This window comes from Mycobacterium syngnathidarum (assembly GCF_001942625.1).
Taxonomy (GTDB): domain Bacteria; phylum Actinomycetota; class Actinomycetes; order Mycobacteriales; family Mycobacteriaceae; genus Mycobacterium; species Mycobacterium syngnathidarum.
Map to the genome: position 1 here is coordinate 56,900 of NZ_MLCL01000086.1, position 113,240 is coordinate 170,139.

Consider the following 113,240-nt stretch of genomic DNA (forward strand, 5'->3'; position numbering starts at 1 on the left):
TACGCGCCGCAGGCGCAGAACAACCTGGTGCGGGTGGCCTACGAGTCGTTGGCGGCAGTACTGGGCGGCGTGCAGTCGATGTTCACCGCAGCTTGGGACGAGCCGTTCGCCCTGCCCAGTGAGGAATCCGCGACGCTGGCCCTGCGGACCCAGCAGATCCTCGCCTATGAAACCGGTGTCACCAAAGTCGCCGACCCGCTGGGCGGTTCGTATTTCGTCGAGGCGCTCACCGACGCCACCGAAGCCAAGATCATCGAGATCATGGACGACCTGGAGAAGCACGGCGGTATGGTCCGGTGCATCGAGGATGGCTACCTGCAAGGCCTGATCGCCGACGAGGCGTTCAAGATCCATCAGGAGACAGAGTCCGGGGTGCGTCCGGTGGTCGGAGTCAACAAGTTCGTCACCGACGAGCCTGCACCCGACATCGACACCTATGAGCTCGATGCCGAGGGCCGCGATCTGCAGCTCAAGCGCCTGTCGAAGGTCAAGGCCGAGCGTGATGACGTTGCGGTCAAACAAGCCTTGGCCGCGTTGGCCAGGGGTGCCGATGGCGACGACAACCTGATGCACCGGTTGATCGACTGCGCCAATGCGTATTGCACAGTGGGAGAGATGGTGTCGACCTTGAAGTCCGTGTGGGGCGAGTTCCAACAGCCGGTGGTGTTCTAGCCATGGCAACTCGAGTACTTGTCGCAAAGCCCGGTCTCGACGGACACGACCGTGGCGCCAAGATCGTGGCCCGCACACTGCGTGACGCGGGATTCGAGGTCATCTACACCGGTATCAGGCAGCGCATCGAGGACATCGTGTCGATCGCATTGCAGGAAGATGTTGCTCTCGTAGGTCTTTCGATTCTCTCCGGCGCACACGTCGCGTTGACCACCCGCACCGTCGAGGCGTTGCGGGCAGCCGATGCCGGCGATATCGCCGTCGTCGTCGGTGGCACCATCCCGCAATCCGACGTCCAGAAATTGCTGGATGCCGGTGCCGCAGCGGTGTTCCCGACGGGGACGTCGCTGGAGACCTTGGTGACCGACGTTCGCGCCCTGACAGAAAAGGTTTCGGAGTCATGAGGCTGGGCGTGATGATCGGGGCCGAGCGCGGCGACATGGCCCGCAAGGTCTCCAAACTGGTATCAGACATCCAATGGGCCGAATCCGCCGGACTGGACAGTGCGTGGATGCCGCAGGTGCCCAACGATTTCGACTGTCTGACGATGGTGGCCCTGATGGCCGCAAACACCACGCGCATCGAGTTGGGTACCGCGGTGGTGCCGTTGCAGGCGCAGCATCCCATTGCACTGGCCCGCCAAGCGCTCTCGGTGCACGCGATGTCGGGGGGCCGGCTGGCGCTGGGCGTCGGTCCGTCGCATCACTGGATCGTGGGTGACATGCTCGGCCTGCCCTACGAGAAGCCCGCCGCCTATACCCGGGATTACCTGCAGGTGCTCAACACCGCGATCTCCGGTCCGGGTCCGGTTGACGTGGAGAACGATTCGTTCACGGTGCACAATCCGACCGTGCTCGCCGCCGACACCCCGATGCCGGTGCTGGTGTCCGCCTTGGGCCCGGTGATGTTGCAGATCGCCGGTGAGCACGCCGACGGAACCTCTCTGTGGATGGCTGACGAGAAGGCGATCGGTGAGCACATCGCGCCCAAGATCAACAAAGCCGCCGCGGAGGCGGGTAAACCCGCACCGCGCATCGTGGCGGGCATCCCGGTCACCCTGTGCGCAAACTCCGAGATCGAGGCCGCCAAGGAGCGGGCCAACCGCATCCTGGCCGAGGCCGAAACCTCACCGAACTATCAGCGGCTGCTGGACCGGGGTGAGGCCCGCAATGTCGGGGATCTGTGCGCGGCCGGTGACGAGGAATCAATCCTGAAGCGGTTCAAGCAGTTCGCCGACGCCGGGGTGACCGATCTGTCGGTACGGCTGCTGCCGATCGGCGACAACCGAGACGAGTTGATCGCGTCGAAGTACCGGACGCGTGAGGTGATCGCCGAACTTGCCAGGGCCGTTCGATGATCAGGTTCGCGGCGAAATGAGCGCGCCGCTCGCTGGTATCCGCATCATCGAGGTCGGCGTCATGCTGGCCGGCCCGTACGCCACCATGATGTTGGCGGATCTGGGGGCCGAGGTGATCAAGGTCGAACCGCCGGGCGGGGAGATCTCCCGTCAGGTCAGCGACAGCTATTTCGCCAGCCTCAACCGGGGCAAGCGCAGCATCTGCATCGATCTGGGATCTGACGAGGGCAAGGCGAAACTCGGTGAGCTGGTGGCTGATTCGCATGCACTGCTGGTCAACATGAAGCCTTCGGTGATCCGCCGGCTGGGCCTGACGTATGACAATCTGCGCCGCTTCAACGACAAGATCGTCTGCGTCGCGATGACGGGGTTCGGGTTGAACGGGGGAGATGACCCGGCGTTCGACTACGTCATCCAGGCCGCCACCGGGGTGGCCGCGATGACCGGTGATCCTGACGGCCCGCCCACGCTGCCGGGCTATTCTTCTGCGGACAACTCGACCGGTTTGACCGCCGCGCTCGGCCTGCTGGCGATGATCGTCTCGGGCAAGGGTGGTCAGGTGGACGTCTCGCTGCGTGACGTCATGCTGTCGCAGCTCAACTATCGTGCGTCGGCGTATCTCAACGACGGTGCCGAACCGCGCCGCCATCCGTTCGGCGCGCACTCGTATTACGTGCCCGCGCAGCTGTTTCCCACGGCTGACGGCTATCTGGCGTTGTTCATCACCCACGACGGGTTCTGGAAGTCGTTCGCCGGGGAGGCCGGGATCGAGGGATTCGGGACCATGGCCGAGCGGGCCGCCGGCCGCGACGAGGTTCTGGATGTGGTGACCGCGGCTCTGGCCACCGACACCGCTGCGGGCTGGGAGTCACGGCTCAAGCCGCTGGGGATCCCGGCGGCCGCGGTGCGGACCTTGCCCCAGGCGCTGGACGCGACGCCCGAGATGCTCGTGACGGCAGGGGATTTTCGGCTGGTGGGATCCCCGGTGCACGTCGCCGGCCACACGCCCGAGTACCGGCCCGCGCCTGTGTTCGACGAGTACACGGTTTCTGATTCACCGGTTTCTACCGCGGGGTCGTGACCGCTCCAAACCTGCGGCCCTGCAGTAGAAACCGGCGGTCACCTTGACCGAAAGCTCAGTCTTCGTCGTAGGAGACCGTCACCGAATCGCAGTCCGGAACTGCCTGGCAGGTCAACACGTAGCCGTCGGCCACCTCGTCGTCGTCGAGCGCATCGTTCACCCGCATGGTGGCGGTCCCCTCGAGAAGCTTGGCCATGCAGGTGCCGCAGTTGCCCGCCTCGCACGAGAACGGCGGCGTCATACCGGCCCGGCGCGCGCTCTCCAGCAGGGTCTCACCTTGCCTGCGGGGCACGGACAACTGCTCGCGGTCGAACACGATCGTGACCTTGCCGTCCGCTGCGCTGCCGGCCGTCGGTTCTGCGGTCATGTGACTCCCCTGTGCATGCACGTACGTTCTGATATGAAGAGAATACCATTCTCGCTAACTGATAGTATCTTCTCGGCGTGGTTGGCGCCTACCCGGTGTGCTCAAGAGAGGGGTTGAGAACTTGACTGACCCCGTCGTGCTCGCTTTCGACGACCGTGAGTACACCCTGGCCGAGCTCGACGCGCTGACCAGCGGGATGGCCACTGCGCTGGAACAGCGCGGAGTTCGCCCGGGCGGGCGCGTCGCGATCATGTCGTCCAACCGTCCCGAGTTCGTCGTTGCCCTGCGGGCGATCTGGGGCCTCGGTGCGGTGGCCGTGCTGATCAGCCCGGCCTGGAAGGCCACCGAGGTGGCGCATGTTCTCGCGCTGACCGCACCCGGCCACGCGGTGGGCGATCACGAAGCGCTGGCCGCGCAGATGCCCATGCTGCATCTGGATGAGCCGATCACCCCGGGCCGCAGGCAGTTCGACCCGCCCAACCCCGACGGTGATGCGCTGTTCGTCTTCAGCTCGGGAACCACGGGCCTGCCCAAGGCGGTGCGACACACCCATCGCGGGTTCGCGGCGGCCATCGACCATTGGCGTGATGCGCTCGGGTTCACCGGTGCCGACCGCATGCAGATCATGACGCCGCCGTCGCACATCCTGGGTTTGCTCAACATCGCGATGGTGCTCGACACCGGCGCCTGGATGCGCCTGCATCGGCGCTTCGACGTCGACTCCATGCTGCGCCACATCGAATCCGACCGCATCACGATCGAAATGGCTGTCGCGCCAATCGCTCTGGCCCTGGCTGCGCACCCCCGGCTGGACCGCTACGATCTGTCGTCGCTGCGCTACGTGATGTGGTGCGCCACCCCGGTGACCCGCAGCGTCGCCGACGCCGTATCGGAACGATCCGGAATCCGGTGGCTGACCGCCTACGGCACCACCGAACTCCCGGTGATCGCCTGTAATCCGCTGGATGCCGCCCGCATCGACACGGTGGGCACCCCGGTGCGCGGGGTCGACGTCCGCATCGATGAGGACGGCGAGATCCAGGTGCGGTCCGATTCGGTGATGGCCGGCTACCTGCCGACGGATGCCACCACGGGCGCATTCTGCGACGGCTGGTATCGCACGGGCGACATCGGCCACCTCGATGACGACGGATACCTGCACATCACCGACCGATCCAAGGAGATGGTCAAGGTCCGCGGGTTTCAGGTGGCGCCGGCCGAAGTCGAGGCGGTGCTGCACAGCCACCCCGCGGTCTCCGACTGTGCGGTGTTCGGGGTGACGGATGCCGCCGACGGCGAGGCCATCGTGGCCGCTGTGTCGAAACATGCTGAGGTGTCAGCCGAGGAGCTCATCGATCTTGTCGGTGCGCGGCTGGCCTCGTACAAGCGGCCCAGCCGCGTGGAGTTCGTAACCGAGATACCCCGGTTACCTTCCGGAAAGGTATTGCGACGAGTGCTGAAGGAGCGGCATGGACGTTCGTCTGACGTCTGAACAGCGGCAGCTGCGCGAGGCCGCAGCGAAACTGGCCGACGACCTCGGACCCGATGCGGTCGGAGAATTGTCGGATGAGGGCCGGATCGCCCGGTTGGAGAGCACGGTCGCCGCAACCGAGTGGCGCACCTTGCGTTCTGACGGCGCCTCCGGCGTGGAAGTGGCGATCATCGCCGAGGAGTTCGCACGCGGCCTGGTCGACGTGCCCTTCCTCGGGCCGGTGCTCGCCGACGATCTGGCCCGGCGGCTTGATCGGGAGGTGGCGGTCGCCGCCGAGGAAGCCGCCACTGCCGGTGTGGACCTGACCCGCAGCACGGTCGGTGTGGTCGAGGCACCGGCGGAGCTCGCCGAGCTGCCGGGCGAGGACGCTCTGCGATGGCAGGCACTGGCACTGGCGGCTACCGGCGCCGACCTGGTCGGTGCGGCCCGGGGTGCGCACGCGCTGGCCGTCGACTACGCGAAAGTGCGTGAGCAGTACGGCTCGACGATCGGCTCTTACCAGGCGGTCGCACACCTGCTGGCCGAGGGGCTCGCGCTGATCGAAGGGTCGATCAGCGTGCTGCGCCACGCGGCGTGGGCGGTAGACGAACTGCCGGCAGCCGAAGCCGTCCGGGCCGCCAAGATCGCCAAGGTCTACTGTGCCCGCGCCGCGCGCACCGTCTGCGAGACCGCGATCCAGGTACACGGCGGTATCGGAAACACCTGGGAGTGCCTGGCGCATGTGTATCTGCGCCGGGTTCTGGTGGCCACCGAGTTGTGGCCCGTCAAGCTAGAAGACTTGGAGGTCACTGATCTTGGACTTTCGTGATTCACCCGAGGAAGCTGCCTTCCGGGACCGGCTGCGGACCTGGCTGGCGGACAATGCCGCGTCGTTCAAAGCGTCCGGCGACGACTACTGGACCCGGATGGGGGACTGGCATCAGGCCCTCTATGCCGCAGGGTTTTTCGGCACCTCGTGGCCCGAGGAGTTCGGCGGCCAGGACCTGCCGCCGGTCTACGACGTCATCGTCGATGAGGAGCTGGCGCGGGCCGGCGCACCGCCACGGCCAAGCCTCGGCTACCTGGTGGTCGGACTCGGCCATCACGGCAGCAAGGAACTGCAGCAGCGGTTCCTGCCGGGGATGATCAACGGCACCGAGCGTTGGTGCCAAGGTTTTTCGGAGCCCGGCGCCGGTTCGGATCTGGCCTCGTTGACCACCACGGCGACACGTGACGGCGACAACTACATCATCAACGGGCACAAGATCTGGACCAGCTACTCCGATGTGGCGGACTGGTGCTTGGTGCTGGCCCGTACGGACAGAGACGGAGCCGGCCGCCTCCCCAAACATAAAGGGATTTCGGCGTTCATCGTGTCGATGCACCAGGACGGCATCGAGCAGCGGCCGCTGCAGATGATCAACGGTGTCACCACGGAGTTCGGACAGGTGGCGTTCGACGGTGCGGTGGTGCCGGCCTCCAACATGGTGGGCGAACCGGGTGACGGTTGGCGCCTGGCCATGACGGTGGTCAGCCACGAGCGTGAACCGTCGACCCTCGGTTACTCGGCGCGCTACGGAAAGCTGGTGCGCGAGATGGCTTCTCGGGTCAACGGGAAGGTTCCCGAAGATCTGGCGTGGGCCGGGGTGCAGGCCGAGATGCTGCGTCTGCACGTTCGGCGCCGGCTGTCCGAACAGCTCGACGGTCTCAAACACGGCCCGGACGGCTCCCTGGACAAGCTGCTCATGACCTGGGTCGAGCAGTCCGTCGGGCACGCCGCGCTTGCGGTCACCGGGACCGAGGACCCAGAACTTCTCAGTGCCTACCTCTACAGCCGCGCACAGAGCGTCATGGGTGGCACGTCGCAGATCCAGAAGAACATCATCGCCTCACGAATCCTCGGACTGGGAGTCTGAATGTACGGAATGCCAGACGAAATCGATGTGCAGGCCGACGGCGCCCTGCGCATCATCACGCTGAACCGCCCCGATGCGCTCAATGCGGTCAACGACAACTTGCACGTCGGTCTCGCACGGTTGTGGGAAGAGCTCAACGAGGACGCCGACGCGCGTGCGGCCGTGATCACCGGTGCGGGACGGGCATTTTCAGCGGGCGGTGACTTCAATTACCTCGATGAGTTGCGGCGCGACGAGGCCTTGCGGCAGAAGACGATCAAGCACGGGCGCGATCTCGTCATCGGCATGGTGCGTTGCCGCATTCCTGTGGTTGCCGCGGTGAACGGTCCGGCGGTCGGGCTCGGGTGCAGCCTCGCCGCGTTGTCCGACGTGGTGTACATGGCCGAGACCGCACACTTCGCCGATCCGCACGTACAGATCGGGTTGGTGGCCGCTGACGGTGGTCCGCTGGTGTGGGGCTCACAGATCAGCTTGTTGCAGGCCAAGGAGTTTGCGCTCACCGGTGTGCGGATCAAGGCTCAGCGCGCGTTGGAGCTGGGCCTGGCCAACCACGTGGTCGAGGACCCGCTCGCCGAGGCGATCGCGTGCGCGAAGAAGCTGATCGATCTGCCGAAGCAAGCCGTCGAGGCCACCAAGCGCTTGATGAACATCCAGCTGGAACAGCAGGTGATGGCGTCACTGGACTACGCCAACCTCGCCGAATATGTCTCGTTCGGCACGGCTGATTTCAACCGGATCGTGGATGGCTTGATCGCCAAGAACTGATCCGTCGGCACCGCGAGCTAGAAGGTGAGGGCCTCGGAACGCTGGACGGTCCCGGTGACGCCGCGGGCATCTTGCCCGGCCAGTCGGACGGCGGCGCGTCCCATCGCCTCGGGCGGTTCGACCATCTCCGGTGGGATCTGCAAGCCGCTGCCGCCGGCCTGCCAGCCTTCGGTCAGCACTACCCGCGACGGGCTCAGACAGTTGACCGCGATGTTGTCCTCGCGCAGGTCGGCGGCCAGGCCGAGGTAGAGGCGTTCGGCGGCGGCCTTGGAAACCCAGTAGGCGTTGGAGCCGTGCTCGATCATGTCGACGCCGGTGGTGGTGATCGCGATCAGCGAACCCCCGCCGCGCTTGCGCACCTCTGGGACGACAGCCTTGGTGACCAGGAACACCCCGGTGAGGTTGACGTCCAGGCACAATTGCCAGCGCTTGAGCGGCGTCGTCTCGATGGGACCCAGCCACAGGACGCCGGCATTGGCGACCAGGATATCGATGCCACCGAGTTCTGAAACCGTCTTGGCGACAGCCTTGTTCACCGATTCCTCGTCGGTGACATCGCAGGCGACGGGGAAGGCGTGGCCACCGGACTCGTTGATGGCCGCGGCCACCGACCCGATGGTGCCCGGCAGCTTGCCCTGCTCCTCAGAGCGGGCCGCGACCGCCACCGCAGCGCCTTCGGCGGCCAGGGCGGCAGCGATCGTCGCGCCGATGCCGCGGCTGGCCCCGGCGACGAAGGCGACCTTGCCGGTCAGGCTCATCGCGACAGACTATTACTTGGGCGGGAAGCGCAACGCCCCATCGAGGCGGATGACTTCGCCGTTGAGGTAGTCGTTTTCGACGATGCTCTGCGCCAGCTGTGCATATTCGCTCGAGCGGCCCATGCGCTTGGGGAACGGCACCTGCGGGCCCCAGTACTGCTCGAGCTGATCGGCGGCCTTGCCGTAGGCGGGGGTGTTGACCGTGCCGGGCGCGATGGTGCAGACGCGGATGCCCAGCGGCGACAGATCGCGCGCGGCAACAAGCGTCATCCCCAGCACCCCACCCTTGGCGGCCGAGTAGGGCAGCTGGCCGATCTGGCCTTCATAACCGGCAATCGAGGCGGTGTTGACGATGACGCCGCGGCCGCCTTCCTCCAGCGGTTCGGTCTTGGCGATCGCCGCCGCGGACAGCCGCATCACGTTGAACACCGCGGTCAGGTAGAACTCGATGGTCTTCTTGAACCCGTCGAGGCCGAGTGGGGAACCGTCCTTGCCGACCAGGCGACCGCCGGCAGCGGGGCCGCCGTGGGTGTCCACCGATATGCGCAGCGGGGCAAGCGCTTCGGCCTCGGCGATGGCGGCCAGCACCGACTCCTCGGAAGTGGCGTCGGTGCGCACGTAGCGCACGCCCAGCTGCTTCTCCAGCTCTGCGCCCTTCTCATCGGCCAGGTCCGCAACGACCACCTTGGCGCCCGCGGCCTGTAGGCGGCGGACGGTCGCTTCACCCAGTCCGCCCGCACCGCCGACGACGATCGCGGAACTACCGGCGATTTGCATACGGTTCCCCTTCTTGCAACTGGCACTCTCTGACTGCGAGAATAACATTCTCTTACCGGGTAAACCAGGGAGTAGATCAATGCCTGAAGCCGTCATCGTGTCCGCACTGCGCACCCCCATCGGCACCGCCAAGAAGGGCACTTTGCGTGACACGGATGCCTATGCGCTGGCTGACCATGTGGTGCGCGCGGCGGTCGAGGACCTCGCCGGGCGCGGCACCATTCCGGTCGACGACGTGATCCTCGGCGAGGGCCTCTACGGCGGCGGTGTCGTCGCGCGCCACGCCGCGATCACCGCCGGCCTCACCACGGTTCCTGGTGCCGCGGTCAATCGGCACTGCGCAGCCGGTCAGGCCGCCGTGCAGAACGCGGCCGCCGGCATTCGGGCCGGGATGGACCGGTTGGTTCTGGCCGGCGGGGTCAACTCGGCGTCCACCTCACCGCGGTTCCTCCGCGCGGTGAGCAGCGCCAAGGATGCCGAGTGGGTGAACTGGTTCCCGCCCACCCATCCGGATCGGCCGGACGCGCCGAACATGGACATGTCGATCACGGTCGGCTGGAACGCCGCGGTCAAGGCCGGGGTCAGCCGGGAGGAGATGGACCAGTGGGCGCTGGGCTCGCACCTCAAGGCCATCGCGGCGATCGACGAGGGTCGGTTCAAGGAGGAGATCGTCCCGATCGAGACTCCCCACGGGCTGTTCGACACCGACGAGCATCCGCGCCGTGACACCACCCTGGAGAAGCTGGCCGCGCTCAAACCGCTACATCCCGAGATCGAGGGATTCTCCATCACCGCAGGCAACGCGTGTGGTGCCAACGATGCGGCCGCACTGCTGACCATCGCCAGCGACGAGCTGGGTCTGCCGGCCCTGGCCACCATCAAGTCCTGGGCCTCGGTGGGTGTGGACCCGGCCTCGACCGGTCTTGCCCCGGTCGAGGCAATCACCAAAGCCCTTGGCCGGGCGGGCCTTTCGTTGTCTGATGTGGATCTTTTCGAGATCAACGAGGCATTCGCGTCGATGTGCGTCGCCACCATCAAGCTGCTCGACCTCAACCCGGAGATCGTGAACGTCAGCGGCAGCGGGTGTTCACTGGGGCATCCGGTGGCGGCCACCGGGGCCCGCATGCTGGCCACCATGGTCCACGAGCTGCGCCGGCGTGGCGGCGGTATCGGCGTGGCTGCGATGTGTGCGGGCGGCGGGATGGGCTCGGCGACCGTCATCGAGGTGGCATCGCCGTAGTGTCAACCGTGATGACGACGCACAACATCGAAGAGCTCATCGCCGCGGCACGCGGTGGATCCCAGCGTGCTGTCGGCAGGTTGTTGAGCATGGTCGAAAGTGACCGTCGTGATGAGGTTCTCGCGGTGCTCGGGCCCGCCTCGCCACGCGTCATCGGTATCACCGGACCGCCAGGAGCCGGAAAATCGACGACGGTTGGTGCGCTCGTGGGTGCCTACCGCGAGCGTGGCCTGCGGGTTGCGGTGCTTGCGGTGGATCCGTCGTCCCCGTACAGCGGAGGCGCGCTGCTGGGCGACCGGATCCGGATGGCCGCTCACATCAACGATCCGGACGTGCTGATCCGGTCGGTGGCCACCCGCGGTCACTTGGGTGGGCTGGCTGCCGCGGTGCCGGCGGCGATCCGGCTGCTGGCCGCGCTGTCCTATGACCTGATCGTGCTCGAGACGGTGGGCGTGGGGCAGTCCGAAATCGAGATCGCCGCAATCGCCGATCCGACCGTGGTGATCCTCAATCCCGGCGCGGGTGACGCCGTGCAGGCCGCCAAGGCGGGGCTGCTGGAAGTCGCCGATCTGGTGGTGGTGAACAAGGCAGACCGCGAAGGGGCCGATCAGACGGTCCGTGACCTACGGGCCGAGGCCAGCGTACCGGTACTCAAACTTGTTGCGGCTCAAGGTCAGGGGCTGGCGGAGCTGGTCGAGACCATCGACGCTCACCACCGGGCTGACACCGCGGCGCGGCGCGTGGCGCGGGCCCGGACGCAGATCCTGTCGCTGGCGCAGACCTTGTTGCGTAACCACGCCGAGCTGGACGGGCTGGCCGCCGCGGTGGCCGACGGCACCTCCGACCCGTACAGCGCTGCGGCGCAACTGATCGCGGATTCAGCCAGGTAGGGCCAGGACGGACGGCCCCTCAGCCCACCGATTTCCCGGTCGCCGCCGCATAGCCGCTGCGGTAGCCGAACACCATTGCGGGCCCGAGGGTACCGCCGGCTCCGCCGTAGGCCTTGCCGGTCACTCCGCCCATGGCATTGCCTGCCGCGAACAGCCCGGGGATCGGGGTGCCGTTGACGTGCAGGACACGGCCGTCGCGGTCGGTGCGTGGACCGCCTTTGGTGCCCATCGCGCCGATCTTGACCGGCACCGCGTAGAACGGTGCGGTATCGAGCGGTCCGAGCGTCTGGCCGGCCGGGGTGGCCGCCGAATTGTCGCCCCAGTACCCGTCGTACGCACTCGATCCGCGGCCGAAGTCGGGGTCGACCTCGCGAGAGACGTTGTCGTTCCAGCGGTTCAAGCTTTCGGCCAGGCCCTCGGCATCGATGCCGGTCTTGGCGCCCAGCTCGGCGAGGGTGGCCGATTCGCAGAACCAGTCCGGCACCGTCTCGCCCGGTTCGACGCCGAGGAAGCCGTAGCGCTGCAGGTGCACCGAGTCGAACACGATCCAGGCTCGATCGTTGGCGTAGCCGATCTTGGGGTCGAGGTACTGGAATGCGCCCGCCATCGAGTTGTACTCGCCGGCCTCGTTGAGGAAGCGTCTGCCCGCGCGGTTGACGATGACGCTGCGTGGCCGGGTCCGTTCCAGCCGCACGCTGCGGCTGCGCGGATGACCGTCGATGGTGTCACCGGGGATCTGCACGATCGGGACCCACCACGCTTCACCCATGTTCGCCAGGTCGGCGCCGTGCGCCATGGCCATCCGTAGGCCGTCGCCGGTGTTGTTCGGTGGGGAGACCGCACCGCGCATAGGCCCGCGCAGGTAGGCCTCGACGAGCTTGGCGTCCCATTCGAACCCGCCGGTGGCCAGCACCACTCCGCTGCGCGCCCGAACATGAATGGCCGCATCACCGGTGTTGGTGAAGCCGATCCGTACCCCGGAAATGCCCTCGGTATCACCGATCAGCTCGAGCGCGCGGGCCTGGGTGACGGGCTCGATACCGCGGTCGAGCAGTCCGCGCAGCAGCCCGGCGATCAGGGCGGTGCCCGCCACGCACAGGTCGGCGTCGGGATCGTCGTACACGGCGTGAATCCGCGCGCGGGTTTCGGCGTCGATGCCGACGTTGCTGAAATCGGCTGGGAACGAGGTGATCCGGTCCTTCCAGACGCCGAGCTTCGCGAGGTCTACCGGCGCGGCACTCAGTGAGCGGCCGCCGCCGGGCCGTCCGCCGGGGAGTTCTGGCTTGTAGTCGGGAAACCCCTCGGCGACGGCGAACCGCAACTCGCTGTTTTCCTCGACGAAGTCGAGCATCGACGGGCCGGTCCGCACGAAGGTGTCGACCAGATCGGCATCCAGGTAGCCCAGCGATTGGGCTTGCAGATAGTCGATCGCGTCCGAGACCGGCAGGGGTCCGTCGGCGCTGCGGTCGTGGGCCGGGATCCACACGATGCCGCCGGAGACCGCGGTGGTGCCGCCGACGGTCGGTGCCTTCTCATAGATCGCGACCGATGCGCCGTTGGCCGACGCGGTCAGCGCCGCGGTGAGTCCGGCGCCGCCGCTGCCCAGTACGACGACGTCGACCTCGTCGTCCCAATCGAATTCGATACGGGTCACTGTCATTTCCCTTTCAGTACAGGATGGCCGATAGTTCGTTTGCCGCTCGGACCACCGCGTCCTTGCCGCCCAGCACGACGTCTTCGCGGTGCGAGATGAGGTTGATGCAGGTGGGTGGCGACGCCAGACGCCGACGCACGGGAACCGCCAGGCCATAGGTGTCGGGTTCGATCTCGCCGTGGGTGATGACCCAGCCCTGTTCGCGGGTTTGGCGGACCAGCTCACGTTCGCCGGGACGCGGCGGCATGCTTGCCAGCAGTGCCACCCCGGCCGCGCCGCGGTCCAGTGGATGGCGGCTGCCCTCGTGAAAAGACAGCTGGTAGAACACCTGGGTCGGCACGATCACTGCCACCGCCACCTGTTGGTCGCCTTCGGCCACCAGCAGGGAGACGGTGCTGCCTAGTTCATCGGCGAGGGCCCGAAGGGTCGGCACACTGAGCGCGCGCATGTTGTTGTCGAATGACGCTCCCAGCGCGGCCAATCCGGCACCGGGCCGGTAACGCCCGTCCTCGCCCTTTGCCACATAACGGAACTGACTGAGGGTGGCCAGCAAGCGGTAGGCGATCGTGCGATGGGCCCCGACATGGTCGGCGACCTGCTGCACGGTGAGCCCGGTGGGCGCCGCGGCGATGGCGGCAAGTGCGCTCAAACCCCGTGCCAGCGTTTGTGATCCGGGCGCTCCGGTGGGATTGCCATCGGTCTTCGATTGTGCCTGCGGCTGGCTTGCCTTGGCCGGCATCGCGCCCCTCCTTGACAGATAGCACCGCGAGAGTGATGCTCTGATAATAATGCACTGAGATGTGCGTTATATGAGCAAAGTGCTTACAAATTTGGAGAATAGCATTCTCGCTACCTCTGGAGAGGGGAACATGACGAGCACTGCCGCCGGGCCGGCCTCCGGATCCGTTTCGGCCACCGAGTACGAGAGCGTCTGGGCTGACCTGCAGGGTGTCGCGTTCTCGCAGGGTTACCTCGATGTGAAGGGCATCCGCACCCGCTACCTGCATGCCGGTGATCCGAAGCTTCCCGTGCTGGTCCTGCTGCACGGTTCGGGCGGGCATGCCGAGGCCTATGTGCGCAATCTGGAATCCCACGCCGAGCACTTCTCGACCTGGTCGATCGACATGCTCGGGCACGGCTACACCGACAAGCCCGGCCATCCGCTGGAGGTCGCGCACTACGTCGATCACCTGATCGGTTTCCTCGACGCCATCGGCGCACAACGCGCCCACATCTCCGGCGAATCGCTGGGCGGCTGGGTGGCCGCGCGGGCCGCCGCCGATCACCCGGACCGCGTCGAGAAGCTGGTACTCAACACCGCCGGTGGTTCACAGGCCGACCCCGAGGTGATGAAGCGGATCATCACGCTGTCGATGGCGGCCGCGGAGAACCCGAGCTGGGAGACCGTGCAGGCCCGGATCAAGTGGTTGATGGCCGACAAGACTAAGGACTACGACGACATCGTGGCCAGTCGCCAGGCGGTGTACCGACAGCCCGGATTCGTCGCCGCGATGAGCGACATCATGGCGCTGCAAGATCCGGAGATCCGGGCACGGAACCTGCTGGGGGCCAAGGAGTACGGATCGATCACCGCGCCAACGCTGGTGCTGTGGACGAGTGACGACCCGACCGCCGACGTCAGCGAGGGCCGGCGGATCGCGTCGATGATTCCCGGCGCCCGGTTCGAGGTGATGCCGGACTGCGGGCACTGGCCGCAGTACGAAGACCCGGATTCGTTCAACCGGTTGCATCTGGACTTCCTGTTGGGGCGCGACCGTGGCTGACGACGTCGATGTCGTGATCGTCGGGGCTGGGCCGGTCGGCCTGACCCTGGCAAATGTTCTTGGTATCCAGGGCGTCCGGACGCTCGTAGTGGAGGAGCGCGACACTCTCATCGACTATCCTCGCGGAGTCGGGCTCGATGACGAGTCGCTGCGTACCTTCCAATCGATCGGGCTGGTCGAGGCGATCCTCCCGCACACCGTGCCGAACCAGATCCTGCGGTTCTACGACGGTAACCGCCGGCTGCTGGCCGAAATGGCGCCTCCGGACGCACGATTCGGCTGGCCCAAGCGCAACGGTTTCGTCCAGCCGCTCGTCGATGCGCAACTTCTGGTCGGACTGGACCGATTCGAGCATGTGCAGGTGGCGTGGGGCCGCCGCATGGAGTCGGCGGTCGAGACCGCTGACGGGGTGACGGTCGAGTTCGGACCCGATGTCCCCGCAGTGCGGGCCCGCTACGTGGTGGGCTGCGACGGCGGGCGTAGCGCCACCCGTCATCTGATGGGAGTGTCGTTCGACGGCACCACGTCATCGACCCGCTGGGTGGTGGTCGACCTGGCCAACGACCCGCTGGGACACCCGAACAGCGAGGTTGGCGCGGACCCGGACCGGCCCTATGCCTCGATCTCGATCGCGCACGGCATCCGTCGGTTCGAGTTCATGATCCATGCCGACGAAACCGACGAGCAGGCCGAAGATCCCGAGTTCGTGGCCCGTCTGCTCGCCCCATTCGTGCCGCACCCGGACAAGGTCGACGTGATCCGCCGGCGGGTATACACACACCATTCCCGGATCGCCGGGAACTTCCGCAAGGGCCGGTTCCTGCTGGCCGGCGACGCCGCGCACCTGATGCCGGTCTGGCAGGGCCAGGGCTACAACAGTGGCATCAGGGACGCGGCCAACCTCGGCTGGAAGTTGGCGGCGGTGGTCAACGGTCAGGCCGGCGACGCGTTGCTGGACAGCTACGACACCGAGCGCCGCAAGCATGCCCGGGCCATGATCGATCTGTCGACGTTGGTGGGCCGGGTCATCTCGCCCACCAACCGCAAGGTCGCGGTCCTGCGGGACAAGCTGATTCGCGGTGCTTCAGTGGTTCCGGCTCTCAAGCGCTACGTGCTGGAGATGCGCTTCAAGCCCATGCCGCGCTATGACCAGGGCGCGGTCTATCACTCGAAGGCGCCGACGGCGGACGCACCCGCGGGCACGTTGTTCATCCAGCCGCGGGTGGACACTCGCGAGCAGTCGAACGTACTGCTCGATGATGTGATCGGGCTGAACTTCGCGGTGCTGTGCTGGAACAACAATCCGCGTGCGTTGCTCGGCGAGCAGGCCTATGCGCGCTGGAAAGCCCTGGGGGCGAAGTTCATTGCGGCACGGCCACAGACTCAGCTGTTCTGGACCGGCCACGATGCCGACAACGATGACGGCTCAGTGGTGATCGTCGGCGACCGAACGGGTGCGCTCAAATCCTGGTTCGACGTGCACGCCGAGTCCGTCTTGGTGCTGCGGCCGGACCGCTGCATCGCCGGGGCCGACATCGCTCAGCGTGCCCCGGACCTGAGCGAAGCTCTGTTCGACGTCCTTCACGTGGTGGAAGGAGGTGTGAACGGTGCCAGTAGCCCTGTGCTGTATGTCCCACAGCCCACTGCTGAATCTTCCGGGACCGTCGGCTGAACTCCTCGACGAGATCAGAACAGCGGTCGGCCGTGCTCGCGAGTTCGTTGCCGCCTACGACCCCGAGTTGGTCGTCACCTTCTCACCCGACCACTACAACGGGTTCTTCTATCGGCTGATGCCACCGTTCTGCATCGGCACCGCCGCGTCCGGAGTAGGGGATTACGGGACGCACGACGGCGCCCTCGATGTCGCCGGCGACATCGCGCAGCAGTGCGCGCAGGCGGCGTGGGAGTCCGGGGTGGACGTCGCCATCTCCACGAGCATGGATGTCGACCACGGCACGGTGCAGCCGCTACAGGAGTTGTTCGGCGAGGCGACCGCGCGTCCCATCGTTCCGATCTTCATCAATTCCGTTGCCACTCCGCTGGGTCCGCTGTCGCGGTCCCGTGCGCTCGGCGCGGCCGTCGGTACCTTTCTGTCGACCCTCGACAAGCGGGTGCTGGTCCTGGGATCCGGTGGGCTCTCGCATGACCCGCCGGTGCCGACGCTGGCCACCGCACCGCCGGCAGCGCTGGACCGGATCGTGCACGGGGTGCCGATGACGGCCGAGCAACGCATGGCCCGGCAGACCGCGGTGAGCCAGGCTGCGCACGACTTCGCCCACGGTGACAGTGTGCTGCGGCCACTGAACCCCGAATGGGACCACAGCCTGCTGGAGATCTTCGACCAGGGCCGGCTCGCCGAACTGGACAGCTGGTCCAACACCTTCATCGCCGGCGAAGGGGGCAACTCGGCACACGAGATTCGTACCTGGGTGGCCGCCTTCGCAGCGCTGGCAGCCAACGGTCCATACCGGACGGAAAACCACTTCTACCGGGCGGCACCGGAATTGATCGCAGGATTCGCAATCAGGACGGCGGTAGGAATCGCAGCATGAGCTCAGACACCACTGCACACCCCTTCGACGAAACGGTGGATGTGCTCGTCATCGGATCCGGCGGCGGCGGCATGACGGCGGCGCTGGCCGCCGACGCAGCCGGGCTCAAGACCCTCGTGATCGAAAAGTCGTCCCACTTCGGCGGTTCCACCGCGCTCTCGGGCGGGGGCATCTGGGTGCCCGGGGCGCCGTCGCAGCGTCGGGCCGGTTATGTGCCGTCCCCGGACGGCGTGTTCGACTACCTCAAGCAAATCACCGAGGGCACGGTCAGCGACGCTCGGCTGCGCAAGTACGTCGAGGCCGCACCAGAGATGATGGATTTCCTCGAACACGACAGCGATTGGTTCGAATTCGTCTGGAAGCCCGGCTATGCCGACTACTACCCGGAGCTCCCAGGCGGCTCAGCCCAAGGCAGCACCATCAACGTCCCGGCCATCGACTTGCGCAAGCTCGGTGAGCACGAGCAGGAGCTGCTCGCCCCGCTGGCCTTGGCCCCGAAAGGAATCTGGTTCGCCCCCAAGGATCTTCGGCTCTTCTACCAGGTCCGGCAGAACTGGCGCGGCAAAGCCGTCTTGTTGAAGCTGATCTGGCGGATGGTGCGGGCCCGGGTGTTCGGCGACCGGATGGCCGCCATCGGCCAGTCGCTGGCCGCCCGGATGCGGTTGGCGCTCAAGCAGCACGACATCCCGCTGTGGCTGGATGCGCCGATGACCTCGCTGATCACCGGCCCGGATGGGGCAGTACTCGGCGCCGTCGTCGAGCGGGATGGGCGTGCGGTCAGAATTCGTGCCACCGGGGGCGTGATCCTGGCCTCCGGTGGGTTCGACCATGACATGGCCTGGCGCAAGGAACACCTGCCGATACTGGAGCAGGACTGGAGCTTCGGCAATCCCGCGGCCACCGGCGACGGAATCCGGGCCGGCGAGAAGGCCGGCGGTGCCACCGAACTGCTCGACGAGGCATGGTGGTTCCCGGCCATCTGTTGGCCCGACGGCCGGCTGCAGTTCATGCTCAACGAGCGGATGATGCCGTCACAGTTCGTGGTCAACGGCGAGGGCAAGCGGTTCATCAACGAGGCGGCACCGTACATGGATTTCGCCCACGCCATGATCAAGGGGCAGGAATCCGGAGTCGCCCACATCCCGTGCTGGTTGGTCACCGACATCGACTCGTTCCACCGCTACGTGGTGGCCGGGCATCTGCCCATCCCGAAGATCCCGTTCGCCCCGGTGCCCACCGGGCGCAAAGTGCCGCGGGCCTGGCTGGATTCCGGTGTGGTGGTCGAGGCCCACAGCTGGGAGGAGCTGGCCGGCAAGATCGGCGTACCCGCGGAGAATCTGCGGGCCACCGCCGAGCGGTTCAATCAGCTGGCGCATGGCGGGCACGATGACGACTTCAACCGCGGTGACAGCGCATACGACAACTACTACGGGGACCCGACGCTGCCGAACCCCAATCTGCGCCCGCTCGGCAAGCCGCCGTACTACGCGTTCCAGATCATCCTCGGGGACCTGGGCACCTCGGGTGGCCTGCGCACCGATGAACACGCTCGGGTGCTGCGCGCCGACGACTCCGTCGTGGACGGGCTCTACGCGGTGGGCAACGTCTCGGCGGCGGTGATGGGCCGCAGCTACGCCGGTGCGGGCGCGACCATCGGACCCGCGATGACCTTCGGGTATGTGGCGGCCACGCATATCGCCCGAGCTCAAAACGCGGTCGCACAACCAGTCACACAAGCAGCCAACCCACAGATCCAGGGCACCGTCAGCAACCCCTCAGGAGGAAACCGATGAAGATTTCGCTGTTCTACGAGTTCGCGCTTCCGCGGCCGTGGTCCGACGATGACGAGCACCAGATGTTCCAGGACGGGTTGGCTGAGGTGGAGGCCGCCGACAAGGCCGGGTTCTCCACCGTCTGGCTCACCGAGCATCACTTCCTGGAGGAGTACTGCCACGCCACCGCGCCGGAGATGTTCCTGGCCGCGGCGAGCCAGCGCACCAAGGACATCCGGTTGGGTTTCGGTGTCATGCACCTGCCTCCGCCGATCAACCATCCGGCCCGCATCGCCGAGCGCGTCGCCACGCTGGACCACCTGTCCAACGGGCGGGTGGAGTTCGGCACCGGTGAGGGGTCCTCGGTCGCCGAGTTGGGTGGGTTCAACATCGACCCGGCCGACAAGCGCACCATGTGGGAGGAGGCCCTTGAGGTTTCGATCCGCTGCATGACCGAGGCGCCCTTCACCGGTTTCAAGGGTGAGCACGTCGAAATGCCGGCACGCAACGTCATCCCCAAGCCGCTGCAGAGCCCACACCCGCCGGTCTGGGTGGCCTGCACCCGCCCGTCCTCGGTGCAGATGGCCGCCCAGAAAGCCATCGGTGCGCTGAGTTTCGCCTACACCGGACCCGAGGCACTCAAGGACCGGGTTGACGGCTATTACAAGGAATTCGAGGAGCAGGGCGCTCCCGTGACCCCGGCGATCAACCCCAACATCCTGGCCATCGGCGGCGACCTGTCGATGATGGTGGCGAATTCCGACGACGAGGCGCTCAAGCGCCTGGGCATCGGCGGCGGCTTCTTCTCGTTCGGCATCATGCACTACTACCTGACCGGTATGCACACCCCTGGCCGCACCAAGGTGTGGGAGCGTTACGAGCAGGCGGTCAAAGACGATCCGACGCTGGCCTATGGTCCCGGCCGTGGTGCGATCGGCTCGCCCGACACCGTGCGTGAGTTCCTACGCGGTTACGAGGCCAGCGGCGTCGACGAGATCATCCTGTTGCTCAACCCGCGCAGCCACGAGGGCACCATGGAGTCGATCGAGATCATGGGCAAGGAGATCCTGCCCGAGTTCATCGAGCGGGACGCGAAGGCGGTGGCCGACAAGGCCAAGCGCCTGGAGCCGGTGATCGAGAAGGTCGAGTCGCGCCGTCGTCCCTCCGACGCCCCGTTGTTCGACGAGACGTACGCCTTCGGCGGCCTGCCCACCGGTCGCGACAAGTTCACCGCCGGTGAGATCCCCGAGGCGATGGCCGAGATCAACGAGGGCCGGGTCAAGGCCGCCCAGGCGGAGAAGACTGCCCGCGAGACCGCCGACTGACCGTGGCCGCACTGGACGAGTTGGTGCGCTACGACGGAAAACACGTTGTGGTCACCGGCTGCGGGTCTGGCATCGGAGCCGTTCTCACGCGTGCACTGGGTGAGCTCGGTGCCCGGGTGACCGGCTTGGACATCCGGCCGCCGGCACATCTTCCCGATGCGTTCGTCGAACTCGACCTCGCCGATCCGGAGTCCGTCGACCGTGCCGCCGGTGCGGTCGACGGGCCGGTGGATGCCCTGTTCAACGTGGCCGGTGTGTCCTCGGGTATCGGGAATCCGCTGCTCGTGGTCCGGATCAATTTCCTCGGCACCCGCCAGTTCACCGAAGCTGTGGAGCAACGGATTTCGCCAGGCGGGTCGATCACCTCGGTGTCGTCACTGGCGGCCTCGGGGTACCGCGAAAACCGGTCCACCACTGCCGGGCTGATCAACACCCGATCGGTCGACGAGGGGTTGCAGTGGTGCGCCGACCATCCCGAGGCATTGGCCGACGGTGGCTACCGGTTGTCCAAAGAGGCCACGGTTCTCTACGGGATGTACCGGGTCGCAGAACTCGGTGCCCGGGGGATCCGGATCAATTGCACCGCGCCCGGGGTCACCGACACGCCCATTCTGGACCAGCTGAGGTCGGCCTACGGTCAGCAGTACCTCGATTCGTTCACCACCCCGCTGGGCCGCAACTCTGAGGCCGCCGAACAGGCGTCGCTGCTGGCCTTCCTGGGCAGCCCCGCCGCCAGTTACGTGACCGGGCAGGTGATCTGGGCCGATGGCGGCATTCTGGCCCATCGGGAGGCCGCCCTGGTCGATGCTGTAACGGGCACTGCCGACACCGAGAACAGGAGCTGAGAGTTGGCCGGGACGATGAGCGACTTCCGTAAGGTCGCCGATGACGTGCGTAACTGGGGACGCTGGGGCGATGCCGACGAACTCGGGACACTCAATCTCATCACCCCCGGCAAGGTCGCCGAGGGTGCGTCACTGGTCACCCACGGCAAGGTGTTCGCGCTCGGCGGCGATTTCTCCTCGGCCGGGCCGCAAGGTGCGTTCCAGTTCCGCCAGAACCCGACCCATGTGATGACAGTCGACGGCGGTGACGCCAACACGCTGGCGCAGTACGGCCCGCAGTGGCTGCGCAATTCAGTGGCCCAGGAGGTCAGCGGGTTCTTCGTGGACAACCCGTTTCGCTTCAACGACGACATGATCGTGATGCCACTGCAGGCGGCCACCCAGTGGGATGCGCTGAGCCACGTCTATTACGAGGACAAGCTCTACAACGGGTTCCCCGCCGATTCGGTCACCAGCTTCGGCGCCTTCCACTGCGGCATCGACAAAGTGGACGGCAAGGGCATCACTTCTCGCGGGGTGCTGCTGGACGTGGTGCGTCACCGTGGGGCCGAGCAGTTCCTGGAGCCGGGCAATCCGATCACGCCGGGCGAACTCGATGACGTCGCCCACGCGCAAGGCGTCAACATCACTTCCGGCGACATCGTGGTGGTCCATACCGGCTGGTGGACAAGGTTTTTGGCGAGCGGAGACGGGGCCGAGCCAGGATCAGGGCTCGACTGGCGTTGTGCGTCGTGGTTGCACGACCATCAGGTGGCGGCCGTCGCCGCCGACAATCTGATGGTGGAGGACCCCGACCCGGCCAACGGTGTCGAGGGCACGTTCCTGCCGATGCACATGTTGTGCCTGCGCGACATGGGCCTGATGCTCGGCGAGTATTGGGATCTGGGCGCGCTGGCGGCCGACTGCGCGGCCGACGGCGTCTACGAGTTCCAACTCATCGCGCCGCCGTTGCGGGTCACCGGTGCCGTCGGTTCGCCGGTGAATCCCATTGCGATCAAGTGAGGAAGTATGACGTCAACTGAGAGAGTGCCGTTCGTGGTCGGGATGGGTGGCACCTTGCGGGCCGACTCCTCGACCGAGCGGGCGGTGCGATACTGCCTGGAATCAGTGGAACGCCAAGGTGGCCGGACCCGGATGTTCGCCGGGCCCGACCTGGAGTTGCCCATGTATGCGCCACATTCATTGGAGCGCACGCCGGCAGCCCTGGAGTTCGTCTCCGCCTTACGCGACGCCGACGCCGTCGTGGTGGGTTCGCCCGGCTATCACGGTGCGATCTCCGGCCTGGTCAAGAACGCGCTGGACTACATCGAGGATCTGCGCGAGGACCCGCGGGTCTACCTGGACAACACCCCGTGGGGCTGCATCAGCTGCGCCTACGGTTGGCAGGCCGCCGTCGGAACTCTGGGACAGCTGCGCTCCATAGGGCATGCGTTGCGCGCCTGGCCCACCCCGCTCGGTGTGGCAATCAACTCCGCGGACAAGATCTGGGCTGAGACAGGTGAATTGGCCGATGGAACCGTGCGCGGCCAACTCGAGATGCTGGCCACCCAGTTGCTGAATTTCGGTCGGGCCGACGGGGCGGTGCAGTGACGGCACAGCGGACGTTCACCCGCAAGACCATCGACGTCGACGGCCTGGCCACCAGCTACCTGGAAGCCGGCCAGGGTGACCCCGTCGTCCTGCTGCATGGTGGCGAGTTCGGTGCGGGGGCCGAACTGGGGTGGGAGCGGGTCATCGGTGAGTTGGCCGGGCACTACCGGGTGCTGGCCCCGGACATGCTGGGCTTCGGTGAGAGCGCCAAAGTCATCGATTTCAACGACGGCCGCGGCATGCGTATTCGGCATATCGCCAGGTTCTGTGCCGAACTTGATGTCGCCTCAGCGCATTTCGTCGGAAACTCGATGGGTGCGATCAACCTGCTGGTCGATGCGACCTCGGATGCTCCCCGGCTCCCGGTGCGATCGCTGACCGCGATCTGCGGGGGAGGGGAGATCCAGCGCAACGAGTATTCGGCGGCGTTGTACGACTACGACGCCACGCCAGACGGGATGCGACGCATCGTGACCGCGCTGTTCGCCGATCCGGCCTATCCGGCCGACGAGGTGTATCTGCAGCGGCGGTATGAGTCGAGCATCGCGCCGGGGGCCTGGGAAACCTTGGCCGCGGCCCGGTTTCGGCGGCCCGGCCTCCAGCCGCCGGCGATGCCGTCGGCGCAGCGGGCATATGACCGCATCGGTGTGCCGACCATGATCATCGAGGGGGATCGTGACAAGCTGCTGCCGTCCGGTTGGGCCGCCGAAATAGCGGGCCAGATCGGCGGTGCCCGCAGTGCGGTGATCGCCGGAGCAGGGCACTGCCCGCAGATCGAACAGCCTGCCGCGCTGACCGTAGTGCTGCTGGAATTCCTGAAAGAGGTGTGATGAGCAACGAGTTGGCCGGAAAAGTCACGGTCGTCACCGGCGGTGCGTCGGGGCTTGGTGAGGGACTGGTACGCCGGTTCGCCGCCGAGGGCGCCAACGTGATGATCGGCGACATCGACGAGGAGCGCGGGAAGGCGCTGGCCGACGAGTTGGGTGAGAACTCTCGGTTCCTGCTCGCCGACGTCAGTGACGTCGAACAGGTGGGTCGCCTGGTATCGACGGCAGTAGAGACGTTCGGCGGCTTGGACGTCATGGTCAACAACGCCGGCGTCTCGGGTCGGATGCACAGGCGGTTCCTCGACGACGATCTCGCCGACTTCGATTCCGTGATGCGGGTCAACGTCCGGGCGGTGATGGCCGGCACCCGCGATGCCGCGCGGTATATGGCCGAGCACGGTGGCGGTTCGATTCTCAACCTGACCTCGATCGGCGGGATCCAGGCCGGCGGCGGGGTGATGACGTATCGCGCATCCAAGGCCGCAGTCATCCAGTTCACCAAGTCCGCGGCGATCGAGTTGGCCCACTACGAGATTCGGGTCAACGCCATCGCCCCGGGAAATATCCGCACGGCGATCGTGGCCAAGTCGGCCTCACCCGAGGAGCGTGAGCGCATCGAGGAATTCGAGGCGGGGATCCGCGCTCAGATGCGCAACGACCGCCCGCTCAAGCGGGAGGGCACCGTCGAGGACGTGGCCGAGGCCGCGCTCTACTTCGCCACCGACCGCTCCCGGTACGTGACCGGGACGATCCTGCCGATCGACGGGGGCACTGTCGCGGGCAAGGTCCTCGCCCGCAAGTCCAAACCGCAGTCCTGACCTGCTGCGCCGTCTGGTCAAAAGCCGGCTTGTCCAGCCAACAGGCGCAGTTTGGGCCGATCCCGGGGCGAATTTAAATCAACTGCTTGACTTAATTACAGGAGGGGCGTTGACTGTAACGGTGACAGCAGCCAACCGGACCGCCCGTGCCGACCGGGCAAGCAGTACCCAGGAGGCGATCCTCAAGGCGGCTGAGCGGCTGTATGCCGAACACGGCGTGTTCGCGGTGTCCAACCGTCAGGTGAGTGAGGCGGCCGGGCAAGGCAACAACGCTGCCGTCGGCTACCACTTCGGCACCAAGACCGATCTGGTCCGCGCGATCGAACACAAGCACCGCGGTCCCATCGAATGCCTGCGCGAGCAGATGGTGGCCGACACCGGGGCTTCGGCCGGCCTGCGGGACTGGGTTGCCTGCCTGGTGCAGCCGCTCACCGATCACCTTGCGGCGCTGGGGAACCCGACCTGGTACGCGCGGTTCGCCGCTCAGGTGATGACCGATCCGGCCTACCACAACATCGTGGTCCGCGATGCGCTGAGCTCGCGATCGCTGGTGCAGGTCATCGAGGGGATGAACAACTGCCTGCCGGATCTGCCCGCCGAGGTCCGCGCGGAACGCAACATCATGGCACGCAACCTGTTGATGCACAGCTGCGCCGACCGGGAGCGGGCGATGGCCCAGGGCGGCAACGTGCCGCGGGCGTCCTGGCACGGTGCGGCGTCGGGGTTGATCGACGCGATCGTCGGCCTGTGGATGGCGCCGGTTACCCAAGAAAGCGACCTCATATGAAAGTCACTGTCAATCAGGACAAGTGCGTCTCGTCGGGGCAGTGCGTACTCAACTCCAGCGAGGTGTTCGATCAGCGCGACGAAGACGGTGTCGTCGTCCTGCTGGAACCTGAACCCGGCCCGGACCATGTAGACAACGCCCGCCGTGCCGCGGCGGCCTGCCCAGCCCTAGCCATCGAGATTCAAGACTGACCTGAGGAATGACGTGTCCGAAACCGTGACCGAAGTTGACATCCCCGAATACCCGATGGAGCGTGCGGCGGCATGCCCGTTCGCCCCCCCGGCGCCCATGTTGGGCAACCCCAAAGGCCTGTTCCGCGTGAAGATCTGGAACGGCAGCACCCCGTGGTTGATCACCGGCCACGAGGAGGCCCGGACCCTCTTCGCAGACTCTCGGATCAGTGTGGACGACCGGATCGAGGGCTTCCCGCACTGGAACGAGCACATGCTCTCCACCGTCGACAAGCGGCCGCGCTCGGTATTCACCTCCGATGCCGAGGAGCACACCCGGTTCCGCCGGATGTTGTCCAAGCCGTTCACGTTCCGCCGCGTCGAGGGGTTGCGCGCGGCCATCCAGAAGATCACCGATGAGTGCATCGACGAGATCCTGGCGGGTCCGCAGCCGGCCGACCTCGTCGCGAAGTTGGCCTTGCCGGTGCCCACCGTGGTGATCAGCGAGATGCTCGGTGTGCCGTACGAAGACCACGAGTTCTTCCAGGAGCACGCGAACGCCGGGCTGGCCCGCTACGCCGCAGCGGACGCCATGCAGAAAGGCGCGATGAGCCTGCACCAGTACCTGATCAATCTGGTCGAGGAGAAGCAGGCCAACCCGTCCGAGGACGCGGTGTCCGATCTGGCCGAGCGCGTGAACGCCGGAGAGATCAGCGTCAAGGAGGCCGCCCAGCTGGGCACCGGCCTGTTGATCGCCGGGCACGAGACCACCGCCAACATGATCGGCATCGGGATCCTGGCGCTGTTGGAGAACCCCGAGCAGGCCGACTTCTTGCGCGATGCCGAGGATCCGAAGGTGATCGCCAACGCGGTCGAGGAACTGATGCGCTATCTGTCCATCATCCAGACCGGCCAGCGCCGCGTGGCGCTGGAGGATATCGAGATCAGCGGTGAGACCATCCGCACTGGTGACGGCGTCATCATCGATCTGTCCCCGGCCAACTGGGATGCGAGGGCCTACCCGGAGCCCGACAAGCTCGACCTCAGCCGCGATGCCAGCCAGCAACTCGGCTTCGGCTACGGCAGGCACCAGTGTGTGGGTCAGCAGCTTGCTCGCGCTGAACTGCAGATCGTGTTCCACACCCTGCTGCGCCGGATCCCGACCCTGCGCCTGGCCGTGCCGCTCGACGAGGTGCCGTTCAAGCACGACCGCCTCGCCTACGGCGTCTACGAACTCCCCGTCACCTGGTAGGTGCCGGCCAGCCGAACTCTCAGCCCTTACAGCCCGATTGGAGTACCACTCATGACCGCTTCGACGACCCTCTATCCGCCCGAGGGCTTCGGTGCGCCGAAGAACCGCAAGGGCCATGCGTCAGCGGACGGGCTGCCCGGATTACCACCGGGCACCACGATCTTCTCGGCCGACAACCACATCTCGGTAGCCGACGACATCTTCTACGAGCGCTTCCCCGAGGAGCTCAAGGGAGCCGCGCCACGGATCTGGTACGAGGACGGCGCCTACATGGTCGGCATGAAGGGCAAGGCCTGGACCGGGGGCGATTTCGGGCGTGTGCTGATGCAGTACGACGACCTGGCCGGGGCTGCGTCCAACAACATCGCGGCACGTGTCCGCGAGCTCAAAGAGGACGGCATCGACAAGGAGCTGGCGTTCCCCAACGCGGTGCTGGCGCTGTTCCACTATCCGGACAAGGCGTTGCGCGAGCGGGTGTTCCGCATCTACAACGAGCACATCGCCGCGCTGCAGGAGGAGTCGAAAGGGCACTTCTACGGCGTCGGGCTGATCAACTGGTGGGACCCCAAGGGGACGCGCAGCACCCTTGAGGAACTGAAGTCGCTGGGACTCAAGACGTTCCTGTTGCCGCTGAATCCGGGCAAGGACGACGAGGGCAACGTCTACGACTACGGCAGCACCGCGATGGACGCGGTCTGGGATGAGATCGAAGCATCCGGAATTCCGGTCAGCCACCACATCGGCGAGACTCCGCCGAAGACTCCCTGCGAGAACAACAGCGTCGTGGTCGGCATGATGGTCAATGTCGACTCATTCCGCGAGCAGTTCGCCAAGTACGTCTTCTCGGGCATTCTCGATCGTCACCCCAAGCTGAAGGTGGGATGGTTCGAGGGCGGAATCGCCTGGGTGCCCACCGCGCTGCAGGACGCCGAGCACATGTTGGCTTCCTACCGGCACATGTTCAATCACGAACTGCAGCACGATGTCCGGTACTACTGGGACAAGCACATGTCGGCTTCGTTCATGGTGGATCCGTTGGGCCTGCGGCTGATCGACGAGATCGGGGTGGACAACGTGATGTGGTCCAGCGACTACCCGCACAACGAAAGCACTTTCGGGTATTCGGAGAAGTCGCTGGCCACCGTTGTCGATGCGGTGGGTCCGGAGAACGCGACCAAGATCGTGTCCACCAACATCCAGAAGTTCCTGGGGCTCGCATGAGCATAGCCACCCAGGCGGGCGTCACCCAGATCGCCCGAACCGGCTTCACCCCGCTCGACATTCCAGACGAGCCTGACCTGGCCCGGATGCGCCGAGAGGTCGGGGCGCGTCTGCACGCGGCGATGGCCGATCAGGGCGTGGATGTGCTCGTCCTGCTGGGCAACAGCAACGTCATGTATGCCACCGGTATCGCCTGGCCGCTGGCCGACGCCGGACTCTCGCATGTCGAGCGGCCGGTCGCAGTCGTGCTGGCCGGTGACGAGCACCCGCACCTGTTCCTGCCGTTCCGGGAGGGTGCGGCCATGGAAACCGGGCTGCCCGATGACCACCTCCACGGTCCGGTGTATCTCGAATTCGACGAAGGTGTCGCGGAATTCGCGCAGATCCTGGCCAGTTTGGTGCCCGCGGGTGCGACAATCGCGACCGATGAGTTGACCGGGGCGATGCGGCTGGCCGGCAGCGCTCTGTTCCCCAGCGCACCGGTTGATGCCGCGCCGGCGATCGGCGCGGCGAAGATCGTCAAGACGATCGACCAGATCGCGTGCATCCGGCGTGCCTGCCGGATCACGGAGGAGGCCATCGCCGAGATTCACAAGTCAGTGGCGCCCGGTGTGCGGCAGATCGACCTGTCCGCCGAATTCGTGCGCCGTACTTTCGAACTCGGTGCCACCACGAACATGTTCGACTCGATCTGGCAGGCCATGCCGGCTTCGCGAGCGGAGGGCGCCTGGACCACCACCGGTGACCTCGCCCTGCCCCTGCTCACCACCGAGCGCGAGTTGCAGCGCGGCGATGTGCTGTGGACCGACGTGTCCATCGCCTACCACGGTTACTGTTCCGACCACGGCCGGACATGGATCGTCGGCCAGGACCCGACACCGGCCCAGCAGAAGCAGTTCGACAAGTGGAGTCGGATCGTCGACGCGGTGCTCGCGGTGACCAAGGCCGGCGCCACCTGTGGTGATCTCGGCCGTGCGGCAACGGAAGCCGCCGGCGGAGAGAAACCGTGGCTACCGCACTTCTACCTGGGCCACGGCATCGGTACCAGCGCAGCTGAAATGCCGATGATCGGAACGGATCTCGGCCAGGAATGGGACGACAACTTCGTCTTCCCCGAGGGCATGTTGCTGGTGTTCGAGCCGGTGGTCTGGGAGGACGGCACCGGCGGTTACCGCGGCGAGGAGATCGTGGTGGTCACCGAGGGTGGCTGGATGCCGCTGACCGCATATCCGTACGACCCCTATGAGGTGTCCCGTGGGAACTGAAATCGAGGCCGACGGCCGGGCCCTGCGCGTCAGCCGCCGGGAGCGCGCCATCGCACAGATGGAGGCCCACGACCTCGACGTGCTGGTCCTCGGCAGGCAGGCCAACGTCCGGTACATCTCCGGCGCTCCGCAGCTGTGGGTGGTGGGTACCCGGCCGTTCGGGCCGATCTGCACGTTCGTCCGCGCGACCGGCGAGATCCACTTGAACAGCACATGGGACGAGGGCATACCTGAGGAGATCCCGCACGAGAACCTGTACGGGTTGGCATGGAATCCGATGACCCTGATCGGTGTGCTGCAGAACATCGAGGGCACCGATACCGCCCGCCGGGTTGGAACCGATGCTCTGACGCCGACGTTCGCCAAGCTGTTGCCGATGGCCTTTCCGAACGCGGAACTGGTCGACGCTGAGCAGGCCATGCGCGCAGCGCGGCGCGTCAAGACCTCCGAAGAAATTCTGGCGCTGCGGCGGGCACTGGCTGTCGCCGAGGAAGCATTGGCGAGAGGGGCGGCAGAGCTGGCTCCCGGGATCAGTGAGAAGCGCCTTGCCGGCACGATATTGGAGGCCGAGGCGGCCGGCGGGGTGAGCACGCCCGCGACCCAGGACGCCGCGTGGGTCACTTCGAAGGACCACCCGTGGCGCCGGGCCGAAGGCGACGGACGAGTGAGCGAGGGCGACCTGGTGGCTTTGTCGGCGGGCGTGCTCGCCGACGGTTACGTCGCCGAGGTCGCGCGTACGCGGTATGTCGGCGAGCCGACGGATACGGTGCGCTCACTGTATCGGCGACGGGATGAACTGTGGGACAGGCTGATCGATGTCTGCCGCCCCGGCAAGCCGACGAGTGCTCTGCTGGATGCGTATGAGCAGGCGGGCGAAAAGCTGCCGGCGATGCCGGTGGCACACGGACTCGGGTTGGGATTCGACCCGCCGGTGGTGTCGCAGAACCTGCGGGCGACCGCCGAATCCGAGTTCCTTGAGGAGGGCATGGTGCTCGCAGTGACCGGGTACGTCTGGGAGCCGGGCGTCGGCGCGGTGTTCACCCGCGATGCCGTTGTCATCGGCGCCGACGGCCCCGAGGTGCTCACCCAAACCCCATCAGATAGTGAGGCGGCACATGCCTGACCGGCCCAAACCTGAGGAGATCATCCTCTACGAGAAGGACCCCAAGACCAAGATCGCCACCATCACGTTCAACCGGCCGGAGTTCCTCAACGCGCCGACGTCGATGGCACGGTTGCGCTACGCCGATGTGCTGCGCGCGGCCAACGCCGACAACGACGTGAAGGTCGTGATCATCCGCGGTGCCGGGGACAACCTGGGCAGCGGCGCCGACCTCCCAGAGTTCATGGAGGGCAACGACAATCCGGCAGTCCGGCTCGCCGAGCTGCGGCTGGAGGATGACGGAGTCGGCGAGGTGACCTACCCACCCAAGGGCACATTCCGTAACGGCGCCACAATCAGCTCCTGGTACGCCAACTCCCAGGCCGGCAACCGGGCGCTACAGGACTTCAAGAAGATCAGCATCGTGGAGGCCAAGGGCTACTGTTACGGCTGGCACTTCTACCAGTGTGCCGATGCGGATCTGGTGATCTCCTCAGACGACGCGCTGTTCGGCCACCCGTCCTTCCGGTATCACGGCTGGGGGCCCCGGATGTGGACGTGGGTCCAGATGATGGGTCTGCGCAAGTTCCAGGAGATGGTCTTCACGGGGCGGCCCTTCACCGCCGCGGAGATGTACGACTGCAACTTCCTGAACAAGGTGGTGCCGCGGGATCAGCTGGAAGACGAGGTACAGAAGTACGCGCTGGCATGTACCCGGAACCGACCGGTGGACACCGTTTTTCAGCAGAAGATGTTCTTCGAGATCTTCAAACAGCAGCAGGGTGAATACATGGGCAGCCTGCTGAGCGCATTCTTCGAGTCGATGGGCAACGGAGTGGCCAACGACAGCGAGGACGACCTGGACATGTTCGAGTCGATCGATACCGGTTTGTCGGCCGCGGTCAATGACAATGACAGCAAATTCCGGCCCGAGTTCCGGCTGTCCAAGAAAAACCGGGCGAAACCCGAATAGGCACATGAGCTCACCACTTGACGGTTACACCGTTGTCGACCTGTCCAGCGGTATCGCCGGGGCATACGCCACGAAGATGCTCGCCGACGGTGGCGCCGATGTGATCAAAGTCGAAGCCCCCGAAGGTGATCCGTTGCGCCGCTGGTCGGCGTCTGGTGCGGGCATCGCACCGGATGAGGACGGTGCCCTGTTCACCTTCCTGGCCGGCGGCAAACGCAGTGTGGTCGTCGAGCCCGGAGAAATGCAGCTGGTGGACCGGCTGGTGGCGGCGGCCGACGCAGTGGTCTGGTCTCCGGAATCGGCTGTCGCGCAGGCGGTCGCACCGGAGGAACTGTTCCGGCGGCATCCGCACCTCATCGTCACCACGATCACGCCGTTCGGTTTGGACGGGCCGTGGAGTGGCCGGCCTGCCACCGAGTTCACCTTGCAAGGCTGGTCGGGCGGCGCAATCGGCATCGGCCGAGGAGTGCAGGACCGCGCGCCGGTATCGATCGGCGGGCAGGTGGGCGAGTGGCTGGCCGGCGCCTACGCGGCGGCGATGACGCTGGCGTTCCGGGCCCGGGCGGTCAGGGACGGTCACGGGGAACTGGTGGATCTCTCGGCGCTGGAGGCCCAGATCCTGGGTCTGACGTACTACCCGGTCACCTATTTCGAAATGCTGGGCCGGCCGTGGCGCAGCGAGCGCAAACCCACAGTCCCCGGGATCGCCGAAGCGGCCGACGGTCTGGTGGCACTCGGATGCGGCACTGCCCAGCAGTGGTGGGACCTGTGTGCGATGTCGGGCCACGATGAATGGATCAACGAGTCCTCCGAGCTGACGATCACCGAGCAGGCCAACTTGCACGCCGGGGAGTTGTACGCGTGGCTGCGCGAGCAACGTGCCGACGACGTGCGGGAGCTCGCCGCGGCGTTCCGAATCCCCAACTCCCCGGTGGGCAACGGGGAGAACGTCACTGCCATGGACCATTTCGTGCAGCGACAGGCTTTCATCCGCAATCCGCAGCATGGGTTCACCCAGCCGGCGGCGCCGTACCGGCTCTCAGGCGTGGCACTGCGGGCGGCGTCACGCGCACCGCGCCTGGGGGAGCACACCAAGGAGGTCGCGGCGGCCACGTTGAGCCCACGCGACGTGCCGGCCGGTAGGCCCCGCGGGGATCGCCTGCCGTTCAGCGGCTTGCGGGTGCTCGACATGACGACGTTCTGGGCCGGGCCGTCGTGCACGCATCCGCTGGGCATGCTCGGCGCCGAGGTGATCCACCTGGAGTCGACCCCACGCCCGGACGGCACCCGGTTGATCGCCGGTATCCCGGCCAGCGTGGAGCAGTGGTGGGAGCGATCGCCGATCTTCAGTGCGCTCAACACCAACAAGAAGAGCTTGACCCTGGACTTCCAGACCGAGCAGGGCCGGGATCTGTTGCGCCGGCTGATTGGCACCTGCGACGTGGTGGTGGAGAACTTCACCCCCAGAGTGATCGAGCAGATCGGACTCGATTTTGACTCGCTACGGGAGCTCCGCGAAGACATCATCATGGTGCGGATGCCCGGATTCGGGCTCGACGGGCCGTGGCGGGACAACCCGGCATTCGCCTACATCATCGAGGACTCGTCCGGGTTGAGTTGGCTCACGGGCTACCCGGATCGCACCCCGTTCGAGCCTTATTCGATCGGTGATCCCAATGCCGGGATCCACGCATTGTCGGGGCTGATGCTTGCGCTCGAGCATCGCCGCCGCACCGGGCAGGGAGTGCTCGTCGAGGCCGCGATGGTCGACGCCGCGCTCAACATCGCTGCCGAACAGGTCATCGAGTATTCGGCCTACGGGGCGTTGCTGCAGCGCGACGGTAACCGTGGCCCGGCCGCGGCGCCGCAGAACATCTACCAGTGCGCCGATATCGATGAGTTCGGCCGCCCGGACAGCTGGGTTGCGATCGCGGTCAACTCCGACGCCCAGTGGTCCGCCCTGCGCGCGGCGCTCGGCCTGCCGGATTGGGCGACTGATCCAGAGCTCGATTCTGCCGACGGGCGCCGAGCACACCACGATCTGATCGACGAGAAGCTGGCGGCCTGGTGTCTGCCGCGCAGCGGCGACGAGATCGTCGAAACCGTGTGGCCGGCCGGTGTTCCGGTGGCGAAAGTCATGCAGCCGCACCGGCAGTTGGAATTGCCGCAGGTGCGGTTCCGGCAGTTCTTCGAACATGTGGGGCATCCGGTGAACAATGCCGCACCGCACAGCACTCTGCCGGTCTCGCTGGCCAACGGACCACGGGCGTTGCACCGTCAGCCGGCACCGCTGCTGGGTGAGCACAACCATGAATTGCTGACGGAACTGGGATTGTCGGAAGGGGAGATCGCCACGTTGGCCGAGGACGGCGTGATCGGCACTGAACCAGGAGTGGGCGGGCGTCGCAAGGCGGCGCGCTGACCGGGGCTCAACCCCGCTCGAACACGTCGAGCAGCGACCCGAAATCCTCGGTGTCCCAGAGGTGCAGAACGTTGCTGAGCATCAGGAGCGGGGACCGCACTGCTTCATGGTCGGCTATGCACGGGTCTGTGCGGTCGACGCCGTGGTCGGGCAACACGGACTGCAGGTAAGCCGGCGTGTCGAGCAGCCAGGTCACTCCCATCACCGCGGCGTACAGCATCAGCTGTGCGCGCAGGGTGTCGAGGTCGATGGCGGGCCCACCGGCGCAGCGGTACTCGGCCGCGAAATGGGTCAGCAACCCGTCGATGTGCTGTTTCCACAGCTCGGTTTCGGCGCTGCACAGCGAACCCCACAGCGCCATCGCCACATTCATCACGCTGACACAGCCCCAGTCCATCAGCCCGCAGCTCAGGGTCCCGTCCGGGTCGGCCCAGAACCAGGCGTTGTCCACGTTGGCGTTCCAGTGACACAGCGCCACCTGGTCTTCTGTGGAATGCAGCCGGGCCATGACGGCACCCTCGGCGGCGGCAATCCGGTCGACGTCGGCGAGCATCCGGGCGACGAACCCCGGATTCGCGACGGCGGGTGGTAGCAATGCCGGGTAACGGCCTGCGAATTCGACCAGCCGGTGGACCTGCGCGGTGAGCTCATCGGCAGAGTGGTGTACGCGGCGGCCGACGGCCACCTTGGCGGCGTCGTACCGGAATCGATCGGCCACCTCTTCGGGGAGGACGCCGGCCTTGTGGGCGCCGGCCAGCCGGGCAACCGAGGTGAGCAAGGCCCGGTAGTGACCGAGCGCGTCGGGCATTCGGTAGTCCAGGCACTTGTCGTAGTGCGGCTCAATACCGGCGTTACCGAACGAGATCCGCTCGGTCAACAGCATCCCGGTGCACGAGTCGTGGTGGTAGTCGGCGAACAGGCACGCCGGAACGGTCACCGGCAACGCGCAACCGGCCGACAACTCCCCGAAGGCCACCTCGAGGTCCATCTGTGACTTTCCGCGGTCGCGGCGCGGATTGTCGAAGTCGCGGGAGAACTTGACGAACAGCTCGGTGGGCAAGCCAACCCTTGGATGCACATAGTCCACGTCCAGTAGTGCCTTGCGTCCGGTGCTGCCGCCGCCGCATTCCTGGAAGCGGGTGATCGCGCTGACCCGGTTGCCTTGGGGGAGGGCGCCGAACGCCTGCAGGGCAGCGGTGAGAAAGTCCGGGCCGGCACCGAGAAGTGTTGCCGGATCGGCGGGAAATTCCAGGCCGGTCCTGCCGCCCTTCACCCACCGTGACATCTGGCCTCACCACCAGTCGAGGCAGTAGCTTCAATAACCATGGCTATCAATCCTTCTGACATCTTGCTCGCCGGACAGGTGGCGGTTGTCACCGGCGGTGGTACCGGTATCGGCAGGGGTATCGCTGCCGGCTTGGCGGCCTTCGGTGCCACGGTGGCGATCTGGGAGCGCGATGCGGACAGCTGCGCTGCTGCCGCCGAATCGCTCGGTGCCCTGGGCATTGTCGCCGATGTGCGCGACGCCGAGCAGGTGGATGCCGCGTTGACGCAGACCGCCGACGAGCTGGGCCCGGTGCGCATCTTGGTGAACAACGCCGGGGGCGTGTTTGCCTCTGCGCTGCTGGAAACCAGCGAGAACGGTTGGGATGCGCTGTACAAGAGCAATCTTCGTCACGTGCTGCTGTGCACACAGCGGGTGGCACGGCGTTTGGTCGCCGATGAGTTACCGGGCAGCATCATCAATCTCACGTCGATCGAAGGAGTGCGTGCGGCCCCCGGCTATGCCGCGTATGCCGCTGCGAAGGCCGGCGTCATCAACTACACCCAGACGGCGTCGTTCGAGCTTGCGCCGCACGACATCCGGGTCAACGCGATCGCCCCGGACCTCACCATCACCGAGGGGCTGCTGGCATTGTCTCCGGGCGGTCCGCCTGCCGGTATCGCCGACGGCATCCCGATGGGCCGCGCCGGGGATGTCGATGAAATCGCCGGAGCGGCAGTCTTTCTTGCTTCGAGCTTGTCGGGTTATGTCACCGGGCAGACGATTCACGTCGATGGTGGCACGCGGGCTGCGGGTGGCTGGTACCGCCACCCGCAGACCGGCGCCGCAACACTCGGTCCGGGTTAGGGCTCCGGACCTACTTGAGGCAGCTTCCCGCGTCCACCGGCAGGGTCACGCCGGTGACGTACCGGGCCTCGTCGGAGGCCAGGAACAGCACGGCGTTGCTGATGTCCACGGCCTCCACCCACGGGATGGGCAAGGTGTGGAACAGCTGGCAGATCGGTGCCATATCGTCGGGACCCGGGTTCTCCAGGTCGGGCCGGAACATCTTGAACGTGCCGTCGTTGTGCAGCATGGGGGTCGCCACATGTGTGGGATGCACGCTGTTGCAACGGATGTTGTGCTGGCCCAGCTCCACGGCGAAGCCGCGCATCAGGCCGACGACGCCGTGCTTGGCGGCGACATAGTTGCCGCAGTGCGGGTAGGCCTTGAGTCCGCCGACCGAGCTGGTCAGGACGATCGATCCGCCGCGACCACCTTCGATCAGGTGCGGTACACCGGCTTTGACTGACTTCCAGACGCCCGACAGGTTGATGTCGATCATCTCGTCCCAGTCGAGCTGGCTGGTTTCGTGCAGCACGTCGCCGCCGTTGCCGATACCGGCGTTGGCCACGATGATGTCGAGCCGGCCGAGCTGCTCCACGCCGCTGTCGACGGCCGCCTTGATCGCATCCGCGTCGCGGACGTCGACCTCGGCGGTCACCACCCGGCGGTCGAGCCCCTTGATGAGGTTGGCGGTTTCCGCCAGATCATCGGAGGTGGAGGCCGGGATGGCGGTCTCCACGCCGGGCCGGATCGGTCCGCAGATGTCGAGCGCGATGATGTCGGCACCTTCTTGCGCCAGCCGCACCGCGTGGCTACGACCCTGGCCGCGGGCCGCGCCGGTGACGAACGCGACCTTGCCTTCCACCCGTCCAGTCATTGATTACCCCAGTTCTGTCTCGTGTCTGCCACATGCTCGGTGAATTCTGTGCACCTGCTCAGTAACTCTGTCACCGGGTCGCCCGCCATGTCAACGACAGATACGTTTCTGGCAATTTGTACTCTCTGTTTAGAAGAATGAAATTCTCAAGCATGCGTCGCGGCGCCACCCATGGTGGGGTGGATCGCCCGCTACGAGACCCGCCATCCGGTGATTCGCTGCGCACCCGTCCGCATCGCTACCTACGTGGTCAGCCCCGAAGACATGAACAGCACTCGACTCCTGCTGTGGTTACTCGACGATCATGCACACAGCGCGGCCGTCGATGGTGCCAGTCGCCCAACTCGCGGCGAGACGGCGGTGAGTCCGGAGATCGGACAGGCACCTGAGCGCGAGGAAAATTCTTTCCTTAGGAGAACGAAATTCTCAGCTAGCTGGCGGCGAATCCATTGGCCACGAAGTCCCAGACCTCGTCGGCGGTGATCGGATGGACCGACGCCTCGTCGGCGCCACCGCTGGATTGGGCGACGAACATCACCGTCTGCATCGTCATCGCAGCCATCCGGCGCGGGTTGATCCCAGGGCGCAGCTGGCCGGCCTCGCAGGCTTCCTCCATGAGCTCGGTCAGCAGGGCCAGCAGTGGCGCGTGCGCGACCTTCACTTCAGAGGGATGCGAAACCAGCAAACGGGGTGCGAAATCGGTGAACAGCGGGCGTTTGGCCGCCGGATCGGGCCGGGACGATTCGAAGAGCAGCTGGATGGCGACCTTGAGCCGTTCGATCGGCTCACCCTGTGTGGAGGTGGCGGCCCGGATCTGATCTGCCGAGCGGCTCAACGCGTCCTCGAACAGCGCCAGCAGGAGCTCGTGCTTACCATCGAACTGCAGGTAGAAGCTGCGCAGCGACTGCCGGGAGCGGTCAACGACCTCCTGCACGGTGAAGTCGGTGCTGCCCTTCTCGATGATGATCGCCTGGGCTGCGTCCAGGAAGCGTTGCACCCGCTGGGCGGCGCGCAACTTGGCGGTTTTGATCGACCGCTCGACAGCTCGTTGCTTCCACGCGGGTTCTTCGCCAGCGGTGGTCACTGGCCGCTCCGACGCTTGTCGAGTGGGGAGAACATGAACTGACTGTACCGGAGAACGCCTTGCCATTGTGGTGCCGGACCCCCTCGCGGCCAACGTGTCGGAGATTGTAACTTTCGTGCTGTGAGAATAGTATTCTCATCACGGGAATTATAGAAGTCCTTTGAGAAGAAGGGTTTCGCGTCAGATGGGGCGCCGCCGGGGCGCTGTTTGCGGGAGGGTGCCGCGCTCGCACAGGCGGCTGTCGCGTGGCAGCTGTGAAACAGAAGGAAACACGTGTACATCGACTACGACGTCGCCGATTCGATCGCCACGATCACGCTCAACCGGCCGGAAGCGGCCAATGCCCAGAATCCCGAGCTTCTCGATGAACTCGACGCCGCCTGGACCAGAGCTGCCGATGACCGCGATGTGAAAGTGATCGTGCTGCGGGCCAACGGCAAGCACTTCTCGGCGGGGCATGACCTGCGCGGTGGTGGGCCGGTACCCGACAAGATCACCCTGGAGTTCCTGATCGAGCACGAGTCCCGGCGCTACCTGGAGTACACCCTGCGGTGGCGCAACGTGCCCAAGCCGTCGATCGCGGCGGTCCAGGGCCGCTGTATCTCCGGTGGCCTGCTGCTGTGCTGGCCGTGCGATCTGATCCTGGCCGCCGACGACGCGCTGTTCTCCGATCCGGTTGCGCTGATGGGTATCGGCGGTGTCGAGTACCACGGCCACACCTGGGAACTCGGTGCCCGCAAGGCCAAGGAGATCCTGTTCACCGGCCGCGCTCTGACCGCCGAGGAAGCCGAGCGCACCGGCATGGTCAACCGGGTGGTTCCGCGCGCCGAACTCGACACCCAGACCGCTGAATTGGCCGCACAGATCGCGCAGATGCCGGCGTTCGCGCTCCGCCAGGCCAAGCGCGCGGTCAATCAGACCCTCGACGTGCAGGGCTTCTACGCTGCGATCCAATCGGTGTTCGATATTCACCAGACTGGGCACGGCAATGCGCTTAGCGTCAGTGGATGGCCGGTGCTGATGGATATCGACGGGATGAAGCAGAACATCAAGTAGGCCTGGGCCTCTGAAGATGGGGGCGATCCGGCTCAGCGTGAGTTACGCGGCCAGACAGATCTACGCGCAGACCACCGCTGCGGCCGCGGTCACACTCGTGGTGCTGGCGCTGAGCCGCAACACCGTCGGTGATGCGCGCGAGCTGATGACCCAGGCGAATCTGATCGCGCTGATCGCACTGATGGTCGCGGCCGCGATCGTCGACACCGTCGTCGGCTGGGTCAATGTCCATCCGACGTTCAAATGGTTTGCCGCGGGCAAGGATCCGACACCGAAACAGCAGCAGGCGGCCATGCGTATCGCGCCGCGTCAGACCATCATCCAGTTCACCACCTGGGCAGTGAGCGCAGTCGTGTACACGCTGCTGAACCTCGACGCAGGCGGTGGTGTCGCCTATGTGATGGGCGGTGCGATCCTCTTCGGCGGCGTAGCTGCGGCCTGTATGGGATTCCTGGTGACCCAACGGATGTTGCGGCCGATCGTCGCCGCGTCGTTGACTGCGTCCTCTGCCGCGATCGTCCGGATGCCCGGCGTGCTGGCGCGCCTGATCACGATCTGGACCCTGTTCAGCGGGTTGCCCCTGGCCGGCATCGCCATGATCGTGCTGGCGCGCTCGAACGGCTGGTTCGTGCAGAAGACAGCGCCCGTCGAGGCGGCGGTGCTGGTGGTGGCGGTCATCTCGCTGGTCTTCGGGCTTCGGTCGATGGTGCTGGTGGCGCGGTCGGTATCGGACCCGGTCGGGGAAGTCGTGCTGGCCATGAAAGCCGTCGAACGAGGCTGGTCCGGTGTCTCGGTCAAGGTGTACGAGTCGTCCGAGATAGGCCGGCTCCAGTACGGATTCAACCGGATGCTGGCGGGGCTGGCTGAGCGAAATCGGTTGCGGGACCTGTTCGGTCGCTATGTCGGGGTCGACGTGGCCCGTCACGCGCTGCAGCAGGGCGCGGCGGTCACCGGTGACGTCCGGGAGGCGGCCGTGCTCTACGTCGACCTGGTCGGCTCTACCGCGTTGGGGGCGTCGCGGCCGCCGCAGGAGGTCGCGCAACTGCTCAACGGCTTCTTCAAGATCGTGGTGGACACCGTCGAGCGGCATCACGGCCTGATCAACAAGTTCGAGGGTGACGCCGTGCTGGCGGTGTTCGGCGCACCGCTCCGGCTGGACAATCCGGCCTCTTCGGCGCTGGCCACCGCGCGGGCGCTGGTGCCACGGCTGCACGAGCTCCCCGATGTGGAGTTCGGCGTGGGCATTTCGTGTGGAACGGTGTTCGCGGGAAACATCGGTGCCGAGAACCGCTACGAGTACACCGTGATCGGTGATGCGGTCAACGAGGCGGCGCGGCTGGCCGACCACGCCAAGGATCGCGAGTCCACGGTGTTGTGTTCGGGGAGTGCGCTGGCCCATGCCGACGCCGACGAGGGCCAGCATTGGGTGGTCCGCGGTTCAACTGTGCTGCGTGGCCGCTCGACGGCCACCGTCTTCGCCGAGCCGGTCACCCTTTAGCGCGAGCAGACGCAGAATCGCATGAATCCGTGTGCCGGAGTGCGATTCTGTGTCTGCTCGCGGGGAAACTAAAGCTGGGCCAGGCGGGGCACGGTCCCTCGGGCACGCAGGCCGGCACCGGCCTTGCGGGTGAGTTCCCGTGAGCTGCCCAGCAATCCGTCGAGCACCAGGACGCGCTTGACGTGGGTGTGCAGCTCATGTTCCTCGGTGAAACCGATACCGCCGAGCACCTGCTGGCAGTGCTTGGCCGCGGTCAGCGCGGCCTTGCCCGCAGCGGCCTTGGCCAGCAGCGAGTTCAGGTCGACGTTGTCGGCGCCGGGCAGGCTCAGTGTCGCCTCGGCACCTTCGATGGCCACGAGAGTCTCTGCCAGGCGGTGCCGGACAGCCTGGAAGGACGAAATCGGCTTGCCGAACTGGACCCGGTCCAGTGCGTGCTGTCGGGCCAGGGCCAGCATCCCCCGGGCCGAACCGACGAGCCACCAGCCCAATGCGCGACGAGCCTCCGAGATCCGCAGCAGCTGGCCGTCGGGTACCTGCTTCAGCGGCAGTCCACCCAGCGTCGGGTTTTCCGGGGATTCCCCACGTTCCCACACCACCCAGGTACCACCGGCATAGGGCATCGGCGGCGTACCGCCGGGCAGGCCCCCGATGGTCTCCAGGAGAACATCGTTGAGAACCGAAGCGTGTGAACCGGTTTCTCCGAGCAGCCGGAACACCAGCGGCATGGCGACCTCCGGCATGTCGGACAGCATCTCGGCCCAGCCGAGTTCAGCCAGCGCAGCATCCAGTTTGGCGCCGGATGCCGACAGCATGGTCTTGCGGAGTGTGTCTTCGAGCAGGCCCAGTGATTCGGTGTCCAAATCGGTCACGCCTTCACTCCTTCCCGAGGTCCAGCAGTCGGCGCGCGATGATGTTGCGCTGCACTTCAGCTGTGCCGCCGTAGATGGTCGACGCCCGCGAATACAGATACTCGGTGCGCCATTCGGAGTCTTCGAGCTCGATGACGCCGGGCATCAGGTTGCGCGCGGTGTCGTAGAGCAATTGTTCGGCGCCGGCCAGCAGCACCTTGTCGATCGAGGTGTCCGGTCCGAGCTTGTGGCCGTCGGCCAGCCGGTGCTGAGTTGCCGCGGAACGGCAGCGCAAGGTGTGCAAGGCCAGATAGACCTCGCCGAGGTCCGGATCCACCACCTGCCCTTGCCGTTTCACCGCTTCGACCAGGGCGTCGAAACGTGAGTACAGGTAGGCGATGCGCTGCCAGAAGCAGGTCGAGCGCTCATAGGGCAGCAGATCCATCGCCAGCTGCCAGCCGTCGCCCGGGTTGCCGAGCATCCGGCTCGCGTCGACCTCGACATCATCGAAGTACACCTCGCAGAACTCGTCGACATCGTGCATGGTGCGTAGCGGCCGGACCGTGATACCGGGGGAGTCGGTGTCGACGAAGAAGGCCGTGATCGCCTGATGGTTGGGAGTGTCCGCATCGCCGGTGCGGGTCAGCAAGATGCACCGGTGTGAGTACTGCGCGAAGCTGGTCCAGACCTTCTGGCCGTTGATCACCCATTTGTCGCCCCGTTGCACAGCGCGCGTGGTCAGCGAGGCCAGGTCGCTGCCCGAGCCCGGTTCGGAGAAGCCTTGGCACCATTGCTCTTCGCCGGACAGCAGTTTCGGCACCATCTCGGCGGCCAGTTCCTTGGGCGCGTAGTCGATCATCGTCGGCGCCAGCACTTCCAGCATCGAATACGGGCCGGGCTCGGCCAGCCTGCGGCCCACGACCTCCTCGCCGACGATGGCGCGCAGCATCTCCGGACCGCCCAGCCCGCCGGCATGCTCGGGCCAGCCGTAGCGGCTCCAGCCGCCGGCGTACAGCGCCTTCTGCACGCGGGCGAACTGACGCATGTGACCTGAAAGCGAATGGTCTTCCGGTGCCGTCAGGTCGTTCTCGGCGAGCCAGTCCTGCAGCGCCGTACGGAATTTCGCGGGTTCGAAAAGCTCGCTCATCCGGCTTCCGGCCTGCCGATCGCATGCGGCCGGCCATGGTCGTGATCACCACTGCGCCGGATGAAGGTCATCGCCCGGGTCTTGAGCCGCCAGCCCTCGGCGGTCCGCACGTAGGTGTCGCGGTAGTAGCCGATGCGCATGTCGTGCTTGGAGTGCTCGATGAAGCAGAGCGGTTGCGTGCCTTTTGCAGTGTTGCGGGTGTCGTCATCGTCGAATTCGATCAACGCTGTTCCGGTCATGAACAGGCCCTTGGGGGCGGCGTCGACGAGCACGGGGAAGCGATTGAGCGTGTAGGTCTCGCCAAAGGCGCTGTAGGTGCCGTCGGGGGTGAAAACGCTGATCAGTCCATCGATGTCGCCCTGGGTGATGGTGACCGCGTACTTGGCGAGCACCTGCTGGATCTCGATCAGATCCTCGGTGCGGCTCGGCTTGTCAGTTGATGTGGTCATTGCGGAAGACCTTACCGCCTTTCATTACAAAATCCACATGTTGTGTAACGCTGATGTCCTCGAGGGGGTTTCCCGGCACCGCGATGATGTCGGCGAGCAGCCCTTCGGCCAGTCGGCCGCGGTCGGTGACGTTGATCAGATCTGCGGCGATCGTGGTGGCCGAGCGCAGTACCGCGGCCGGCGGCATGCCCCACTCGACCAGTGTGACGAGCTCGTCGGCATTCTTCCCGTGCGGGATGGCGGGTGCGTCGGTGCCGACAGCGATCTTCACCCCGGCCTCGTACGCGGCCTTGATGGATGTCTCGGCCTTCGGGAACATCTCGGCGGCTTTGTCCTGCAAGACTTTCGGCGCCTTGGAGACATCCATGGCCTGGGCCAGGCGACGGGTGGTGACCAGGAACCGGTCGTTGTCGACGAGCATCTGGATCGCTTCGTCGTCCATCAGGAAGCCGTGCTCGATGCAGTCGATGCCGCAGTCCACGGCATGTTTGACGGCCTCGGCGCCGTGGGTGTGGGCCGCGACGCGCAGTCCGCGCCGGTGGGCCTCATCGACGATGACACGCAACTCTTCGTCCGAATAGTGTTGTGCCCCGGCCTCACCGGTGAGTGACATGACGCCACCTGAGCAACACACCTTGATCAGCTGGGCCCCGTGCTTGATCTGGTAGCGCACCGCCTTGCGGATCTCGTCGACCCCGTTGGCGATGCCTTCCTCGATGGTCAACTCCAGAACGCCGGGCATGAATGCCGCGAACATCGTCGGATCGAGATGTCCGCCGGTGGGGGTGATGGCGTGGCCTGCGGGGACGATGCGCGGACCGTCGATCCAGCCGGCGTCGATGGCCTTGCCCAAGGCGACGTCGAGCAGGTAGCCGCCGGTTTTGACGAACAATCCGAGGTTGCGCACGGTGGTGAACCCGGCGCGCAGGGTGCGGCGGGCATTGCCCACCGCGCGCAGTACGCGGGTCGGGGGATCGTCCTGCACCTGGGACAGGCCCGGGTTCTCGCCGCGGCCGCCCATGAGCAGGTTGACTTCCATGTCCATCAGGCCGGGCAGCAAGATCGAGTCGCCGAGATCGACAACCTCGTCATTGGGACCGATAACTGTGTCTGATGTGCCGTCTCCGACGGCGACGATGCGGTCCCCGTCGACACGGACAATGCCGGGACGAATGATCGTCCCGGCATCGACGTCGACCAGACCCGCGGCTTTGAGGGTCAGTACGTTCGACACGCCTAGACCACCGGCTCCTTGATCAAGTTGATGTAGGCAGCACCGCTGTCGAGCACGCGCGGTTGCTTCCACACCTCCACCGGAAAGCTGACTTGGACGATCGACTGACCCAGGTGCACAAGGGCTTTGGCGTCGTCGGGCATGCTCGCCAGAGGGAAGCGGGCATCCACGTAGACCATGATGTCCTCCAGCCGCGCCATCCCGGCGTCGTAGAGCTCCTGCATCTCGTCCATCGTCGAGTTCAGGCGCTTCTGGTAGCGCTCCTCCTCGGTGGGCAGACACCAATCGCTGAACCGCTCCAGATCGGCGAATTCCTCGGGCAGCTTAGACATTGACTTCATCCTTCTTGTCAGCACCGGCGTGCTTGCCATTGGTCGAACCATTGCCGTTGGCCTTGGTCTCTTGGTACCGGTCCACGTACTTGTGCGCAGTGTGGTGCAGGTGGCGTAGAAGAATTTCCTGATCGCACAGCGGGAAGTCGAGTACGGCACGGGTGCCGATCTGCGTCTGCGTGGCTTCGAGCGTGTTGGCGTCCTGGAACGCGTACTCCTTGAACGTGACCGCGGCCAGCTCCTGGGAGAGCCGTTCGCGCAGGTTCTTCGGCGGCACGAAATACAGGTCGGCCTCGAAGATGTGGCTGTCCACGCCGGTGGGCCAGTAGTTGTAGGTCAGATACCAGCCCGGCGCCCAGAAGAGCAGGGTGAAGTTCGGGAAGAACTCGAAAGAGTCCTGACCCCACGTCGGGTGCCGGCCGGGGTTGATCGCCGGCGGCAACTCGTCGGGCAGGATGCCCTTGATGTCGGGGCGATCCCACGGCCCGAACAGGCCACTGTGCAGGATGCGCTCGATGGGCTTGACCATCTTGAGGTCCTTCGGCGGGCTCATGCCGCCCCAGGACGAGATCATCGAGTGATCGCCCTTGATGTCGTAGTGCAGCGCCTCGAAGCCGAACTTGGCCAGCTTCTCGGCTTCCTCCTTCTCGGCCTGCTTCATGTGCAGGATCGGCGCGTGGTAGAACTCGACGAATGCGTCGATGAACAACTTCCAGTTGGCCTTGATCTCAGAGCGGTAGCTGTAGTGCTCGGTCATCTCGTGGAAGGGATAACCCTTGAGACCCTCGGCGAACTCACCCAGGTACTCCTCCAGCGACACGGCGTCGTCGTCGAAGTTGACGAAGATGAAGCCTTCCCACACCTCGCAGCGCACCGGCTTGAGCGGGTAGTCGGCCTTGTCGACGTCGAAGAATTCCTGCTCCTGCTGGATGAAGGTCAGGTCGCCCTTGAGGTTGTAGCGCCAGGCGTGGTACTTGCAGACGAACTGGCGGCAGCTGCCGGACACTTCTTCGCCGGGGTAGTCGTTCCACACCAGTTTGTTGCCGCGGTGGCGGCACAGGTTGTAGAAGGCTCGGATCTGCTCACCGTCGTTCACGATGACGATCGACGTGCCCGGGCCGACCGACGGCAGCTCACGGGTGATGTAGCTGCCTTTCTTGGGGATCAGCTCGACGCGGCCCATCTGCAGCCAGGTCTTGCGGAAGATGGCTTGCTGCTCCAGCTTCCAGTGCTCGGGATCGATCGAATCCTCGTAGTTGACCGGGGCGGTGCCGAGTTCGGGCCAGTTCTCGGTCCAGCTGCCCGCAGCCGGCTTCGGGAAGAACGCCATCATCTACCTACTTTCTTTCTCAAGCCTTGTTCGGGCTCAGTGGCCGGATTCCGGCGCTATTCCAAAGGTGTTGTAAGCCATGGCCATCAGGCCATAGCCGCCGATCGTGAAAACCAGGTCCATCCGCTGCTGCTCGGAGAGGTGCTCGCTGAGGGCGGCCCAAGTGACGTCCGATATCCGCGACTCCCCATCGAGTTCGTCGACGGAATTGATCACGTGCTGATCGAGGGGAGTCGTCCCTTCGCCGCTGGTGCTGCTCGCGATCTGCTCATCGGTGAGTCCCTCGGCCTTGCCGATGAATGCGTGGTGCGTCCATTCGTACTCGCACTGGCGCCGGTGGGCGATCCGCAGGATGGCGAGCTCGCGTATCTGCGCGTCGAGGGTCGAGCGGAACAGCAGGTGATTGCTGAACCGGAGGAACGCCTTGGTCAGCGCGGGGTGGCGGGCGAGCGTGGACAGTGCGGTCCCCGCACCCTCGGGATTGAGCCGCTCCGCCGGAAGCATGACCGACAGTGCTCGTCGCACATCGTCGTCCCACTCCTCGGCGGGCAAAGGGGCCAAGCGCACGGGATGGTTCTCCTCTCGATGACCCGGCTGTGACTCTCGGTTGCGAGAATCAGGTTCTCATTTCCGACTAAGAGGTTTCCATCTTTTGCGTCGATGGTCAACAAGAAGGCGCGAGTTTCTCCGGTGACCTGGCCAAATCTGCTTGTCAACCGGCTCAGACATTGATTCTCTCTAGATGAGAAGATAGTTTTCTCCCATAGAGAACCAATGTGACGGTCCATGGAACGGAGCGAGGCAGTGAACAAAGACGACATGATCTTGATCAGCGTCGATGACCACATCATCGAGCCACCGGACATGTTCCGGAACCACCTGCCGGCCAAGTACCGCGACGAGGCGCCGCGCCTGGTGCACAACCCGGACGGCAGCGACACCTGGCAGTTCCGCGACACCGTGATCCCGAACGTGGCGCTCAACGCTGTTGCAGGTCGCCCCAAAGAGGAGTACGGCCTGGAGCCACAGGGGCTCGATGAGATCCGAAAGGGCTGCTACGACCCCGATGAGCGGGTCAAGGACATGAACGCCGGCGGCGTGCTGGCGACCATGAACTTCCCGTCGTTCCCGGGGTTCGCCGCGCGCCTGTTCGCCACGGACGACGCGGAGTTCTCCCTGGCACTGGTGCAGGCGTACAACGATTGGCATATCGACGAATGGTGCGGCTCCAACCCGGGACGCTTCATCCCGATGGCGCTACCGGCGATCTGGGACCCGCAGCTGTGCGCCGACGAAGTGCGGCGAGTGTCGAAGAAGGGCGTGCACTCGCTGACCTTCACCGAGAATCCGTCGACGCTGGGCTACCCGTCCTTCCACGACCTCGAGTACTGGAAGCCGTTGTGGGAGGCACTGGTCGACACCGACACCGTGATGAATGTGCACATCGGTTCGTCGGGCAAGCTGGCCATCACGGCCCCTGATGCCCCGATGGACGTGATGATCACGCTGCAGCCGATGAACATCGTGCAGGCCGCGGCAGACCTGTTGTGGTCGGCTCCGATCAAGGCCTATCCCGGGCTCAAGATCGCGCTGTCCGAAGGCGGCACCGGGTGGATTCCGTACTTCCTGGACCGGGTGGACCGCACCTATGAAATGCACTCGACCTGGACCCACCAGGACTTCGGCGGCAAGCTGCCCTCAGAGGTTTTCCGGGAGCACTTCATGACCTGCTTCATCTCGGACCCGATCGGGGTGAAGAACCGGCATGAGATCGGCGTGGACAACATCTGCTGGGAGATGGACTACCCGCACAGCGACTCGATGTGGCCGGGTGCGCCCGAAGAGCTGTGGGCGGTGTTCGACACCTACGAGGTTCCTGACGACGAGATCAACAAGATCACGCATGAGAACGCCATGCGGCTCTACCACTTCGATCCGTTCGCCCATGTGCCCAAGGACCAGGCGACCGTCGGCGCGCTGCGCAAGCAGGCCGAGGGGCACGACGTGTCGATCCGCGCGTTGAGCAATAAGGACAAGACGGGCACCAGCTTCGCCGACTTCCAGGCGAACGCCAAAGCGGTTGCCGGCGCGCGAGACTGAACGCCGAGGCTTCTCGGCCGAGAAATTAGGAGAGCACCAGAGTGTCGGGCGGTATGAACTTCGAGCTGACCGAGGACCAGCAACTGATCCGCAAATCCGTTGCGGAGCTGGCGGGCAAGTTCGACGATCACTATTGGATGACCAAGGATCAGGCCCACGAATTCCCGCAGGAGTTCTACGACGCCATCGCCGGAGGCGGGTGGCTCGGTATGACCATCCCGGAGGAGTACGGCGGGCACGGCCTGGGCATCACCGAGGCCACCATCCTGGCCGAGGAGGTGGCCCGGTCCGGCGGGGCGATGAACGCCGCCAGCGCGATCCACATGTCGATCTTCGGGATGCAGCCAGTGGTGGTGTTCGGTTCCGAGGAGATGAAGAAGGCGACGCTCCCGCGGATCGTCGACGGCGATCTGCACGTGTGCTTCGGCGTCACCGAACCCGGTGCAGGACTGGATACTTCGCGTATCAGCACCTTCGCCAAGAAGGACGGCGACAGCTATGTGGTCAACGGCCGCAAGGTGTGGATCTCCAAGGCGCTTGAGTCCGAGAAGATCCTGCTGCTCACCCGCACCGAGTCCCGCGAGGATGTGGAGAAACGCGGTGGGAAGCCGACCGACGGGTTGTCGCTGTTCCTGACCGACCTCGACCGCGAGCACGTCGAGATTCGACCCATCAACAAGATGGGCCGAAACGCGGTGAGCTCCAACGAGCTGTTCATCGACGACCTGCGGGTGCCTGCCGAACACCTGATCGGCGAGGAGGGCAAGGGGTTCAAGTACATCCTCCACGGCCTCAACCCGGAGCGGATGCTCATCGCCGCCGAAGCTCTCGGCATCGGCCGCGTGGCGCTCGACCGAGCGGTGAAGTATGCCAACGAGCGGGTGGTTTTCGACCGGCCGATCGGTCAGAACCAGGGCATCGCGTTCCCGCTGGCGGATTCGCTGGCCCGTCTCGATGCCGCCGAGTTGATCCTGCGTAAGGCCACCTGGCTTTACGACAACGGCAAGGCGTGCGGGCGGGAAGCCAACATGGCCAAGTACCTGTGCGCCGACGCCGGGTTCGGCGCCGCCGATCGTGCACTGCAGACCCACGGCGGGATGGGCTACTCCGAGGAATACAACATCTCCCGGTTCTTCCGGGAGTCCCGACTGATGAAGATCGCACCGGTGAGCCAGGAGATGATCCTGAACTTCCTGAGTGCCAACGTTCTCGGCCTGCCCAAGAGTTACTGAGGAGACAGCGACACCAATGAAGACCTATTTCGACCTGACCGGGCGTTCGGCGCTGGTGACCGGAGCCGGTGCCGGCATCGGTGCTGCGGTTTCCGAGGCCCTGGCCGCGGCCGGTGCTTCCGTGCTCGTCACCGACATGAGCGGTGACGCCGCGGCCGCGGTCGCCGAGCGGATCAATACCGCGGGCGGCAAGGCGGACAGTGCTGCGCTGGATGTCAGCGACCGCGACGCCGCCGTGGCCGCCGCCGCGCAGGCGGCTGCACTCGGTGAGGGCAAGCTGCACATCGTGGTCAACAACGCGGGCGTCACCTCGCCGGCGATGTTTCCCAAGCTGACCGACGAGACGTTCCGCCTCACCTTCGACATCCACGTCATGGGGACCTTTCACGTCACGCAATCCGCACTGCCGCACATGCCCACCGACGGCACCGCACGCGTCATCAACGTCACCTCGGCGGCGGGCATCACCGGCACCCTCGGCCAGGTGAACTACTCGGCGGCCAAGGCCGGCCTGATCGGGTTCACCAAATCGCTGGCCCGCGAGCTGGCGCCCAAGAACATCATGGTCAACGCGCTGGCTCCGCTGGCGGCCACGCCCATGACCGAAACCATCCGGACCAATGAGAAGTTCGCGGCCAACATGATGAACCGCATCCCGCTCAAGCGCTGGGCCGAGGCCGACGAGGTTGCGGGCGCATTCGTCTTCATGGCCTCGGATGCCGCGTCGTACATCACCGGGCAGGTGCTGCCGGTCGATGGCGGCATGGTTATGTGACCCTGTGAGCGAGTTTACGAGCGAGCCATCAGGCCCAGCGGCCGATTCCGTTTTGCCGCTGGCCGGAATCACCGTCATCGCCATGGAGCAGGCGGTGTCCGCGCCGATGTGCACGCGGGTGCTGGCCGATTTCGGTGCCCGGGTGATCAAGATCGAGAATCCCAAGGGGGGCGACTTCGCCCGTGACTATGACACCGTGGTCAACGGGATGGCCGCCCACTTCGTGTGGGCGAACCGGGGCAAAGAGTCGATCACCCTCAACCTGAAGTCGTCCGAAGGCATGGAGGTGCTGCACCAGTTGCTCGACGGGGCCGACGCGTTCGTGTCCAACTTGGCCCCCGGTGCCACCGCGCGCCTCGGCTTGTCGCCGGCCGAGTTGAATGTGCGTCACCCGCAGGTCATTCCGCTGGAGATCGACGGCTACGGCCCGGGCGGCCCGTTGTCGGAGAAGCGGGCCTACGACCTGCTGGTGCAGGCGGAGTCGGGTTCGTGTGCAGCCACAGGGTATGCCGGGATGCCCGCGAAACCCGGTGCCGCGGTGGCCGATATCACCACCGGGCTGTACTCGGCGCTGTCGATCATGGCGTTGCTGCTCGGGCGGGCCCGAGCCGGAGACACCGGTGCGGCTGCCTCGGTGGCGGTCAGTTTGTTCGACACCATGACCGACATCATGGGGTACCAGCTGACCTACACCCAGCATTCCGGGATCGACCAGGTTCCGCTGGGGATGAGCTCACCTGCGGTTGCTCCTTACGGGGCGTTCGACACCCGCGACGGGCAGACCGTGGTGCTGGGCACCACCAACGACCGTGAATGGCAGCGGCTGGCCCGCGAGATCATCGAGCGTCCGGATCTGGCCGACGACCCTCGGTTCGCCACCAACTCGGATCGCTGCGCACATCGCGACGAACTCAACAAGGCCATCGAATCCTGGTGTTCTGAAAACGATCTCGACCACATCCAGGCGACGGCGGACAAGGCCGGGATCGGTAATTCGCGGTACAACCTGCCCAGCGAGGTCATCGAGCATCCGCACCTGAAGGCCCGCGACCGCTGGCGTCAGGTGGCCACCCCGAACGGTGAGATCGCGGCCCTGCTGCCACCGCCGGTGATCGCCGGGCTGGAATTGGGGATGGGGGCGGTACCGGGACTCGGTGAGCACACCGATGCCGTCCTGGGCGGGATCGGCCTGAGTGCCGAGGACATCGCAGCCCTGCGAGAGCAGGGTGCTGTCGGCCCCGCCTACTCGAAGTCCTGAACAACAGAAGCGGAGATTCCCATGCGTGAAACCGTCATCGTCGAGGCCGTCCGCACCCCGGTCGGCAAGCGCAACGGCGGCCTGGCCGGATTCCATGCCGCCGACCTGTCGGCGCTGGTGCTCAATGCGCTGGTGGAGCGGGCGGGTATCAGCCCGGACATCATCGACGACGTGGTCTGGGGCTGTGTCTCGCAGGTAGGCGATCAGTCCAGCAACATCGGTCGTTACTCGGTGCTGGCCGCCGGCTGGCCCGAACACATCCCGGGCACGACGGTCAACCGAGCCTGCGGATCAAGCCAGCAGGCACTGGATTTCGCCGTCCAGGCCGTCATGTCGGGTCAGCAGGACGTGGTGGTCGCGGGCGGTGTGGAGGTGATGAGCCGGGTGCCGCTGGGTGCGGCCCGGGCCACCGGTACTCCGTACGGGCCAAAGGTGTTCCAGCGGTACAAGGATTTCGGGTTCAACCAGGGCATCTCGGCCGAGATGATCGCGCAGAAGTGGGGCTTCAGCCGGACCCGGCTGGACGAGTATTCCGTCGCCTCCCACGAGCGGGCTGCGGCGGCCCAGGACAGCGGTGCCTTTGAGCACCAGATGATCACGGTGTTTCCCGACCCGGCCGACCAGGTGGACCCGGTGGTCGCCGATGAAGGTGTGCGGCGGGGCACCACTGTGGAGAAGCTGGCCGGTCTCAAACCAGCGTTTGCCGAGGACGGTGTGATCCACGCAGGTAACTCCTCGCAGATCTCCGACGGTGCCGCAGCGCTGCTGGTCATGACCGCGGAAGCGGCTGTGGCCATGGGTCTTTCGCCTATCGCGCGTTACCGCGCGGGTGCGGTGACGGGAGCCGATCCGGTGCTGATGCTCACCGGGCCGATCCCTGCCACCGAGAAGGTGCTTCACAAAGCCGGCGTGCGTCTGGACGAGGTCGGCGTGTTCGAGGTGAATGAGGCCTTCGCGCCGGTGCCGCTGGCCTGGCTGGCTGAGACCGGTGCCGACGAAGCCAAGCTGAACCCGCTCGGCGGTGCCATCGCACTGGGCCACCCGCTCGGGGCATCGGGTGCGGTGCTGATGACCAGAATGATCAATCACATGCGCGACAACGGGATTCGTTACGGCCTGCAGACCATGTGTGAGGGTGGCGGTACTGCCAACGCCACGCTGGTCGAGCTGATCGACTGACGCTAGGGAGAAGTAGTGCAACGCAATCTGTTCACCGAGGACCACGAGGCATTCCGCGCACTCGCACGTGATTTCATCGAAAAAGAGGTCGTGCCGGCCTATCCCGAGTGGGAGAAGGGCGGGCGCATGCCCCGCGACGTGTTCAAGCAGATGGGTGAACTCGGCATGCTCGGCATGGCGATCCCCGAGGAGTACGGCGGCGCGGGCATCGACGACTACCGCTACAACGTGGTGCTGCAGGAGGAGGCCGCCCGGGCCCTCGTCACGTTGTCGACCGTGCGCACGCAGCTCGAGGTGATCCTGCCGTATTTCCTGCATTACGCGAACGAAGAGCAACGGCAGCGGTGGTTCCCCGGGTTGGCCGCGGGCACGCTGCTGACCGCGGTGGCCATGACCGAGCCCGGGACCGGGTCGGACCTGGCAGGCATGCGCACCACCGCGGTGCGGGACGGTGACGAGTACGTTCTCAACGGTGCCAAGACGTTCATCACCGGTGGCATCCAGGCCGATCTGGTGGTCGTCGTGGCGCGGACCTCCACCGACCCGGACAACCGGCGCAAGGGACTGACGCTACTCGTCGTCGAAGACGGGATGGCGGGCTTCGAGCGCGGCCGCGAGCTGGAGAAGATGGGCTGCAAGGTGCAGGACACCGCGGAGCTGTCGTTCACCGACGTCCGGGTGCCCGTGGCCAACGTGCTGGGGGAGGAGGGAGAGGCGTTCAGCTACCTCGGCCACAACCTGGCCCAGGAGCGGCTCACCGTGGCCGTGGGCTCGGTGGCCCAAGCCCGCTCGGCGATCGCGGCGGCCATCGACTACACCAAAGATCGCAAAGCCTTCGGTCAGCCAGTGGCCTCGTTTCAGAACACCAAGTTCGAACTGGCCGCGTGCTCGACCGAGGTCGAAGCGGCGCAGTCGATGCTCGACCGCGCGGTGGCCCTGCACGTCGACGGCGAGCTGTCGGGCGCCGATGCGGCGCGGGTGAAACTGTTCTCCACGGAGATGCAGGCGCGGGTGATCGATCGTTGCCTGCAGCTCTTCGGCGGGTACGGCTACATGATGGAGTACCCCATCGCACGGCTCTACACCGATGCCCGGGTGGCCCGGATCTACGCGGGCACCAGCGAGGTCATGAAGGTGATCATCGCCAAGTCCCTCGGGCTCTGACCGGGCCTGTCCGGCGGTTGTGACAGCCGCCGGAAACTTCTTTCGCTGAGACGCTTGTCACAGCGGTCAAACCAACCTACTGTGTGTTCACTAGGTTGGTTCGACGAAGGAGTCCGGTGGCTTCGGTGGTAGGGGCAGAGGCGTCTTCTGGGGGCGCAAGGCCCTATGAGTCGCTCCTGGCCAAAGGGGAAGACCGCAGGCAGCGGATACTTTCCGTGGCTGAGAAGCTGCTGGCGCGCAACGGTTGGCGCAACACCTCGCTGGCCCAGATCGCCAGGGAAGCCGGTGTCACGCCGGCCGGGCTGCTGCACCACTTCGAGTCCAAGGAGCAACTGCTCAACGCGGTGCTCGACATCCGCGACCACGACGACGACACCCATGCCGACCGGTCCGGAGACTTGGCCCACGAGATCAAGCGAGTGGCCGACCGGTTCGTCCGGGCGCCCGAGCTGGTCGGCACCTTCACCGTGCTGCTGGTAGAGAACATCCAGCCCGACGCGCCACTGCACGATCGTTTGCTCAAACGGCAGCAAGCTGCACGCGACATCGTCACCGACATCATCACTCGCGGTCAGCTCGAGGGCCGCTACCGCTCCGACTTCGACGCGGCCACCAAGGCCGTGGAAATCCTGGCATTCATCAATGGAATGGAGACCTCATGGCTACTCGATCCCTCACTCCCGTTGACGGACGTGTTCAAGAGCTACGCCGAAATGCTGGGACGGGAGATCGAGCAGCCGGGCGGCCGCAACGGGGCGGCCGGTCAGTGAGATTGGAGGACGACATGCGGTATCGGCTTGATGTGGTCGCCCCCTGTGTGGTCGACGCGGTCCGGTTCGCCGGCGGCTGGTTGGTCGACCGGGTGATGGCCGGATGGGATGTCACGGTGCTGATCGGTGCCGACGAGGATGTCCGTCCACTGGCGATTCTCGGGGTGGAGACCATGCCCCTGGAGTCGGTGCTCGCATCGTGGGAGGACCGCCCGCATCCGCAGACCGTCGCGGTGGCCGCGGATCTGTTCAACGCCGACGAACGCGTGCGTCGCGGTGTCCTGGGTGCGTTGGAGCAGGGCCGCACCGAGGTGACATTGTGGGGTGACGAGTGTCCGGCGAACCTGAGCGTGGATCCGGTACGTCACGAACTGTCCGCTGCCGCACGTGCTTTCAAGGCACAGGCACTGGCTGCGGTCAACGATCCCGAAGCCAAGGTGGTCGGAAGTTCCGAGGCATTCCGCTGCGGCACGATGATCAGCCGTTCGGTGCCCGCGGATCTGATCCCGGCCAGCTGAACTCTGCCGAGCGTGCACACAGATCGCGATTTCACGCGATTTCGCGATCTGAGCGCACGGTCGCCGTCCACGCCCTCGACAGCCGCTGGAGCACTTCGCCGGTGTTGTGCCGCTTGGCGACTCTGACTCGCGTCCAACCGAGTTCGTCGAGATCCTCTGTGCGAATAATGTCGTGTGCGAACTGCTGCGGGTCTCTGCGGTGGTGGTCGCCGTCGTACTCAACGGCCAGCTTGCGCTCCTCCCAACCCATGTCCAGGCGGTACCTGCGACGACCGTCGACGCTCGTGACAGGTATCTGAGTGGTCGGGCGCGGGTATCCGGCGCGGATGATCAACAGCCGCAACCACGTTTCCTTCGGCGACTCTGAGCCGGGATCGTAAAGATCGAGCGCGGTCGACAATTGGCGCACCCCCCGTGCGCCTCGATGGTTCTCCGCCACTCGAAGTACATCGTCAACACGGAACCCCGACGCATGTCCCAGGGCGTCGAGTCGGGCAACGGCGTCGATGAGGTGCCCGCGACGGCCTAGGTCAAAAGCGGTCCGTCCAACGGTGGTGAGCGGAAGCCCGCGATGATCGGTGACCTCATCGGAGGCGAGGGTCATTTTCAGGGTGGCGATGCCGTTGGGGGGCCTACGGCTCGGCCAGACCAGTTCGATCGGGAGCGTGTCTTCGATGTACTCCGCGCCATGCAGGGCCGATGCGGTGAGCCCCGCGAGAACCCCGGCTCGACGTGACCACAACCATGCGGCGGCGGCACGGTGAGGAATCGTCAGTTCTGCCGAACGCAGTGTGTAGACATCGGGAAAAACCGCGGCGAAGGGACCACGACGACTGCGCAGCTGATGTTTGGCGATCAGCCCAGCCTTGATGGCCTCGCTGCCGACGAACGGTGTGTCCATGACATCACTTTGAGGCAGCCAACCTGGCGGCGGCGAAACGATTTCGCCATCTGGGGATGAACCGCGTTGTGTGGACAAACCGGCCCCTGCCGAGCGTGCACACAGATCGCGATTTCACGCGATTTCGCGATCTGAGCGCACGGTCGCTAGACGAATGTCGGCATCGCGGCCCATCCCCGCACCGCGGCGGTTTCCGACGGTTTGGCGTTGGCCCAGTCGACCTGCCACTCCGGGAAGCGTTTGAGGATCTCCTCCAGGGCAATGCGGCCTTCCAGCCGGGCCAGTGCGTTGCCCATGCAGAAATGTGTTCCCGCGCCGAAAGTCATGTGGGACTTCTGTTCCCGGTGGATGTCGAAGACGTCCCCGTCGGGGGCGAACCGGCGGTGGTCGCGGTTGGCCGCACCGACGAGCATCAGCATCGCTGAGCCCGCCGGAACCGTCTGGCCGTAGTACTCGACGTCGCGGGTGACGTAGCGGGCGATCTGCAGGGCCGGTGGCTCCCAGCGCAAGATCTCCTCGATGGCCTGGGGTATCAGAGCTGGGTTCTGCACCAGCTCGCGGCGTTGGTCCGGGTAGTCGGCCAGGGTCTTGCCGGCCCAGCCGATCAGCCGGGTGGTGGTCTCGGAACCGGCGGTGGCGATGACCGTCAAATACAGCAGCAGCTCGTCGCGGCGCAGCGTGCGTACGGTGCCGGTCTCGTCGGTGAACTCGGCGTTGAGCAGGTCGGTCATGATGTCGTCGGACGGGTGCTGGGTGCGCCAGTCGATGAACTCGGCGAACACCTCACCGGTCGCCAGGGCGTCGACCGTCTGCCCTTGCAGGGTCTGTTCGCCGTGATCGGTGATAGCCCGCTGGCGTTCCTCGGGGATACCCAGCAGCATGCCGATCACTCGCATCGGCATCTGCTCGCCGAGGTCATTGACGAAGTCGAAGCGGTCGTTGCCGACCAGCGGGTCCAGGCAGCGTGCGGTGAACTCGCGGATCTGCGGCTCCAGGGCCAGCACCTTGCGCGGGGTGAACACCCGGGACAGCAGGTTGCGGTGGATGTTGTGGATCGGCGGATCCTCGAAGATCAGGGTTCCGGGCGGAATCTCCATGCCGGACTTGATGATCTCGAGCAGGGCGCCGCGTCCCGAGATGAACGTGTCGTGATCGATGACGGCCTTGTTGACGTCGTCGTAGCGGCTCAGCGCGTAGAAGTCGTGCTGCTCGTTGTAATACAGCGGGGCTTCTTCCCTGATTCGGGCGAACACCGAAAAGGGATCCATGTTGAGCTCGACGCTGTACGGGTCGTAGTACAGGTCTGGTTCGGCTGGCGCCGTGGGCACTGTCATGAGGCCTCCATCGGGGTAGCGGGAGTGCTGCAGCGGGCTGGGTTCAGCTGGGCTCAGTAGTCCTGGGCACTTGCTTAGCAGGATCAGACCATCATTACAGTTGATAGTTAAAGTGTAAATAAGTGTCGCTATGGGCCGAGGAGAATCCGATGACCGCTGAGGAGATCGTGCGCGCCGAGATCGCCGCGTGGGGGAGCAACGACGTCGACGAGGTGATGAGTCACTTCGCCGAAGACGCCACCTTCGACATCGGGCCCGACTGGCCGAAGCTCTCCGGGCGCGACGCGATCCACGAGATGATGAAGGCGTTCTTCGCCGGCGGCAAATGTGTCGACCTTGAGATCCGGCACCTCGCGGTAGACGGGGAGGTCGTGTTGATGGAACGCCGCGATCACTGGGTCGTCGACGGCAAGCAGATGAGCTGGCCGGTCATGGGCGCTTACGAGGTGCGTGATGAGAAGATCACGGCTTGGCGGGAGTACTTCTATCCGCCGAAGGAGTGAGCTCGATCACGACCTTGCCCACAGCGCGTCCTTCAGCGACCCGTCGCAGTGCGGTCGACACCTGATCCAGTGGATAGACCGCACCGACGTGTGGCTGGACGGCGCCAGTGGCCAACATGTCCCGCAATTCGGCTTCGTTGCGGGTGAACTCGTCCGGGTCGATGTCCTGGAACTGAAAGCCCGACACGTGAATTCCCTTGACCAGAACCAGGTTCAGTGGGATGCGGGGGATCACGCCCGACGCGTAGCCGATCGTCACGAACCGGCCGCCGCGACGCAATGACCGCAGGGAAGGCTCCGACAGATCCCCGCCGACCGGATCGAGGACCGCATGCGCACCGTCGGGTAGCGCCTCGCGCAGGGCGGTGCGCAAGTCTCCGCGCTTGTGAGTGATCAGTGAGGCTGCGCCGTATTGTGCTGCAGTGGAGAGTTTTTCGTCCGAGGACGCCACCGCGGTGACCCGCGCGCCGAGCGCTACCGCGAGCTGCACGGCCGCCAGGCCCACGCCTCCGCCGGCTCCCAGCACGATCACGTCGTCGCCGGGTTGGATGCGGGCCACCGACCGCAACGTGTGATAGGCGGTGCGATGAGCCACCCCGAATGCCGCCGCCGTGCGATCGTCCACACCGTCGGGAATCCGGGCCAGCCCCGCCGTCGGCACACACACCTGCTCGGCGAACGCGCCGAACAATCCGGTGCCGGTTACCCGGTCGCCGACGGCGAAACCGTCGGCGTCAGCTGCGATCTCGGTGACCATCCCGGCGAACTCACTGCCCGGCACGAACGGAACCGGCACGTGGATCTGGTACTTGTCGGCGACCAAAAGCACATCGGGGAAGTTCACCGCGGCCGCACCGACCTGTACCCGTACCTGGCCGGATTCCAGCGGTGGTTCGGGGACATCTTCGAGGCGAACCACATCCGGAGATCCGTAGGCCGGGCAGACCGCGGCCTTCACCGGTAATCGGTGGATTCGGCGAGTTCGGCGGCAGATCGCATCAGTTCGGTGACCACCGGTCCGAAGGCCAGCAGTTTCTCGTCGTCACCGGCCCGTTGAAAGCCCTGTTCCAGGACGATCGCCAGCTTCCACTTGGCCAGCACCAGGTAGTAGTCCAGATCATCGACCTGGCGGCCGGACACTGTCGCGTAGTGCGCGACGACGTCGTCACGCGAGGGCATCCCGCGCATGTCGACGTAACCCATTTCCGAGGGCTCCGGGTGGTCCGTATCCGAAGGCCAGCTCTGCACCATCCACGCCAGGTCCAGCTTCGGGTCACCGACGGTGCCCATCTCCCAGTCCACGATCGCGGCCATCGTGGCCGGGGCGCCGTGGCGGTACATGACATTGGCGAACTGGTAGTCCCCGTGCATCAGACCGGGGAGGAAGTCGAGTGGCTTGCGGGCGCGCAGCCAGTCGGTGGCCACCTCGAGCCCGGGCAGATCACGATTCTTGATCCGGTCGAGGAAGCCGATCCACCGGTCGACCTGACGTTCGTGGAAGCCTTCGGGCCGACCGAGATCAGCCAGGCCCTTCGCTTGCCAATCCACCTTCGACAGCAGCGCAATGCCCTCGGCCAGTTGGTAACTCAGGCCAGGCCGGGTGCTCAGATCGCTGTTGAACGGCTCGGGCCAGCGGCCGTGGGTGTCCATCGGCGACCAGCCGTCGACGAATCCCATGAGGTAGAACGGCCGGCCAAGCACGTCCGGATCGGCGCAAACACCGACCGCGGCGGTGTGCGGAACATCCGTGCCGTCGAGTGCCTCGATGATGCGCCACTCCCGCAGGATGCCCTTGTCCCGGTCCGGCGGGGCGCCGGCCGGTGGCATGCGTAGTACACAGGCGTGTTCGCCCCGGCGGATCTCGTAGATGACGTTCTGGGTCCCACCGGACAGGAAGCGGGCCTCAAGCGGCTCACCTTTGCCGGGCAGGGCGGTGTCGTCCATCCAATCGGCAAGGCGCTCAGTGTCGATCTCGCTCACAAGTTGCCCACCTCGGCCTCCAGGAATTCGGCGAACTTGGCCTTCGCGGCCTCACGCTTGCGCGGGATCCACTCGGTGGGCCAGGTGTCGGTGGTCGGCTGGTAGTCGCGCAAGACCTGCCGGGCGACAGTGGTCTTGTGCACCTCGGTCGGTCCGTCGGCCAGGCCCATGACCGCGGCACCGGTGACCATGCCCAGGAACGGCATCTCGTTGGTGACGCCCAGCGCACCGTGGACCTGCATTGCGCGCCAGGCGATGTCGTGCAGCACGGTGGGCATCGCGACCTTGACCGCGGCGATGTCCTTACGGACCTTCTTGTAGTCGTTGTACTTGTCGATCTCCCACGCGGTGTAGAGCACCATCAGCCGGAACTGCAGTAGCTGGGCATACGAATCGGCGATGTAACCCTGGACGAACTGCTTGTCGGACAGCCGGCTGCCCTGGGTCTCCCGGCTCAAGGCGCGTTCGCACATCATGTCCAGCGCCTTCTGCGCCAGGCCGATCGTGCGCATGGCATGGTGAATCCGTCCGCCGCCCAACCGGGTCTGGGCGATCACGAAAGCCTGCCCCTCGCCGCCCAGGAGGGCCTCGGCCGGCACCCGGACATTGTCGTAGTGGATCAAGGCATGGCTGCCGTGGTCGTCCGCTTCGCCGTACAGCCCGACATTGCGGACGATCTTGACGCCGGGAGTGTCGGTGGGCACCAGGAACATCGACATGCCCTGATAGGCGCTGACTTCGGGGTTGGTGACCACCATGACGATCAGAAAGGACGCGGTCGCGGCGTTGGAGGAGAAGAACTTCCAGCCATTAATGATCCAGCTCGACCCATCCGCATCCCTTACCGCGCTCGTGGTGAACAGGGTGGGGTCCGCGCCGGCATGCGGTTCGGTCATGGAGTAGCAGGAGAACAGCTCACCTTCGAGCAGCGGATGCAGATAGCGCTTCTTCTGTTCCTCGGTGCCGTAATGCGCGATGATCTCGGCGTTTCCGGTATCGGGGGCCTGACAGCCGAACACGATCGGAGCCCACTGCGAGCGGCCCAGGATCTCGTTGAGCAGCGCCAACTTCAGCTGCCCGTATCCTTGCCCGCCCAATTCTGGACCGAGATGTGTTGCCCACAATCCCTTTTCACGCACCTGCTCCTTGAGTGGGGCGATCGCCTCGCGGCGCTTGCCCTCCAGCTGGGTGAATTGCAGATGCGGCCAGGCCAGGTCGAGCGGTTCGACCTGTTCGGTCACGAATTCGTCGGCCCAGTCCAGTAGTTCCTGATACTGCGGGTCGGTCTCGAAATCCCACGCCATCGGGGGTCCTCCGATCTAGTTGTTGGTGGAGTTGAAGCCGGTGATCATCGCACCGATGTCGCGTGCGACGACATCGGTGAACGTGCGGTTGCCGAAACTGCCTCCGGCCCAGTGCCGGACGCCCTCGCTGACCAGGATCTGCGCCAGCCGGGACAGGTGGTCGACGTCGACGTGGGAACCGAGCTTGCCGTCAGCCTGGGCGCGGGCGAACAACTCGCCGAACATGTCGACGTCGTGCGTCTCCGCGGCGACGTTGCCGGCCAGGATCCGGTGCTCGTGCCGGTACCCCTCGAGGATCGTCTCGACAATCAGTTCGGGTGGATTGCGCGCCATCGACCGCTCCAGGCTGCGCAGCGCCTCGGTGATGACACCCATGACGTCGTAGTCGCCAACCAACAGCGATTTGACCCGCTTCTGCGCGAGCCGGGTCGAGGTCAGACCGACTTCGAACAGGACGTCTTCTTTGGCCGGGAAATAGAAATAGAAGAGGGCCCGCGATACTCCCGCGGCGCGGCAGATGTCGGCGACCGTGGTCTTGGCGTAGCCGTTCGTTCGCCAGAGCGCCATTGCGGCTTGGACCAGGTCGCGCTTGGTCTGGTGGGAGCGGGCCCGCTGGAACGATGCCCGGCGTTGACTGCTGTCAGCAGTGTCAGCCGCGGTTCCCTTGGGCACGTCGGGCACTTTAGCAGCGGATATCCCAGTTTGAAATAGTTGACGTTTGTCTAACTATCTTGTTTCGACCGCGATGGCACACGGCCATCGGACTCTGAACGTCGGCAGCCCGGGCAGATCGAGGGATGAGAACCGTATTCTTGCTGCTTATCCCTGATGATTGGGGACCGGCGTTGACGCAAAACCGGTGCTATGGAAATCTACTATCCATAGATGAGAGCCGCATTCTCATACCTGCGGCTGGAACGGGAGCAGCTGATGGCGATCGACCCAACCGGTATCGATTTTTTTCGCGATGAACGATTGGTCGACAATCCGTACCCATTTTTCGAGGCGCTGCGGAACAAGTGCCCGGTCACTCGCGAAGACCATTACAACGTCACCATGGTGACCGGCTGGGACGAAGCCGTGCAGGTGTACAACGACGAAGAGACCTTCTCGTCGTGCGTGTCGGTCACCGGACCGTTCCCCGGGTTCCCGGTACCCCTGGAGGGGCGCAGCACCGATGAGGTGACCGCGCTCATCGAGAAGCACCGCAACGATCTGCCGTTCAGCGATCAGCTGCCAACGCTCGATCCGCCGACCCACACCGATCACCGCTCGCTGTTGATGCGGCTGATCACGCCCAAGCGCCTCAAAGAGAATGAGGACGCCATGTGGCAACTGGCCGACGAGGTCCTCGACAGCTACCTCGAACCGGGCCATGGCGAGTTCATCAAGGGTTTTGCCGGTCCGTTCACGCTCCTGGTGATCGCCGACCTGCTGGGCATTCCAGCCGAGGACCGCGAGACCTTCGTTCAGGGCATCAAGCAAAATTCCGGCGGCGGTGTCGGCAGTACCAGCAGCGAGTTGTCCCACAGCCCGCTGGAGTTCCTCTACGGGCAGTTCTCGGACTACGTGACGGATCGTCGGGCCAATCCGCGCGGCGATGTGCTCACCGGCCTGTCCGAGGCCACGTTCCCGGACGGGAGCATCCCCGACGTCGGCGATGTCGCGCGGGTGGCGACAAATGTCTTCTCGGCCGGGCAGGAGACCACGGTGCGTCTGCTCAGCACCGCGTTGAAGGTCTTGGGTGAACAGCCCGAGATCCAGCGGCGCCTTCGCGCCGACCGCAGCCTCATCCCCAACTTCATCGAAGAAGCACTGCGCATCGAGAGCCCCGTCAAAGGGGATTTCCGGCTGTCGCGCTGCCCGGTGACCATCGGCGACACCGAGTTGAACGCCGGCACCACGGTGATGGTGCTCAACGGTGCCGCCAACCGTGATCCTCGGCGGTTCGAGGATCCCGACACCTTCGACCCGGCGCGCAAGAACGCCCGCCAGCACCTGGCTTTCGGCCGCGGCATCCACAGCTGCCCCGGTGCCCCGTTGGCACGCGCCGAGACCCGGGTCGGTATCGAGCGATTGCTGGACCGGACTACCAACATCCGCATCTCCGAGGCCAAGCACGGTTCGGACAGCGACCGCCGCTACAACTACATCCCCACTTTCATCCTGCGTGGGCTGACCGAGCTGCATCTGGAGTTCGACAGCTGATGCGGGTCAGGGTTGACGAGGACCGTTGTGCCGGCCATGGCATGTGCTTGACGTTGTGTCCCGAGGTCTTCGAGATGTCCGACGACGGCTGGGCGGTCGCCTCGCCTGAAGAGGTTCCTGCCGGTTTGGAAGACGCGGCACGCGAAGCGGTACAGAACTGCCCGGAACGGGCGATCAGTGAGATCGACAACTAGAGAAAGAGATTCGTCATGGCATCTGCCAAGGGCTACGTCATCATCACCGAGGACATCAAAGACCCGGCCGGCATGGGGGAGTACGCCAAGCTGGCGTCGAAGGCGATGGGCGGCGCCACCATCGTGGCCGTGGACCAGAAGCCCGAGGTGATCGAAGGTAGCTGGCACGGAACGCAAACCGTGGTGCTGGAATTCGAGTCGGTTGACGCCGCACGCGAGTGGTACTACTCCGATGCGTACCAGGCAGCCGCGAAGGTCCGGCAGGGAGCTGCCGAGTGCAACGGAGTCATCCTGTCCGGTTTCCCCGCCTGATCGGAGCCGCTGTGCGCTACAGCATCACCTACCCGATGCACACCCACCCGTATCACCCGGATCTGGTGAGTGGCAGCGGAGTTGCGGCGATGGCCGCTGCGGCCGAAGCAGCGGGATTCGACGGGTTCGGATTCACCGATCATCCGGCTCCGTCCCAGCGCTGGCTCGATGCTGGTGGGCACGATGCGCTGGACCCGTTCGTGGCCATGGCTTTTGCTGCGGCGCACACCACGACCTTGCGCTTGGTACCCAACATCGTGGTGTTGCCGTACCGGAATCCCTTCGTGGTGGCCAAATCCGGTGCCAGCTTGGACCTGCTGTCGGGTGGCCGGTTCACGCTGGCGGTCGGGGTCGGTTACCTCAAGCGCGAATTCGCCGCGCTCGGGGTGTCCTATGACGAGCGTGCGGCACTGTTCGATGAGGCGCTCGAGGTGATCCGCGGTATCTGGACCACCGACGACTACACCTTCGAAGGCACGAGATTCAGTGCCCGCGGTATCACCGCACATCCCAGGCCTGCGGCCACTCCGCATCCGCCGATCTGGATCGGTGGCAACACGTCCGCGGCCCGCGCTCGGGTGGTCAAGCACGGCGACGGGTGGTGCCCGTTCGCCGCGCCGCCGGGCCTGGCGAAGACCGCGGGCACCGCTGCCATCGATTCGCTGGACGCATTGGCCGTCGGTATCGAGGACCTGCGGGTGCGGCTGGCCACGGCCGGTCGGGATCCGGACGGAATCGACATCGTGTTCAACAACTTCGAGGGGGGTAACCCCGGCAGCGACGACTTCAACGCCGATGCGTACCTGGCCGGTGTGGACAAACTGTCCGCGCTCGGGGTGACTTGGCTGCACGTCACCCTGCCCGGCGACAGTCTTGTTCACGCACTGGAGACCACCGAGAAATTCGGTAAGACGGTGATCGCCGCTTGACCTCGTTGATTCTGCGGTGAGGGCGTCGCGTTCTCGCACCTTTGCGCCCTCTGCGCAGCATCGAAGGTTTAGGCCGGGGTCAGGGCTGCGATCGGCTTGGTGGTCGTGGCGTGCACCAGCAGTTCGGCCAACTCGCGCGGCCGGCTCAGAAACGGCGAGTGCGACGCATCGATGGTCAGCTGATCGACCCCGAGGCGCTGGGTGACCGTGTCGGCCAGCCAGCGCGGCATCGAGCGGTCCTGAAGGCAGCGGATGAAGCTGCGGGGCAGATCGGCCGCCCAAAACTGAGGCACCGACACCGGCGTCACCGTGGTGTCACCGAACCGCTCCGGTCCGAGACGATCGAAAGCCCAACGGGCCGTTGCCTCGTCGCAGTCGTGGTAGAAGTAGCGCCAGGCCCCGTCGAAGTCGGCGAAGTGCATCGCGCCTTCCTCGTCGAAACGCAGGTAGCCCAGCATGTCACCGACGTCGGCATCAAAACCGGCGTCCAACTCGACCGGGCCGTTCGCGGCCGAGCGCATGGCCATGGCTTCGGGATAGGTCCGCCCCTCCCTGGGGAGCGCGGCGGCCAGATACACGATGTGGCGCACCAGTTCCGGGGCGGCGTCGGCAGCCAGCGTGGCGTCGAATCCGCCACCGGAATGTCCTACCAACACATCTCCGGACTGCATGACGTCGACGATTGCGGCGCGTCGGTTGGCCAGCGTGGATTCCTCGGCAAACCGGACACCATGCCCGGGAAGGTCCACCGCGACGGCGTCATGACCCAGATTTCGCAATTCGGCGATGGTGCGCTCCCAGCACCAGGCCGCATGAAAACCGCCGTGCACGAAGACAAATCGCATTCGCAGCGACTATTCTTCCTCGATCGAGATCGCCTGGCGGGGGCACTGTCTGACGGCTTCGCGAACCTGGGCCTCGTTCTCCGGCGTCACTTCTTCTTGCAGGACGTGCAGGTAGTCCTGATCGTCGAGGTCGAAGACCTCAGGGGTGATCCCCATACATACTGCATTGCTCTCGCAGATCTCGAAGTCGACGTGAATCTTCTTGCTCATCACCGCAACACCCGGACCGGAACATTGGAGTATCCCGCCACATTCTGCATCTGAACCCGTTGCAGCTGATCCCATTTCACCTCGTAGCGGGGCATGAAGTCGAGCAGCTTCTCCAAGGCGACGGCGCTCTCCATTCGGGCCAGTGCGGCCCCTAGACAGCTGTGGATGCCGTAGCCGAGGCCCAGGTTCTGTGCCTCCGTGCGATCACGATCGATGTCGAACGTGTCGGCATCGGTGAACGCGTCGGGATCCCGGTTGGCCGCCGCACTGATCAGGAACACCGGCTTACCTGCCGGAATGGTGCCGCTGGGCACATGGGCTTCCTTGAGGGTGTAGCGGACGTTGTACTGCACCGGGCCCTCGTAGCGCAGCAGTTCCTCGACTGCGGCCGGGATCTTCCCACGGTCGTCGAGCAGTTTCTGCCACTGTTCGGGGTTGCGGGCGAAGAGCACCACCGCGGTACCGACCAGCTTGGTGACGGTCTCCGCACCGGCGCCACCGAGAAGCGTGGCGAATCCGGTGATCTCGATGTCGTCCAGACTGCGCATCTGGCCGTCCTCGCCGGGGATCTCCGCAGCGATCAGCCGGCTGATCATGTCATCCTGCGGGTTCTCCCGGCGCTTCTGCACCAAACCGTAGTAGTAGATGCCGGTGTCGATGTTGGCCTGCATACCGGCCTCGGAGGTGCCGATCTGACCGGGCTCACGGGACAGGCTGGTGTCGATCCAGTGCCGCACCATCTGGCGGTACTCGGGCTCCACTCCGGCCATCCGGGTGATGACCTCGACCGGGAACGGGCCCGAGAAATCCTGCACCACATCGAATTCGTCGGAGTCGATCTTCCCGAGGAAGTGCTCGATCTGCTCGACGACGGTGTCGCGCTGGGACTGGATCATGCGCGGGGTGAACGCCTTGTTGAGCAGGCTGCGCATGTGTCGGTGATCCGGTGGGTCCATGAAGATGATCGACTTCTGTGGCGGCTCGTCGCTCTGCACCATGGCCAGGTCGCAGCCGCGCGTCGAGGAAAATGCCTCATGGTCCTTCAGCGCCGCTGACACGTCCTCATGCCTGGTCAGCGCATAGAAGTCGGAGTCTTCGTTGTAGTACAGCGGCGCGTCCTGGCGCATCCTCCGGTACATGTCGAACGGGTTGTTGAAGAACTCCTCGGAGAACGGATCGAAAATCACCTGGGCCTTGGTCATTGGCTGGCTCCTCCTTCGCGGCGGGCTGGGCCGGAAGTGCTGTGACGCGTTACGGGAAACTGTTGAACTGTAACGCTAACAGTAATCCTTTTGGGTGTGTTTGAAAAGCACAAAATGGGTGCTGATCAGGTCGTGACGTCCGGCTGCGTCACTTGATCGCGGCGTCGAGCAGGTCCTCGAGTCGGCCGAGGTCACTGTCAAGTTCAGATGCAGTTCTGCGGACCACGGCCACGTCCTTGCCGATGAACTCGCCGACCCGCGCGATGAAGGCGTCGGCCGAGCCGGTGGCGGCGATGCCGCCCAGCGCGCGACTGGCCGCGCTGCCGTGCGTGAGTGCGGTCAGCAGCGTCGCCTCGTCGATGCCCAGTCGATCGCCCAGGCGCACGCCCTCGGCGACGGCGCCGATCTGTGCGGCGAACAATGCGTTGTTCACCAGCTTCACCCGCTGCCCGGAGCCGACGGGACCGACGTGCAGCACCGGATCGGCGTAGGCGCTCATTGCTTCGCGGGCGCGGGTCACCGCGTCCTCGGGGCCTCCCGCGAACACCGTGACCGTCCCGGCCGCGATGTCATGCGGCCCACCGCTGACCGGGGCGTCGACGACGGCGATGCCGCGTGCGGATGCACGCGCTGCGAGGGCTTCGGCCGTGCGGGGGCTGCCGGTGGTGTGCAGCACGAGCACCGAGCCTTCGGCCATCTCGTCGATCAGATCCGGACACAGGTCACGCACCTGCTCGTCGGTGAACACACAGACGATCGTTACGTCGGCACCCTCGACTGCCTCACGCGGCGAGCTCACCGGCTCAGCGCCGAGGTCAGCTACCGCAGTGCGCTTTTCGTCGTCACGGCCCAACGCCCGTACCTGGTGTCCTGCGGTGCTCAGCCGGCGCACCATCGGTGCGCCCATGCGGCCCGCGCCAATGAAGCCGACGCGCATCAGCGTGGATGGTTCATGATGGCCAGGGCATTGTCCGCGGCATCAAACACGGCCCCCTGCGGGGCTGAAGCGTTGTCGGCCAAGCTGGCGGCATGCCGGCAGTCCTTCTGCAGCAGTGCCCCGGCGATCGGCGCCAAGTTGTCCAACGTGCCGCCGAACATGGCGATGCTGTTGAGCGCCTTGCTGGTAGCCGAACCGCGCGTGACCACCTCGCACAGTGCCTGACGTGGAACTCCCAGTGCTTCACCGAGTTCCAGTGCGCTCATGGCGGCACCCAGGTTGGCGCTGAACAACAGGTTGTTCAGGATCTTGGCGACCTGGCCGGCGCCGACACCACCGAGATGCACGATCGGGTCTGCATAGGTGGCGAACACCGGACGCACCCGCTCGACGACTTCCTCGTCGCCACCGACCATCACCAGCAAGGTGCCGGCGGATGCGGCTGGCTCGCCGCCACTCACCGGGGCGTCGATGACGGTAACCCCTTGTTTTGCAGCCTGTTCGGCCAGCTCCCGACAGGTGTCAGGGTGCACGGTGGAGTGGATGGCGATGATGCCACCAGGGGCCAGGCCGGCCAGCACGCCGGTCTCGCCGTCGAGCACCTGGCGGACGTCGTCGTCCCCGACCACGCACAGGCAGACGAGGTCGCTGGCGGCAGCCAGCTCGGCGGGAGAGCCTGCCGTCTTGGCCGCGGTGTCGGCGTAGGGCTCCAGGGATGCCGGACGCCGGGCCCACAGGGTGGTCTCGAAGCCACCTTCGATGATCCGTCGGGCCATCGGCGCCCCCTGGCTGCCCAGCCCGATAAATCCGACTCGCATCAACCTGCCTCCACTTCCACATCGGTTTTCACGGTCTCGTGCCCGCGGTCAGCCACGCATTCGTCGGCGAACGACAGCACTGCGCGGTGGTAGCTCGCGGCGGACAGGCCCACGCTGAGGTTGTGCCCGCTTTCGGCGAGCTCACCGGTCTGTACCCGCGGTGCGGCGGTGAACATCGCGGCGATCTCGGCCAATGCCTCGGCGTCGGATTCCCACACGTTCTCGAACTCGCCGGCGAGGAACTGCACGGGCACTTTGGTCTGTCCGGCCAAGGCCGGAAACTCTTGGCGTGACCAGGTTTTGACGACATCTCCCTCGTATGCGGTGCCACCCGCGGACAACCCGGCGCCGATCACATCGGACGGGTAGAGCCGGGCCGGCTCCCACAGCAGTTCGCGCAGACCGCGCGGCCGGTTCACGGGTGAGGCGTCCTTCAGCAGCTGTTGCGCAGCCGGATGGTAGCGGCGGCCGGTGCCGGCCAGCGACACGCCGAGTACCTCGGGCCGGTGTACGGCCAGGTGCAGGGCCAGTTCGCAGCCCATCGAATGGCCCAGGACGAACAGTTCTCCAGCGCCGGCGATGCGCTGAATTGCGCCGAACGCCAATGCGCCCCGCTGATCGGGGTGCACCATGGCGTCCGGGTAGGCGGCCGACGCACCGTAACCGGGACGATCCAGCGCGATCACGGTGTATCCGTGGTCGACCGCGAGACGCAGCAGCGAGAGTTCCGGATGGCCGGGGCAGTCGAAGTACGCCGATGTGGTGGCCCCGCCGTGCAATGCGACGACAATGGCGCGCGGGTCAGGGGCCTCGGCGACCAGGGCCGACATCGGGATGCCGTCGACCATCACCACTCTGGGGTGCGGGTCTGTCTTACTCATGGGGTACGTGCATGCTTCAGTCGTCCCTGCGCATCAGTAGCACGCCGCTCGGCGTCAGGCCGCCGCTGCTGGCCACGGCGACTTTGGCATTGGCCACCTGGCGCTCACCGGCCTCACCGCGCAGCTGGGTGACAGCCTCGTGGATCAGGCCCATGCCGTGGGTGCGGCCGTGCGAGAGCTGCCCGCCGTGGGTATTGAGCGGGATGACACCGTCGCGCGCGATGTTGTGGCCGCCGTCGAGGAAGTCCTTGGCCTCGCCGATACCGCAGAAGCCCAGGCCCTCCAGCCAGGACAGGCAGTTGAAGCTGAATCCGTCGTAGAGCTCGGCGACGTCGACATCACTGGGGCGCAGCGAAGTTCGCGACCACATGTGTGCGCTTTGGCCCAGTACCTGCGGTTCGTGAGTGAGCGTGGTCTGGTCCCAGTCGAGCCGTTCGATGATCTGGGTGCCGACCGCCTCGAACAGGATCGGCGGCTTGGCCAGGTCCCGGGCGGCGTCGACAGCCGACACAATGACGGCGACCGCGCCGTCGCACGGCACATCGCAGTCGTAGAGACCGAACGGGGTGGTGATCATGCGGGCCGACAGATAGTCGTCCATGGTCATCGGATCGCGGTAGATGGCGGTCGGGTTCAACGCGGCGTTGGCGCGTTGGTTCAGCGCGATCCAGCCGAGCGTTTCGCGGGTGGTGCCGTACCGGTCGAAGTGGCGACCGGCGTTCTGCGCCAACGTGTGTGCGGCCGAGGTCGACCCGAACGGGTGCTGCCAGCTGTCGCTGCGGCCGCCCATCGGAGGGGACATCTTGCCCTCCTTGACCAGCTGGCCGAACGTCGCCTCCCACAGCGTGCGGAAGCACAGCACGTGCCGCGCCAGGCCGGTGGCCACGGCCATCATCGCCGCGATCACCGAGCCACCCGGACCGAAGGTGTCCATGCCGCCGTTGATCCACGTCGGCCGGAGTCCGAGCGCACCCTCCAGTGCGGTCACCCCGCCCTCGCCCATGCCCGCGATGGCCAGCCCCGGATAGGTGGAGAGACCGTCGATGTCATCGAACGTCAAACCGGCGTCGGCGACGGCTTTTTCGGCCGCATCGATGGTCAGCGACAGCGGCGGCACCATCTGGCGGCGACCGATCTTGGACATCCCGATTCCGGTGATGGCCGAGTGGTCCTCGAACTTGGCCTTGGTCAGCATGGGGCGAACAAATTTGGCGATGTCCTGAGGCGCCACGGGTTCGGCCACCTGCGGGGTAGCGCTGGTGTCCGTCGATGGCTTGAACACCGGCAGCCAGACATCTTCGACGTGCTGGAAGTCGACCTCTACCGGCATGCCGAGCTTGAGGTCCTCGGAGTCGCAGTCGACGATGTTGGTGGTCAGCCGGACCCGGGGATCTTCGGCGATGGCCACCTCGGCCACCACGTACGGCGGTGGCAGGTCAGGGAACCCGAACCGGTGGTTGACCGTGAACCCGGCGAGCGAACCGCGCCCGGACACGTCGCGCACGCCCATGTTGTGGCTACGGCAGTACCGGCAGACCGGTTGCGGCGGATGGATGAGGGCGCTGCAGTCCTGGCACTCCTGGATTCGCAGCACCCCGTCGGCGCCCGCGGTCCAGAAGTACTCGTTGAGCGTGGTGACCGTCGGGAGCGGACGTCCCGGTATCTGTGACAACTCGACTCCGGTGGTAAGCGGGTTATTCTGTGTGGAGAATCACGTTACCAGTTTCCGGGATCGGTGATCCATACCCCTGTGCGCTCAGCCGGCCTCACGCGCGGTGCGTGTGTCCGTCAGCTCGATGATGGCGTGTACCGGGCAGTCCAGCAGGGCGCGTCGCACCGCATCCTGGTCGGCCTCGGGGATGTTGCCGTCGCCTTTGAGCACGGCGTAGCCCCAGTCATCCAGCGGGAAGTACTCCGGCGCGTGTTTGGCGCACAGCCCGAAGCCATCGCACAACGTGCGGTCCAGCTTGATCTTCATACCGCCACCACCGCCTCCAGAGACTCCACTTCGTATGGCCGCGCCGCGGTGAAAGCGCCGGAACGGCAGGTCTGGCAGCCATTTTCGAGGTGACGCTGCACGAGGTCGGGGAACTGGGCGAGCAGGCTGGCTGCCACGTTCGCGGCACCGTCGAGGGTTGCGCACGCGCCACGACCGCGCAGCACCACTGACCAGCGCTTGAGCCGGTCAAGGTCCTCGGCGGTGGCGTTGCCGTCACGCAGTCCGGTGGCGACCGCGGCCATCGCTGCCGTCCCGTTGAAACACGAGCCGCACTGGCCGGCATTCTCCCGGTCGAAGTAGGCCAGCACAGACGCAGCGACCGCAACCGGGCAGTCATCGGTGAGAATGCCGATCGCGCCGCAGCCCAGCCCGCTGCCCAGCGTCCGTACCGATCCGTGATCCAGTGTGGTCCCGACGATGTCGCGGTTGACCAAGCCGGCGAAGTATCCACCCATCAGCGCGCCGCGAACGTGGTCCGGGGACACCCCGTGCAGGGTCAGCAGATCGGCGAACGGGATGCCGTGCGGAAGTTCGTAGAGCGCCGGCGGGCGGCCGGCGCCGGTGATCGTGGCCAGGAAAGTGCCGGGGCAGGACTCGGTGCCCAGTTCGCGGAACGACTGCGCTCCGTGCTGGTGGAGATATGCCAGGTGGGCCAACGTCTCGACATTGCTGATCAGCGTGGGCTTGCCGGCCACGCCCTCTTCGAACGGGCGCGGCGGTTTGTCGGTCGGCTTGGCCGGTCCGCCGTTGACCACGTGCACGGCAGCGGATTCCTCACCCGCCACGTAACCCGGTGTCACGGTGACCAATTCGATGCTGGGACGGTCCAGGTCGCCAGGCAGTTCGGCCAGCGCACGTTCCACACACTCGGCGGCATGCGCATCCGACACATACACCACGGCGCGATCGGCGCCGACAACCCCTGCCGCCAGCCGCAGGCCGTCGAGCACGGCATGCGGGCGGTTGCGCAGCAACCAGCGATCCTTGATCGAGGCGGGCTCGCCCTCCTCCCCGTTGGCGATCACCACGGAGCCGGCCCTGGCCTCGCCGCCCTGCCGGCCGTTGTCACGCACGGTGCGCAGCTTCACCGCCATGGGGAAGGCCGCACCGCCACGGCCGAGCAATCCGCTGGCCTGCACCTCGTTCAGAAGATGTTCCGGATCCGCAAGGGGCGCATAGCCCCCGGCAGTCCGGTAGGCCTCGAGAGACTCCGGCCCGTCGCGCAGTAGCCGCGGGGTGATCCCCGGCCATGCGGCGACCGTGAGTTCGGCTGTCATGGTCACATCCCGTCCCCGGCTAGGCTTACCGGTATGAGAACTGCGGTGGTGCGCGTCGGAGTGGATCCGGCTGGTGAGCTCGGGGCGCAGGAGCTATCCGAGGGCATGGCAACACTCCGTGACTTGCTGGGTGTGCGCGGTGCCGAGGTGCTGGACAACCAGCTCGCCGGACTCCCCGCGCATCGTCGCGAGGTCGAGGTGCTGATCGCCGGAGACGACGCACCAGAGCTGCAGATCATTGCGATGGAGCTGTGCGCCAAGGCGTTTGGCACCGCACCCACGCCCGGCGTGGTCACTTTCGTCAGCCGCGGGACCGACGAGGATGCCCGCGGCGTACTGGCCGGATTCGGCCTGTCGGGTGACATCGTGCGCTCCGTCGATGACGAGGGCTGGGATGTGGTGACGGTGACCCTGGACAAGGCTGACCTGACACGCATCCCGGAAAGCCGCATCCATACCGCCCTGGAGGCTTCGCTGAACTGCGAGGTGCACATCCGCACGGTGTGACACGCGGGCAGCGCGTACCGCCGTCACGACGACCTCAGGAAGTCGATGATCGCCGGGGCCGCCTGAACCCAAGTGTCGAACAGGCAGAACGTCTTGCCGCCGCTCTGTGCGAACTTCTCGCCGGCACGCTCCCACGCGTCCTCGGGCCAGGGCGGATCGATCAGCTTGGAACCCTTGATCAGGCAACTCACTTCGAGCGAGGTGCGCTTGGGGTGATCCCAGTCGTTCTCGCCGCCACGGATGATCAAGGTGGGCACGGTGATGTTGTCGAACATCTCGTCGGGGACACCCGGGATGGTCTGGCCCGGCTTCGACACGAACGCGTTGAGCCACCGCAGCATGACTTTGAGGAACTCGTCGGCGTCGAGGTCGAGCAGACGCTGCCGGTTCGCGGGGTTCTCCGCGATCCGCTCGCGCCACTCGGGCACATTCAGCAGGCCTTCGATGCCGAGACCGCGTACCGCCAGGATGCTCGGGGTGACGTAGTGGCCGCCGAGGACGAATGAACCGTACACGCCACCGACGATGTTCCACACCACCAGTTTTCGAACGATCTCCGGATACAGCATGGTGGTCAGCATCGAGTCACGTGCGCCGCCGGAGCCACCGAGGATGAAGCACGGTCCGACGTCCAGGGCGGTGATCAGTCGGTACAGCGTCTCGGCCCGCATGTGTGATTCGCTCTGGCCGTAGAACTGCACGTCTGATCTGCCGCAATTCGGCCGGTCCCACAGCAGAACCCGGTAGCCGCCCGCGACCAGGGCTTCTGCCAGCGGTCGCAGACCAGGAATGTCCTTGCTGAACCGGCCGCCGGGCGTCAGGGCGATGAAATCACCTTTGTCGCCGAGGATTTCGTAGACGACGTTGCCGCCGTTGATCTCCATGGTCTTCTCGCCGGGCTTGAGCTGCGGAACTGCAGCCAGGGCTGTTGATTCGCTCGCAAGCTCGCTCATCAGGCCATCACCAACACATCTTCTCCAACCACACGGACCGGGTAGGTACGGATACTCCATTCCGGCTTCACCGCGGTGGTGCCGGTTGCCAGCTCGAAACCCCATTGGTGCCAAGGGCAGTAGATGAACTCCTTGTCGCGCACCATCACTGCGTCGCCGGGTACCTCGTCGTCGACCACCGTGCGCCCGCGGGCACGGCCCGAACACAGCGGACCGCCCTCGTGCGGACAGTAGTTGGCGATGGCATAGAACGTCCCGTTGACGTTGTAGACGCCGACGCCGTGGCGACCGATCGGCACGAGTTTGTGTGTGCCGGGCGGGATCTCGTCGACGGTGGCCACGACGTGCTCGCGTCCTTGCGCGAGCCGCGGGCGCTTTTCGGGTTGGCCCATCTCAGAACACCCGGGCCTGTCCCTCGAGGACCGGGACGGTCTCGGGCAGCTTGTAGGTCTCTATCCCGTTGCGGAACATGATGGCCTCGCGCGCGTGCTCGGGCAGGTGCTTGACCAGCCAGCGCGGGTCATCGAAGGTCCAGTGCGGGTAGTCGCTGGAGTACAGCAGGATCTTCTCGCATTCCATCCATTCGAAGGCCCGGGACAGTTCGGTCTTGTCCTCGGGGTAATCCAATGGCTGGGTGGTGAACTTGATGTGGTCCTTGACGTACTCGGATGGCTTGCGCTTGATGTCCATCCAGGACTTGCGGGCTTCGTAGATGGCGTCCATGCGCCACATCAGCGGCAGGATCCAGGTGAAGGCGTGCTCGACGAACACGATGCGCAGTGTCGGGAACCGGTCGAAGACCCCGTCGAAGATCAGGCTCATCACCTGATTGGCCGCCAACAGCGAGTAGCTGACCATGAAATCGTGGTTGTAGCTGGGCAGGCCGACCGGTGGTGCCGGCAGGGTCTCGTATTCACCCCGGGACAGGTGACAGCTCACCGTGATGTCGTGCTTGGTGGCCGCGGCCCAGATCGGGTCGTACTTCGGGTCACCCCACGACGGACGTGGCTCGGCCTTCATCAGAACCTGGGCCATATACGGGTGTTCGGCCCACTGTTCGATCTCGGCTACTGCGGTCTGCGGCTCCTCGATGGCGACACAGATGGATCCCCGCCAGCGTTCATGCCAGTTGTTGTGACTGTCCAGCCAGTGATTGGCCAGCCATAGGTTGACCGCGGTGCAGTAAGCCGCGGTCGCTTCGCCGAGGCGGTGCTCGGAGTGGGTCGGCTCCAGAATCGCGATGTCGGAGCCGGCCTCCATGATGAGCTGGCGCAACGCCATATCCGGGTCGCTGCAGGCGAACTCACCGTCGGGTGGGAAGGCGTCCACACGCATGGCGTAGGCATGCGCGTAATCGGGTGCGTCGTAGTAGATCTGCTCACCGACCTTGTGGCTCAAGAAGTACTTGCTGCGCCACGGCTCGGGGATGTAGTCGATCAGCTCGCCGCGGCGCGGCATCGGGTGCACGTCGGAGTCGACGCACCGAATCGCGATCCGCTCTTTCGCCGGCACCCGCGGGTTCGTCGTGACTGGCTGTGTGGTCGTCATCAGGGCCTCCCTCAGCTGCCTTTACTGTGCCGCAACCGCGGATGCTGAACCCACACCGGCGAACGCGGCCTCGAGGCCGTACAGCTGCGCGGCATTGCGCCACAACAGCTTTTCCCGTTGTTCGGTGCTCAACACAGTGGGGATCTGCGGCTCGTTCAGCTGCCAGTGCGGGTAGCTGGAACCGAACATCACCATGTCTTCCTTGCCGGTGAAGCTCAACCACTCTCCGGCGAACTCGGTGTCGCCCGGGCCGTCGAGCGCGCCTTGGACGAAATACACGTGCCCGGGTAGATAGTCGCTGGGCATCTTTGGCGCCCAGGGGGTCTGCTCGAGGTGGGGACGGCCGAAGCAATCCATGCGCCACATGAACGGCGTCAGCAGGTCCGCGGCGCCGTCGGCCCAGACGAACTTCAGATCGGGGGTCCGCTCGAACACGCCTTCGGCGATCATGTTCATCAGGTGGTAGATGTAGTTCAGCGCCATGAATCCGAGGTACTGCTCATACGTCCTGGTCTTGCCCGACGGCGTCGGGGCGAATTGGATGCCCGCCCCACCCTCGATGTGCACGGCCACCGGTAGGCCGGCGTCGGCCGCGGCATCCCACAACGGCCAGAATTGCGGCTTGCCATAGAGCTCGCGCGACTGCATCGGGATACCGATCTGGACCACCCGAGGGTGGTCCTTGTACTTGTCGATCTGACGCAAGGCCCCGACGATGTCGTCCGGGTTGATCCGGATGGTGCCGCGGAACCGCTCGCCGTGTTCGTCGTGTTCGAGCCAGCGCGTGACCATCATTTCGTTGTGCGCCGCCGCCAAGGCGGTACCGAGGTGACGGTCGGGCATGATGCCGCGGGTCATCGGATGCAGGATCGCGATGTCGACGCCGCGGTCGGTGAACAGATGCTGTGCGGCGATGTCGGGATCCGAACCGGGATACTCGCGGTTGGGTCCCTTGGTGTCCTTGGCGTACTCGCCACCCGGTGCGCCGTACCAGTTCATCTCGTAATCCGGAAAGCCACGGCTGGCGAAGGGTTCTTTCAGAAAGTTCCGCCGCAGATCCTTGTTGGATTGCATGAAGATGTGCACGCTGGCGTCGATGAGCGGCGTTCCCGCGCTGCCGGGCTGCGCCGGGTCTTTCCAAGTCAAGACTGTCCTCCGATGTTCGTCCGGAAACGAGCGGGCACGAGCTGATGACGACGTGCCTGGTGCGCCGGATCTTACAGCCAGTCTAGATCCATATTCTTCTATGGCAAGAACATAGTTCTCAAAGCGTTGCGGCCCTTTCGCCCAGGTAAGCGCCGGTGCTGGTGATCCGTCCAGCGCACTGGCATGGAGAACCGGTACTTGCTGGAGGAGAAGGAGTCGCCTTAGAAAGAGAATGCTATTCTCCTCCGGACGTGAAAGTGCGGCAGGAGGCGGCGGGTGCTACTCGAATTCGATGCCGATCAGCGGCTATGGCAGGAAACCGTGCGCGATGCGGTGACCAAACAATGCCCGGCCACGCTGGTCCGTGAAGTGGCCGAGCAGGGTGTCGACCCGACACCGCTCTGGCAGAGCTATATCGACCAGGGCTGGACTGAGCTCACCGAATCGGAGAATGCGGTGGAACTGGCCATCGTGCTCGAAGAACTCGGCCGGGCCACGGATCTGACGCCGTACCTGGCGACCATGACCCAGTACGCGCCGCTGGCGGGCGACCGGTTCGATCCGGCCAAGGCCGGGACCGCGGTGTACAGCGGTGTGACGGCCAACCGGGACGCCACCGGCTGGGTGCTGGCCGGAACCGCCCACCACGTCCTCGACGGCGACCGGGCACAGAACCTGGCCGTGGTGACCGACGGTGGTGTGTTCCTGGTCGATGCGGGCAAGGTTTCCGCCAAGCGCAGCGCGGTGTTCGATCCGGTGTTGCACGTCGCCGAGGTGTCATTCGACAACGTGCATGTCGATGACACGGACCGGGTGACCGCGCACGCGAGGAGCGAGAAGAGTCCAGTCGACACCGAGAAGGCACACCATCTCGCATTGACCGGTATGGCCATCACCATGGTCGGTGCCTGCCAGCGGGCGCTGGACCTCGTGCTCGACCATGTGAAGCAGCGTCAGCAGTTCGGCGTGGCGATCGGCTCGTTCCAGGCCGTGCAGCACAAGGCCGTCGACATGCACGTTGCCATCGAAAGAGCCCGTGCGCTTTCGTATTTCGCTGCACTGACCATCGCCGCCGACGATCCGCGGCGCCGACTGGCGGCGAGGATGGCCAAGGCGGCGGCAGGAGAGTGCCAGACCGTGGTGTTCCGCCACGGTGTGCAGTTGTTCGGTGGGATGGGCTTCACGTGGGAGAACGACGTGCAGTTTGCGCTCAAGCGGGCCAAGGCCGGCGAGCTTCTCCTGGGCGGCGCTGCCGAGCACCGAGCCGTCATTGCCGCTGAGTACCGCACGACCTACAGGGGACTGTAAATGCAGCTGACATACGATTCCGACGTCGAGGAGTTTCGCGCCGAGTTCTCCGCGTTCCTCGATGCGAACCTGCCGTCGGAGGCCGACACGCTGGAGCGGCCCCGTTCGGTCTCGCACATGCCGCAGTGGGCCCGCGACTGGCAGCGGCTGCTCTTCGACAACGGCTGGTTGCTGCCGGCTCAGCCACCGGAGTTCGGCGGGCGCAACGCCACCGTGGTACAGACCTTCGTCCACCTCGATGAGCTGTGCCGACGCCGGATTTACCACAGCTTCAATCCGCAGGGCGTCAACATCATTGCGGCATCACTACTTGCGTTCGGCTCCGATGAGCAGAAGCACCGCTGGGCGGTGCCGGTGTTGCGCGGTGAGAAGACCGCCTCACTCGGTATGAGCGAGCCGAGCGCGGGTTCCGACCTCGCCTCGTTGCGCACGCGTGCCGTCCTCGATGGTGATCATTTCGTCGTCAACGGACAGAAGGTGTGGACTTCGGGCGCCCACGACGCCGACTTCCTGCTGACCTTCGTGCGCACCGACCCGGATGCGCCGAAGCACAAGGGAATCAGCGTGCTGATCGTCCCGACCGACACCCCCGGTGTGGTGTGCCGGCCGTTCGCCGACATGACCGGTGAGGAGAACCTCGACTTCAACGAGGTGTTCTTCACGGACGCCCGGGTGCCCGCCGAGAACCTGGTGGGTCCGCTCAACGGCGGCTGGGGTGTGGCCAACGGTTCGCTGGGTCACGAGCGCACGATGATGTGGCTCGGCTTCGCCGACCGGATCGACAACATGTTGGCCGACTTCCAGCCGAAGACCGAGTTGGAACGCGACCAGTACGCCACGACGATCATGGACTATCAGGCCTTGCGTGCCATGGGATCTGCGGCGCTGGCCAAGGCGTCGCGCGGTGAGGCGGACACCGCGTCGGTGTCGGTTCTCAAGCTGTTCGGATCCGAAGCCGAGCGCAATGCGTTCGAGAACGCGCTGACCGCGGCCGGGCCGGACGGGTTGATCCACCCGACCACCTCGGGTCCGTACGCGCACATGAACCTCGACCACTACTTCGCCAGCTGGTTCGAGCGCTACGCCAGAAGCTTCGGCGGCACGATCGCCGGTGGGACCTCGGAGATCCAGCGCAACATCATCGCCACCCAGGTGCTGGGGTTGCCCCGGCGCTGACGTGGCTTTGGACCCCAGCGTCACGCCAGAGTGGCTGTCGAGCTCGACAGCCACTCTGGCGTGACAATGCGAGGTCGGCGCGGCCACCGCGATGCGGGTGGTCAATGCGATTCCCTACGTCGTGGACGCACCCGCAGGCTTGTTGAGCTCACTCGACATCCCGAATACGTTGCCGCGACACGCTTTCGACTAGCCTCCTGGGCCGAGCAGACGCTTAGGCACCCGAAAACTGTTGATTCCGGGTACATTCACGTCTGCTCGAGCTGGGGAGGTCGGTGTCTAGCGCGCGACGACACCGCGCAGGCTCGTATCCCGCACGTGGATCTGCGCTGCCCGGGTATCCAACTGCCGCAGGATGTTCTCGGGTATCCAGCCTACACAGATCACCGACCGGGCCAGCATCTCGTTCGACGGACTGTCGATGCTGATCTCGCCGGCCCTGATCCCTGCGGCGAGCAGTGACTTGACCTGTTTGACGCGCTGCGTGAACAACCAGCCGGGGTTGGGGGTGTCCGGCGGGGACTGGCGCATCCATGCGAGCTGGATCCTGAACTCGTCTCCGAACTGGTCCAGCGCGTTGGTGTGAATCCAGCTCAGCGCGTCGAGCTTTTCGATCGTGGTGCCCTCGGATCCGAGGACTTCGGTCCAGCCCACGGCGATCTTCTCCCCGAAGGACTGCATGATCGCCGCCAGCAGTTCGTCCTTCGAACCGATCAGCCGGTACACGGTGCCGGTACCCATGCCTGCGGCCGAGGCGATGTCGCGCACGGTCGTGCCCTCATAGCCCCGCCGGCCGAACTCCGCCCGCGCTACCGCACGGATATGGGCGGTCTTGTCATCGGCCTCGGAGGCGGCCTCCTCGATCCAGGTCCGCACCACGGCGTCGGCCGCGATGAACGGGACCGACCTGTCGAGTTCGGTGTCGGTGGGCCGGCCGGTGGACAAGCCTTCCAACAGAATCCGGCATAGCAGGGTGGCGACCTTCTCCGGTGCGGCATTGTGGCGCATGACGTCGAGGCCGACCTGCAGCATGGTCTGGCAGATCCGGTCGGCCAGAACGGCCAGATCGATATCCGAGCGCAGGTAGCCGGCCCATCGGGCGGCTCGCAGCGTCTGCTGCATGGCATCCAGCGTGGCCGTCGGGCGGCGCTGTGCCAGGGCGACGAGGTCGGGGTTGGAACTCGGGCTCTCGTAGAACGACATCTGAAGAGCGGCACGATGTGCGACGGCGCATCGCGCGATATCCGAGCCGAGCTCGGCGATCCGGTCGAACGGCGACGCCGGATCGGGGCCGTCCAACCGGCGCTGGGCGTGCTCGGCGATGCGGTCGAGGTCCTCGTGATACCGCTCGAGCAGTTCCACCAGGATTGCTTCTTTGGATTCGAAATGGTGGTACAGGCTGCCCGGCAGAATGCCTGCCGCGTCCGCGATCTCCTGCAGCGATGTGCGCAGGCCCGACGTGGCGATCAACGTGGCGGCGGTCTCGAGGATCTCGGTCCGGCGCGTACGATCCTCCGCTACGGTGCCGGGTTCGGTTGCGCGACCTGGGGTGCGCTTGAGCGTCTTGCGCTCCCCAGGGGTTACCTGGGGACGGCCCACAGCGGCTCCACGATGATTGCTGGCTCCCGTCATACGATTTGGGTTTCCGACCCAATATTTGGTTAGAGGCTACCAGAACAGCGCTTGTGCGCCGGGGATCCCGTGAAGCCAAAGACGCCGGTAGACCCGGCACGGCCGGGTTGCGGGCCTTGCGCCGAACGTGCCGACGGCAACGCTGTCGCCGGACTCACCCGGTGACGCCGAGCCGCTCGGTAACCGCGAATACCTCGTCGTAGATCGACCCCGGCACTGTGAACGGCTCTGTCGCAGCCACTTCCGACAGATGAGCGGCGACATCGTCAGCGGTCGGGTTGCTGTCGGTGGGTGCCAGCCAGCCCTCACCCAGCCCGACGAACACCCGGGCGAACCGTCCGGCGCAGGCAGAGAAGTTCTGATGACTGAACTCGCAGTCACGGCTGGCCAGGTACACCACCAAGGGTGCCACCAGCTCAGGCCGGATCGCCTTGAAGAAGTCGTTGCCCTCAAGCGCTTTCGGATCGCCGAGGGTCTCGGTGACCATCCTCGAGATGCCGAACGGCAGTACGGTGTTGGCCAGGATTCCGTGCGGCGCGCCCTCGAGCGCGATCACATTGGCGAGGCCGACCAGGCCGGCCTTGGCTGCAGCGTAATGGGCTTCGAGGTGCTGGCCGAACATCCCTGCCGACGAGGCGATGAACACGAACCGGCCGTAGCCCTGGTTCTTCATGACCCGGAACGCAGGCTGGGACAGGTAGAAGCCGCCGTCGAGGTGCACTCGCAGCATGCGACGCCAGTCTTCGGGGGAGAGCTCGTCGAACGGGATGCTGTTGAAGATGCCCGCGTTGCTGATCACCGCGTCGAGCCGACCGAACTGATCGATGGCGGTGCGCACGATCGCCTCGCCACCTTCGGGACTGCCGACCGAATCGTAGGACGCCACCGCGGTACCGCCGGAGCCGACGATTTCGTCGACAACCTGATCGGCCACCGCGACGTCCGAACCGTCGCCGGACATGGACCCGCCCAGGTCGTTGACCACCACGGTGGCGCCGCGCCGTGCCAGCTCGAGGGCGTATATCCGGCCGAGTCCGCGGCCGGCACCGGTCACCACGGCGACCTGGTCGTCGAAGTCGATCACTTTGTAGCCCTTGCCAGTTGATGTTCCGGGTCGGTTGATTGACTCCGGTCGGCCCGAACTCTACGGTGGAACAGATATTTGGTCAACAGGGTGCGGAGGTGGAAAGTGCCCGGTGGCGGTGACGACGACGGCCGGTTCGCCGGGCTGGGCATGCTGGCGTCCGCCCTGGCAGCTCGTCCGGTTGCGGTGACGGCGGCCGCCCCGGGTGCCACGCCGTGGACCGATGGCAAGACCGTGTTCGTCGATCGGTCGGCGTCCACGCGTACGCAGCTCGAATCGGTGGCGGTGCAGGCATCGCTGATCGCGGCAGGCAGCCTGGACCCTGATGTGCTCGGAGCCCTGGTCCGTCATCGGCGGTTGGCCGGCCGCTATCTGGCCGTCGAGGGACAACGCGCGCTGTTGGTCAACCGCGCACTCCTGCCGAATTCCCTTGGCGCCCTCGCGGACCCGAGGGTCTGCGAGGGCAGCGATTCACCAGCAGCGTCCCTGGCGATGGCGAGCGGCAAGGGTGCGCTACCCGATCCGCCGACGGGATTCGGTGTGATCCAGGCCAGGAAGGTCCTGGCGGCGTGCGCAGCGGCCAAGCCTGTAGATGAGCGGTCGGTGGCACATGTGCCGCGGCGCGATGAGAAGCAGGAGCTCGAGGAACTCGATGAAGACGACGTCGACGACTCTGATGACCCCGATCTGTTCTCCAGCCCGATCGGCGGGGGTGGGGCCATCGGAAAATGGCTCAAGAAGCTCTTGTCGTCGTCCCGCAAGACGGGTGGCAGCAGTGGGGGGCCGCCCGGTGCCGATTCGCCGACGCACCGAACCAACTCGACGAAACGCGGGGCGCACGCGGTCTCCTCGCTCGCCACGGTGTCGTCGGAGGAAATCGTCGACGTCAAGACCGACGGGGTGAAGTATCCGGAATGGAACGCCGAACGCCGGGTCTATCGACCCGCCTGGTGCACCGTCCGCGAGGCTGACCCGCAGATCAAGCCGCACGCGACCCAGCAGATCGAGGACGCGATCAGCGTGCGGCGCCCCCTGGCACGTCTTGGCATGGGACTGCATCGGCGTCATCGGCAACCGCAGGGCGACGACATCGACATCGACGCCGCGCTGGAGGCCCGGGTCGAAGTCCGGGCCGGATCGGTGCCCGACGAGGCCGTCTACCTGGACAGTCTGCGCCGCCGGCGGGACCTGTCGGTGCTGTTGCTGTTGGATATCTCCGGTTCAGCCGCTGAGCCGGGCACCGTCGGGCGCACGGTGCATCAGCAACAGCGGACGGCAGTGGCCCATCTGATGGTGGCGCTTCACGACCTGGGTGACCGGGTGTCGCTGTACGCCTACTACTCCCAGGGTCGGTCGGCGGTGACGATGGTTCCGGTGAAACGGTTCGACGACCACCTGGATGCACAGGTGTTCCGGCGGCTGAACAGCCTTGAGCCGGGCGCGTATTCGCGTCTCGGAGCGGCGATCCGGCACGGTTCGGCGGTCTTGGAGGAGCGTGGTGGCACCTCGCGGCGGCTACTGGTCGTGCTGTCCGACGGACTGGCCTACGACCATGGTTACGAGCGCGGCTACGGTGCTGCCGACGCCCGACGCGCTTTGACCGAGGCTCGGCGTCGGGGGACCGGTTGCGTGTGCCTGACCATCGGTGCCAGCACCGACGTGGAGTCGTTGCGTCGGGTGTTCGGGAGTGCCGCTCACGCCACCATCGCAAGTCCCGATCAGCTCGCCGGCGTGATCGGGCCAGTGTTCCGCTCCGCGATTCGTTCCGGCGAGGTTCGTCGCCGAGTGTCGTGATATCAAGTCCCAGAATCTCATTGGGGCTGACCGGATATGAGCAGCCGCGTTCTGAAGAATGATTGAAACAAACATCTGTTCCACGATAGGCTCACTTCCGTACCGCAGCGTTGCGGCTACGGCGAAAGGTGTGTTGATGGCCAACGAGTCCGGGCTCGCTCACCAGAACGGCGCCAGTTCGCAGGCTCTGAGTGCACGTCCCTACTACCGACCGGTCGGCAACGAGGAGATCGTGTTCAAGGCGGCGTACCGCCAGGGCCTTTCGCTGGTCTTGAAGGGGCCGACGGGGTGCGGTAAGACGCGCTTCGTCGAGGCGATGGCCCACGACCTCGGCCGGCCGTTGATCACCGTCTCCTGCCACGACGACCTCACCACCGCCGACCTTGTGGGTCGGTATCTGCTACGCGGCGACGAGACGGTGTGGATGGACGGGCCGCTGACCCGCGCCGTGCGGGAAGGTGCGATCTGCTACCTGGACGAGGTGGTCGAAGCTCGGCAGGACACCACGGTGGTGCTGCACCCACTGTCCGACTACCGGCGCCAGTTGCCGATCGAACGTCTCGGCATCACGCTCGATGCGGCACCGGGATTCGGTCTCGTCATGTCCTACAACCCGGGCTACCAGAGTGTGCTCAAAGACCTGAAGGACTCGACGCGCCAGCGGATGGTGGCCATCGAGTTCGGTTTTCCGGATCCCGATGTCGAAGAGGGGATCATCGCTCACGAAGCGGGCGTGGATCATGCCACGGCTGTCGAGTTGGTGCGGTTCGGCCAGGCGATCCGGCGCCTGGAGACCGGAGGCCTGCGTGAGGTCGCGTCGACCCGGGTGCTGATCGCAGCGGGACGGCTCATCGCCGAAGGCCTGCCGGTCGCGGTGGCGGCCAGGGTGGCGATCGCGGGGCCGCTCACCGATGACGTTGCGGTGGGTCGCGGTCTGCACGAGTTGATCGACGTCTACCTGGGTGGATCCGCATCACGTGATTGACGGTGTGCCCGGCCGCCATTAGTGTCTGAACAAATATTAGGTCTGCCCACGGCGCCTGTGCGATGAGCGCCGAAACATGGAGGTCAGATGTCGTACGAGAGCACTGCGCAGCCCATCAAAGTCGGCTATTTGATGGATTTCACCTTGCCGCCGGGTTTCCCGGAAGAACTGATGGCCTCGTTCACCCAGACGTTTGAGCTGGTGTTCGAGGAGGCAGTTGAGCAGGGCCTGATGGATCGCCCGGTGCAGATGATCTACCGCGAGGTGGAAGGGCTGCCGAAGGGATCGGTCAAGGCAGTGATCGACGCCTTCGGTGAGCTTGTCGACGAGGGTTGCCTGGTGGTGTTCGGGCCGAACATCACCGACAACTGCGTGCCACTGCGCGAAGCGATCGAGGACCGCTTCAAGGTGCCGGCGATCAGCGTTACGGGCACCGACGACTGGCTCGGCGAGTGGACATTCGCCTTCCCCCAGGGGTCGATGACCGACGAACCCATCTTCCTGGCGGATTTGGTCTCCAAGCGGGGCCTGACCGAGATCGGCGTCCTGGTCGAGCAGAACCTCATCGGTGACAGCTATTTGAATAATCTGCGAACTGCATGTGCGCGCAAGGGTATTCGTATCGTCGCGGAAGCCGCGATCGCACAGACTGCCCAGGACATCAACGCCGCGGTGAGCACGCTGCACGAGGCGAAGGCCGAGGCGATCGTGCATCTCGGTTTCGGTTTCGGCATCGTCTTCATCAACCCCGCGCTCGAGGCCGTCAACTGGGACCCGCCCCGTTTCACCACCACCGCGTTCCAGAACGCATGGGTCAACCCGATCATGTGGAGCGCGTTTCTGGGCTGGGTCGGGGTCGACCAGTACGACGAGGGAAACACCGTCGGACAGGCCTGGTTGGATCGGTATGCGAAGCGGTACAACGGGAGTCGCCCCGAGTACTGCGTGTCGGTGGTCAACCACGACGTAGCGGCCACGCTGGTGCGCGCCTTCACCGACGCGCATCCGTTGAGCCCGCGCGGGGTCAAAGAAGCGCTCGAGCGCGTGAAGATGATGCCCGCGGCGTCCGGCGCGCCGGGAACCCGGGTGTCCCTGGGGAAGTGGACGCGACGCGCATGGATGGGGCCGGGATATCTGGTCGCGCGGACCCTCGATGCCGACGGCATCAACTCGCACCTCGTCGACCGGTTCGGGGCGGAATGACATGACTACCAGGGAATCCCTACCGCCTGACACACAGGTCAAGCCGCCGCGCAAAGGGCCGAACTGGGGCCGGGTGGTGGCGCTGCTCGCCTGGCTCGGCTTTCTCGGCCTGTTCGTCGCGGTCGGGCGGACGGACGTCGACTCGCGGGTGGCCAACCCGAACGTCGAGGGGCGGCCACGTCCCGTCGCGTTCCTGACCGCGTTCGACCACTGGCAGATCATCCCGCAGGTGGGTGCCGTGATCATCGTCGTGGCGTTCACCGTCATGTTCGTTGTCGGCTGGCGGAAAAACCCCGGCAGTCCGGTACTGCTGATGGTGCTGTGCACGACGCTGATCGTCTGGCAGGACCCGATCATGAACTGGTCGCCGTACGCGGTATACAACCCGATGCTGCTGCACTGGCCAGAGAACTGGTACCTGATCATGATGTCGCCGACGGTGGAACCGTTCATCGTGTTCGGCTACGTATTGTTCTATTTCGGACCGTACTTCCCGGCGATCTGGATTCTTCGCAAGCTGCAGGCCAAACACGGTCCAGAGGCCTTCGTCACCCGACACCCGCTGGTCAGCCTGGGCGCCCTGGTGCTGGTCATCGGGTTCATCTTCGACGCCATACTGGAAGTCAGCCTGGTGCGGACCGGACTCTACATCTACTCGCAGGCGATTCCGTTCGGAACGATGTTCGGTGGCAGCACCTTTCAGTTCCCACTCATCTGGGAATCGCTCTCGGTGACGTTCGTGATGATCCCGGCGGCGATCCTCGTTTATCGCGACGACACGGGAAAGTCGGTGGCCGAGAAGCTCGCTGCGAAGGCGAGGCTCTTCCCGACGAAGCCCGTACTCGGCACGTTCCTGGTGATGTTCGCGATCATCAACGTGTCGTACTTCGCCTACGGTGGCTGGTTCTGGGCGATCAAGGCCAGCGGACTCGCCACCTCGGTCGCCTGCCCGTGGCCATATCCCGAGGCCAAGATCTATGACCCCCAGGGCTACTACCGGGCGAACGGTGCCGAGGGGCCGTACTCGGTGGGCAAGTGGTCCACCTGGCAGCAGGGACCGTCCCGCAACCTCGACGTCGAGCTGGGTTCGAAGAGCGATCGGTGCGCAACGGGGAACCAGCATGACTGAGCGCACAGTCCTCATCACGGGTGCGTCCCGCGGGCTCGGCTTCGCTTCGGCCACGCACCTTTATCGCGAGGGGTGGCGCGTGGTGGCTGCGATGCGCTCGCCGGATCGCGGAATGACACTGCTGCGGGAGGCGACGGGCGCAGGGAACGATGACGACCGGCTGATCGGCATCCAGCTCGACCTCACCGACGCTGCTTCGATCGCCGCGGCGGCCAAGGCTGTTACCGAAACCCTCGGGGCACCGCATGCGGTGGTTCACAACGCCGGGATCTCGGCGGCCGGAATGGTCGAGGAGACACCTCCGGACCTGTGGGAGCGAATGTTCGCGACCAACCTCTTCGGACCGGTGGCGCTCACCAGGGCGTTGCTGCCGTCGATGCGAGACGCCGGACGGGGCCGCATCGTGCTGATCTCCAGCGCTGCCGGGGTTCGTGGAATGCCGGCCACCGCACCATATTCGGCGGTCAAAGGGGCGCTGGAACGGTGGGGGGAGTCGATGGCCGGTGAGGTCGGGCCGTTCGGGATCGGCGTCACGATTCTGGTCACCGGTACCTACGACACGGAGATCATCACCGACGCGGGCACGACGGACGTCCGCGACCTCGACGGGCCCTATGCCCGCCACCACCGCACGATGGACAAGCGGGGGCGGGCCATGATGAAGCGCGCGGCCCGGCCCCCCGCAAAGTTCGCCGCGGGTCTGGCCAAAGCCCTCGACAGCCCGAAACCCTTCGTCAAGACCGCTGTCGGCCGCGACGCACGAATGTTGTTGATCGCCAACCGTTTCCTGCCCGCGGCGGGTTTGCACCAGATGACCCGGCTGATGATGGGCATCCCGCGGTTCGGCGCACTACGAGGGGAAGGTGCGGGCCGTGACTGACTTCGAATCGAGAATGCTGCTCGACGGCAAGCTAGTCGACGGTCAGGACGGCACGTTCACCAACATCAACCCGGCGAATGAAGCAGTGCTCGGGGAGGTGTCGGACGCGTCGAAGGCCGACATGAACCGGGCGATCGACGCGGCCCGCCGGTCGTTCGACGAGACCGACTGGTCCACCGATCATCAACTCCGCAGCCGCTGCCTCGAACAACTGCACGAGGCCATCGAACGTGAGGTGGAGGAGCTGCGCGAGGAGCTCATCTGCGAAGTCGGTGCTCCGCGTGCGGTGACGCACGGACCGCAACTCGACGCGCCCCTCGCCGACGGACTCAAGTACCCGGCCGGGCTGATCGAAACATTCCCGTGGGAAACCGATCTCGGTGACGCGGTGGTCTCGGTGACCGGCGTGAACACCACCCGAAAGGTGTGGCACGAGCCGGTCGGCGTGGTCGGTGCCATCGTGCCGTGGAACTTCCCGTTCGAGGTGGCGATCAACAAGCTGGGGCAGGCGCTGGCGACCGGCAACACCGTGGTGCTCAAGCCTGCGCCGGACACGCCCTTCAATGCCACCCGGCTCGGCCGGCTGATCGCCGAGAACACCGATATCCCCGCGGGTGTGGTGAATGTCGTGACGGCCTCGGACCACCTGGTCGGCGAAGAGCTGACCGTGTCGCCGAAGGTCGACATGATCTCGTTCACCGGCTCCACGGCCGTGGGCAAGAGGATCATGGAAAAGGGTGCCGCAACCATGAAGCGGCTGTTCCTCGAACTCGGCGGGAAATCGGCGACGATTGTCTTGGAGGACTTGGATGACACAGCGTTCAATTCCGCATGTTTAATCGGTATCGGCCCGTTGCTGCACGCCGGGCAGGGCTGCGCTGCTCCCACTCGAATGCTGTTGCCGCGCTCCCGCTACGACGAGGGCGTCGCGATCCTGAAAGCCATCTACGAGAACATCACCCCTGGTGATCCGCAAGACCCCGGAACCCTCTGCGGTCCCGTCATCTCGGCCAAACAGCAGGCACGCATCCTGGGCTACATCGCCAAAGGAGTCGACGAAGGCGCCACGATGCTCGTCGGCAGTACGCAGGCGCCGACGGCATCTGGGCTGTATGCCAAGGGATTCTGGGTCAACCCAACCCTTTTTACCGATGTGGACAACTCGATGACGATCGCGCAGGAGGAGATCTTCGGCCCGGTCCTCGTGGTCATTCCCTACGAGGATGAAGACGACGCCGTCCGTATTGCCAACGACAGCCCGTACGGACTCGCCGGCAATGTGATGTCCGGCTCGCTGGACCGCTCGCTCGCCGTCGCCCGCCGGTTGCGCGCCGGGTTCATCGGGCTCAACGGCACCGCGGGGTACGGCGCGGACACCCCGTTCGGCGGCTACAAGAACAGCGGTGTCGGGCGCCAGAACGGCACCGCCGGATTCGAGCAGTACACCGAGATCAAGTCCGTCGCATACCCGGCCGGCTAGGAGGGGAGAACTTTGTCGCAGCTATTTGACGACCTCGAGGACTTCGGCTCGTTCGACGACGCCGTCTCGGGAGACGTCCGGGATCCGTTCCCGGAGCTCGCCAGGCTTCGGCGCGAGGAACCGGTCCAGCGGATCGACATGTCGGCGATGCCGGGGGAGGCGGGTAAGCCCGTCTTCATCGTGTATCGCTACGAGGATGCCCAGCAGATGCTGCGCGACAATCTGACGTTCTCGTCGTCAGGCGTCATCGCGGCGTTCGGTCCGGTGCTCGGCGACCGGGTGATGCTGGGTATGGACGAACCGGTGCACGGCCGGCTGCGTTCGCTGGTGTCGAAGGCGTTCTCGCAAAAGGCCTTGGCGCGTTGGGAAGACGAGCTGGTCGGTCGCGTTGCCAACGAGCTCATCGACAGGTTCGCGGCCAAGGGCAAGGTCGACTTGGTCAAGGAATTCACGTTCGACTATCCGAGCCGCATCATCGCCGGGCTGCTGGGACTGCCCGAGCAGGACTATCCGCAATTCCAGCGGTGGTCCATCTCGCTGCTGAGTTGGATCATGAACCCGGAGCGCGGGCTGGCGGCGTCGGCCGCGTTGTGCGAGTACTTCGCGCCGATCCTGCAGGCCTGCCGTGCCGAGCCGAAGGACGACATGATCAGTCTGCTCGCCGAGGCCGAGATCGACGGCGAAAAGCTCACCGATGAAGAGATTTTCTCGTTCCTGCGGCTGCTGTTGCCTGCCGGCGTGGAGACCACCTACCGGTCCCTGGGCAACCTGCTGTTCGGGTTGCTCACGGACACAACGCAGCTGGGTGCCGTCAAGGCCGACCGGTCATTGCTGCCGCAGGCCATCGAGGAAGCGGTGCGGTGGAACCCGCCACTGCTGACCATCACGCGTACCACCACCTGCGACACCGAGCTCGGAGGGGTGCACATTCCCGAAGGTTGTTCGGTGATGCCGATGCTCGGTTCGGCGAATCGACAGGAAGATCGGTGGGAGAACCCGGACCAGTTCGACATCTTCCGCACCGCCAAGGGCAGCCTGGCCTGGGGTCACGGCGTGCACGTGTGCCTGGGCATGCATCTGGCGCGGCTCGAAATGCGTACTGCCGTCAACCTTCTGCTGGACCGGCTGCCCAACCTGCGGTTGGACCCGGACGGAGACGACCCGCACATCCGCGGGCAGATCTTCCGGTCACCGACGTCGCTGCCGGTTCTGTTCGGATGACAACCCCGCGCAACGAAAGCCATCAGGAGAGCGTGAGATGACCGACTTCGAGACGGTGGATTTCTTCACCGACCCGGCATTGATTCCCGACCCGTATCCATACTTCGACCACTTGCGGTCCAAATGCCCTGTCACCCAGGCCACCCCGTTCAACGTCGTCACCGTCACCGGCTACGACGAGGCGCTGGCCGTCTACAAGGATCCGGCGTTCTCATCGTGCGTGTCGGTAGCGGGCCCGTTTTCCGGGATGCCCTTCGGGCCGGGCGACAGTGACGACGTCACCGACCTGATCGAACGACACCGCGGTGCAGTTCCGATGGCCGAGCACATCACCTCGCAGGATCCCCCGCTGCACACCCGGACCCGGGGGCTGATGAACAAGCTGATAACGCCGAAGCGCCTCAAGGAGAACGAGGACTTCATGTGGCGGCTGGCCGATCAGCAGCTCGACACCTTCATCGACAAGGGCGGCTGTGAGTTCCTGTCGGACTACGCGAAACCGTTCTCTCTGCTGGTCATTGCGGATCTGCTCGGGGTCCCGGCCGAGGATCACGAGGAATTCAAGGCGGCGTTCGCGCTGGAGACAGTCGGCGAGCTCGGCAAGGAAGCGCCGACGACGCACAACCCCCTGCAGTGGCTCAACGAGAAGTTCTACGGCTACATCGAGGACCGCAGGCGCGCGCCACGCGAGGACGTGCTGACCGGGCTGGCGCAGGCGAAGTACGAGGACGGTTCGACGCCTGATATCGAAGACGTGATGAACCTGTCGACATTCCTGTTTGCGGCAGGTACGGAGACCACCACCAAGCTCGTCAGCTCGGCGGTCCGGTTCATCGGAGACAACCCGGGATTCGAAGAGATGCTGCGCGGGGACCGCGGCAAGATTCCGGCGTTCCTAGAGGAGGCGCTGCGGATGGAAAGCCCGGTCAAGTCGCACTTCCGGATGGCCAGCAAGACCACCAGCATCGGTGCTGTCGAGGTTCCGGCGGGTACGACCGTCATGGTGCTTCCCGGCGCGTGTAACCGTGATGAGCGGAAGTTCCCCGAACCCAACTCATTTCAGCCCGACCGCAGCAATGTGCGGGAACAGATCGCGTTCATCCGTGGTGTTCACTCCTGCCCCGGTGCCCCGCTGGCCCGTGCGGAGGGCCGGATATCGCTCAATCGGATCCTCGACCGGATGAGCGATATCACGATCTCCGAAGAGCATCACGGGCCGGTCGACAACCGCGACTACACCTACGAACCCACGTTCATCATGCGTGGTCTCGCCGAACTACACATCACGTTCACCCCACTCGGCTGAACCCGGCCGGCATCAGACTAAGGAGTCGTACATGACCGGAAAGCTCGACGGCAAGGTCGCTTTCATCACCGGTGCGGCGCGCGGGCAGGGCCGGGCACATGCGGTGGCGATGGCCAAGGAGGGCGCCGACATCATCGCGGTGGACATCTGCCGTGACATCCCGTCCAACCCCTACCCGTTGGCCACCCCCGAGGATCTGGCCGAGACCGAACGCAAGATCAAGGAACTCGGCCGCCGAGTGGTTGCCCGGGTGGCCGACGTCCGCGAGCGCCACGAGCTGCGCGACGCGGTCGAGGCGGGTCTGGCCGATCTCGGCAGGATCGACATCGTGGTCGCCAACGCCGGAATCCTGCCGATGGCCATGGGCAACCCCGATCCGATGGGCTTTGTCGATGCCTCCGACGTCGACCTGCTGGGTGTGATGAACACCGTGGCGGTGGCGATCCCGCATCTGCCCGACGGCGCATCCATCATCGTCACCGGTTCCACTGCCGGGATGATCCGCGGCACCACCACCAGTCCCGACATGGGCCCCGGCGGTGCAGGATACGGCTGGAGCAAGCGCATCGTCATGGAGTACGTCGACGAGATGTGTCTTCACCTGGCGCCGAGGATGATTCGGGTCAACGCCATCCACCCGACCAACTGCAACACCCACCTGCTGCAGAACGAGGGCATGTACGGCGTGTTCCGGCCCGATCTCAAGGCCGCAGGCAAGACCGCGACCCGTGAAGATGCCGAGCCGCTGTTCAACCTGTTCCAGGCGATGCCGATCCCGTACATCGAGCCGGAGGACATAGCCAATCTGGGTGTGTTCCTGGCCAGCAACGACTCCCGCTACATCACCGGCCAGCACATCCGTGTCGACGCCGGTTCACTGCTCAAGTGGCCCAACGGACCTCAGTAGTTCTCTGCGGCGGGACGGTGCAGGAAGCCGTGCAGCAGTGCCTGCACGAGCTCGTCGACGATCGCCTCTCGGGACGGGGGGCGATCGCCGAAGAACGTCGAACGCAGGGCGACTGTACCGACGATCAACGCCACCGCCGAGTGGGCCGGCAGATCGGGATGCGTCGACCGCATTCCGCGCAATTGCATGCCCTCCGCACTGATCTGACCGAGTTGGCCGAGGGCACGTCTGATGTCGGCGATACCGGTACCTTCGAGCTCTTCCGTACTGAGCCCGTCGGACGCGACGAGCGTCAGGAGCAGGCCTCGATGGGCTACGAGAAGGTCGTAGAGCCGGCCGGCGAATTGCCGGGTCAGCTCTTCCTCGTCGGTTTCTTCTGGCACCACGGCCCGCCAGGTCTGGCCGAATTCGTCGATGAAGTCCGTGAACGGCAGCACCAGAGCTTCCCGGAACAGCCCGGCTTTGGAACCGAAGTGACGGAACAGCAGGTATTCACTGACGTCGGCGGCGTGAGCGATCTCCCGGGTGGTGGTGCTGCGGTAGCCCTGCCGCGAGAACAGCTCGCGCGCCGTGTCGAGCAACAGACGGCGCGCCTCGCCGCGGGGTCGTTTGGGCGCCGAACGTCGCTGGGGCATGGCGTGTTTCTCCTGTCTCCCCATATCGGCACCGGCTTGCCGCCTTCACGATAGGCGACCTTGACCGGCGCAAAATAATAGTGTCCACTATTAAAACTGGCGCAACGTATCCCGAGGGGGTGGAAGTGGGCGCAATCATCATGTTGGGCACCCTGTTTGGCTTGATCGTTCTGATCGTCGGCCTGGTGCTGTATTTCGACCCGGAGGCGCGTCGTACGCCGCCCGAGGCGCCGCAGGTGTCGGACCGGGAGGTAGGACGGTGAGCCTGCAGCTACTGATCAACGCCGGCGTCGCATTCGCCTACATCAGCGGTCTGGGATTCCTGGCCGTCGGTATCTACCTGAGCGTCCGACGCGGCCGGCTGCACCCGTTGCTGCTGTTGTGCGTCTCGGCGCTGTCGTTCTCCTGGATCGAAGCGCCCTACGACTGGGCGGTGTACGCGCAGTTCCCGCCGGAATTGCCGCGGATGCCGTCGTGGTGGCCACTCAACTTGACCTGGGGTGGCGGACTGCCTTCGGCCGTTCCGGTCGGCTACATGGGGTACTTTGTGCTGCCGGCCATCATCGGTGCGGCACTTGGCCGTTGGACGAGCCGGAGATGGAACTGGCGGCGACCACAGACATTGCTGCTGGTTGGTTTCGGTGTCGGGTTTCTCTGGGCCTTCGTCTTCAACGCGATCGTCGGTGCCCGGCTCGGCCTCTTCTACTACGGCTACGTCATCGAGGGTCTGGCGGTGTGGGAGGGGACCAAACACCAGTACCCGATCTACGACTCCATCGCGATGGGCCTGCAGATGATGCTGTTCACCTACCTACTGGGGCGCACTGATTCGCAGGGCCGCAACGTGATCGAGATTTGGGCCGACAAGTTGGCAAAGACGAGGCTGCAATCGGGCGTCCTGTCAGTGCTCGCAGTGATCGTGATCGGCCACGCGGCCTACGCCTCGGTGTTCGCACCCCATCTGATCACCAAGCTCGGTGGCTGGGTGAACGTCGGCCCGAGCGGGCAGTTCTTCCCTGGTGTGCCGAACCAGCCCCAATAGCGTTCGACAGCGAATCGCAGGGACACTCCACATGATTGGAAGGTAGAACGGCAGTGAGTATCGACCCGGCGGTGGAGTTGTACTACGACCCATTCGATTTCACGATCGACGATGATCCGTACCCCGTGTGGCGGCGGATGCGCGAAGAAGCCCCGCTGTACTACAACGACAGGTACAACTTCTACGCGCTGAGCCGCTACGACGACGTCGCCGCTGCCCTGCCCGATTGGCAGACCTACAGGTCCGGGCGTGGCACCACCGCCGACATCCTGTTCAGCGGCATCGAGGTGCCGCCGGGCATCCTGCTGTTCGAGGACCCACCGTTACACGATCTGCACCGGCGCCTGCTGTCTCGGGTCTTCACCCCGCGCCGCATGCTGGCGGTCGAGAATCTGGTCCGCGGATTCTGTTCTCACGCGCTCGATGCCCTCATGGAAGCCGACGGATTCGACTTCGTCGTCGACCTCGGCGCGATCATGCCGATGCGCACAATCGGCTACCTGCTCGGGATTCCCGAGGACGGGCAGCAGAAGATCCGGGAACGCACCGACAAGAACATCTCGGTGGGCGACAACGCCGGCGACGTCAGCGCCACGATCTTCGCCGAGTCGCTCGCGGAGTTCGCCGAATACATCGAATGGCGCTCTACCCATCCCTCCGATGACCTGATGACAGACCTGCTCAACGCCGAGGTCGATGAACCGGACGGCACCCGCCGGCGCCTGGACCGCACCGAAGTTCTGGCCTACACGGCGATGATTGCCGGGGCCGGCGGTGAAACTACCGCCCGGCTCATCGGCTTCATGGGGCAGTTGCTCGGAGAGCATCCAGACCAGCGTCACGAGCTCGCCGCTGATCCCAGCCTGATCCCGTCGGCGGTCGAAGAGACACTGCGATTCGAGCCGCCGTCACCGGTGCAGGCGCGCTACGTGGCGTGCGACGTCGAGTTGTACGGGCAGACCGTGAGCGAAGGCTCTTACATGCTGCTGCTCAATGGCTCGGCCAACCGGGACGATACCCGCTACACCGATCCGGACCGGTTCGACATCCACCGCAAAGGCAGCCATCTGAGCTTCGGTCAGGGGCTGCACTTCTGCCTCGGTTCAGCACTGGCTCGGGTCGAGGCGCGGGTGGCCTTCGAAGAAGTGCTGAAGCGCTGGTCCGACTGGGAGGTCGACTACGACCACGCGGACCGAGCACACACCTCAAGCGTGCGGGGCTGGGCCCGGATGCCCGTCAAGACCGGCTGACCGATCAGTAGTTGTTGCAGCTGCCCGCGATCATGTTGATCGGCCCGAAGTACTGCTGGGCGGCCGGGCTGGCCTGCAGCTGCGCCACCGTCTGCTGACGTTCGGCAGGCCCCGAGGCCAGGAAGTTACGCAGCGCGCCCTGAGCGAACGGGGAAGCGTTGAACTGCTGAGCCAGGTCGGGCCGCTGAGCGTTGAGCGCCGCCATCACCTGCTCGTAGCTGCAGGTGGTGTTGACGACGCCGCTGAAATCCGGCTGGGCAGACGCCACACCCGTCACCAGCGGAACCGACAGCGCCAGACCGCCGATGGCGGCCGCGATGTACTTGTAAGAAGACTTGATCACGTGTTGGAACCCCCATGTTGTACGCCCGAAAGGCGACGCCTTGCACGTTTGCCGGACCCGACCTCATTCGAGGTTAACAGGCGGCAGACGGACAAGGCGTCCTCGCGAAAGCGGCCTCAGTCGATGACGGCGGCTTCCTTGCGCTCGGTGATCGGCCGGGCCAACTCCTGCTCATTGCAGATGCGCTGCAACTTCTCCAGGGTCTCGTCCAGGCCGGGGCCGAGCTTGTTGCCCGGGGTGAACCGCGCGGGAAGGTTCCGCATGCCCTGGATGACGCCGATCGTGTCATAGTGCACGGTGCCCTCGGGGTCGCACACATAGTCCGGCATCCGGTCCAGCACGGCGGTGAGCATCGACTTGAACACCGTGCGAGCCACGTTCGAACCCACACAGCGGTGCACGCCGATACCGAAGCTGAAGTGCCGGTTGCCCTTCCGATCCAGGACGATCTCGTTGGGCTTGTCGAACACCGACGGGTCGCGGTTGGCCATCGCCCAGGACAGCCACAGCCGCTCGTACTGCTTGAACTGGTGCCCCGCAACCTCGACGTCCTCGGCGAACGTGCGCCCGTCCCCGGGTGCCGGGGTGAAGAACCGCAGGAACTCCTCGGTCGCCGGGTGCAGCAGGGTGTCGCGCTCCCGGCTGAGCCGCTCGCGCTCGTCAGGATGATCGCCCAGCCATTCCAGGGCATGAGCGGTCAGGGCGGTGGTGGTGTCGAACCCGCCGCCGATGACCAGGCCGAGGTTGCCCAGGATCTCCATATCCGGTGCCGGCTCACCGTCGATGCGCAACTGCAGCAGGGCATTGACGAGACCCGGCCGAGGTGTCTCCCGGATCTCCATCATGTTGTTGATGATGTCAATGCCCATCTCGCGGTGCTGCTCGTTGATCTTCTCGCGATCGGGGGAGTGCTCGGGGGTGTACACCGACGCGTGGGTGGGCTCGCTGTAGACGTTCCACTTCTTGAGCTCGATACCCATCATGGCCAGGGTGAACACCGCGGGCACCACGTTGGCCAGATGCTCGACGAAGTCGATCTCGCCGGATTCGATGTGCTCATCGAGTGCGGCGCGGGTGATCTCGTCGACGAATGGTTCCCAGCGCTTGATCGCCGCGGGAGACAGATACGGATTCAGCGCACCGCGGTAGGCGCTGTGTTCGGGCTCGTCCATTTCCAGGATGCCGCCGCGAACGACGGTGGCACGGCTGGCCTTCGGGATGGTGATGCCCTGAAAGGGGGTCTCACCGCTGATGTCGTGGTGGTTGGACACCACTGGACAGCGAGCCAGTTCGAACACGTGCTTGCTGTCGGCGGCGATCCAGTGCCCGTTGTAGACATCGGTCCAGGCCATCGGGCACTTGGCGTGCATTTCTTCGGTGATGTCCTGGAACTGCTCCCGGTACTCCGGGGTGTGCCGGTCGAAATGGATCTTGTGTTTCTTGCGGTCGTCGTCGGTAACGACATCGCGGTCGATACTCACGGCGTTGTCTCCCTTTGTCATTGGCCGGCCTGATTGGCCGTCGTCATTCCTCGATGAGGATGGCCTGCTCGGGGCAGGACTGTGCTGCCTCCCGGACCGCGTCCTCCTGGTCGGCGGGCACCACCTCGGAAACCGGCGACGCGTGGCCGTCGACGTCGTCGAGTTCGAACGAGTCGGGCGCGATCATCGAGCACAGGGTGTGGCCCTGGCACCGACTGGAATCGACCGAAACCTTCACTGCGCCAACTCCTTTCCAATCACTGGATACGGCATCAGACGTGGTAGTCGTACCACTTGAGGTAGCCGCCGGCGTCGACCCGCAGCTGCATGCCGGTGACGTAACGGGCCTCTTCGGAGGCCAGCCACAGCACCGCGTTGCTGATGTCCTCGGGCTCGATGAAGTTGACCTTCATGGCCTGCTGCACGCCGAACACGGGCTCGGCATCGGCGCGGGTGGGGTTTTCCAGGTCCGGCCGGAACGAGCGGTACATCGGCTCGCTCTGCAACATGTTGGTGTTGCAGTTGGTGGGGTGGATGACATTGGCCCGGATGCCGCGCACGGCGAGTTCGGTGGCCAGCGCATGGACGTATTCGGAGATCAGCCGCTTGGACACCATGTAACCCATGCCGCCCGGATCGCTACCGGGGTTGGGCTTGCTGTGGGCGTCCATCAGAGCTGCGGCCGACGCGGTCGCGATGATCGAGGCGCCTTCCTTGAGGTGCGGTAGTGCGACCTGGATGGCGTTGATGGTGCCGACGAAGTTGGTGTTGATGCCGTCGGTCCAGGCCTGCATCGCGGGCTGGCCCTTCATCGCTGCGACCCCGGCCTGGGCCACGACGATGTCGAGCTTGCCGAATTCCGCGAGCCCCGACTCCAGCGCGGAGCGCAACTCGGCCTCGTTGCGGACGTCGGCCTGGGCGGTGACGATGCGCCGGCCGGTCTTCTCGACATAGTTCTTGGTCTCTTCGAGATCTTCTGCCGTCGCCATTGCATAGCCGACGGTGTCGTAGTTCTTACAGATGTCGACCGCGATGATGTCGGCGCCCTCTTCGGCCAGCCGGATCGCGTGGCTGCGGCCCTGACCACGTGCCGCGCCGGTGATGAATGCGACCTTGCCCTCTACCCGTCCCACTGCATGTGTCCTTTCGCTTCAATGATGTTTTGTGTGCGTCGCTTACGCGTCAGGTGTTGCGGCCGCCGTTGACCCCGAGGATCTGGCCGGTGATGTAGCCCGCCTCCTCGGAGACGAAGAAGGCGCAAGCGGCGGCAATGTCCTCCGGCTTGCCCATGCGCCGCACCGGGGTCTGCTCGATCTGCTTGTCGGTGTCGCCGAGGAAGCCCTTGCCCGCGGCCTTGCGCAGCATCGGGGTGTCGATGAAGCCCGGCGGCACGGCGTTGACCGTGATCCCGCTCGGTCCGAGTTCCAGCGCCAGGCTCTTGGTCAGGCCGTTCACCGCTGACTTCGCCGCGACATAAGGCGACATGAAGGGCTGACCCGAATGCGTGCTCGACGAGGAAATGTTCACGATGCGGCCCCAGCCGGCTTCGAGCATGTCGGGAAGCACGGCCTGGATGCAGTGGAATACACCGTTGAGGTTGACGTCGATGATCTGCTGCCACTTCTCGAACGAGACGTCGCTGAAGCGCTTGAAGCAGTCCAGGCCGGCGGCGTTGACCAGCACCGAGATCGGGCCGAGTTGGGCGCGAACCGCATCGAGTGCGGTGTCGACCGCGGCCCGATCGGTGACGTCGGCGACGTGTGCGAATTCGTCATCTGATGGCTGCAGGTCGAGGACTGCGACGTTGAGGCCGTCGGCGCGCAACCGAGCGGCGATGGCCGCCCCGATGCCCGAACCTCCTCCGGTGACAACGGCGTTCTTCATGACAGTTCTCCGGTCGCCGGGCGCCGCCGGGCTTTCTCAAGGCTCAAGAATCATCCTTCCGATTATGAGAACCGTACTCTCGGATTGGCTCTCGCCGCAAGATCTGGGCCCAACCTGCATGCCGCCTGCGCGGATGGTGGATTCGCAGCGAACAGGGCATGACTAGCTGATCTAGCTTTCACTTGAGTTCTCATCGAGCGAATGTATGATTCGCCGGTGATGAGAATGCAGTTTCCATCACAGTAGGGAATCGCCTGAGGAGGATGATGCAGCAGGAAGCGCCGACCATCGCGCAAGAACAGCGGGCTGACCGGAAGTTGTTGATCGGCGGAGAGCTGCGCGAGACGCCGCGGACGTTTCCTTCCGTGAATCCAGCTACCGGTGAGGTGTTCGGTTACGCACCCGACGCCACCGTCGCCGATGCGCAGGCTGCGGTCGCCGCGGCCCGCGAGGCATTCGACAACACGGACTGGTCCACCAACACGGAACTGCGGATCCACTGCCTGGAGCAGCTGCACCAGACCCTGATCGAGCATCGCGACGAACTGGCCGCACTGACCACCACCGAGGTGGGCGCCACCGCGGCGCTGTGTGCCGGCGCGCAACTGGACGGTCCGATCGACATCGTGCGGTACTACGCCGAGTTGCTCAAGACCTACCCCCTGACCGAGGACCTCGGAAACATCGAGAGCCGCGGCATGCAGCATCACCGGTGGGTGGAGAAGGAAGCCGGCGGCGTGGTGGCCGCGATCATCGCCTACAACTATCCGAACCAGCTGGCGCTGGCCAAGCTCGCGCCCGCGCTGGCTGCCGGTTGCACCGTCGTGCTCAAGTCGGCTCCGGACACCCCGCTGATCACGCTGGCGCTCGGCGAGCTGATCGCCAATCACACCGACATCCCGGCCGGCGTCGTCAATGTGCTCTCGGGTGCCGACCCAGAGGTCGGTGCGGTGCTCACCACGAGTCCCGACGTCGACATGGTCACCTTCACCGGTTCCACGCCGACCGGCCGGCGCATCATGGCCGCGGCCAGCGAGACCTTGAAGAAGGTGTTCCTGGAGCTCGGTGGCAAGTCGGCCGCGATCGTGCTCGACGACGCCGACTTCAACACCGCCGCACTGTTCTCGGCGTTCAGCATGGTCACCCACGCCGGTCAGGGCTGTGCGCTGACCTCGCGGCTGCTGGTGCCGGCCAAACACAAGGACGAGATCGTCGAGCTGATCAAGAACAACTTCGGCCTGGTGAGGTATGGCGATCCGACCGATCCCAAGACCTACATGGGGCCGCTGATCAGCGAGAAGCAGCGCGACAAGGTCGACGGCATGGTCAAGCGCGCCGTTGAGGCCGGTGCCACGCTGGTCACCGGTGGCGAGAAGGTCGACCCCGGCTACTTCTACACGCCGACGCTGCTGGCGGATGTCGACCCCGACAGCGAGATCGCCCAGGAAGAGGTCTTCGGACCGGTGCTGGCCGTCATCGCCTACGAGGGCGACGACGACGCGGTGCGGATCGCCAACAACTCGATCTACGGGCTGTCCGGCGCGGTGTTCGGCAGCGAGGACCGCGCGCTGGCGGTGGCCCGTCGCATCCGGACGGGGACGTTCTCCATCAACGGCGGCAATTACTTCAGTCCCGACAGTCCGTTCGGCGGATACAAGCAGTCGGGTATCGGCCGGGAGATGGGTGCCGCCGGACTCGAAGAGTTCCTGGAGGCCAAGACGTTCGCCCGGGTGCTGTCATGACCGCCGGTGGTCCATTGGCAGGCGTCCGCGTCCTAGAGGTCGCGATGTACGGCTTCGTCCCCTCAGCCGGGGCCGTGCTGGGGGAGTGGGGTGCCGACGTCATCAAGGTCGAGCACGCCGTCACCGGTGACCCGCAGCGTGGTCTGCGCCAGACCGGGCCGCTGCGCGTCGAGGGCGATCCCAACCCGAACATCGAGCATGCCAACCGCGGCAAGCGCAGCATCGGGCTGGACATGTCCGTGTCTGAAGGCCGCGAGGTCCTGCTCGAGCTGGCCAAGAAGGCCGATGTGTTCCTCACCAGCTTCCTGCCCGGGCACCGGCAGAAGTTCGGCATCGACGTCGAGGACATCCGCGCGGTCAACCCGAAGATCATCTACGCCCGCGGCAGTGCCCTCGGCCCCCGCGGCGAGGAGTCGGTCAAGGGCGGCTACGACATGACCGCATTCTGGTGCCGGGCCGGCACCGCCGCGACGATCACGCCGGCCGGCATGGAGGGCATGATCGCGCCCCCGGGGCCCGCCTACGGTGACACCATCTCGGGCACCAACCTGGCCGGCGGGATCACGGCAGCGTTGTTCAAGCGCGAGCGGACCGGTGAGCCATCGATCGTGGACGTGTCGCTGTTGGGCAGCGGCCTGTGGTCGATGGGTCACACCGTGGCGCTGACCCAGCATCTGAACCAACTGATGGTGACACCGCCGCCCGGGGTGCACGGCTCGCCGATCAACCCGCTCGTGGGTCTCTACGGGACGGCGGACGACCGCTACATCTCGTTCGTGATGATGCAGCCCACCAAGTTCTGGGCCGACGTCTGCCGGCACATGGACCTCGAGAGCTACATCGACGACCCGAGGTTTGCGACTGCCGAATCGTTCGCGGAACACACGCCCGACGCGGTCGAGATCCTCACCGAGGCGATGAAGAAACGCACTTTGCCAGAGTGGAGCGAGCGATTCGCCACGCTGGCCGGTCCGTGGGCCCCGGTGCAGGACACCCTGCAGGCGGCACAGGATTCCCAGATCCGGGCCAACGAGTACCTGGTGCAGGCCGGCGAGCTCGAGTTGGTGGCCAACCCGGTGCAATTCGACGTCACGGCGCCGAGCACCGGGCCGGCGCCGGGCTTCGCCGAGCAGACCGATGACATCCTGGGCGAACTGGGTTTGGACTGGGATCGCATCATCGAACTCAAGACCGCCGGCGCTGTCACCTAGGCTGCCGTCCCGATGCCATTGATCGCCACCGTCGCACTCCGCCCGTCGTCAGCGGCTGCCGTTGCAGCCCACGGCGTGGACGGTCGCACGGTGCAACCGTCCACCGGGACCGGTCCCAATTGTCAACTACGGGAGCAAGTTCTGCGTTATTTGCCCTCGCGACAGATAGCAGGTCCGATAGCATCAGGCAGTCGGGGGGCGGTCGCGGGGACGAGTCTGTCCGGCTTCATCGGTAGGTCCGGTGGGGTCAACAAGATCCGCGGAAGGCAGGAGGTGCGTCAAATGTCCGAGCGCACCTCGCATTTGCCGGCCAGTTTCGAGCCGAACGGCTCGGTATCGCGCTGGTACGTGAAAGGCATTGCACCCCAGATGGTTTCGGTGAAGATCGGGTGCCCGGCCAGCCGGTTGGCAGGTACCGGGTACGACACGACGCTGTTGGCTCCGCAGGCTGCACCGACCGCGGCGCCGGCAGCCACCAGCCGGGACAGGAGCGCTCATGGCGGATAAGTGGTCGACCGGGGTATCGCTACGCAACCTCTCGGGTCCGATGCAGGCGGTCGGAGCGTTGTTCGCGATGTCGCTGGATGCCTTCCGGTTCATCTTCAAGCGGCCGTTTCAGGGGCGCGAGTTTCTGGAGCAGTGCTGGTTCGTGGCGCGGGTGTCGATGGCACCGACGCTGCTGGTGGCGATTCCGTTCACCGTGCTGGTGAGCTTCACGTTGAACATCCTGCTGCGAGAGTTAGGTGCCGCCGACCTGTCGGGCGCGGGTGCGGCCTTCGGTGCGGTGACCCAGTTGGGCCCGATGGTGACGGTCCTGATCGTCGCCGGCGCCGGGGCCACCGCGATGTGCGCGGATCTCGGCTCACGCACGATCCGCGAGGAGATCGACGCGATGGAGGTGCTGGGCATCAACCCGATCCAGCGCCTGGTGACTCCCAGGATGCTGGCCTCGGGACTCGTGGCGCTGCTGCTGAACAGCCTGGTGGTGATCATCGGCATCCTCGGCGGCTACGTGTTCTCGGTGTTCATCCAGGACGTCAACCCCGGCGCGTTCGCGGCCGGGATCACGCTGCTGACCGGGGTGCCCGAGGTGATCATCTCCTGCGTCAAGGCGGCACTGTTCGGGCTGATCGCCGGGCTGGTGGCCTGCTACCGCGGGCTGACGATCAGCGGCGGCGGCGCCAAGGCAGTGGGTAACGCGGTGAACGAGACCGTGGTGTACGCCTTCATGGCGTTGTTCGTGATCAATGTGGTCGTTACGGCCATCGGTATCCGGTTGACGGCGTGAGGCAGGGGACGCAATGGGAACGATGACGATCCTGCGGTCGACCTATCCGCGGGTGACCCGGCAGTTCAACAAGCCGGTATCGACGCTGAGCCGGATCGGCGATCACACGCTGTTCTATCTCAAGGCGCTGGCGGGCACTCCGCACGCGGCCATGCACTACCGCAAGGAACTGGTCCGGCTCATCGCCGAGATCTCCATGGGTGCAGGCACCTTGGCCATGATCGGTGGCACGGTCGTGATCGTCGGGTTCCTGACCCTGGCCACCGGTGGTGTGCTGGCTATCCAGGGTTACTCGTCGCTGGGCAACATCGGCATCGAGGCACTCACGGGCTTCCTGGCAGCCTTCATCAACGTCCGGATCGCGGCCCCGGTGGTGGCCGGTATCGGCCTGGCCGCCACCTTCGGCGCCGGCGTGACCGCCCAGCTCGGGGCCATGCGGATCAACGAGGAGATCGACGCGCTGGAAGCCATGGCGATCCGGCCCGTCGAGTACCTGGTGTCCACCCGCATCGTGGCCGGGATGATCGCCATCACCCCGCTGTACGCGATCGCGGTGATCCTGTCCTTCCTGGCCTCCCAGTTCACCACCGTGGTGCTGCTCGGGCAGTCGGGTGGCCTCTATGACCACTACTTCACGACATTCCTCAATCCGATCGACCTGCTGTGGTCGTTCCTGCAGGCGGTCCTCATGGCCATCACCATCCTGCTGATCCATACCTATTTCGGCTATTTCGCCTCCGGCGGGCCCTCCGGGGTCGGGGTGGCCGTCGGCAATGCCGTACGTACGTCGCTGATCGTCGTGGTCTCGGTGACCCTGCTGGTGTCACTGTCCGTCTACGGCTCCAACGGAAACTTCAACCTGTCGGGTTAAGGGAGACGAGTTGACACGAAACGTTGGACCGGGCCCAGCCCACCGGTCCGAAACCACAAGTAGCGCATCGCCGGTGGCAGCCCGTCCCGGGCGTAGCTTCGGCGCGCGGGGCTCCGCACGGCCACTGGCCGGTCTGGCGACCGTCGTCGCGATAGGCCTGATCTTCGCCCTCGCGGTCGCATTGTTCCGCGGCAGCTTCACCAAGACCGAGCCGATCACCCTGATCTCCGATCGGGCCGGTCTGGTGATGAACCCGGACGCCAAGGTGAAGATGCGGGGCGTTCAGGTCGGGACCGTCAGCTCGATCGAGCAGCGCCCCGACGGCAAGGCCGTGTTGCACCTCGCGATGAACCCGGCGCAGCTTCGCCTGATCCCCGGAAACGTCCAGGCTGACATCGCCTCGACCACGGTGTTCGGTGCCAAGTACGTTCAGCTCGTCGCCCCGGACAATCCCTCGTCCGAGAAACTGCGCCCCGGTCAGACACTCCAGGGCGACCATGTCACCGTCGAGATGAACACGGTCTTCCAACAACTCACCAATGTCTTGGACAAGATCGACCCGGCCAAGCTCAACGAGACCTTGGGCGCGCTGTCGTCGGCCTTCTCCGGCCGCGGCGAGGCGATGGGGCAGTCCCTGTCCGACTTCAACGCGGTGCTGAAGAAGATCGAGCCGAGCTTGCCCAACCTGACCGGCGACATCGAGAGCATGGCGGCGGTGTCGCGCGCCTACGGCGACGCGGCGCCGGACCTGCTCAAGACCGTCGAGAACACCAACAAGCTCAGCGACAGCATCGTGGCCGAGCAGAACAACCTGGACAACTTCCTGGTCAGCTCGATCGGCCTGGCCGATACGGGCAACGAAGTCATCGGCGGCAACCGGCAGGCGCTCAGTACCACGCTGAACCTGTTGGCGCCCACCACCGATCTGCTCAACGAGTACGCCCCCGGCATCGAATGCGGCCTGAAAGGCATGAACTACATGGCTCACACGCCACCACAGCCGGAACCCGGTGTCGTGGTGAACGTGGCCTTCACTCTGGGCATCGAGCGGTACCGATACCCGCAAAACCTCCCGAAGGTGGCGGCCAAGGGTGGTCCACACTGTATGGGCCTGCCTTACATCGGATTCGGCAACAAGTCCAAGTACCTGGTCATGGACACCAACGCCAACCCGTGGAAGTACGGCAACCAGGGCATCCTGTTGAACTCGGACGGACTCAAGCAGATGCTGTTCGGCCCGCTGGACGGCCCGCCCCGTAACACCATGCAGATCGGACAACCGGGATGAAACGCGGCAAAGGCACATTCATCAAGTTCGCGTCCTTCGCCGTGGTGATGGCGGTCCTCACCGCCTTCCTGTTCATGACGTTCTCGGAGTACCGCGGCGGTTCCTACTCGGGCTACTCGGCAGTCTTCGGTGACGCCTCGCGACTGGAGGCAGGAGATTCGGTGCGGGTGGCCGGCGTCCGGGTCGGAACGGTGAAAAGCGTTTCGCTGCAACCGGACAAGTCGGTGAAGGTGGATTTCGACACCGACCGCAGCGTCGCGCTGACCACCAGCACCAAGGTCGCCGTCCGCTACCTGAACCTGGTGGGGGATCGCTACCTGGAACTGATCGACAGCCCCGGCTCGACCAAGCTCCTGCCGGCCGGATCTCAGATTCCCCAGGACCGCACCGCGAGCGCGCTCGACCTGGATCTGTTGCTCGGCGGCCTGCGCCCGGTGATCCAGGGGCTCAACCCCCAGGACGTCAACGCGCTGACGTCGTCGCTCATCCAGATCTTCCAAGGGCAGGGCGACACCCTGGACTCGCTGCTGAGCAAGACCTCGTCGTTCTCGAACACGTTGGCCAACAACGATCAGGTGATCCAGCAGTTGATCGACAACCTGAACTCGGTGGTCGGCACGATCGCCAAGGACGGCAAGAAATTCGACGGCACCGTCGATCGCCTCGAACAGTTGATCAGTGGCCTGTCGCAGGATCGTGACCCGCTGGGCACGGCGGTGACGCAGCTGGACAACGGAACGGCTTCGCTGGCAAGCCTGCTCACCGAGGCACGGCCGCCGCTGAAGGGCACCGTCGATCAGATGAACCGACTGGCGCCGTTGCTCGATGACCACCAGATCGTTCTCGACCGGGGTCTGCAGAAGGCCCCCGACAACTTCCGCAAGTTGGCCCGGCTGGGCTCCTACGGCAGCTGGATCATGTACTACATCTGCGGACTTTCCATCCGTGTCACCGATCTGCAGGGGCGCACCGCGCACTTCCCGATGATCAAACAAGAAGGCGGGAGGTGCGCGGAGCCCTGATGCTCAAGTACCGCGAATCAAACCTGATCAAGGCAGGTTTCATCGGTGTCGTGCTGATGATGCTCGTCATCGCCGTCGGGTTGCAGCCCGAGCGGCTGCAGCAATGGGCCTCCTCGGTGCGCCACCAGGCGCTGTTCACCGAGGCCGGCGGGATCGCCGCCGGCAACGACGTGACACTTTCGGGGATCAAGATCGGTTCGGTCACCGACGTGTCGTTGGAGAACGGCGACGCGCTGGTCACGTTCACCACGGAAGGCAAGTACCCCCTGGGATCGCTGACCACGGCGCACATCCGCACCGGTTCACTGCTGGGCGAGCGGGTGCTGACGTTGGAGTCCGACGGTGGCGGCACCTTGCGCACCACGGATGTGATTCCGACGTCGCGTACCTCGTCGCCGTACTCGCTGACCGACGCTGTCAGTGACCTCACCACCAATTCGGCGGGTACCGACACGGCTTCGCTCAACCAGTCCCTGGACACCCTGTCGGCGACCATCGATCAGGTCGCACCGAAGCTCGGGCCGACATTCGACGGTCTGAGCCGGCTGTCGAAATCGATCAACGGCCGCAACGAGAGCCTGGCCAGCTTGCTCAAGAGCGCCAGCGACGTGACCGTGGTGCTGTCACAGCGCAGCGATCAGCTGAACACGTTGATCCTCAACGCCAATGATCTGCTCGGGGTGCTCAACGACCGGCGCCAGGCCATCGTTGATCTGCTGGCCAACACCGCAGCCGTCTCGCAGCAACTGTCCGGCCTCGTCGCCGACAACGAGGCACAGCTGGCGCCGACGCTCAAGAGGCTCAACTCGGTGACCGCAATGCTGGAACGCAACCGCGACAACATCACCAAGGCGTTGCCGAACATGAACAAGTTCCAGTTGTCTCAGGCCGAGACCCTGGCGAACGGGGCGTACTACAACGCTTATGTGCCCAACCTGCAACCGGCCCAGCTGCTGCAGCCGTTCTTCGACTATGCCTTCGGATTCAGGCGCGGAACCAATGCCGGTCAGCCACCGGACAATGCCGGCCCGCGTGCTGAATTCCCAATGCCCTACAACGGAATTCCCGGAGGTTCACGCTGATGAACCGCAGTCGTCTCGGTAAATGGCTTGCGGTGGCGTTGGTGGCGCTGCTGGTCGTCGGCGCGGCAGTTGTGCTGCGTCAGGCCTTCTTCGGGCAGAAGACCTTCTCCGCTCTCTTCACTTCGGCCACCGGTGTCTATCCCGGTGACGATGTCCGGGTCTCCGGCGTCAAGGTCGGCACGATCGAGTCCATCAAACCCGAGGGCACCCAGACCCGGGTGACCCTCAAGGTCGACCATGACGTGCCGATACCCGCCGATGCCAAAGCGGTGATCGTGGCCCAGAACCTGGTGGCCGCGCGTTATGTGCAGCTCGCGCCGGCCTACCGGTCGAGTGGTCCGACGCTGCCTGACGACGCGGTGATCGGCCTGGACCGCACCGCGGTTCCGGTCGAGTGGGACCAGGTCAAAGAACAGCTGATGCGGTTGTCCACCGACCTCGGACCGCAGAGCGGTGTCGACGGGACCTCGGTGTCCCGGTTCATCAACAGCACGGCCGACGCGATGGCCGGCAACGGCGACAAACTGCGGCAGACGATTTCGCAGTTGTCCGGTGTTGCCCGGGTCTTGGCCGAGGGCAGTGGCAACATCGTCGACATCATCAAAAACCTCCAGACGTTCGTGACCGCCTTGCGGGACAGCAACCAGCAGGTAGTGCAGTTCCAGAACAGGTTGGCCACCCTGACCAGCGTGGTCGACGGCAGCCGGTCGGATCTCGATGCGGCATTGACCAACCTGTCGGTGGCGGTCGTCGATGTGCAGCGGTTCGTCGCGGGAAGCCGTGACCAGACTTCCGAGCAGGTCCAGCGCCTGGCGAATGTCACTCAGAACCTGGTCGACAACAAGATGCACATCGAGCAACTGCTCCACGTGGCGCCCAACGCATTCATGAACGGGTACAACATCTACAACCCGGACTCAGGTAGCCCGGTCGGTCAGTTCGTGATGAACAACTTCTCCAACCCGGTCGAGTTCGTCTGCGGCGCCATCGGCGCCGTCGAGAACACCACCGCGCCCGAGACCGCGAAACTCTGCTCGCAGTATCTCGGGCCGGCGTTGCGGCTGATCAATTTCAACTACCTGCCGTTCCCGATCACGCCCTACCTGATGCCATCGGCCAGCCCCGAGATGATCGAGTACTCCGAGCCGCGGCTGGCACCCGGCGGTGAGGGTGGGGAGCCCACGCCGCCCGAGACGCCGCCGGCGATCTCGGCGTACAACCCCGGTCCGGAGCCACCACCGCCGTTCACCGGCCGCGCGCCCGGCGTGCCGCCGCCAGGCGCCCAGCAGCTACTGCCCGGCGGTGAGTACTATCCGCCCAACATGCCGAACACAGTGTCGGACATGCTCAATCCGACTGCCGGACAACCGGGCCCGCCACCGGGACCTGCGCCAGGTCCCCTGGCCGCCGAAGCGTCGGCACCGGAAGCGCCGGCACCCGAAGCGCCGTTACCACCAGAAGGGACGCCGCCAGCATGATCAGGGACAAGCGGCTGCGGCTGGCGATCGCCACCGGGTCCTGCGTTGCGCTCACCGCGAGCGGATGCGCCTTCCAAGGCGTAAACTCGCTGCCCCTGCCCGGGGCAGTGGGCCGCGGCGCGGACTCCAGCGTCTACCACGTCGAAATCGCGAATGTGGCTACGCTGGAACCGAATTCGCCGGTGATGATGAACGATGTCGTCGTCGGTAGTGTGCGCAGCCTGTCGGTGAGGGACTGGCACGCCGACGTCGAGTTCTCGGTGAAACCCGGCGTCGTGGTGCCGGCCAACGTCGTGGCCAGCATCGGACAGACCAGCCTTCTGGGCTCGATGCACCTGGCGATCAATGCGCCTGCCGGTGAGGCTCCCCGCGGGAAACTCCAGCCGGGAACGACGATTGCGCTGAACAACTCGTCGACCTATCCGACGACCGAGCAGACGTTGTCATCGCTGGCCGCGGTGGTGAACGGGGGCGGTCTCGGCCAGATGGGCGACATCATCCACAACTTCAGCGCCGCGATCAACGGCCGGGAAACTGACTTCCGTGACCTGCTGACCCGGCTGGATACGTTCGTGGGCGCCCTGGATGCCCAGCGCGACAACATCGTTGCTTCCATTCAGGGCTTGAATCAGCTGGCCTCTACCTTCGCCGGACAGCGTGATGTCATCACCCGGGCATTGGAGAAGATCCCGCCCGCACTCGACGTCTTGATCAAAGAGCGACCGAGATTCACCACGGCGCTGCAGAAGCTCGGGACCTTCAGCGCCACCGCCAACCAATTCGTCAACGATTCGCAGGCCGATCTGGTCAGAAACCTGAAGAATCTGGAGCCCGCGCTGAAGGCCTTGGCCAACGTCGGGCCGGACCTGGCTTCGGTGCTCGAATATGCGCCGCATTTCCCGTTCACCCAGAGCTTCATGGACCGGGTGATCCGCGGCGACTATTACAACCTGTTCGCGTACTTCGACATGACCATTCCGCATCTCAAGCGCAGCCTGATGATGGGAACGCGATGGGAGCAGGGAGACGCCCAAAACGCTCCGGTGCCCGGGGATCCGAGCTATCTGAACTACACGTATGACCCGCTCAAGACCGGGGTCAACCCGCCACCACCGGATGCGTTCCCGCCGGCTCCGGACGCACCGCCGCCACCGGATGTTCCACCTCCCACCTATGCAGGTCCGGTGCTACCCGTGGTACCGCCGGCGCCGATGACCATGCCCGGGGGAGCACCCCAACCGGTGAACCCCTCCAGCGGGTCGACCTCAGTTTTCGCGGGACCGTATGCGCAGCAAGGCGGTTCGGCGCCCAGTGATCAACCGCCGGCACCTACTGCTCCTACTCCACCGACAGGGGGTGGCGGATAAATGCTCACCCGCTTCATCCGGACTCAGCTGATTCTCTTCACCGTCGCATCTGTCGTCGGTGTGGCCGTCATGCTGTTCGCCTATATGCAGGTGCCCACGCTGCTCGGCATCGGACGCATCACGGTGAAGTTGGAACTGCCGGCCACCGGCGGGCTGTACCAATTCAGCAATGTCACCTACCGCGGATCCCAGATCGGCAAGGTCACTTCGGTGGAGTTGACCGAGAAGGGGGCCGAGGCGACCCTGTCTTTGGACCGTTCCCCGAAGGTGCCTGCAGACCTGGCGGCTGAGGTCCGGAGCATGTCGGCGGTCGGCGAGCAGTACGTCGAGTTGTTGCCGCGCACCAATTCTGGGCCGTATCTGGAGAACGGCTCGGTCATCATGATGTCCGACACCAAGATCCCACAGCAGGTCGGCCCGATGCTCGATCAGCTCAGTGCGCTGGTGGACACCATCCCGAAGGACAAGCTCAGCCAGCTGCTGGACGAGTCCTACAACGCGTTCAACGGCACCGGCTACGACTTCGGCTCGCTGCTGGACTCGGCATCGACGATCACCAGGGACTCCAACGCCGTCTCCGATCAGACACGGGCGTTGATCGACGACTCCAAGCCCTTCCTCGATGCACAGGCTCAGACCACCGATTCGATCCGGACCTGGGCGGCCAGCATGGCTGGTATCACCGGGCAGGTCGCCGAGAACGATCCCGAGATTCGATCACTGCTGCGCAACGGTCCGGGTTTCGCTCAGGAAACCACCAAGCTGCTCGAGCAGATCAAGCCGACGTTGCCAATCCTGCTGGCGAATCTGACCACGTTCGGTCAGATCGCGGTCACCTACAACCCGTCGATCGAGCAACTGCTGGTGTTGTTGCCGCCGTACGTCGCTCAGCTGCAGACGTACTCGCACACCAACAACACGAGCGGTCTGCCGATGGCCGACTTCTCGCTGGGCCTGGGGGATCCGCCGACCTGCACGGTGGGCTTCCTCCCGCCTTCGGCCTGGCGCTCACCGGCCGATACCACCGTGATCGACACTCCCGACGACATCTACTGCAAGCTGCCACAGGATTCCCCGATCGGCGTTCGCGGTGCCCGCAACTACCCGTGTATGGCGCATCCGGGCAAGCGCGCGCCCACGGTTGAATTGTGCAACGACCCCAAGGGTTTCCAGCCGCTCGCGCAGCGCCAGCATGCCCTCGGCCCCTACCCGCTCGACCCCAATCTGATCGCCCAGGGCATACCTCCGGATACCCGGGTGCTGCCTGACGAGAAGATCTTCGGGCCGCTCGGCGGCACTCCGCTGCCAACGGGGGTCACCGCCCCGCCACCGGGTGCGGCACCCGAGCCGCAGCCGGCGCCGAGTTTCGCCGGGACGGGTCCTGGCCCGCTGCTGCCGGGGCAGCCGATGTACCTGGAGCCGCCGGTGCCCGGCGTGCCACCGCCTCCGGCAGGTGATCCCAACGCGGTTCCGGTGCCTGAGGCGCATACGCCGCAAGCCACCGAGCTTCCGTCGGTCCCGCACGGCCAAGGGGTGTTTCCGGATGCTCCGGAGCTTCCCATGCCCGCGGAACCTGGCGTGGCCCCGAGCGCATTCAAGGGTGATGCCGGAAATGGGCCGTCGGTGGCGATTGCCAAGTACAACCCGCGCACGGGGGAGTACATGGGCAGTGACGGCAATCTGTACAAGCAGACGGATCTGGTGTCCACACCCAAGACGTGGCAGGACCTGATGCCGACCTAGCGTGCAATGCATGAGAACTGGCCACGGGCAATCGCCCGTGGCCAGTTCTCTTTTCTGTCTTCAGTTTTCGTTCCGGGCATGCCGAGAGGATCTACGCAAGCTTCATATAGAACGGCATGCGAACCACTGGCCACTGGTTGCGTCCACACGAACCGCTGGGGCCCTTGGTCACGTCCTCGCCGGCGTATTCGTTCGAGGATGTGTCCACGTGCCCGTCGAAGCCCACCGGGTAGAACTTGTACACCTGCATGCCCTCGACGGGGGTGCCGTCGGCACAAAAACGCCAGTTGGGTACCACGCGCTTGACATACCAGAGACCGTTCGTGGTGTAGACCGGTGCGGACCAGCCGGCGTCGCTGTTGACCGTGCCGCTGCATTCGGTGGGCGAGATGCACTGGGTCGAGATCGTCCAGGTGCTCACCACCCGCGGTTGCTCCTCGTAGCGGTCGTTGATCTTGGCCCATGCGCCATTCGACGACGTGGCGAAGGTGCCGTTGATACCCCACTGCTCGCCTGCGACCGCAGGCGAGGCGCCGCTCAGGCTGACCGTCGCCGCAGCGGCGATTGCCACCGCACCGGCACGTACCCGGGTGACTGACATGAACGCTCCTTCTGGCCGACCTGATCGCCTGGTAGCCATGTTCTCAGTTTGGGAGAATATCACTATCAACAGTCGGTCCACGGTGGATTCGGTTCCGTGGGACCCGTGGTCGCGGGGTGTGGGAGAGCTGCGGCGGGACCCATCGTAGTAATATTCTCCAAAATCGAGAGTTTAATTTCCAGCTATGCGAAAGTGGCAACGTGCG

Annotated in this window: 112 protein-coding genes and 2 pseudogenes (1 of these 114 cut by a window edge); 70 read left to right on the top strand and 44 right to left on the bottom strand. The window is 65.3% G+C overall.

Going from position 1 to position 113,240, the window contains the following annotated elements; all coding sequences use genetic code 11:
- The 4 genes in view from BKG60_RS24400 to BKG60_RS24415 are tightly spaced (at most 16 nt apart) and all read left to right on the top strand, a layout consistent with a single transcriptional unit that may run on beyond the window.
- Positions 1-672: the final stretch of a methylmalonyl-CoA mutase family protein gene (locus BKG60_RS24400; RefSeq protein ID WP_070945139.1), read on the top strand. It extends 918 nt beyond the left edge of the window; the window shows 672 of its 1,590 coding nt (coding positions 919-1,590); its start codon lies off the left edge, out of view; it ends in the stop codon at positions 670-672.
- Positions 673-674: 2 nt separating this feature from the next.
- Positions 675-1,076 (top strand): cobalamin B12-binding domain-containing protein, encoded by a 402-nt coding sequence (locus BKG60_RS24405; RefSeq protein WP_029109924.1) that lies wholly within the window; start codon positions 675-677, stop codon positions 1,074-1,076.
- Entirely contained in the window at positions 1,073-2,029 is a 957-nt protein-coding gene (locus BKG60_RS24410; protein ID WP_070945138.1) for an LLM class F420-dependent oxidoreductase, read from the top strand. The genes BKG60_RS24405 and BKG60_RS24410 overlap by 4 nt, the downstream gene beginning before the upstream one ends.
- A gap of 16 nt (positions 2,030-2,045) precedes the next feature.
- Positions 2,046-3,110, top strand: a complete 1,065-nt coding sequence (locus BKG60_RS24415; RefSeq protein ID WP_070945137.1) for a CaiB/BaiF CoA transferase family protein — start codon at positions 2,046-2,048, stop codon at positions 3,108-3,110.
- Between the two features lie 55 nt (positions 3,111-3,165).
- Here the strand turns inward: BKG60_RS24415 and BKG60_RS24420 are convergent, their stop codons facing one another.
- The gene (locus BKG60_RS24420) at positions 3,166-3,477 is read right to left on the bottom strand and encodes a 2Fe-2S iron-sulfur cluster-binding protein (RefSeq protein WP_070945136.1); all 312 of its coding nucleotides are present in this window, start codon (positions 3,475-3,477) and stop codon (positions 3,166-3,168) included.
- 121 nt (positions 3,478-3,598) lie between these two features.
- Between BKG60_RS24420 and BKG60_RS24425 the strand changes: the two genes are divergently transcribed.
- Genes BKG60_RS24425 through BKG60_RS24440 form a run of 4 tightly spaced genes read left to right on the top strand, consistent with a single transcriptional unit; the run spans position 3,599 to position 7,629 of the window.
- Positions 3,599-4,969 (top strand): class I adenylate-forming enzyme family protein, encoded by a 1,371-nt coding sequence (locus tag BKG60_RS24425; RefSeq protein ID WP_070945183.1) that lies wholly within the window; start codon positions 3,599-3,601, stop codon positions 4,967-4,969.
- Complete coding sequence (locus BKG60_RS24430) at positions 4,947-5,777, top strand: acyl-CoA dehydrogenase family protein (RefSeq protein WP_070945135.1); 831 nt, start codon at positions 4,947-4,949, stop codon at positions 5,775-5,777. The genes BKG60_RS24425 and BKG60_RS24430 overlap by 23 nt, the downstream gene beginning before the upstream one ends.
- A complete protein-coding gene (locus BKG60_RS24435) occupies positions 5,764-6,864 on the top strand; it encodes an acyl-CoA dehydrogenase family protein (RefSeq protein ID WP_070945134.1) in 1,101 nt (366 codons plus the stop codon). The genes BKG60_RS24430 and BKG60_RS24435 overlap by 14 nt, the downstream gene beginning before the upstream one ends.
- Positions 6,865-7,629, top strand: coding sequence for an enoyl-CoA hydratase/isomerase family protein (locus BKG60_RS24440; protein WP_070945133.1), 765 nt, complete (start codon positions 6,865-6,867; stop codon positions 7,627-7,629). It abuts the gene before it with no gap.
- Between the two features lie 17 nt (positions 7,630-7,646).
- Here BKG60_RS24440 and BKG60_RS24445 read toward each other — a convergent pair whose 3' ends face one another.
- Together BKG60_RS24445 and BKG60_RS24450 are read right to left on the bottom strand one after the other, a co-directional pair.
- The gene (locus tag BKG60_RS24445; protein ID WP_070945132.1) at positions 7,647-8,387 is read right to left on the bottom strand and encodes an SDR family NAD(P)-dependent oxidoreductase; all 741 of its coding nucleotides are present in this window, start codon (positions 8,385-8,387) and stop codon (positions 7,647-7,649) included.
- 12 nt (positions 8,388-8,399) lie between these two features.
- The gene (locus tag BKG60_RS24450) at positions 8,400-9,164 is read right to left on the bottom strand and encodes an SDR family NAD(P)-dependent oxidoreductase (RefSeq protein ID WP_070945131.1); all 765 of its coding nucleotides are present in this window, start codon (positions 9,162-9,164) and stop codon (positions 8,400-8,402) included.
- 79 nt (positions 9,165-9,243) lie between these two features.
- On the opposite strand from BKG60_RS24450, the gene BKG60_RS24455 reads away from it, so the two are divergent.
- Positions 9,244-10,404: a thiolase family protein gene (locus BKG60_RS24455; RefSeq protein WP_070945130.1), complete on the top strand. Its 1,161-nt coding sequence runs from the start codon at positions 9,244-9,246 to the stop codon at positions 10,402-10,404.
- Between the two features lie 11 nt (positions 10,405-10,415).
- Positions 10,416-11,294, top strand: coding sequence for a methylmalonyl Co-A mutase-associated GTPase MeaB (gene meaB, locus BKG60_RS24460; RefSeq protein WP_075910162.1), 879 nt, complete (start codon positions 10,416-10,418; stop codon positions 11,292-11,294).
- A 19-nt stretch (positions 11,295-11,313) separates the two neighbouring features.
- Here the strand turns inward: meaB and BKG60_RS24465 are convergent, their stop codons facing one another.
- On the bottom strand, positions 11,314-12,954 hold the full coding sequence (locus tag BKG60_RS24465; RefSeq protein WP_070945129.1) for an FAD-dependent oxidoreductase: 1,641 nt from the start codon (positions 12,952-12,954) through the stop codon (positions 11,314-11,316).
- A 7-nt stretch (positions 12,955-12,961) separates the two neighbouring features.
- On the bottom strand, positions 12,962-13,687 hold the full coding sequence (locus BKG60_RS24470; RefSeq protein WP_070188331.1) for an IclR family transcriptional regulator: 726 nt from the start codon (positions 13,685-13,687) through the stop codon (positions 12,962-12,964).
- A 130-nt stretch (positions 13,688-13,817) separates the two neighbouring features.
- Here BKG60_RS24470 and BKG60_RS24475 point away from each other — a divergent pair, with 130 nt between their 5' ends.
- From BKG60_RS24475 to BKG60_RS24560, 18 genes are all read left to right on the top strand, one after another.
- A complete protein-coding gene (locus BKG60_RS24475) occupies positions 13,818-14,732 on the top strand; it encodes an alpha/beta fold hydrolase (RefSeq protein WP_070945128.1) in 915 nt (304 codons plus the stop codon).
- Entirely contained in the window at positions 14,725-16,404 is a 1,680-nt protein-coding gene (locus BKG60_RS24480) for a bifunctional 3-(3-hydroxy-phenyl)propionate/3-hydroxycinnamic acid hydroxylase (RefSeq protein WP_070945127.1), read from the top strand. Before BKG60_RS24475 ends, BKG60_RS24480 begins: the two co-directional genes overlap by 8 nt.
- A complete protein-coding gene (locus BKG60_RS24485) occupies positions 16,361-17,284 on the top strand; it encodes a 3-carboxyethylcatechol 2,3-dioxygenase (protein ID WP_070945126.1) in 924 nt (307 codons plus the stop codon). The genes BKG60_RS24480 and BKG60_RS24485 overlap by 44 nt, the downstream gene beginning before the upstream one ends.
- The gene (locus BKG60_RS24490; RefSeq protein WP_070945125.1) at positions 17,281-19,077 is read left to right on the top strand and encodes an FAD-binding protein; all 1,797 of its coding nucleotides are present in this window, start codon (positions 17,281-17,283) and stop codon (positions 19,075-19,077) included. Before BKG60_RS24485 ends, BKG60_RS24490 begins: the two co-directional genes overlap by 4 nt.
- Positions 19,074-20,381 (top strand): LLM class flavin-dependent oxidoreductase, encoded by a 1,308-nt coding sequence (locus BKG60_RS24495; protein ID WP_070945124.1) that lies wholly within the window; start codon positions 19,074-19,076, stop codon positions 20,379-20,381. Before BKG60_RS24490 ends, BKG60_RS24495 begins: the two co-directional genes overlap by 4 nt.
- A gap of 2 nt (positions 20,382-20,383) precedes the next feature.
- Positions 20,384-21,226, top strand: coding sequence for a coniferyl-alcohol dehydrogenase (locus BKG60_RS24500; RefSeq protein WP_070945123.1), 843 nt, complete (start codon positions 20,384-20,386; stop codon positions 21,224-21,226).
- 15 nt (positions 21,227-21,241) lie between these two features.
- Positions 21,242-22,228: a cyclase family protein gene (locus BKG60_RS24505; protein WP_120765020.1), complete on the top strand. Its 987-nt coding sequence runs from the start codon at positions 21,242-21,244 to the stop codon at positions 22,226-22,228.
- A gap of 6 nt (positions 22,229-22,234) precedes the next feature.
- A complete protein-coding gene (locus tag BKG60_RS24510; protein ID WP_070945121.1) occupies positions 22,235-22,816 on the top strand; it encodes an NADPH-dependent FMN reductase in 582 nt (193 codons plus the stop codon).
- The gene (locus BKG60_RS24515; protein WP_070945120.1) at positions 22,813-23,646 is read left to right on the top strand and encodes an alpha/beta fold hydrolase; all 834 of its coding nucleotides are present in this window, start codon (positions 22,813-22,815) and stop codon (positions 23,644-23,646) included. Before BKG60_RS24510 ends, BKG60_RS24515 begins: the two co-directional genes overlap by 4 nt.
- Positions 23,646-24,461: an SDR family NAD(P)-dependent oxidoreductase gene (locus BKG60_RS24520; RefSeq protein ID WP_070945119.1), complete on the top strand. Its 816-nt coding sequence runs from the start codon at positions 23,646-23,648 to the stop codon at positions 24,459-24,461. Before BKG60_RS24515 ends, BKG60_RS24520 begins: the two co-directional genes overlap by 1 nt.
- Before the next feature lie 121 nt (positions 24,462-24,582).
- Positions 24,583-25,248, top strand: coding sequence for a TetR/AcrR family transcriptional regulator (locus tag BKG60_RS24525; protein WP_171055027.1), 666 nt, complete (start codon positions 24,583-24,585; stop codon positions 25,246-25,248).
- Positions 25,245-25,439, top strand: a complete 195-nt coding sequence (locus BKG60_RS24530) for a ferredoxin (protein ID WP_070945117.1) — start codon at positions 25,245-25,247, stop codon at positions 25,437-25,439. The genes BKG60_RS24525 and BKG60_RS24530 overlap by 4 nt, the downstream gene beginning before the upstream one ends.
- Before the next feature lie 55 nt (positions 25,440-25,494).
- Positions 25,495-26,670: a cytochrome P450 gene (locus tag BKG60_RS24535; protein ID WP_255741060.1), complete on the top strand. Its 1,176-nt coding sequence runs from the start codon at positions 25,495-25,497 to the stop codon at positions 26,668-26,670.
- A gap of 51 nt (positions 26,671-26,721) precedes the next feature.
- Positions 26,722-27,891 (top strand): amidohydrolase family protein, encoded by a 1,170-nt coding sequence (locus BKG60_RS24540; RefSeq protein ID WP_070945115.1) that lies wholly within the window; start codon positions 26,722-26,724, stop codon positions 27,889-27,891.
- Positions 27,888-29,156 carry a M24 family metallopeptidase gene (locus BKG60_RS24545; protein WP_070945114.1) on the top strand — a complete coding sequence of 423 codons (1,269 nt, stop codon included), beginning with the start codon at positions 27,888-27,890 and terminating at the stop codon, positions 29,154-29,156. Before BKG60_RS24540 ends, BKG60_RS24545 begins: the two co-directional genes overlap by 4 nt.
- Positions 29,146-30,279, top strand: coding sequence for a M24 family metallopeptidase (locus BKG60_RS24550; RefSeq protein ID WP_070945113.1), 1,134 nt, complete (start codon positions 29,146-29,148; stop codon positions 30,277-30,279). The genes BKG60_RS24545 and BKG60_RS24550 overlap by 11 nt, the downstream gene beginning before the upstream one ends.
- A complete protein-coding gene (locus BKG60_RS24555; protein WP_070945112.1) occupies positions 30,272-31,231 on the top strand; it encodes an enoyl-CoA hydratase/isomerase family protein in 960 nt (319 codons plus the stop codon). Before BKG60_RS24550 ends, BKG60_RS24555 begins: the two co-directional genes overlap by 8 nt.
- 4 nt (positions 31,232-31,235) lie before the next feature.
- Positions 31,236-33,653, top strand: coding sequence for a CaiB/BaiF CoA transferase family protein (locus BKG60_RS24560; RefSeq protein ID WP_070945111.1), 2,418 nt, complete (start codon positions 31,236-31,238; stop codon positions 33,651-33,653).
- A 7-nt stretch (positions 33,654-33,660) separates the two neighbouring features.
- Here BKG60_RS24560 and BKG60_RS24565 read toward each other — a convergent pair whose 3' ends face one another.
- Positions 33,661-34,938: a hypothetical protein gene (locus BKG60_RS24565; RefSeq protein ID WP_070945110.1), complete on the bottom strand. Its 1,278-nt coding sequence runs from the start codon at positions 34,936-34,938 to the stop codon at positions 33,661-33,663.
- Positions 34,939-34,977: 39 nt separating this feature from the next.
- Between BKG60_RS24565 and BKG60_RS24570 the strand changes: the two genes are divergently transcribed.
- Positions 34,978-35,784 carry an SDR family NAD(P)-dependent oxidoreductase gene (locus BKG60_RS24570; protein WP_070945109.1) on the top strand — a complete coding sequence of 269 codons (807 nt, stop codon included), beginning with the start codon at positions 34,978-34,980 and terminating at the stop codon, positions 35,782-35,784.
- Between the two features lie 10 nt (positions 35,785-35,794).
- On the opposite strand, the gene BKG60_RS24575 is transcribed toward BKG60_RS24570, so the two are convergent.
- Together BKG60_RS24575 and BKG60_RS24580 are read right to left on the bottom strand one after the other, a co-directional pair.
- Positions 35,795-36,640 carry a mycofactocin-coupled SDR family oxidoreductase gene (locus BKG60_RS24575; RefSeq protein WP_070188352.1) on the bottom strand — a complete coding sequence of 282 codons (846 nt, stop codon included), beginning with the start codon at positions 36,638-36,640 and terminating at the stop codon, positions 35,795-35,797.
- Between the two features lie 430 nt (positions 36,641-37,070).
- The gene (locus BKG60_RS24580; RefSeq protein WP_075910153.1) at positions 37,071-37,790 is read right to left on the bottom strand and encodes a TetR/AcrR family transcriptional regulator; all 720 of its coding nucleotides are present in this window, start codon (positions 37,788-37,790) and stop codon (positions 37,071-37,073) included.
- A gap of 207 nt (positions 37,791-37,997) precedes the next feature.
- Here BKG60_RS24580 and BKG60_RS24585 point away from each other — a divergent pair, with 207 nt between their 5' ends.
- Entirely contained in the window at positions 37,998-38,780 is a 783-nt protein-coding gene (locus BKG60_RS24585; RefSeq protein ID WP_070945108.1) for an enoyl-CoA hydratase, read from the top strand.
- Between the two features lie 16 nt (positions 38,781-38,796).
- Positions 38,797-40,278, top strand: coding sequence for an adenylate/guanylate cyclase domain-containing protein (locus tag BKG60_RS24590; RefSeq protein ID WP_070188355.1), 1,482 nt, complete (start codon positions 38,797-38,799; stop codon positions 40,276-40,278).
- A gap of 68 nt (positions 40,279-40,346) precedes the next feature.
- Here the strand turns inward: BKG60_RS24590 and BKG60_RS24595 are convergent, their stop codons facing one another.
- The 7 genes from BKG60_RS24595 to BKG60_RS24625 all read right to left on the bottom strand — a co-directional run bounded on the left by BKG60_RS24595 (position 40,347) and on the right by BKG60_RS24625 (position 46,185).
- On the bottom strand, positions 40,347-41,090 hold the full coding sequence (locus BKG60_RS24595; RefSeq protein WP_239252482.1) for an acyl-CoA dehydrogenase family protein: 744 nt from the start codon (positions 41,088-41,090) through the stop codon (positions 40,347-40,349).
- A 61-nt stretch (positions 41,091-41,151) separates the two neighbouring features.
- Positions 41,152-42,273, bottom strand: coding sequence for an acyl-CoA dehydrogenase family protein (locus tag BKG60_RS24600; protein WP_070945107.1), 1,122 nt, complete (start codon positions 42,271-42,273; stop codon positions 41,152-41,154).
- A complete protein-coding gene (locus BKG60_RS24605; RefSeq protein ID WP_070945106.1) occupies positions 42,270-42,722 on the bottom strand; it encodes a nuclear transport factor 2 family protein in 453 nt (150 codons plus the stop codon). The genes BKG60_RS24600 and BKG60_RS24605 overlap by 4 nt, the downstream gene beginning before the upstream one ends.
- Positions 42,706-43,956: a metal-dependent hydrolase family protein gene (locus BKG60_RS24610; protein ID WP_070945105.1), complete on the bottom strand. Its 1,251-nt coding sequence runs from the start codon at positions 43,954-43,956 to the stop codon at positions 42,706-42,708. Before BKG60_RS24610 ends, BKG60_RS24605 begins: the two co-directional genes overlap by 17 nt.
- Before the next feature lie 2 nt (positions 43,957-43,958).
- The gene (locus BKG60_RS24615; RefSeq protein ID WP_003880135.1) at positions 43,959-44,288 is read right to left on the bottom strand and encodes a hypothetical protein; all 330 of its coding nucleotides are present in this window, start codon (positions 44,286-44,288) and stop codon (positions 43,959-43,961) included.
- Entirely contained in the window at positions 44,281-45,618 is a 1,338-nt protein-coding gene (locus BKG60_RS24620; protein ID WP_070945181.1) for an aromatic ring-hydroxylating oxygenase subunit alpha, read from the bottom strand. The genes BKG60_RS24615 and BKG60_RS24620 overlap by 8 nt, the downstream gene beginning before the upstream one ends.
- A gap of 36 nt (positions 45,619-45,654) precedes the next feature.
- On the bottom strand, positions 45,655-46,185 hold the full coding sequence (locus BKG60_RS24625) for a carboxymuconolactone decarboxylase family protein (RefSeq protein WP_070945104.1): 531 nt from the start codon (positions 46,183-46,185) through the stop codon (positions 45,655-45,657).
- A 237-nt stretch (positions 46,186-46,422) separates the two neighbouring features.
- Between BKG60_RS24625 and BKG60_RS24630 the strand changes: the two genes are divergently transcribed.
- The 8 genes from BKG60_RS24630 (at position 46,423) to BKG60_RS24665 (ending at position 54,614) form a co-directional block, all read left to right on the top strand.
- The gene (locus BKG60_RS24630) at positions 46,423-47,718 is read left to right on the top strand and encodes an amidohydrolase family protein (protein WP_070945179.1); all 1,296 of its coding nucleotides are present in this window, start codon (positions 46,423-46,425) and stop codon (positions 47,716-47,718) included.
- 53 nt (positions 47,719-47,771) lie between these two features.
- On the top strand, positions 47,772-48,950 hold the full coding sequence (locus tag BKG60_RS24635) for an acyl-CoA dehydrogenase family protein (protein ID WP_070945103.1): 1,179 nt from the start codon (positions 47,772-47,774) through the stop codon (positions 48,948-48,950).
- A gap of 16 nt (positions 48,951-48,966) precedes the next feature.
- Positions 48,967-49,725: an SDR family NAD(P)-dependent oxidoreductase gene (locus BKG60_RS24640; RefSeq protein ID WP_070945102.1), complete on the top strand. Its 759-nt coding sequence runs from the start codon at positions 48,967-48,969 to the stop codon at positions 49,723-49,725.
- Positions 49,726-49,729: 4 nt separating this feature from the next.
- Positions 49,730-50,983 carry a CaiB/BaiF CoA transferase family protein gene (locus BKG60_RS24645; RefSeq protein WP_278185117.1) on the top strand — a complete coding sequence of 418 codons (1,254 nt, stop codon included), beginning with the start codon at positions 49,730-49,732 and terminating at the stop codon, positions 50,981-50,983.
- Between the two features lie 21 nt (positions 50,984-51,004).
- On the top strand, positions 51,005-52,162 hold the full coding sequence (locus BKG60_RS24650; RefSeq protein WP_070945101.1) for a thiolase family protein: 1,158 nt from the start codon (positions 51,005-51,007) through the stop codon (positions 52,160-52,162).
- A 15-nt stretch (positions 52,163-52,177) separates the two neighbouring features.
- Positions 52,178-53,326 carry an acyl-CoA dehydrogenase family protein gene (locus BKG60_RS24655; RefSeq protein ID WP_070945100.1) on the top strand — a complete coding sequence of 383 codons (1,149 nt, stop codon included), beginning with the start codon at positions 52,178-52,180 and terminating at the stop codon, positions 53,324-53,326.
- A gap of 125 nt (positions 53,327-53,451) precedes the next feature.
- Positions 53,452-54,096 carry a TetR/AcrR family transcriptional regulator gene (locus tag BKG60_RS24660; RefSeq protein ID WP_070945177.1) on the top strand — a complete coding sequence of 215 codons (645 nt, stop codon included), beginning with the start codon at positions 53,452-53,454 and terminating at the stop codon, positions 54,094-54,096.
- 14 nt (positions 54,097-54,110) lie between these two features.
- Positions 54,111-54,614, top strand: a complete 504-nt coding sequence (locus BKG60_RS24665) for a hypothetical protein (RefSeq protein ID WP_070945176.1) — start codon at positions 54,111-54,113, stop codon at positions 54,612-54,614.
- Between the two features lie 31 nt (positions 54,615-54,645).
- Here the strand turns inward: BKG60_RS24665 and BKG60_RS24670 are convergent, their stop codons facing one another.
- Together BKG60_RS24670 and BKG60_RS24675 are read right to left on the bottom strand one after the other, a co-directional pair.
- Complete coding sequence (locus tag BKG60_RS24670; protein WP_070945099.1) at positions 54,646-55,515, bottom strand: endonuclease domain-containing protein; 870 nt, start codon at positions 55,513-55,515, stop codon at positions 54,646-54,648.
- A gap of 146 nt (positions 55,516-55,661) precedes the next feature.
- A complete protein-coding gene (locus BKG60_RS24675) occupies positions 55,662-56,849 on the bottom strand; it encodes a cytochrome P450 (protein ID WP_070945098.1) in 1,188 nt (395 codons plus the stop codon).
- 149 nt (positions 56,850-56,998) lie between these two features.
- On the opposite strand from BKG60_RS24675, the gene BKG60_RS24680 reads away from it, so the two are divergent.
- Entirely contained in the window at positions 56,999-57,352 is a 354-nt protein-coding gene (locus BKG60_RS24680; RefSeq protein WP_070945175.1) for an SgcJ/EcaC family oxidoreductase, read from the top strand.
- Here the strand turns inward: BKG60_RS24680 and BKG60_RS24685 are convergent.
- From BKG60_RS24685 to BKG60_RS24700, 4 genes are read right to left on the bottom strand one after another with little or no spacing between them, the layout of a single operon-like run.
- Complete coding sequence (locus tag BKG60_RS24685) at positions 57,312-58,310, bottom strand: NADPH:quinone oxidoreductase family protein (RefSeq protein WP_070945097.1); 999 nt, start codon at positions 58,308-58,310, stop codon at positions 57,312-57,314. The two genes, BKG60_RS24680 and BKG60_RS24685, sit on opposite strands and share 41 nt — an antisense overlap.
- Complete coding sequence (locus BKG60_RS24690; RefSeq protein ID WP_070945173.1) at positions 58,307-59,296, bottom strand: phosphotransferase family protein; 990 nt, start codon at positions 59,294-59,296, stop codon at positions 58,307-58,309. The genes BKG60_RS24685 and BKG60_RS24690 overlap by 4 nt, the downstream gene beginning before the upstream one ends.
- Before the next feature lie 32 nt (positions 59,297-59,328).
- Positions 59,329-60,636 carry an acyl-CoA dehydrogenase family protein gene (locus BKG60_RS24695; RefSeq protein ID WP_070945096.1) on the bottom strand — a complete coding sequence of 436 codons (1,308 nt, stop codon included), beginning with the start codon at positions 60,634-60,636 and terminating at the stop codon, positions 59,329-59,331.
- A gap of 15 nt (positions 60,637-60,651) precedes the next feature.
- A complete protein-coding gene (locus tag BKG60_RS24700) occupies positions 60,652-61,308 on the bottom strand; it encodes a TetR/AcrR family transcriptional regulator (protein ID WP_070945174.1) in 657 nt (218 codons plus the stop codon).
- 258 nt (positions 61,309-61,566) lie between these two features.
- On the opposite strand from BKG60_RS24700, the gene BKG60_RS24705 reads away from it, so the two are divergent.
- From BKG60_RS24705 to BKG60_RS24720, 4 genes are read left to right on the top strand one after another with little or no spacing between them, the layout of a single operon-like run.
- Positions 61,567-62,844, top strand: a complete 1,278-nt coding sequence (locus BKG60_RS24705; RefSeq protein ID WP_070945172.1) for a cytochrome P450 — start codon at positions 61,567-61,569, stop codon at positions 62,842-62,844.
- Positions 62,844-63,038: a ferredoxin gene (locus BKG60_RS24710; RefSeq protein WP_070945095.1), complete on the top strand. Its 195-nt coding sequence runs from the start codon at positions 62,844-62,846 to the stop codon at positions 63,036-63,038. Before BKG60_RS24705 ends, BKG60_RS24710 begins: the two co-directional genes overlap by 1 nt.
- A 15-nt stretch (positions 63,039-63,053) precedes the next feature.
- Entirely contained in the window at positions 63,054-63,350 is a 297-nt protein-coding gene (locus BKG60_RS24715) for a DUF1330 domain-containing protein (protein WP_070945094.1), read from the top strand.
- Between the two features lie 11 nt (positions 63,351-63,361).
- A complete protein-coding gene (locus tag BKG60_RS24720) occupies positions 63,362-64,279 on the top strand; it encodes an LLM class F420-dependent oxidoreductase (protein WP_070945093.1) in 918 nt (305 codons plus the stop codon).
- Positions 64,280-64,347: 68 nt separating this feature from the next.
- Here the strand turns inward: BKG60_RS24720 and BKG60_RS24725 are convergent, their stop codons facing one another.
- From BKG60_RS24725 to BKG60_RS24765, 9 genes and pseudogenes are all read right to left on the bottom strand, one after another.
- A complete protein-coding gene (locus tag BKG60_RS24725) occupies positions 64,348-65,124 on the bottom strand; it encodes an alpha/beta fold hydrolase (RefSeq protein WP_070945092.1) in 777 nt (258 codons plus the stop codon).
- Between the two features lie 9 nt (positions 65,125-65,133).
- Positions 65,134-65,334, bottom strand: coding sequence for a ferredoxin (locus BKG60_RS24730; protein ID WP_070945091.1), 201 nt, complete (start codon positions 65,332-65,334; stop codon positions 65,134-65,136).
- Positions 65,334-66,536 carry a cytochrome P450 gene (locus BKG60_RS24735; protein ID WP_070945090.1) on the bottom strand — a complete coding sequence of 401 codons (1,203 nt, stop codon included), beginning with the start codon at positions 66,534-66,536 and terminating at the stop codon, positions 65,334-65,336. The genes BKG60_RS24730 and BKG60_RS24735 overlap by 1 nt, the downstream gene beginning before the upstream one ends.
- Before the next feature lie 148 nt (positions 66,537-66,684).
- Positions 66,685-67,473, bottom strand: a complete 789-nt coding sequence (locus BKG60_RS24740; RefSeq protein ID WP_070945089.1) for an NAD(P)-dependent oxidoreductase — start codon at positions 67,471-67,473, stop codon at positions 66,685-66,687.
- A complete protein-coding gene (locus BKG60_RS24745) occupies positions 67,473-68,291 on the bottom strand; it encodes an NAD(P)-dependent oxidoreductase (RefSeq protein ID WP_075910155.1) in 819 nt (272 codons plus the stop codon). Before BKG60_RS24745 ends, BKG60_RS24740 begins: the two co-directional genes overlap by 1 nt.
- A complete protein-coding gene (locus BKG60_RS24750) occupies positions 68,291-69,172 on the bottom strand; it encodes an alpha/beta fold hydrolase (RefSeq protein WP_070945087.1) in 882 nt (293 codons plus the stop codon). Before BKG60_RS24750 ends, BKG60_RS24745 begins: the two co-directional genes overlap by 1 nt.
- A gap of 16 nt (positions 69,173-69,188) precedes the next feature.
- Positions 69,189-70,844 carry a thiolase C-terminal domain-containing protein gene (locus tag BKG60_RS24755; protein ID WP_070945086.1) on the bottom strand — a complete coding sequence of 552 codons (1,656 nt, stop codon included), beginning with the start codon at positions 70,842-70,844 and terminating at the stop codon, positions 69,189-69,191.
- A gap of 105 nt (positions 70,845-70,949) precedes the next feature.
- Positions 70,950-71,150 (bottom strand): annotated as a pseudogene (locus BKG60_RS24760) (ferredoxin); the annotation flags it as partial.
- Entirely contained in the window at positions 71,147-72,454 is a 1,308-nt protein-coding gene (locus BKG60_RS24765; protein ID WP_083339272.1) for an NADH-ubiquinone oxidoreductase-F iron-sulfur binding region domain-containing protein, read from the bottom strand. The pseudogene BKG60_RS24760 and the gene BKG60_RS24765, both read right to left, overlap by 4 nt.
- Positions 72,455-72,481: 27 nt before the next feature.
- On the opposite strand from BKG60_RS24765, the gene BKG60_RS24770 reads away from it, so the two are divergent.
- Complete coding sequence (locus BKG60_RS24770) at positions 72,482-72,955, top strand: hypothetical protein (RefSeq protein ID WP_070945084.1); 474 nt, start codon at positions 72,482-72,484, stop codon at positions 72,953-72,955.
- A 23-nt stretch (positions 72,956-72,978) separates the two neighbouring features.
- Here the strand turns inward: BKG60_RS24770 and BKG60_RS24775 are convergent, their stop codons facing one another.
- Genes BKG60_RS24775 through BKG60_RS24790 form a run of 4 tightly spaced genes read right to left on the bottom strand, consistent with a single transcriptional unit; the run spans position 72,979 to position 76,602 of the window.
- On the bottom strand, positions 72,979-73,908 hold the full coding sequence (locus BKG60_RS24775) for an alpha/beta fold hydrolase (protein WP_070945083.1): 930 nt from the start codon (positions 73,906-73,908) through the stop codon (positions 72,979-72,981).
- Positions 73,908-74,300 (bottom strand): Rieske (2Fe-2S) protein, encoded by a 393-nt coding sequence (locus BKG60_RS24780; protein WP_070945082.1) that lies wholly within the window; start codon positions 74,298-74,300, stop codon positions 73,908-73,910. Before BKG60_RS24780 ends, BKG60_RS24775 begins: the two co-directional genes overlap by 1 nt.
- Before the next feature lies 1 nt (position 74,301).
- Entirely contained in the window at positions 74,302-75,456 is a 1,155-nt protein-coding gene (locus tag BKG60_RS24785) for an amidohydrolase family protein (protein WP_070945081.1), read from the bottom strand.
- Between the two features lie 21 nt (positions 75,457-75,477).
- Complete coding sequence (locus BKG60_RS24790) at positions 75,478-76,602, bottom strand: amidohydrolase family protein (RefSeq protein WP_070945080.1); 1,125 nt, start codon at positions 76,600-76,602, stop codon at positions 75,478-75,480.
- A gap of 276 nt (positions 76,603-76,878) precedes the next feature.
- Between BKG60_RS24790 and BKG60_RS24795 the strand changes: the two genes are divergently transcribed.
- From BKG60_RS24795 to BKG60_RS32600, 3 genes and pseudogenes are all read left to right on the top strand, one after another.
- Complete coding sequence (locus BKG60_RS24795; protein WP_070945079.1) at positions 76,879-77,910, top strand: acyl-CoA dehydrogenase family protein; 1,032 nt, start codon at positions 76,879-76,881, stop codon at positions 77,908-77,910.
- Entirely contained in the window at positions 77,911-79,086 is a 1,176-nt protein-coding gene (locus tag BKG60_RS24800) for an acyl-CoA dehydrogenase family protein (protein ID WP_070945078.1), read from the top strand.
- 79 nt (positions 79,087-79,165) lie between these two features.
- Positions 79,166-79,279: pseudogene (locus tag BKG60_RS32600) on the top strand (dihydrodipicolinate reductase); the annotation flags it as partial.
- 86 nt (positions 79,280-79,365) lie between these two features.
- On the opposite strand, the gene BKG60_RS24805 reads toward BKG60_RS32600, so the two are convergent.
- Entirely contained in the window at positions 79,366-80,685 is a 1,320-nt protein-coding gene (locus BKG60_RS24805) for a TetR/AcrR family transcriptional regulator (protein ID WP_070945077.1), read from the bottom strand.
- Positions 80,686-80,872: 187 nt separating this feature from the next.
- Positions 80,873-81,802 (bottom strand): SDR family NAD(P)-dependent oxidoreductase, encoded by a 930-nt coding sequence (locus tag BKG60_RS24810; RefSeq protein ID WP_070945076.1) that lies wholly within the window; start codon positions 81,800-81,802, stop codon positions 80,873-80,875.
- A gap of 150 nt (positions 81,803-81,952) precedes the next feature.
- On the opposite strand from BKG60_RS24810, the gene BKG60_RS24815 reads away from it, so the two are divergent.
- The 9 genes from BKG60_RS24815 to BKG60_RS24855 all read left to right on the top strand — a co-directional run bounded on the left by BKG60_RS24815 (position 81,953) and on the right by BKG60_RS24855 (position 92,707).
- Positions 81,953-83,596, top strand: coding sequence for a nitric oxide reductase activation protein NorD (locus BKG60_RS24815; protein ID WP_083339276.1), 1,644 nt, complete (start codon positions 81,953-81,955; stop codon positions 83,594-83,596).
- Between the two features lie 136 nt (positions 83,597-83,732).
- Positions 83,733-84,581 carry a CbbQ/NirQ/NorQ/GpvN family protein gene (locus tag BKG60_RS24820; RefSeq protein WP_070945170.1) on the top strand — a complete coding sequence of 283 codons (849 nt, stop codon included), beginning with the start codon at positions 83,733-83,735 and terminating at the stop codon, positions 84,579-84,581.
- 87 nt (positions 84,582-84,668) lie between these two features.
- Positions 84,669-85,784, top strand: a complete 1,116-nt coding sequence (locus BKG60_RS24825; RefSeq protein ID WP_070945074.1) for an ABC transporter substrate-binding protein — start codon at positions 84,669-84,671, stop codon at positions 85,782-85,784.
- 1 nt (position 85,785) lies between these two features.
- Positions 85,786-86,913 (top strand): spirocyclase AveC family protein, encoded by a 1,128-nt coding sequence (locus tag BKG60_RS24830; protein ID WP_070945073.1) that lies wholly within the window; start codon positions 85,786-85,788, stop codon positions 86,911-86,913.
- Positions 86,906-87,793: an SDR family oxidoreductase gene (locus BKG60_RS24835; RefSeq protein ID WP_070945072.1), complete on the top strand. Its 888-nt coding sequence runs from the start codon at positions 86,906-86,908 to the stop codon at positions 87,791-87,793. The genes BKG60_RS24830 and BKG60_RS24835 overlap by 8 nt, the downstream gene beginning before the upstream one ends.
- Positions 87,794-87,806: 13 nt before the next feature.
- A complete protein-coding gene (locus BKG60_RS24840) occupies positions 87,807-89,273 on the top strand; it encodes an aldehyde dehydrogenase family protein (RefSeq protein WP_070945169.1) in 1,467 nt (488 codons plus the stop codon).
- A gap of 12 nt (positions 89,274-89,285) precedes the next feature.
- Complete coding sequence (locus BKG60_RS24845) at positions 89,286-90,494, top strand: cytochrome P450 (RefSeq protein ID WP_070945071.1); 1,209 nt, start codon at positions 89,286-89,288, stop codon at positions 90,492-90,494.
- 37 nt (positions 90,495-90,531) lie between these two features.
- Complete coding sequence (locus tag BKG60_RS24850; protein ID WP_070945070.1) at positions 90,532-91,800, top strand: cytochrome P450; 1,269 nt, start codon at positions 90,532-90,534, stop codon at positions 91,798-91,800.
- Between the two features lie 31 nt (positions 91,801-91,831).
- The gene (locus BKG60_RS24855) at positions 91,832-92,707 is read left to right on the top strand and encodes a mycofactocin-coupled SDR family oxidoreductase (protein ID WP_070945069.1); all 876 of its coding nucleotides are present in this window, start codon (positions 91,832-91,834) and stop codon (positions 92,705-92,707) included.
- On the opposite strand, the gene BKG60_RS24860 is transcribed toward BKG60_RS24855, so the two are convergent.
- On the bottom strand, positions 92,701-93,342 hold the full coding sequence (locus tag BKG60_RS24860) for a TetR/AcrR family transcriptional regulator (protein WP_070945068.1): 642 nt from the start codon (positions 93,340-93,342) through the stop codon (positions 92,701-92,703). The genes BKG60_RS24855 and BKG60_RS24860 overlap by 7 nt on opposite strands.
- A gap of 125 nt (positions 93,343-93,467) precedes the next feature.
- Here BKG60_RS24860 and BKG60_RS32105 point away from each other — a divergent pair, with 125 nt between their 5' ends.
- The 3 genes from BKG60_RS32105 to BKG60_RS24870 are packed head-to-tail and all read left to right on the top strand — an operon-like array spanning position 93,468 to position 95,634.
- Positions 93,468-93,605 (top strand): hypothetical protein, encoded by a 138-nt coding sequence (locus BKG60_RS32105; RefSeq protein WP_165617780.1) that lies wholly within the window; start codon positions 93,468-93,470, stop codon positions 93,603-93,605.
- On the top strand, positions 93,602-94,384 hold the full coding sequence (locus BKG60_RS24865) for a spirocyclase AveC family protein (RefSeq protein ID WP_070945067.1): 783 nt from the start codon (positions 93,602-93,604) through the stop codon (positions 94,382-94,384). Before BKG60_RS32105 ends, BKG60_RS24865 begins: the two co-directional genes overlap by 4 nt.
- A gap of 53 nt (positions 94,385-94,437) precedes the next feature.
- The gene (locus tag BKG60_RS24870; RefSeq protein ID WP_070945066.1) at positions 94,438-95,634 is read left to right on the top strand and encodes a cytochrome P450; all 1,197 of its coding nucleotides are present in this window, start codon (positions 94,438-94,440) and stop codon (positions 95,632-95,634) included.
- A gap of 4 nt (positions 95,635-95,638) precedes the next feature.
- Here BKG60_RS24870 and BKG60_RS24875 read toward each other — a convergent pair whose 3' ends face one another.
- From BKG60_RS24875 to BKG60_RS24895, 5 genes are all read right to left on the bottom strand, one after another.
- The gene (locus BKG60_RS24875; RefSeq protein WP_070188399.1) at positions 95,639-95,977 is read right to left on the bottom strand and encodes a hemophore-related protein; all 339 of its coding nucleotides are present in this window, start codon (positions 95,975-95,977) and stop codon (positions 95,639-95,641) included.
- A 116-nt stretch (positions 95,978-96,093) separates the two neighbouring features.
- Positions 96,094-97,458, bottom strand: coding sequence for a cytochrome P450 (locus tag BKG60_RS24880; protein ID WP_075910163.1), 1,365 nt, complete (start codon positions 97,456-97,458; stop codon positions 96,094-96,096).
- 43 nt (positions 97,459-97,501) lie between these two features.
- A complete protein-coding gene (locus BKG60_RS24885; RefSeq protein ID WP_070188400.1) occupies positions 97,502-97,696 on the bottom strand; it encodes a ferredoxin in 195 nt (64 codons plus the stop codon).
- A gap of 34 nt (positions 97,697-97,730) precedes the next feature.
- Positions 97,731-98,591 carry a mycofactocin-coupled SDR family oxidoreductase gene (locus tag BKG60_RS24890; RefSeq protein ID WP_070188401.1) on the bottom strand — a complete coding sequence of 287 codons (861 nt, stop codon included), beginning with the start codon at positions 98,589-98,591 and terminating at the stop codon, positions 97,731-97,733.
- A 49-nt stretch (positions 98,592-98,640) separates the two neighbouring features.
- A complete protein-coding gene (locus BKG60_RS24895; RefSeq protein WP_070188402.1) occupies positions 98,641-99,342 on the bottom strand; it encodes an SDR family NAD(P)-dependent oxidoreductase in 702 nt (233 codons plus the stop codon).
- 263 nt (positions 99,343-99,605) lie between these two features.
- Between BKG60_RS24895 and BKG60_RS24900 the strand changes: the two genes are divergently transcribed.
- Both BKG60_RS24900 and BKG60_RS24905 read left to right on the top strand, forming a co-directional pair.
- Positions 99,606-101,084, top strand: a complete 1,479-nt coding sequence (locus BKG60_RS24900; protein ID WP_070188403.1) for an aldehyde dehydrogenase family protein — start codon at positions 99,606-99,608, stop codon at positions 101,082-101,084.
- Positions 101,081-102,295 carry a CaiB/BaiF CoA transferase family protein gene (locus BKG60_RS24905; RefSeq protein WP_075910156.1) on the top strand — a complete coding sequence of 405 codons (1,215 nt, stop codon included), beginning with the start codon at positions 101,081-101,083 and terminating at the stop codon, positions 102,293-102,295. The genes BKG60_RS24900 and BKG60_RS24905 overlap by 4 nt, the downstream gene beginning before the upstream one ends.
- Positions 102,296-102,573: 278 nt before the next feature.
- Here the strand turns inward: BKG60_RS24905 and BKG60_RS24910 are convergent, their stop codons facing one another.
- Positions 102,574-102,771, bottom strand: coding sequence for a hypothetical protein (locus BKG60_RS24910; protein WP_070188405.1), 198 nt, complete (start codon positions 102,769-102,771; stop codon positions 102,574-102,576).
- Between the two features lie 20 nt (positions 102,772-102,791).
- Between BKG60_RS24910 and BKG60_RS24915 the strand changes: the two genes are divergently transcribed.
- The 8 genes from BKG60_RS24915 to BKG60_RS24950 are packed head-to-tail and all read left to right on the top strand — an operon-like array spanning position 102,792 to position 112,434.
- Positions 102,792-103,583 (top strand): MlaE family ABC transporter permease, encoded by a 792-nt coding sequence (locus BKG60_RS24915; protein WP_070188406.1) that lies wholly within the window; start codon positions 102,792-102,794, stop codon positions 103,581-103,583.
- Positions 103,584-103,596: 13 nt separating this feature from the next.
- Complete coding sequence (locus BKG60_RS24920) at positions 103,597-104,454, top strand: MlaE family ABC transporter permease (protein WP_036448723.1); 858 nt, start codon at positions 103,597-103,599, stop codon at positions 104,452-104,454.
- A 10-nt stretch (positions 104,455-104,464) separates the two neighbouring features.
- Positions 104,465-105,742: an MCE family protein gene (locus BKG60_RS24925; RefSeq protein ID WP_070188407.1), complete on the top strand. Its 1,278-nt coding sequence runs from the start codon at positions 104,465-104,467 to the stop codon at positions 105,740-105,742.
- Entirely contained in the window at positions 105,739-106,764 is a 1,026-nt protein-coding gene (locus BKG60_RS24930; protein ID WP_070188408.1) for an MCE family protein, read from the top strand. Before BKG60_RS24925 ends, BKG60_RS24930 begins: the two co-directional genes overlap by 4 nt.
- The gene (locus tag BKG60_RS24935; protein WP_070188431.1) at positions 106,764-107,846 is read left to right on the top strand and encodes an MCE family protein; all 1,083 of its coding nucleotides are present in this window, start codon (positions 106,764-106,766) and stop codon (positions 107,844-107,846) included. The genes BKG60_RS24930 and BKG60_RS24935 overlap by 1 nt, the downstream gene beginning before the upstream one ends.
- Positions 107,846-109,324 carry an MCE family protein gene (locus tag BKG60_RS24940; protein ID WP_070188409.1) on the top strand — a complete coding sequence of 493 codons (1,479 nt, stop codon included), beginning with the start codon at positions 107,846-107,848 and terminating at the stop codon, positions 109,322-109,324. Before BKG60_RS24935 ends, BKG60_RS24940 begins: the two co-directional genes overlap by 1 nt.
- Positions 109,321-110,691, top strand: coding sequence for an MCE family protein (locus tag BKG60_RS24945; protein ID WP_070188410.1), 1,371 nt, complete (start codon positions 109,321-109,323; stop codon positions 110,689-110,691). The genes BKG60_RS24940 and BKG60_RS24945 overlap by 4 nt, the downstream gene beginning before the upstream one ends.
- Positions 110,692-112,434 carry an MCE family protein gene (locus BKG60_RS24950; RefSeq protein WP_070188411.1) on the top strand — a complete coding sequence of 581 codons (1,743 nt, stop codon included), beginning with the start codon at positions 110,692-110,694 and terminating at the stop codon, positions 112,432-112,434.
- A gap of 91 nt (positions 112,435-112,525) precedes the next feature.
- Here the strand turns inward: BKG60_RS24950 and BKG60_RS24955 are convergent, their stop codons facing one another.
- Positions 112,526-113,035 (bottom strand): Rv2253/PknI dimerization domain-containing protein, encoded by a 510-nt coding sequence (locus tag BKG60_RS24955; RefSeq protein ID WP_070188412.1) that lies wholly within the window; start codon positions 113,033-113,035, stop codon positions 112,526-112,528.
- Positions 113,036-113,240: the final 205 nt, after the last annotated feature.

What these genes read in the sequence shown, in the direction of transcription:
- BKG60_RS24405 (WP_029109924.1), top strand. Translation starts at nt 675, where the DNA reads ATGGCAACTCGAGTACTTGTCGCAAAGCCCGGTCTCGACGGACACGAC.
- BKG60_RS24410 (WP_070945138.1), top strand. Translation starts at nt 1,073, where the DNA reads ATGAGGCTGGGCGTGATGATCGGGGCCGAGCGCGGCGACATGGCCCGC.
- BKG60_RS24415 (WP_070945137.1), top strand. Translation starts at nt 2,046, where the DNA reads ATGAGCGCGCCGCTCGCTGGTATCCGCATCATCGAGGTCGGCGTCATG.
- BKG60_RS24420 (WP_070945136.1), bottom strand. Translation starts at nt 3,477, where the DNA reads ATGACCGCAGAACCGACGGCCGGCAGCGCAGCGGACGGCAAGGTCACG.
- BKG60_RS24430 (WP_070945135.1), top strand. Translation starts at nt 4,947, where the DNA reads ATGGACGTTCGTCTGACGTCTGAACAGCGGCAGCTGCGCGAGGCCGCA.
- BKG60_RS24440 (WP_070945133.1), top strand. Translation starts at nt 6,865, where the DNA reads ATGTACGGAATGCCAGACGAAATCGATGTGCAGGCCGACGGCGCCCTG.
- BKG60_RS24445 (WP_070945132.1), bottom strand. Translation starts at nt 8,387, where the DNA reads ATGAGCCTGACCGGCAAGGTCGCCTTCGTCGCCGGGGCCAGCCGCGGC.
- BKG60_RS24450 (WP_070945131.1), bottom strand. Translation starts at nt 9,164, where the DNA reads ATGCAAATCGCCGGTAGTTCCGCGATCGTCGTCGGCGGTGCGGGCGGA.
- BKG60_RS24455 (WP_070945130.1), top strand. Translation starts at nt 9,244, where the DNA reads ATGCCTGAAGCCGTCATCGTGTCCGCACTGCGCACCCCCATCGGCACC.
- meaB (WP_075910162.1), top strand. Translation starts at nt 10,416, where the DNA reads ATGACGACGCACAACATCGAAGAGCTCATCGCCGCGGCACGCGGTGGA.
- BKG60_RS24465 (WP_070945129.1), bottom strand. Translation starts at nt 12,954, where the DNA reads ATGACAGTGACCCGTATCGAATTCGATTGGGACGACGAGGTCGACGTC.
- BKG60_RS24470 (WP_070188331.1), bottom strand. Translation starts at nt 13,687, where the DNA reads ATGCCGGCCAAGGCAAGCCAGCCGCAGGCACAATCGAAGACCGATGGC.
- BKG60_RS24475 (WP_070945128.1), top strand. Translation starts at nt 13,818, where the DNA reads ATGACGAGCACTGCCGCCGGGCCGGCCTCCGGATCCGTTTCGGCCACC.
- BKG60_RS24485 (WP_070945126.1), top strand. Translation starts at nt 16,361, where the DNA reads ATGTCCCACAGCCCACTGCTGAATCTTCCGGGACCGTCGGCTGAACTC.
- BKG60_RS24490 (WP_070945125.1), top strand. Translation starts at nt 17,281, where the DNA reads ATGAGCTCAGACACCACTGCACACCCCTTCGACGAAACGGTGGATGTG.
- BKG60_RS24495 (WP_070945124.1), top strand. Translation starts at nt 19,074, where the DNA reads ATGAAGATTTCGCTGTTCTACGAGTTCGCGCTTCCGCGGCCGTGGTCC.
- BKG60_RS24505 (WP_120765020.1), top strand. Translation starts at nt 21,242, where the DNA reads ATGAGCGACTTCCGTAAGGTCGCCGATGACGTGCGTAACTGGGGACGC.
- BKG60_RS24510 (WP_070945121.1), top strand. Translation starts at nt 22,235, where the DNA reads ATGACGTCAACTGAGAGAGTGCCGTTCGTGGTCGGGATGGGTGGCACC.
- BKG60_RS24520 (WP_070945119.1), top strand. Translation starts at nt 23,646, where the DNA reads ATGAGCAACGAGTTGGCCGGAAAAGTCACGGTCGTCACCGGCGGTGCG.
- BKG60_RS24530 (WP_070945117.1), top strand. Translation starts at nt 25,245, where the DNA reads ATGAAAGTCACTGTCAATCAGGACAAGTGCGTCTCGTCGGGGCAGTGC.
- BKG60_RS24535 (WP_255741060.1), top strand. Translation starts at nt 25,495, where the DNA reads ATGGAGCGTGCGGCGGCATGCCCGTTCGCCCCCCCGGCGCCCATGTTG.
- BKG60_RS24540 (WP_070945115.1), top strand. Translation starts at nt 26,722, where the DNA reads ATGACCGCTTCGACGACCCTCTATCCGCCCGAGGGCTTCGGTGCGCCG.
- BKG60_RS24545 (WP_070945114.1), top strand. Translation starts at nt 27,888, where the DNA reads ATGAGCATAGCCACCCAGGCGGGCGTCACCCAGATCGCCCGAACCGGC.
- BKG60_RS24555 (WP_070945112.1), top strand. Translation starts at nt 30,272, where the DNA reads ATGCCTGACCGGCCCAAACCTGAGGAGATCATCCTCTACGAGAAGGAC.
- BKG60_RS24560 (WP_070945111.1), top strand. Translation starts at nt 31,236, where the DNA reads ATGAGCTCACCACTTGACGGTTACACCGTTGTCGACCTGTCCAGCGGT.
- BKG60_RS24565 (WP_070945110.1), bottom strand. Translation starts at nt 34,938, where the DNA reads ATGTCACGGTGGGTGAAGGGCGGCAGGACCGGCCTGGAATTTCCCGCC.
- BKG60_RS24570 (WP_070945109.1), top strand. Translation starts at nt 34,978, where the DNA reads ATGGCTATCAATCCTTCTGACATCTTGCTCGCCGGACAGGTGGCGGTT.
- BKG60_RS24575 (WP_070188352.1), bottom strand. Translation starts at nt 36,640, where the DNA reads ATGACTGGACGGGTGGAAGGCAAGGTCGCGTTCGTCACCGGCGCGGCC.
- BKG60_RS24580 (WP_075910153.1), bottom strand. Translation starts at nt 37,790, where the DNA reads ATGGCAAGGCGTTCTCCGGTACAGTCAGTTCATGTTCTCCCCACTCGA.
- BKG60_RS24590 (WP_070188355.1), top strand. Translation starts at nt 38,797, where the DNA reads ATGGGGGCGATCCGGCTCAGCGTGAGTTACGCGGCCAGACAGATCTAC.
- BKG60_RS24595 (WP_239252482.1), bottom strand. Translation starts at nt 41,090, where the DNA reads ATGCTGTCGGCATCCGGCGCCAAACTGGATGCTGCGCTGGCTGAACTC.
- BKG60_RS24600 (WP_070945107.1), bottom strand. Translation starts at nt 42,273, where the DNA reads ATGAGCGAGCTTTTCGAACCCGCGAAATTCCGTACGGCGCTGCAGGAC.
- BKG60_RS24605 (WP_070945106.1), bottom strand. Translation starts at nt 42,722, where the DNA reads ATGACCACATCAACTGACAAGCCGAGCCGCACCGAGGATCTGATCGAG.
- BKG60_RS24615 (WP_003880135.1), bottom strand. Translation starts at nt 44,288, where the DNA reads ATGTCTAAGCTGCCCGAGGAATTCGCCGATCTGGAGCGGTTCAGCGAT.
- BKG60_RS24620 (WP_070945181.1), bottom strand. Translation starts at nt 45,618, where the DNA reads ATGGCGTTCTTCCCGAAGCCGGCTGCGGGCAGCTGGACCGAGAACTGG.
- BKG60_RS24635 (WP_070945103.1), top strand. Translation starts at nt 47,772, where the DNA reads ATGAACTTCGAGCTGACCGAGGACCAGCAACTGATCCGCAAATCCGTT.
- BKG60_RS24640 (WP_070945102.1), top strand. Translation starts at nt 48,967, where the DNA reads ATGAAGACCTATTTCGACCTGACCGGGCGTTCGGCGCTGGTGACCGGA.
- BKG60_RS24650 (WP_070945101.1), top strand. Translation starts at nt 51,005, where the DNA reads ATGCGTGAAACCGTCATCGTCGAGGCCGTCCGCACCCCGGTCGGCAAG.
- BKG60_RS24665 (WP_070945176.1), top strand. Translation starts at nt 54,111, where the DNA reads ATGCGGTATCGGCTTGATGTGGTCGCCCCCTGTGTGGTCGACGCGGTC.
- BKG60_RS24670 (WP_070945099.1), bottom strand. Translation starts at nt 55,515, where the DNA reads ATGGACACACCGTTCGTCGGCAGCGAGGCCATCAAGGCTGGGCTGATC.
- BKG60_RS24675 (WP_070945098.1), bottom strand. Translation starts at nt 56,849, where the DNA reads ATGACAGTGCCCACGGCGCCAGCCGAACCAGACCTGTACTACGACCCG.
- BKG60_RS24680 (WP_070945175.1), top strand. Translation starts at nt 56,999, where the DNA reads ATGACCGCTGAGGAGATCGTGCGCGCCGAGATCGCCGCGTGGGGGAGC.
- BKG60_RS24690 (WP_070945173.1), bottom strand. Translation starts at nt 59,296, where the DNA reads ATGGACGACACCGCCCTGCCCGGCAAAGGTGAGCCGCTTGAGGCCCGC.
- BKG60_RS24695 (WP_070945096.1), bottom strand. Translation starts at nt 60,636, where the DNA reads ATGGCGTGGGATTTCGAGACCGACCCGCAGTATCAGGAACTACTGGAC.
- BKG60_RS24705 (WP_070945172.1), top strand. Translation starts at nt 61,567, where the DNA reads ATGGCGATCGACCCAACCGGTATCGATTTTTTTCGCGATGAACGATTG.
- BKG60_RS24710 (WP_070945095.1), top strand. Translation starts at nt 62,844, where the DNA reads ATGCGGGTCAGGGTTGACGAGGACCGTTGTGCCGGCCATGGCATGTGC.
- BKG60_RS24715 (WP_070945094.1), top strand. Translation starts at nt 63,054, where the DNA reads ATGGCATCTGCCAAGGGCTACGTCATCATCACCGAGGACATCAAAGAC.
- BKG60_RS24725 (WP_070945092.1), bottom strand. Translation starts at nt 65,124, where the DNA reads ATGCGATTTGTCTTCGTGCACGGCGGTTTTCATGCGGCCTGGTGCTGG.
- BKG60_RS24730 (WP_070945091.1), bottom strand. Translation starts at nt 65,334, where the DNA reads ATGAGCAAGAAGATTCACGTCGACTTCGAGATCTGCGAGAGCAATGCA.
- BKG60_RS24735 (WP_070945090.1), bottom strand. Translation starts at nt 66,536, where the DNA reads ATGACCAAGGCCCAGGTGATTTTCGATCCGTTCTCCGAGGAGTTCTTC.
- BKG60_RS24740 (WP_070945089.1), bottom strand. Translation starts at nt 67,473, where the DNA reads ATGCGCGTCGGCTTCATTGGCGCGGGCCGCATGGGCGCACCGATGGTG.
- BKG60_RS24745 (WP_075910155.1), bottom strand. Translation starts at nt 68,291, where the DNA reads ATGCGAGTCGGATTTATCGGGCTGGGCAGCCAGGGGGCGCCGATGGCC.
- BKG60_RS24750 (WP_070945087.1), bottom strand. Translation starts at nt 69,172, where the DNA reads ATGAGTAAGACAGACCCGCACCCCAGAGTGGTGATGGTCGACGGCATC.
- BKG60_RS24770 (WP_070945084.1), top strand. Translation starts at nt 72,482, where the DNA reads ATGAGAACTGCGGTGGTGCGCGTCGGAGTGGATCCGGCTGGTGAGCTC.
- BKG60_RS24775 (WP_070945083.1), bottom strand. Translation starts at nt 73,908, where the DNA reads ATGAGCGAGCTTGCGAGCGAATCAACAGCCCTGGCTGCAGTTCCGCAG.
- BKG60_RS24780 (WP_070945082.1), bottom strand. Translation starts at nt 74,300, where the DNA reads ATGGGCCAACCCGAAAAGCGCCCGCGGCTCGCGCAAGGACGCGAGCAC.
- BKG60_RS24785 (WP_070945081.1), bottom strand. Translation starts at nt 75,456, where the DNA reads ATGACGACCACACAGCCAGTCACGACGAACCCGCGGGTGCCGGCGAAA.
- BKG60_RS24800 (WP_070945078.1), top strand. Translation starts at nt 77,911, where the DNA reads ATGCAGCTGACATACGATTCCGACGTCGAGGAGTTTCGCGCCGAGTTC.
- BKG60_RS24815 (WP_083339276.1), top strand. Translation starts at nt 81,953, where the DNA reads ATGCTGGCGTCCGCCCTGGCAGCTCGTCCGGTTGCGGTGACGGCGGCC.
- BKG60_RS24820 (WP_070945170.1), top strand. Translation starts at nt 83,733, where the DNA reads ATGGCCAACGAGTCCGGGCTCGCTCACCAGAACGGCGCCAGTTCGCAG.
- BKG60_RS24825 (WP_070945074.1), top strand. Translation starts at nt 84,669, where the DNA reads ATGTCGTACGAGAGCACTGCGCAGCCCATCAAAGTCGGCTATTTGATG.
- BKG60_RS24830 (WP_070945073.1), top strand. Translation starts at nt 85,786, where the DNA reads ATGACTACCAGGGAATCCCTACCGCCTGACACACAGGTCAAGCCGCCG.
- BKG60_RS24835 (WP_070945072.1), top strand. Translation starts at nt 86,906, where the DNA reads ATGACTGAGCGCACAGTCCTCATCACGGGTGCGTCCCGCGGGCTCGGC.
- BKG60_RS24840 (WP_070945169.1), top strand. Translation starts at nt 87,807, where the DNA reads ATGCTGCTCGACGGCAAGCTAGTCGACGGTCAGGACGGCACGTTCACC.
- BKG60_RS24850 (WP_070945070.1), top strand. Translation starts at nt 90,532, where the DNA reads ATGACCGACTTCGAGACGGTGGATTTCTTCACCGACCCGGCATTGATT.
- BKG60_RS24855 (WP_070945069.1), top strand. Translation starts at nt 91,832, where the DNA reads ATGACCGGAAAGCTCGACGGCAAGGTCGCTTTCATCACCGGTGCGGCG.
- BKG60_RS24860 (WP_070945068.1), bottom strand. Translation starts at nt 93,342, where the DNA reads ATGCCCCAGCGACGTTCGGCGCCCAAACGACCCCGCGGCGAGGCGCGC.
- BKG60_RS24895 (WP_070188402.1), bottom strand. Translation starts at nt 99,342, where the DNA reads ATGAAGAACGCCGTTGTCACCGGAGGAGGTTCGGGCATCGGGGCGGCC.
- BKG60_RS24900 (WP_070188403.1), top strand. Translation starts at nt 99,606, where the DNA reads ATGATGCAGCAGGAAGCGCCGACCATCGCGCAAGAACAGCGGGCTGAC.
- BKG60_RS24905 (WP_075910156.1), top strand. Translation starts at nt 101,081, where the DNA reads ATGACCGCCGGTGGTCCATTGGCAGGCGTCCGCGTCCTAGAGGTCGCG.
- BKG60_RS24915 (WP_070188406.1), top strand. Translation starts at nt 102,792, where the DNA reads ATGGCGGATAAGTGGTCGACCGGGGTATCGCTACGCAACCTCTCGGGT.
- BKG60_RS24920 (WP_036448723.1), top strand. Translation starts at nt 103,597, where the DNA reads ATGGGAACGATGACGATCCTGCGGTCGACCTATCCGCGGGTGACCCGG.
- BKG60_RS24930 (WP_070188408.1), top strand. Translation starts at nt 105,739, where the DNA reads ATGAAACGCGGCAAAGGCACATTCATCAAGTTCGCGTCCTTCGCCGTG.
- BKG60_RS24935 (WP_070188431.1), top strand. Translation starts at nt 106,764, where the DNA reads ATGCTCAAGTACCGCGAATCAAACCTGATCAAGGCAGGTTTCATCGGT.
- BKG60_RS24940 (WP_070188409.1), top strand. Translation starts at nt 107,846, where the DNA reads ATGAACCGCAGTCGTCTCGGTAAATGGCTTGCGGTGGCGTTGGTGGCG.
- BKG60_RS24945 (WP_070188410.1), top strand. Translation starts at nt 109,321, where the DNA reads ATGATCAGGGACAAGCGGCTGCGGCTGGCGATCGCCACCGGGTCCTGC.
- BKG60_RS24950 (WP_070188411.1), top strand. Translation starts at nt 110,692, where the DNA reads ATGCTCACCCGCTTCATCCGGACTCAGCTGATTCTCTTCACCGTCGCA.
- BKG60_RS24955 (WP_070188412.1), bottom strand. Translation starts at nt 113,035, where the DNA reads ATGTCAGTCACCCGGGTACGTGCCGGTGCGGTGGCAATCGCCGCTGCG.